This is a genomic window from Vibrio sp. A1-1, from assembly GCF_021728175.1.
Lineage (GTDB): Bacteria > Pseudomonadota > Gammaproteobacteria > Enterobacterales > Vibrionaceae > Vibrio > Vibrio diabolicus.
In genome coordinates this window covers 1-87,164 of sequence record NZ_JAKKCL010000020.1, presented here as the reverse complement: position 1 = coordinate 87,164, position 87,164 = coordinate 1, and the positions used below count along the sequence as shown (strand labels likewise).

85 protein-coding genes and 2 pseudogenes are annotated in these 87,164 nt (G+C 46.5%); 50 read left to right on the top strand and 37 right to left on the bottom strand.

Annotation, left to right across the window (positions count from 1 at the left end):
• Positions 1–464: 464 nt before the first annotated feature.
• Genes hemG through L3V30_RS21585 form a run of 3 tightly spaced genes read right to left on the bottom strand, consistent with a single transcriptional unit; the run spans position 465 to position 3,129 of the window.
• Positions 465–992, bottom strand: a complete 528-nt coding sequence (gene hemG, locus L3V30_RS21595) for a menaquinone-dependent protoporphyrinogen IX dehydrogenase (protein WP_237309840.1) — start codon at positions 990–992, stop codon at positions 465–467.
• Between the two features lie 9 nt (positions 993–1,001).
• Complete coding sequence (locus L3V30_RS21590) at positions 1,002–2,459, bottom strand: TrkH family potassium uptake protein (protein WP_006743175.1); 1,458 nt, start codon at positions 2,457–2,459, stop codon at positions 1,002–1,004.
• Between the two features lie 46 nt (positions 2,460–2,505).
• Complete coding sequence (locus tag L3V30_RS21585; protein ID WP_074190073.1) at positions 2,506–3,129, bottom strand: YigZ family protein; 624 nt, start codon at positions 3,127–3,129, stop codon at positions 2,506–2,508.
• Positions 3,130–3,390: 261 nt separating this feature from the next.
• Here L3V30_RS21585 and fadB point away from each other — a divergent pair, with 261 nt between their 5' ends.
• The 3 genes from fadB (at position 3,391) to L3V30_RS21570 (ending at position 8,014) form a co-directional block, all read left to right on the top strand.
• On the top strand, positions 3,391–5,562 hold the full coding sequence (gene fadB, locus L3V30_RS21580) for a fatty acid oxidation complex subunit alpha FadB (RefSeq protein ID WP_237309837.1): 2,172 nt from the start codon (positions 3,391–3,393) through the stop codon (positions 5,560–5,562).
• 14 nt (positions 5,563–5,576) lie between these two features.
• Positions 5,577–6,752, top strand: coding sequence for an acetyl-CoA C-acyltransferase FadA (fadA, locus tag L3V30_RS21575; protein WP_047010268.1), 1,176 nt, complete (start codon positions 5,577–5,579; stop codon positions 6,750–6,752).
• A 281-nt stretch (positions 6,753–7,033) separates the two neighbouring features.
• Positions 7,034–8,014, top strand: coding sequence for an MDR family oxidoreductase (locus L3V30_RS21570; RefSeq protein WP_237309835.1), 981 nt, complete (start codon positions 7,034–7,036; stop codon positions 8,012–8,014).
• A gap of 51 nt (positions 8,015–8,065) precedes the next feature.
• Here L3V30_RS21570 and L3V30_RS21565 read toward each other — a convergent pair whose 3' ends face one another.
• The gene (locus tag L3V30_RS21565) at positions 8,066–9,010 is read right to left on the bottom strand and encodes a LysR substrate-binding domain-containing protein (RefSeq protein WP_005378881.1); all 945 of its coding nucleotides are present in this window, start codon (positions 9,008–9,010) and stop codon (positions 8,066–8,068) included.
• 166 nt (positions 9,011–9,176) lie between these two features.
• Positions 9,177–9,359, bottom strand: coding sequence for a hypothetical protein (locus tag L3V30_RS21560; RefSeq protein WP_005394131.1), 183 nt, complete (start codon positions 9,357–9,359; stop codon positions 9,177–9,179).
• A gap of 133 nt (positions 9,360–9,492) precedes the next feature.
• On the opposite strand from L3V30_RS21560, the gene tusA reads away from it, so the two are divergent.
• Positions 9,493–9,741 carry a sulfurtransferase TusA gene (gene tusA / locus L3V30_RS21555; protein ID WP_005394130.1) on the top strand — a complete coding sequence of 83 codons (249 nt, stop codon included), beginning with the start codon at positions 9,493–9,495 and terminating at the stop codon, positions 9,739–9,741.
• Between the two features lie 42 nt (positions 9,742–9,783).
• On the opposite strand, the gene L3V30_RS21550 is transcribed toward tusA, so the two are convergent.
• Together L3V30_RS21550 and L3V30_RS21545 are read right to left on the bottom strand one after the other, a co-directional pair.
• Positions 9,784–10,044, bottom strand: coding sequence for a hypothetical protein (locus tag L3V30_RS21550; protein ID WP_031780377.1), 261 nt, complete (start codon positions 10,042–10,044; stop codon positions 9,784–9,786).
• Between the two features lie 206 nt (positions 10,045–10,250).
• The gene (locus tag L3V30_RS21545; RefSeq protein WP_012841256.1) at positions 10,251–10,805 is read right to left on the bottom strand and encodes a TMEM165/GDT1 family protein; all 555 of its coding nucleotides are present in this window, start codon (positions 10,803–10,805) and stop codon (positions 10,251–10,253) included.
• 162 nt (positions 10,806–10,967) lie between these two features.
• Between L3V30_RS21545 and L3V30_RS21540 the strand changes: the two genes are divergently transcribed.
• The 5 genes from L3V30_RS21540 (at position 10,968) to L3V30_RS21520 (ending at position 18,064) form a co-directional block, all read left to right on the top strand.
• Positions 10,968–11,111 carry a hypothetical protein gene (locus L3V30_RS21540; RefSeq protein WP_012841258.1) on the top strand — a complete coding sequence of 48 codons (144 nt, stop codon included), beginning with the start codon at positions 10,968–10,970 and terminating at the stop codon, positions 11,109–11,111.
• Between the two features lie 178 nt (positions 11,112–11,289).
• Positions 11,290–12,207, top strand: a complete 918-nt coding sequence (gene glyQ, locus L3V30_RS21535) for a glycine--tRNA ligase subunit alpha (protein ID WP_237309833.1) — start codon at positions 11,290–11,292, stop codon at positions 12,205–12,207.
• 12 nt (positions 12,208–12,219) lie between these two features.
• A complete protein-coding gene (gene glyS, locus L3V30_RS21530; RefSeq protein WP_237309831.1) occupies positions 12,220–14,286 on the top strand; it encodes a glycine--tRNA ligase subunit beta in 2,067 nt (688 codons plus the stop codon).
• 218 nt (positions 14,287–14,504) lie between these two features.
• A complete protein-coding gene (locus L3V30_RS21525) occupies positions 14,505–16,589 on the top strand; it encodes an alpha-amylase (RefSeq protein ID WP_237309829.1) in 2,085 nt (694 codons plus the stop codon).
• A gap of 221 nt (positions 16,590–16,810) precedes the next feature.
• Positions 16,811–18,064, top strand: coding sequence for a valine--pyruvate transaminase (locus L3V30_RS21520; protein ID WP_114324064.1), 1,254 nt, complete (start codon positions 16,811–16,813; stop codon positions 18,062–18,064).
• 83 nt (positions 18,065–18,147) lie between these two features.
• Here L3V30_RS21520 and L3V30_RS21515 read toward each other — a convergent pair whose 3' ends face one another.
• From L3V30_RS21515 to dnaA, 6 genes are all read right to left on the bottom strand, one after another.
• A complete protein-coding gene (locus L3V30_RS21515; protein ID WP_005458680.1) occupies positions 18,148–18,585 on the bottom strand; it encodes an Hsp20 family protein in 438 nt (145 codons plus the stop codon).
• Positions 18,586–19,117: 532 nt separating this feature from the next.
• Positions 19,118–19,534, bottom strand: a complete 417-nt coding sequence (locus L3V30_RS21510) for a GreA/GreB family elongation factor (RefSeq protein WP_237309827.1) — start codon at positions 19,532–19,534, stop codon at positions 19,118–19,120.
• A gap of 344 nt (positions 19,535–19,878) precedes the next feature.
• The gene (gene gyrB / locus L3V30_RS21505) at positions 19,879–22,296 is read right to left on the bottom strand and encodes a DNA topoisomerase (ATP-hydrolyzing) subunit B (RefSeq protein ID WP_005394109.1); all 2,418 of its coding nucleotides are present in this window, start codon (positions 22,294–22,296) and stop codon (positions 19,879–19,881) included.
• Positions 22,297–22,309: 13 nt separating this feature from the next.
• Positions 22,310–23,389, bottom strand: coding sequence for a DNA replication/repair protein RecF (gene recF, locus L3V30_RS21500; RefSeq protein WP_237309826.1), 1,080 nt, complete (start codon positions 23,387–23,389; stop codon positions 22,310–22,312).
• Positions 23,390–23,398: 9 nt separating this feature from the next.
• The gene (gene dnaN / locus L3V30_RS21495; RefSeq protein WP_005394106.1) at positions 23,399–24,499 is read right to left on the bottom strand and encodes a DNA polymerase III subunit beta; all 1,101 of its coding nucleotides are present in this window, start codon (positions 24,497–24,499) and stop codon (positions 23,399–23,401) included.
• 63 nt (positions 24,500–24,562) lie between these two features.
• On the bottom strand, positions 24,563–25,969 hold the full coding sequence (dnaA, locus tag L3V30_RS21490) for a chromosomal replication initiator protein DnaA (protein ID WP_005378835.1): 1,407 nt from the start codon (positions 25,967–25,969) through the stop codon (positions 24,563–24,565).
• A gap of 412 nt (positions 25,970–26,381) precedes the next feature.
• Here dnaA and L3V30_RS21485 point away from each other — a divergent pair, with 412 nt between their 5' ends.
• The 23 genes from L3V30_RS21485 (at position 26,382) to glmU (ending at position 46,618) form a co-directional block, all read left to right on the top strand.
• Positions 26,382–27,128, top strand: coding sequence for an amino acid ABC transporter substrate-binding protein (locus L3V30_RS21485; RefSeq protein WP_237309825.1), 747 nt, complete (start codon positions 26,382–26,384; stop codon positions 27,126–27,128).
• Between the two features lie 114 nt (positions 27,129–27,242).
• Entirely contained in the window at positions 27,243–27,914 is a 672-nt protein-coding gene (locus tag L3V30_RS21480) for an amino acid ABC transporter permease (protein WP_005378829.1), read from the top strand.
• Positions 27,911–28,648: an amino acid ABC transporter ATP-binding protein gene (locus tag L3V30_RS21475; RefSeq protein WP_182037149.1), complete on the top strand. Its 738-nt coding sequence runs from the start codon at positions 27,911–27,913 to the stop codon at positions 28,646–28,648. Before L3V30_RS21480 ends, L3V30_RS21475 begins: the two co-directional genes overlap by 4 nt.
• 242 nt (positions 28,649–28,890) lie before the next feature.
• A complete protein-coding gene (gene rpmH, locus L3V30_RS21470) occupies positions 28,891–29,025 on the top strand; it encodes a 50S ribosomal protein L34 (RefSeq protein WP_005378825.1) in 135 nt (44 codons plus the stop codon).
• A 46-nt stretch (positions 29,026–29,071) separates the two neighbouring features.
• Positions 29,072–29,395 carry a ribonuclease P protein component gene (rnpA, locus tag L3V30_RS21465; protein ID WP_005394102.1) on the top strand — a complete coding sequence of 108 codons (324 nt, stop codon included), beginning with the start codon at positions 29,072–29,074 and terminating at the stop codon, positions 29,393–29,395.
• On the top strand, positions 29,362–29,619 hold the full coding sequence (yidD, locus tag L3V30_RS21460) for a membrane protein insertion efficiency factor YidD (protein WP_005378822.1): 258 nt from the start codon (positions 29,362–29,364) through the stop codon (positions 29,617–29,619). Before rnpA ends, yidD begins: the two co-directional genes overlap by 34 nt.
• Positions 29,620–29,621: 2 nt before the next feature.
• Complete coding sequence (yidC, locus tag L3V30_RS21455; protein WP_005383834.1) at positions 29,622–31,244, top strand: membrane protein insertase YidC; 1,623 nt, start codon at positions 29,622–29,624, stop codon at positions 31,242–31,244.
• Between the two features lie 117 nt (positions 31,245–31,361).
• The gene (gene mnmE, locus L3V30_RS21450) at positions 31,362–32,723 is read left to right on the top strand and encodes a tRNA uridine-5-carboxymethylaminomethyl(34) synthesis GTPase MnmE (RefSeq protein ID WP_104969982.1); all 1,362 of its coding nucleotides are present in this window, start codon (positions 31,362–31,364) and stop codon (positions 32,721–32,723) included.
• 100 nt (positions 32,724–32,823) lie between these two features.
• Positions 32,824–33,258 (top strand): FMN-binding protein MioC, encoded by a 435-nt coding sequence (gene mioC, locus L3V30_RS21445; protein ID WP_005394096.1) that lies wholly within the window; start codon positions 32,824–32,826, stop codon positions 33,256–33,258.
• Positions 33,259–33,735: 477 nt separating this feature from the next.
• The gene (mnmG, locus tag L3V30_RS21440) at positions 33,736–35,631 is read left to right on the top strand and encodes a tRNA uridine-5-carboxymethylaminomethyl(34) synthesis enzyme MnmG (RefSeq protein ID WP_047010278.1); all 1,896 of its coding nucleotides are present in this window, start codon (positions 33,736–33,738) and stop codon (positions 35,629–35,631) included.
• Entirely contained in the window at positions 35,631–36,266 is a 636-nt protein-coding gene (rsmG, locus tag L3V30_RS21435; RefSeq protein WP_005394093.1) for a 16S rRNA (guanine(527)-N(7))-methyltransferase RsmG, read from the top strand. The genes mnmG and rsmG overlap by 1 nt, the downstream gene beginning before the upstream one ends.
• A gap of 10 nt (positions 36,267–36,276) precedes the next feature.
• On the top strand, positions 36,277–37,050 hold the full coding sequence (locus L3V30_RS21430; protein ID WP_005383838.1) for a ParA family protein: 774 nt from the start codon (positions 36,277–36,279) through the stop codon (positions 37,048–37,050).
• A gap of 24 nt (positions 37,051–37,074) precedes the next feature.
• Entirely contained in the window at positions 37,075–37,956 is an 882-nt protein-coding gene (locus L3V30_RS21425) for a ParB/RepB/Spo0J family partition protein (RefSeq protein WP_012841266.1), read from the top strand.
• A gap of 189 nt (positions 37,957–38,145) precedes the next feature.
• Complete coding sequence (locus L3V30_RS21420; RefSeq protein WP_005378921.1) at positions 38,146–38,535, top strand: F0F1 ATP synthase subunit I; 390 nt, start codon at positions 38,146–38,148, stop codon at positions 38,533–38,535.
• A gap of 8 nt (positions 38,536–38,543) precedes the next feature.
• Positions 38,544–39,356: a F0F1 ATP synthase subunit A gene (gene atpB, locus L3V30_RS21415; RefSeq protein WP_005378922.1), complete on the top strand. Its 813-nt coding sequence runs from the start codon at positions 38,544–38,546 to the stop codon at positions 39,354–39,356.
• A 57-nt stretch (positions 39,357–39,413) separates the two neighbouring features.
• Positions 39,414–39,668, top strand: a complete 255-nt coding sequence (atpE, locus tag L3V30_RS21410) for a F0F1 ATP synthase subunit C (protein WP_002540812.1) — start codon at positions 39,414–39,416, stop codon at positions 39,666–39,668.
• Between the two features lie 74 nt (positions 39,669–39,742).
• Entirely contained in the window at positions 39,743–40,213 is a 471-nt protein-coding gene (atpF, locus tag L3V30_RS21405) for a F0F1 ATP synthase subunit B (RefSeq protein WP_031780375.1), read from the top strand.
• A 14-nt stretch (positions 40,214–40,227) separates the two neighbouring features.
• On the top strand, positions 40,228–40,761 hold the full coding sequence (gene atpH, locus L3V30_RS21400) for a F0F1 ATP synthase subunit delta (protein ID WP_005394085.1): 534 nt from the start codon (positions 40,228–40,230) through the stop codon (positions 40,759–40,761).
• 13 nt (positions 40,762–40,774) lie between these two features.
• Complete coding sequence (gene atpA, locus L3V30_RS21395) at positions 40,775–42,316, top strand: F0F1 ATP synthase subunit alpha (RefSeq protein WP_005394084.1); 1,542 nt, start codon at positions 40,775–40,777, stop codon at positions 42,314–42,316.
• A 44-nt stretch (positions 42,317–42,360) separates the two neighbouring features.
• Positions 42,361–43,227: a F0F1 ATP synthase subunit gamma gene (atpG, locus tag L3V30_RS21390; RefSeq protein WP_005394082.1), complete on the top strand. Its 867-nt coding sequence runs from the start codon at positions 42,361–42,363 to the stop codon at positions 43,225–43,227.
• Positions 43,228–43,262: 35 nt separating this feature from the next.
• Positions 43,263–44,666 (top strand): F0F1 ATP synthase subunit beta, encoded by a 1,404-nt coding sequence (atpD, locus tag L3V30_RS21385; protein WP_005383849.1) that lies wholly within the window; start codon positions 43,263–43,265, stop codon positions 44,664–44,666.
• Positions 44,667–44,684: 18 nt separating this feature from the next.
• Positions 44,685–45,107, top strand: a complete 423-nt coding sequence (locus L3V30_RS21380) for a F0F1 ATP synthase subunit epsilon (protein WP_005378937.1) — start codon at positions 44,685–44,687, stop codon at positions 45,105–45,107.
• 149 nt (positions 45,108–45,256) lie between these two features.
• Positions 45,257–46,618, top strand: coding sequence for a bifunctional UDP-N-acetylglucosamine diphosphorylase/glucosamine-1-phosphate N-acetyltransferase GlmU (gene glmU, locus L3V30_RS21375; RefSeq protein ID WP_237309824.1), 1,362 nt, complete (start codon positions 45,257–45,259; stop codon positions 46,616–46,618).
• Positions 46,619–46,699: 81 nt separating this feature from the next.
• Here the strand turns inward: glmU and L3V30_RS21370 are convergent, their stop codons facing one another.
• Positions 46,700–47,440: an amino acid ABC transporter permease gene (locus tag L3V30_RS21370; RefSeq protein ID WP_031780374.1), complete on the bottom strand. Its 741-nt coding sequence runs from the start codon at positions 47,438–47,440 to the stop codon at positions 46,700–46,702.
• 115 nt (positions 47,441–47,555) lie between these two features.
• Between L3V30_RS21370 and L3V30_RS21365 the strand changes: the two genes are divergently transcribed.
• Positions 47,556–48,332, top strand: coding sequence for a transporter substrate-binding domain-containing protein (locus L3V30_RS21365; RefSeq protein WP_005394073.1), 777 nt, complete (start codon positions 47,556–47,558; stop codon positions 48,330–48,332).
• A 45-nt stretch (positions 48,333–48,377) separates the two neighbouring features.
• On the opposite strand, the gene punC is transcribed toward L3V30_RS21365, so the two are convergent.
• Positions 48,378–49,583: a purine nucleoside transporter PunC gene (gene punC, locus L3V30_RS21360; RefSeq protein WP_031780373.1), complete on the bottom strand. Its 1,206-nt coding sequence runs from the start codon at positions 49,581–49,583 to the stop codon at positions 48,378–48,380.
• 152 nt (positions 49,584–49,735) lie between these two features.
• On the opposite strand from punC, the gene punR reads away from it, so the two are divergent.
• Positions 49,736–50,638 (top strand): DNA-binding transcriptional activator PunR, encoded by a 903-nt coding sequence (gene punR, locus L3V30_RS21355; protein WP_005394068.1) that lies wholly within the window; start codon positions 49,736–49,738, stop codon positions 50,636–50,638.
• A gap of 55 nt (positions 50,639–50,693) precedes the next feature.
• On the opposite strand, the gene ilvA is transcribed toward punR, so the two are convergent.
• From ilvA to ilvG, 5 genes are read right to left on the bottom strand one after another with little or no spacing between them, the layout of a single operon-like run.
• A complete protein-coding gene (ilvA, locus tag L3V30_RS21350; RefSeq protein WP_048625600.1) occupies positions 50,694–52,241 on the bottom strand; it encodes a threonine ammonia-lyase, biosynthetic in 1,548 nt (515 codons plus the stop codon).
• Positions 52,242–52,243: 2 nt separating this feature from the next.
• Positions 52,244–54,085, bottom strand: a complete 1,842-nt coding sequence (gene ilvD / locus L3V30_RS21345) for a dihydroxy-acid dehydratase (RefSeq protein WP_237309823.1) — start codon at positions 54,083–54,085, stop codon at positions 52,244–52,246.
• 14 nt (positions 54,086–54,099) lie between these two features.
• Complete coding sequence (gene ilvE, locus L3V30_RS21340) at positions 54,100–55,038, bottom strand: branched-chain-amino-acid transaminase (protein ID WP_005378953.1); 939 nt, start codon at positions 55,036–55,038, stop codon at positions 54,100–54,102.
• A gap of 12 nt (positions 55,039–55,050) precedes the next feature.
• Complete coding sequence (ilvM, locus tag L3V30_RS21335; protein ID WP_005378958.1) at positions 55,051–55,335, bottom strand: acetolactate synthase 2 small subunit; 285 nt, start codon at positions 55,333–55,335, stop codon at positions 55,051–55,053.
• Positions 55,336–55,346: 11 nt separating this feature from the next.
• Positions 55,347–56,993 (bottom strand): acetolactate synthase 2 catalytic subunit, encoded by a 1,647-nt coding sequence (gene ilvG / locus L3V30_RS21330; protein WP_005394061.1) that lies wholly within the window; start codon positions 56,991–56,993, stop codon positions 55,347–55,349.
• A gap of 464 nt (positions 56,994–57,457) precedes the next feature.
• On the opposite strand from ilvG, the pseudogene L3V30_RS21325 reads away from it, so the two are divergent.
• The 4 genes and pseudogenes from L3V30_RS21325 to L3V30_RS21310 all read left to right on the top strand — a co-directional run.
• Positions 57,458–58,102: pseudogene (locus tag L3V30_RS21325) on the top strand (magnesium chelatase domain-containing protein); the annotation flags it as partial.
• A gap of 86 nt (positions 58,103–58,188) precedes the next feature.
• Positions 58,189–58,560 (top strand): hypothetical protein, encoded by a 372-nt coding sequence (locus L3V30_RS21320; RefSeq protein ID WP_025635473.1) that lies wholly within the window; start codon positions 58,189–58,191, stop codon positions 58,558–58,560.
• A 148-nt stretch (positions 58,561–58,708) separates the two neighbouring features.
• Entirely contained in the window at positions 58,709–59,290 is a 582-nt protein-coding gene (locus L3V30_RS21315; protein WP_025635471.1) for a recombinase family protein, read from the top strand.
• Positions 59,291–59,565: 275 nt separating this feature from the next.
• A complete protein-coding gene (locus L3V30_RS21310) occupies positions 59,566–60,474 on the top strand; it encodes a hypothetical protein (RefSeq protein ID WP_065765529.1) in 909 nt (302 codons plus the stop codon).
• 184 nt (positions 60,475–60,658) lie between these two features.
• On the opposite strand, the gene L3V30_RS21305 is transcribed toward L3V30_RS21310, so the two are convergent.
• Both L3V30_RS21305 and L3V30_RS21300 read right to left on the bottom strand, forming a co-directional pair.
• Positions 60,659–61,138: a hypothetical protein gene (locus L3V30_RS21305; protein WP_025635014.1), complete on the bottom strand. Its 480-nt coding sequence runs from the start codon at positions 61,136–61,138 to the stop codon at positions 60,659–60,661.
• A gap of 129 nt (positions 61,139–61,267) precedes the next feature.
• Positions 61,268–62,815, bottom strand: coding sequence for a recombinase family protein (locus tag L3V30_RS21300; RefSeq protein ID WP_025635015.1), 1,548 nt, complete (start codon positions 62,813–62,815; stop codon positions 61,268–61,270).
• Positions 62,816–62,875: 60 nt separating this feature from the next.
• On the opposite strand from L3V30_RS21300, the pseudogene L3V30_RS21295 reads away from it, so the two are divergent.
• Positions 62,876–63,757, top strand: a pseudogene (locus tag L3V30_RS21295) (YifB family Mg chelatase-like AAA ATPase); the annotation flags it as partial.
• Between the two features lie 57 nt (positions 63,758–63,814).
• On the opposite strand, the gene L3V30_RS21290 reads toward L3V30_RS21295, so the two are convergent.
• Positions 63,815–64,771 carry a DUF2860 domain-containing protein gene (locus L3V30_RS21290; protein WP_237309822.1) on the bottom strand — a complete coding sequence of 319 codons (957 nt, stop codon included), beginning with the start codon at positions 64,769–64,771 and terminating at the stop codon, positions 63,815–63,817.
• 149 nt (positions 64,772–64,920) lie between these two features.
• On the opposite strand from L3V30_RS21290, the gene L3V30_RS21285 reads away from it, so the two are divergent.
• Positions 64,921–65,799: an acyltransferase gene (locus tag L3V30_RS21285; RefSeq protein ID WP_114324056.1), complete on the top strand. Its 879-nt coding sequence runs from the start codon at positions 64,921–64,923 to the stop codon at positions 65,797–65,799.
• Positions 65,800–65,844: 45 nt separating this feature from the next.
• Here the strand turns inward: L3V30_RS21285 and L3V30_RS21280 are convergent, their stop codons facing one another.
• The 5 genes from L3V30_RS21280 to L3V30_RS21260 all read right to left on the bottom strand — a co-directional run bounded on the left by L3V30_RS21280 (position 65,845) and on the right by L3V30_RS21260 (position 69,857).
• Entirely contained in the window at positions 65,845–66,447 is a 603-nt protein-coding gene (locus L3V30_RS21280) for a thiol:disulfide interchange protein DsbA/DsbL (protein ID WP_005379036.1), read from the bottom strand.
• Between the two features lie 34 nt (positions 66,448–66,481).
• Entirely contained in the window at positions 66,482–67,468 is a 987-nt protein-coding gene (locus tag L3V30_RS21275; protein WP_237309821.1) for a serine/threonine protein kinase, read from the bottom strand.
• Positions 67,469–67,521: 53 nt separating this feature from the next.
• Positions 67,522–68,943: a cytochrome c oxidase accessory protein CcoG gene (ccoG, locus tag L3V30_RS21270; protein ID WP_042523886.1), complete on the bottom strand. Its 1,422-nt coding sequence runs from the start codon at positions 68,941–68,943 to the stop codon at positions 67,522–67,524.
• A 313-nt stretch (positions 68,944–69,256) separates the two neighbouring features.
• Positions 69,257–69,523 carry a YihD family protein gene (locus tag L3V30_RS21265; protein ID WP_048625604.1) on the bottom strand — a complete coding sequence of 89 codons (267 nt, stop codon included), beginning with the start codon at positions 69,521–69,523 and terminating at the stop codon, positions 69,257–69,259.
• Positions 69,524–69,689: 166 nt separating this feature from the next.
• Positions 69,690–69,857, bottom strand: coding sequence for a hypothetical protein (locus tag L3V30_RS21260; RefSeq protein ID WP_005379043.1), 168 nt, complete (start codon positions 69,855–69,857; stop codon positions 69,690–69,692).
• A 296-nt stretch (positions 69,858–70,153) separates the two neighbouring features.
• On the opposite strand from L3V30_RS21260, the gene L3V30_RS21255 reads away from it, so the two are divergent.
• Both L3V30_RS21255 and L3V30_RS21250 read left to right on the top strand, forming a co-directional pair.
• A complete protein-coding gene (locus tag L3V30_RS21255) occupies positions 70,154–70,960 on the top strand; it encodes a sporulation protein (protein WP_237309820.1) in 807 nt (268 codons plus the stop codon).
• 70 nt (positions 70,961–71,030) lie between these two features.
• Positions 71,031–71,684: a hemolysin III family protein gene (locus L3V30_RS21250; protein ID WP_005394044.1), complete on the top strand. Its 654-nt coding sequence runs from the start codon at positions 71,031–71,033 to the stop codon at positions 71,682–71,684.
• A gap of 38 nt (positions 71,685–71,722) precedes the next feature.
• Here L3V30_RS21250 and L3V30_RS21245 read toward each other — a convergent pair whose 3' ends face one another.
• From L3V30_RS21245 to def, 6 genes are all read right to left on the bottom strand, one after another.
• Positions 71,723–72,307: a DUF3157 family protein gene (locus tag L3V30_RS21245; RefSeq protein WP_065646623.1), complete on the bottom strand. Its 585-nt coding sequence runs from the start codon at positions 72,305–72,307 to the stop codon at positions 71,723–71,725.
• Positions 72,308–72,332: 25 nt separating this feature from the next.
• On the bottom strand, positions 72,333–73,778 hold the full coding sequence (locus L3V30_RS21240; protein ID WP_006742925.1) for a TrkH family potassium uptake protein: 1,446 nt from the start codon (positions 73,776–73,778) through the stop codon (positions 72,333–72,335).
• 9 nt (positions 73,779–73,787) lie between these two features.
• A complete protein-coding gene (gene trkA, locus L3V30_RS21235) occupies positions 73,788–75,164 on the bottom strand; it encodes a Trk system potassium transporter TrkA (RefSeq protein WP_237309818.1) in 1,377 nt (458 codons plus the stop codon).
• Positions 75,165–75,228: 64 nt separating this feature from the next.
• Positions 75,229–76,512: a 16S rRNA (cytosine(967)-C(5))-methyltransferase RsmB gene (gene rsmB, locus L3V30_RS21230; protein ID WP_005394040.1), complete on the bottom strand. Its 1,284-nt coding sequence runs from the start codon at positions 76,510–76,512 to the stop codon at positions 75,229–75,231.
• A gap of 80 nt (positions 76,513–76,592) precedes the next feature.
• Positions 76,593–77,540 carry a methionyl-tRNA formyltransferase gene (gene fmt / locus L3V30_RS21225; protein WP_020839886.1) on the bottom strand — a complete coding sequence of 316 codons (948 nt, stop codon included), beginning with the start codon at positions 77,538–77,540 and terminating at the stop codon, positions 76,593–76,595.
• A gap of 33 nt (positions 77,541–77,573) precedes the next feature.
• Positions 77,574–78,092: a peptide deformylase gene (def, locus tag L3V30_RS21220; RefSeq protein ID WP_005461416.1), complete on the bottom strand. Its 519-nt coding sequence runs from the start codon at positions 78,090–78,092 to the stop codon at positions 77,574–77,576.
• A 138-nt stretch (positions 78,093–78,230) separates the two neighbouring features.
• Between def and L3V30_RS21215 the strand changes: the two genes are divergently transcribed.
• From L3V30_RS21215 to L3V30_RS21200, 4 genes are all read left to right on the top strand, one after another.
• Entirely contained in the window at positions 78,231–79,325 is a 1,095-nt protein-coding gene (locus L3V30_RS21215; protein ID WP_237309817.1) for a LysM peptidoglycan-binding domain-containing protein, read from the top strand.
• A complete protein-coding gene (dprA, locus tag L3V30_RS21210) occupies positions 79,309–80,418 on the top strand; it encodes a DNA-processing protein DprA (RefSeq protein ID WP_237309815.1) in 1,110 nt (369 codons plus the stop codon). Before L3V30_RS21215 ends, dprA begins: the two co-directional genes overlap by 17 nt.
• 2 nt (positions 80,419–80,420) lie before the next feature.
• Positions 80,421–80,900 (top strand): DUF494 family protein, encoded by a 480-nt coding sequence (locus L3V30_RS21205; RefSeq protein WP_005379074.1) that lies wholly within the window; start codon positions 80,421–80,423, stop codon positions 80,898–80,900.
• Positions 80,901–80,978: 78 nt separating this feature from the next.
• Positions 80,979–81,548 carry a topoisomerase DNA-binding C4 zinc finger domain-containing protein gene (locus tag L3V30_RS21200; protein WP_005386647.1) on the top strand — a complete coding sequence of 190 codons (570 nt, stop codon included), beginning with the start codon at positions 80,979–80,981 and terminating at the stop codon, positions 81,546–81,548.
• A gap of 69 nt (positions 81,549–81,617) precedes the next feature.
• On the opposite strand, the gene L3V30_RS21195 is transcribed toward L3V30_RS21200, so the two are convergent.
• Both L3V30_RS21195 and purE read right to left on the bottom strand, forming a co-directional pair.
• Complete coding sequence (locus L3V30_RS21195; RefSeq protein ID WP_104971081.1) at positions 81,618–82,745, bottom strand: 5-(carboxyamino)imidazole ribonucleotide synthase; 1,128 nt, start codon at positions 82,743–82,745, stop codon at positions 81,618–81,620.
• A 4-nt stretch (positions 82,746–82,749) separates the two neighbouring features.
• Positions 82,750–83,235: a 5-(carboxyamino)imidazole ribonucleotide mutase gene (purE, locus tag L3V30_RS21190; protein ID WP_005394016.1), complete on the bottom strand. Its 486-nt coding sequence runs from the start codon at positions 83,233–83,235 to the stop codon at positions 82,750–82,752.
• A gap of 199 nt (positions 83,236–83,434) precedes the next feature.
• Here purE and L3V30_RS21185 point away from each other — a divergent pair, with 199 nt between their 5' ends.
• The 4 genes from L3V30_RS21185 to L3V30_RS21170 all read left to right on the top strand — a co-directional run bounded on the left by L3V30_RS21185 (position 83,435) and on the right by L3V30_RS21170 (position 86,159).
• Complete coding sequence (locus L3V30_RS21185) at positions 83,435–83,992, top strand: L-threonylcarbamoyladenylate synthase (RefSeq protein WP_046874602.1); 558 nt, start codon at positions 83,435–83,437, stop codon at positions 83,990–83,992.
• Between the two features lie 47 nt (positions 83,993–84,039).
• The gene (gene hemF, locus L3V30_RS21180) at positions 84,040–84,957 is read left to right on the top strand and encodes an oxygen-dependent coproporphyrinogen oxidase (RefSeq protein ID WP_237309813.1); all 918 of its coding nucleotides are present in this window, start codon (positions 84,040–84,042) and stop codon (positions 84,955–84,957) included.
• A gap of 101 nt (positions 84,958–85,058) precedes the next feature.
• The gene (aroE, locus tag L3V30_RS21175; RefSeq protein WP_237309811.1) at positions 85,059–85,892 is read left to right on the top strand and encodes a shikimate dehydrogenase; all 834 of its coding nucleotides are present in this window, start codon (positions 85,059–85,061) and stop codon (positions 85,890–85,892) included.
• Positions 85,893–85,895: 3 nt separating this feature from the next.
• Positions 85,896–86,159: a DUF1488 domain-containing protein gene (locus L3V30_RS21170; protein ID WP_005461429.1), complete on the top strand. Its 264-nt coding sequence runs from the start codon at positions 85,896–85,898 to the stop codon at positions 86,157–86,159.
• 7 nt (positions 86,160–86,166) lie between these two features.
• On the opposite strand, the gene L3V30_RS21165 is transcribed toward L3V30_RS21170, so the two are convergent.
• Positions 86,167–86,715, bottom strand: a complete 549-nt coding sequence (locus L3V30_RS21165) for a gamma carbonic anhydrase family protein (RefSeq protein WP_005394003.1) — start codon at positions 86,713–86,715, stop codon at positions 86,167–86,169.
• Between the last annotated feature and the right edge of the window lie 449 nt (positions 86,716–87,164).

Below are 87,164 nucleotides of genomic sequence, written 5' to 3'. Positions count from 1 at the left end.
TCTTCAATTTAAGATTTTGTTCGGCTCAATGAATACTGAACATTACATAAAGTAATGTTTGAATTGACTGTGCTGAATCTTTCGATTCAATGGTCACTTCGTTTCATTGAAACCTAATTTGATACCGAGGTATCTAATTGGATTATCATCAACGAGTGCCCACACAGATTGATAGGTCTATATTGTTAAAGAGCTTTCCTGTTGAGCTTTGCTCAAAACAGGACGGCCATTTTAGCGAGTTAAAGTTTAGTGTCAATCACTTTTTTCAAACTTTCTTCAAGCGTTTCCGCTTGGCTAATTTGGCTTGCCAACCTCGACTTCGTTTCTTTCGAAGCGTTGCCGTGTCAGCGAGGTGGCATTATAGAGATTGCGATCACATTGGCAAGCCCTTTTTCACGTTTTTTTTGATTTTTTTATCGTTCGGATAAATTTGCATCAAAAGCAGTCAAAAGAGCACGTTATTTCTACAGTTCTCTGAATTTATCTGCGAAAAGAGCCACTTTTTCCCAATTGGTGTATTCCACTTCTTTGGTCGTATCGGTTTCGCCACCTGTCATCGACATAATGAACCTAATCATAGTTCTGTCGAACCAGCTGTAACGTGGGTAATAAAGTGCACCAGCAAAAACACCGATTAGCGTTGGTTTCCAAGGACACTTAATTAGAAACTTGCGAATGTAAGCACTACCTTCAGGTGTATCCTTTCCTTGGTCCTCTTTACGAGCGGTTAGGTTTACGCAGAAAAATGCCACTTTATTTTGCTCCAATTGATTGAGATTTCGCTCAATAAACTGGTATAGCTTTTTATTAAGATGACCATAACGAATAGAGGCGCCTATCAACACTCTGTCGTATTGACTGAAGTCAATCGTCTCGACATTATGTAAATCCACCAGCTCACAATCGAAGTCTGGAAGTTGTTCATCTATATAGTGGAGAATTTTTTTAGTCTGCCCTTCGCGGGAAGAGTATAGAAATAATGCTTTTGCCACGATTTCCCCTTAGCTACGCCAAAATGTCGGCGTAAGTAGAATAAGTAAGGTAAAGATTTCCAAACGACCAAACAGCATAGAAACTATCAATACCCATTTTGCTTTGTCGTTAACATCACCAAAGTGAAGCGCCACTTCCCCCAGGCCTGGACCGAGGTTGTTCAGAGTTGCAGCCACCGCAGAGAATGCACTGAGCTCGTCCATCCCTGTAGCAATCAAGCCCAACATACAAACCACAAATACCAATGCGTACGCGGAGAAGAAACCCCAAACCGCATCGACAACACGTTGCGGCAGAGCACTACCACCGACTTTGATGGTGTAAACTGCGCGAGGATGGACCAAACGTTTTAGTTCACGCGCACCTTGTAAGGTAAGAAGCAGGATACGAATCACTTTCATGCCGCCGCCTGTTGAACCAGCACAACCACCGATAAAAGAGGAGAACAATAGCAGTACAGGTAAGAAGAGCGGCCAGTCCGCAAAACCTGTCGTTGTAAAGCCCGCTGTTGTCGAAATTGACACGGTTTGGAACAGTGCCTGATCGAAAGCATCGTATGTCGATGTGTAAGAGTGATGTTTCAGTAATAATAGAAAGCAAATGACAAATAGCAGCACTTGAATAAACAAGAAGGCGCGAAACTCAGGATCTTTCCAGTAATACTTGGGATGTACGCCACCTGATGCAAATGCAGCAAAGTGCAGCGTGTAGTTACATGCAGATATAAGCAGAAAAACCACCGTAATCAGGTTAATCGCGTAACTATCAAAGTATCCGATGCTGGCATCGTGGGTAGAAAAGCCACCAATGGCAATGGTGGAAAAGCTGTGACTGATGGCGTCAAATGGCGTCATACCAGCTAACCAAAAAGCCGATGCACAGGCGATAGTCAGGCTCAAATAGATGTACCAAAGCGCCTTAGCAGTTTCTGCTATGCGCGGCGTCACTTTAGTGTCCTTGACTGGACCAGGGATCTCGGCGCGGTAAAGCTGCATACCACCAATGCCAAGTACTGGCAAAATCGCCACAGCTAATACGATGATTCCCATACCTCCGAACCACTGCAGTAACTGTCGATAGAATAGAATCGCTTTAGGTAACTCATCCAAACCAACAATAACGGTCGCCCCGGTCGTAGTGAGAGCAGAAAACGATTCAAAAAACGCATCTGTGACTGAGACGTTCGGGTTGTCAGCAATGAGAAAGGGGATCGAGCCTGCACTGCCAAGTACTGTCCAGAATAAGACGACAATAAGAAAGCCATCTCGAGCTTTAAGCTCGTGCTTATACCTGCGGTTTGGGTACCAACAAACGGCCCCACAAAACAGCAGAACAAAAAATGTCGTGACAAAAGGCACACCTGCACCATCTCGATAGATCAGCGCAACGAGTGCTGGCGCAAGCATAGTGACACTAAAGAGTGCGAGCAGTAGCCCGACGATTCGAATAATTGAACGAAATTGCATGGATAAATTGACTAGCGAAGCTGTCCCTGTTGCTTCCTGTTTTTCATTATTGTCCGTCTAGCGGAGTGACAATTGCCTTTGCCCCGCTTTTATTGATGATTGCTTGGGTAAACGCGCTCACTTCTCGAAGCTCAATTTCCACCACTAATACGACCTGATCGCTGTATTCAGCCTCGACTTCTATCGCACCAAATTGCGGCATGATTGACTGTGCGATCGGCATAAACCCATAGTCTAACGTTAGTCTGAGCTTTGTGGTTATTTTTTTCTCAATAGTTTGAAGCAGCTTGAGCGCTTGTTGTACTCCACCCCCATACGCTTTAACCAAGCCGCCTGTACCTAACTTGATTCCACCAGAGTATCGCGTGACCACTGCCGTGATCTCCCCCACACCAGATCCAGACAGCTGCGCCAGGATCGGTTTGCCTGCAGTTCCGGATGGCTCCCCATCATCACTAAAACCCCATTTCATTGAATCTTCCGGGCGACCAGCAACAAAGCCCCAACAGTTATGTCTAGCATCAGCGTGTTTAGCTTTGATTTGATCAACAAATGCTTTTGCAGCTTCGATACTTGGCGTGTGCGCCAAATAAGTAATGAATACGCTCTTTTTAATTTCTTCTTCAAATTGAGCGAGCTCTGCTGGAATCAGATAAGGCTTGTCATTCATAGGATTATGGATTCAGGTCTATTTGCCTGAAGTCTATCACGAGTGTGATTTACCCGTCGCATAAGATCTGCCACAGCGCACAATGTTAAACACTTGTTTAAAAAATGTATTGAAATTAGACAATCCACGATCCAAACTAACTTTACTGGTCAAACCAGAACAAAAATAAAACGACTTCCTCGATACCTATTTGCCGAGGTACACGGCGTCGTTGAAATAGGTATACAGACAATCCACGATTGTATGTCATGGAGATAGACAATGATTTACCAAGCCGAAACCCTACAGGTAAAGGAAATACAAGATGGTATTGCAGAGCTAAGCTTCTGCTCTCCAAAATCCGTCAACAAACTCGACCTAGCGACATTGGAATCGCTAGATAAAGCTCTTGATGCGCTCATTGCCCATCAAGGCCTCAAGGGGTTGTTGCTCACTTCAGATAAAGACGCATTCATTGTAGGCGCAGACATTACCGAGTTTTTAGGTCTGTTTGCTAAAACGGATGCCGAGCTCGACCAATGGCTGCAATTTGCTAATAGCATCTTTAACAAATTAGAAGACTTACCCGTTCCGACCATCTCAGTGATCAAAGGCCACGCTCTTGGTGGCGGTTGTGAATGTGTACTAGCAACAGACATGCGTATTGGTGACAAAACCACCAGCATCGGCCTACCAGAAACGAAACTGGGAATCATGCCAGGCTTTGGTGGTTGTGTACGCTTACCTCGCGTTATTGGCGCAGACAGCGCAATGGAAATCATCACCCAAGGCAAAGCATGCCGAGCTGATGAAGCATTGAAAATTGGCTTACTCGATGCTGTTGTAGAGACTGATGCTTTATACGAATCAGCACTACAAACTCTTAACTCTGCAATTAACGAGAAACTTGACTGGCAAGCACGCCGAGCACAGAAAACATCTCCGCTAACGCTGAGTAAGCTTGAATCAATGATGAGCTTCACCATGGCGAAGGGTCTGGTGGCACAAAAAGCAGGTCCTCATTACCCTGCCCCAATGACAGCCGTTATCACGATTGAAGAAGGTGCTCGCTTTGCACGTAATGAAGCGTTAGACATTGAACGTAAGCACTTCGTGAAATTGGCTAAATCGGAAGAAGCAAAATCACTCGTTGGCCTATTCCTGAATGATCAATATATCAAAGGCATTGCGAAAAAAGCAGCGAAGTCAGCAAGTAAAGACACGCAACGTGCAGCCGTGTTAGGTGCAGGTATCATGGGTGGCGGCATTGCTTACCAATCAGCGCTAAAAGGTGTGCCTGTCTTAATGAAAGACATCGCGCAAGCGTCGCTCGACCTAGGCATGACTGAAGCATCTAAGCTGCTGAATAAACGCTTATCTCGCGGTCGCATTGACGGCTTTAAGATGGCGGGTATTTTAGCGTCAATCACACCGAGCCTACATTACGCAGGTATTGAAAACTCTGATGTGATTGTTGAAGCTGTCGTTGAAAATCCGAAAGTAAAAGCGGCGGTTTTGAGTGAAGTCGAATCCCATGTCGGTGACGACACCATTATCACCTCAAACACCTCGACGATTCCTATCAACCTATTGGCAAAATCACTAAAACGCCCAGAAAACTTCTGTGGTATGCACTTCTTCAACCCAGTGCATCGTATGCCTCTTGTTGAGATCATCCGTGGTGAGCACACCTCTGATGAAACCATCAATCGTGTTGTGGCGTATGCTGCGAAAATGGGCAAATCACCAATTGTCGTTAATGACTGCCCAGGGTTCTTCGTTAACCGCGTATTGTTCCCATACTTTGGCGGCTTCAGCATGCTATTTCGTGATGGTGCTGACTTTACGAAAATCGACAAAGTCATGGAGCGTAAGTTTGGCTGGCCGATGGGACCGGCGTACTTGCTTGACGTAGTCGGCATTGATACCGCGCACCACGCACAAGCTGTGATGGCAGAGGGTTTCCCTGAGCGTATGGGTAAACAAGGTCGTGATGCGATTGATGCACTATTCGAAGCAGACAAATATGGTCAGAAGAATGGTAATGGCTTCTACAGCTACACCATAGATAAAAAAGGTAAGCCGAAGAAAACCTTCTCTGAAGAGATCTTGCCGGTGCTCGCTGACGTTTGTGCCGATAAGCAGGACTTTGACGATGAGACCATCATTCAACGTATGATGATTCCAATGATCAACGAAGTTGTGCTGTGCCTTCAAGAAGGCATCATCGCTACTCCGCAGGAAGCAGACATGGCATTGGTTTATGGTCTTGGTTTCCCTCCATTCCGCGGTGGCGTATTCCGCTATCTAGACAGCGTGGGTATTGCTGAATACGTTGAAATGGCAAAACAACACGCCGAGCTAGGTGCGATGTACCAAGTACCGCAAATGCTGATTGATATGGCGGCGAAAGGTGAAAGCTTTTACGGTGCACAACAGCAAGGTTCTATCTAAGGAGGGATTCTAAAATGACTAATCAAACAAGAAATGTTGTCGTAGTCGATTGTCTACGTACTCCAATGGGTCGCTCTAAAGGTGGTGCTTTCCGTCATACACGAGCAGAAGATCTATCTGCGCGTCTAATGAAAGGCATTCTTGCACGTAACCCACAAGTGAACCCAAGCGAGATTGAAGACATCTACTGGGGTTGTGTACAGCAAACACTAGAGCAAGGCTTTAACGTTGCACGTAATGCCGCGCTACTCGCGGGCCTGCCGATTGAAATTGGCGCTGTGACGGTTAACCGTTTGTGTGGCTCATCCATGCAAGCGCTGCATGACGGTACACGTGCGATCATGACTGGCGATGCTGAAATCTGCCTAATTGGTGGCGTTGAGCACATGGGGCATGTGCCGATGAACCACGGGGTAGACTTTCACCCTGGTATGTCAAAGAACGTAGCAAAAGCTGCGGGCATGATGGGCTTAACGGCTGAAATGCTTGGTAAATTACATGGCATTAGCCGTGAGCAACAAGACGAGTTTGCCGCGCGCTCTCACGCTCGTGCGCACGCAGCAACCGTAGAGGGTCGCTTTAAAAACGAAATCCTACCAATTGAAGGCCATGCGGCTGACGGTACACTGTTTACTCTCGACTATGATGAAGTGATTCGTCCAGAGACAACAGTTGAAGGTCTGTCTCAGCTTCGTCCTGTGTTTGACCCAGCAAACGGCACAGTAACAGCCGGTACATCATCAGCGCTGTCTGATGGCGCATCAGCGATGCTGATCATGAGCGAAGAGAAAGCCAATGAGCTTGGCTTGAAAATTCGTGCACGCATCAAAGGCATGGCCATTGCGGGCTGCGATCCTTCTATTATGGGTTACGGTCCGGTACCTGCAACAAAGAAAGCGCTCAAGCGTGCTGGTCTTTCAATTGAAGACATGGATGTGGTTGAGCTAAACGAAGCATTTGCAGCGCAGTCTCTGCCGTGTGCTAAAGACTTAGGTCTGCTTGATGTGATGGATGAGAAGGTCAACCTTAACGGTGGTGCGATAGCATTGGGTCATCCACTAGGCTGTTCTGGTTCACGCATCTCAACAACGTTGATCAACCTAATGGAAGCGAAAGATGCGAAATATGGTCTGGCCACTATGTGTATCGGTTTGGGTCAGGGTATAGCGACCGTATTTGAGAGGCCTTAACGCTTGGAGTGAAGTAGGCTCAAAACAACGATAGTCGTAGTGATCTACTCAACAACCAGCATGAAATGAATAAATACTAAAATAATTTAGTATTACACTTAAGGGCGACATCAGATGTCGCCCTTTGTTTTACGCCAAACACAGTAAACATGCATACAAAGCATACATGAAATGAGTAACTTTCATTTTATTCATAGATAGAGAAGACATAGACTTATAGACAGTTAATATCTTGCTGTATGTGGCAACTGAGTCACGCTAACGCAATTTCGGAGAACCTTATGTTTAATGCTCTAGTTCTAAACCAAGAAGACAAACGCACTATCGCTAGTATCGAGCAAATCGATGAAACACAACTGCCGGAAGGTGACGTTCTGGTTGAAGTCGATTACTCATCGTTGAATTACAAAGATGGTTTGGCGATCACAGGTAAAGGTAAAATCATCCGTAACTTCCCGATGGTACCTGGCATTGATCTAGCGGGTACGGTTGTAAGTTCTGAAGATTCGCGTTACCAAGCTGGTGACAAAGTGGTCTTAACTGGCTGGGGCGTGGGTGAAAACCATTGGGGTGGCATGGCTCAACGTGCTCGTCTAAAAGCGGATTGGCTAGTGCCACTACCAAAAGGTCTAGACAGCAAAAAAGCAATGATGGTTGGTACTGCTGGCTTCACTGGTATGCTATGTGTTCAAGCACTGCTTGATGCAGGCATCAAACCTGAAGCTGGTGAAATCCTAGTAACGGGCGCAAGTGGCGGCGTAGGCTCGGTTGCAGTAACGCTCCTAACACAGCTTGGCTACAAAGTTGCTGCAGTGACAGGACGTGTAGAGACAAACGGCCCGCTACTTGAAAAACTAGGTGCTAGCCGCATCATCGACCGTACTGAATTTGAGGAACCAGCACGTCCACTTGAAAAGCAAGTATGGGCAGGTGCGGTAGATACCGTCGGCAGCAAAGTACTAGCAAAAGTATTGGCGCAAATGGATTACAACAGTGCAGTCGCCGCTTGTGGTCTTGCAGGTGGTTTTGATCTACCAACTACAGTGATGCCGTTCATCCTACGTAACGTTCGTCTACAAGGTGTGGACTCAGTAATGTGTCCAACAGAGAAACGCATCTCAGCATGGGAAAAACTGGTTGAACTACTACCAGACAGCTATTTCGAGCAAGCGTGTACTGAAGTAGAACTAGCAGAAGCACCCAAATACGCAGAAGACATCACCAACGGTCAAGTAACGGGTCGTGTGGTTATCAAGCTATAAACACTGACTCAGCGTAAACAGACGAAGAGCTAGCATTGCTGGCTCTTTTTGTTAGCAGTTTAGTCCCATATCTTCGATACGCTTAGCTATTAGACGGCTACATTCTTCACGCACAATCGTTCTTAACCATTCTTGAGCAGGAGAATGCTCGCAACGCGCATGCCAAATCATCGAATACTCAAATGGAGTAAATTGGAAGGGTAGTGGTTTCACCACCAAGTCATAACGCTCGGCAACCAGATACGCCAAGTCCGCTGGCACTGTGATGATAATTGGCAAGGTATCCATGATCGCCAATGCGGCTTCTAAATGATAAGCCCGCAGAACCATTTTACGCTTAGGTTTCTCCATCAAAGCTTGTTCGATCAGTGCCTTAACACCATCACTGATGGCGATCATGGCATGTGGATGACTCAGATAATCATCCAAGCTCATTTCTTTATCCGCTAATGGATGCTGTTTTGAAAGCATACACAGCACCCCTACTCGCCCCAACACTTCACTGCGTAGCGGCTCCACCGGACCTGTCGGGCGACAAATCGCTAAGTCTGCACCTTCATAAGTGAGCTGATCTGATAAACGGTCGTGTTGCAGTGGTAAGAAGTTAAAAGACACGTTTGGCGCTTCTTGGTAAATTCTCGGCAAAGCGAACGGTAAGATCGTTTGCATGGCATAGTCGGTGGTCACGATGTTGAAAGTCTGTACGCATTGCAATGGGTCAAACTCAACCGGAGATAACAACTGACGTAAAGACTCTAATGGCTCGCCTAATGAGCGATCGATCTCTAACGCTTTCTGAGTTGGGATCAAATGCTGTCCCTGACGAGTAAACAGCGGGTCTCCCAATAAGTCACGCAGACGACCAAGCACACGGCTCATTGCCGATTGACTCAAATTCAGACGTGTTGCCGCCTTACTGACACTGTTTTCTTCTATCAGTACTCGCAACGCAACCAGTAAATTTAAATCTCGGCGATAGATGTCTTCCAGTTCCACGAATTAGCCACTTATTTTGTATGTGTTTGGGTAAATTGTACTCTTCAGGCAAAAAAAATCCCGCCTTTCAGCGGGGAAGCCCAAGAAAAATGGGGATAGTGTCGGAATGAAGTGTCGGTAAAAATAGGTGAGCGTTATTAAAGTATTCTGATCGAAGCAAAAAGCGCTAATTTTCTTGCTCAGATGCACCTGACCATTTGCGCATCTCGATCCAAATCCCAATAATAGTGGCAACCATGCCTACAAGAGGCATCAAAGAGGTGTCAGCTGGCGTTCTGAGTACTAAAGCACAAAACGAGATAAAACAAAGTACGGAGTAAATCGTAAGTCTGTCTAACGCTGTTAACATTGCCTCTCCCTTGCCAGTTGTTACCAAATTGTTAATTTAAGGTAAAACAAAAAATTCCGTTTGCCAAGTGGTTATTGAATATTTTTTCAACGAACGTAGAATTCACCGCTAAGTTAGTTACGAGAATCACACTATGAGCTTTAATCCTGAACTGGCAACAAAGACATTAGAGGCGGAAGGACTGCGCTGCCCAGAGCCAGTGATGATGGTCAGGAAGACAATTCGCAACATGCAAGATGGTGAGATTTTGCTGGTCAAAGCAGATGACCCATCCACGACTCGAGACATTCCGAGTTTCTGCCGTTTTATGGATCACCAATTAATTGCAGCACAAACGGAGCAAGTTCCGTATCAGTACCTGATCAAGAAAGGATTGGAATAATCTGGTCGAATTAAAAACGGCAGCCGATTGGCTGCCGTTTGTTTATTCATCGTATTCGAGTGTGCGAACTTCTGATTGGAGCTTGTTGAGTTGTTTTTTCATTGCCCGCATCTCTTCATGCATAGGAATGATGTGGGCTACGCGAATCCACGCCTCTACTGTTAATCCAGTAAGAACGAACGATCCTGCCACAATCGGCAACCACATATCAGTCAGTACCATCGCTAACAAGCACAGCGCCAAACCAAAGGTGAATAAATAACTCTGACTCTTTGGGGTCATCCCCATGTAACGTGTAAGCATAAACTTGCCCTCTCGCTATCATTCACACCATTAAACTACCATGACAAGTATGACACTAATATGTCATCCGTCACGCTACGGAGCGATTTTAAGTCAGAGTTTGAGCTACGCCACTAATTCGCTAGTTATTGATTATTTGCATCATTTTAACGATTGTTCGCGGATAACATTCTCCATTTTCAGGCTGCGTTATCCGCCTAAAAACATTAAAAGAAGGCCGCACCAATCGCCAACAACACGAACAAAATAGCGGTGACTTTACGAATCAACCCCAGGGGCATCTTGTCTGCTGAAAGCTTACCAATTAACACCACAGGCACATTAGCCAACAACATACCAATGGTCGTGCCAAGTATGACCCAACTCAGCGCATCCGCGTATTGCGCGCCTAGGATAGAAGTGGCGATCTGAGTTTTATCACCAATCTCAGCCACAAAGAAAGCAATAAAGCTGGCAATGAAAGGACCTCGGTTTGAAATCTGTTCGTCATCATCCAACTTATCAGGAATCAACACCCAAGCCGCCATCGCGACAAAACTGACCACCAGCACCCACTTTAAAATATCAGGTGATAAATAGTCAGCGACAACCACACCTAACCATGCAGCCAAAGCGTGGTTGGCAATGGTTGCCAAAAAGATTGCTGCAATAATTGGTATTGGTTTGCGGTAACGACTTGCGAGTAATAGAGATAGCAATTGGGTCTTATCGCCAATTTCTGCTAACGCTACAGTAGTAATTGAAATAGCTAAAACGCTCACGACATGCTCATTGGGGCAGGGATTATTATTTTTAACCGAAGACAAACCTCACGCCCCTACCCCGGTTCGTGATGATTTGTCTAAGGTCTTGCTAAACTTGAAAGGCTTCAAGTCTCGAACGCCATGGTGATTTTGCACCAATTATGTTGACGGACGAACCAGATGAAACAGAAACTTCATCAGGTAAGCTACTCCCCAAAGACAGGCGCAATTCTAGCCACCTTTGTTGCGCTTCTCAAGAGCCAAAGCAGGCAAAAACTCCCTTTTAAGAAAAATACAGCAGATAACGCGGTAAAAATTCATTAAAGGAGAAAATCGCCCACGAATTAATCAAGATTAGCTCTACTCCCATGCTCAATATCTGGTTATACTAGATTGTTAATTTATTCAACCGTAATTACTCTTTATCGCCGTTGTTAGAGTTGAAAAACTCGGCATAGATGACGAATTAACGAGTAACAAGAGAATCGCGCGAACCTGACTTATGCAAAAATACGATATCAAAACCTTCCAGGGAATGATCCTCGCGCTGCAGGATTATTGGGCTCAAAATGGCTGTACCATTGTTCAACCGCTAGATATGGAAGTGGGTGCGGGTACCTCTCACCCAATGACCTGTCTACGAGCGCTTGGCCCAGAGCCAATGTCGACAGCTTACGTACAACCTTCACGTCGTCCTACTGATGGCCGTTACGGTGAAAACCCTAACCGTCTTCAGCACTACTACCAATTCCAAGTAGCGCTAAAACCATCGCCTGACAATATTCAAGAGTTGTACCTTGGCTCCCTTGAAGTTCTTGGTATTGACCCTCTTGTACACGACATCCGTTTCGTAGAAGACAACTGGGAAAACCCAACACTAGGCGCATGGGGTCTAGGCTGGGAAGTTTGGCTAAACGGTATGGAAGTGACTCAGTTTACTTACTTCCAACAAGTTGGCGGTCTTGAGTGTAAACCAGTCACTGGCGAAATCACTTACGGTATCGAGCGTCTAGCAATGTACATCCAAGAAGTAAACTCGGTTTACGACCTAGTTTGGAACATCGCACCAGACGGCAGCAAAGTGACTTACGGTGATATCTTCCACCAAAACGAAGTAGAGCAATCGACTTACAACTTCGAGCACGCAGACGTTGAATTCCTATTTGGTTTCTTCGAGCAGTGTGAGAAAGAGTGTAAAGAGTTGCTTGAGCTTGAAAAGCCACTGCCATTACCTGCTTACGAGCGTATCCTAAAAGCAGGTCACGCATTCAACCTACTAGACGCACGTAAAGCGATCTCAGTAACTGAGCGTCAGCGTTACATCCTGCGCATTCGCGATCTGACTAAGTCAGTAGCAGAAGCATACTACGCATCGCGTGAAGCTCTTGGCTTCCCAATGTGTAAGAAAGAACAAGCGTAAGGGGTAGAGAACATGGCAAAAGAATTTCTAATCGAGCTAGGTACAGAAGAGCTACCACCAACGCAACTTCGTACGCTAGCTGAAGCATTCGCAGCAAACTTCGAAGCAGAACTAAAAAGCGCTGAGCTTGCTCACGAAGGCGTGAAATGGTTTGCGGCTCCTCGTCGTCTTGCACTTAAAGTCGCGGCACTAGCAGAAAGCCAGTCTGACAAAGTGGTTGAAAAGCGTGGTCCTGCGGTTTCTGCAGCGTTTGACGCGGAAGGCAACCCAACCAAAGCGGCTCAAGGCTGGGCACGCGGTTGTGGTATTTCTGTTGACCAAGCAGAGCGCATGGTTACAGATAAAGGTGAATGGCTACTGTTCAAACAAGAAGTGAAAGGTCAGCCAACGTCTGAGATTGTAGTTGAACTTGCAGCGAAAGCACTAGCAAACCTACCTATCGCAAAACCAATGCGCTGGGGTAACAAAACAACTCAGTTCATCCGTCCAGTTAAGACGCTAACCATGCTAATGGGCAGCGACCTAATCGAAGGCGAGATCCTTGGTGTTGCTTCTGACCGCACTATCCGTGGTCACCGCTTCATGGGTGAACAAGAGTTCACTATCGATTCTGCTGAGCAATACCCTGCAATCCTAGAAGAGCGCGGTAAAGTTATGGCAGATTACGAAGCACGTAAAGCCATCATCCTAGCTGACGCACAAAAAGCGGCAGCCGAAGTTGGCGGTATCGCTGATCTAGAAGATGACCTAGTAGAAGAAGTAACGTCTCTGGTTGAATGGCCTGTAGTACTAACAGCGAAGTTCGAAGAAGAGTTTCTAAAAGTGCCTTCTGAAGCGTTGGTTTACACCATGAAAGGTGACCAGAAGTACTTCCCTGTTTACGACGAAAACAAGAAGCTACTACCTAACTTCATCTTCGTATCGAACATCGAATCAAAAGAGCCTCGTTACGTAATCGAAGGTAACGAGAAAGTGGTTCGTCCTCGTCTTGCTGACGCAGAGTTCTTCTTCAACACAGACCGTAAGCGTCCGCTTATCGACCGTCTGCCTGAACTAGAGCAAGCGATCTTCCAAAAGCAACTGGGTACGATCAAAGACAAAACAGACCGCATCACAGAGCTTGCTGGCTACATTGCTGAGCAAATCGGTGCTGACGTTGAGAAATCAAAGCGTGCTGGTCTACTAGCAAAATGTGACCTAATGACCTCAATGGTATTCGAATTCACGGATACTCAAGGTGTTATGGGTATGCACTACGCTCGCCACGACGGTGAAGCAGAAGAAGTTGCAGTCGCACTGAACGAGCAATACATGCCTCGTTTCGCAGGTGATGAACTGCCATCAAACGGCGTTTCAACTGCAGTTGCAATGGCAGACAAGCTAGACACTATCGTAGGTATCTTCGGTATTGGTCAAGCACCTAAAGGCAGCGACCCATTCGCACTACGCCGCGCATCTCTAGGTGTAATGCGTATCATCGTTGAATACGGCTACAACCTAGATCTTGTTGACCTAGTAGCGAAAGCGAAGTCACTGTTTGGCGACCGCCTAACCAACGACAACGTTGAACAAGACGTTATCGAGTTCATGCTTGGTCGTTTCCGCGCTTGGTACCAAGACGAAGGCTTCAGCGTAGACATCATTCAAGCAGTTCTAGCGCGTCGCCCGACTAAACCAGCAGACTTCGACCAACGAGTTAAAGCGGTTTCTCACTTCCGTGAACTGGAAGCGGCAGAGTCTCTAGCAGCAGCGAACAAACGTGTTGGTAACATCCTAGCGAAATTCGACGGCGAACTAGCAGAAGAAATTGACCTAGCATTGCTACAAGAAGACGCAGAGAAAGCACTAGCAGAAAGCGTTGAAGTCATGACTGAAGCACTAGAGCCTGCATTTGCGACCGGTAACTACCAAGAAGCCCTAAGCAAGCTAGCAGATCTACGTGAGCCAGTGGATGCGTTCTTCGATAACGTAATGGTAATGGCAGACGACGAAGCACTTAAGAAGAACCGTCTGACATTGCTGAACAACCTGCGTAACCTGTTCTTACAGGTCGCAGATATCTCTGTCCTTCAAAAGTAATTCATTACTGATTCAGAAGTGATTAAGAGATAAGTAAAGGGAAGCGTCGGCTTCCCTTTTTTGTTGTCTTCAAACTGATGAAGGTGACGCTTATTATTCATTTTGTGAACAAGACTAAAATTTGTAGGGTGAGACGCGTTTAACTTATTGGTGTAGAGCTCGGATTGTAGAGGCACAGTTTTGCTATAACTGGACTGTTTATTCGGGGGAAGGACACAATGAAAAAAACAATTCTCGCACTCTCTATTGGACTATTGAGCGCCTGCAGCCAAATTCCAGAAAATGCTATCGTACTAAACGTTGGAGACGATACAGCCGTCTTCGAACAAAACTCTAACGGCTTACTTGTCGCCGAGCAAAAACTCGAAAAAGGCAGCTATACCTTAACCATTGCCGACAATAACCAAACCTGCGGCAGCAGCTTTGCTCTAGCAGAAGAAGCTCGCATCAAATTCAATCGTCCATTAAAAATGGATAATTGTGCCACAGATGCCCAAATGCCGCTGCGCATCTTCAAAGCCAACACCTATCAGTTTACGCTCAACCCAACTACTAACGAGCTAACTGTTAGGCTCAAACCCAAACAGAACCAAGACATCACCTACTCTTGCCCTGTCGCAACTGACGCGCCAAAAACCATCAACGTTGCTCAAACCTTTAATGATGGCACTGTCGTTCGTGATGCCTTAACCGGACAAGAAGCCACAGTCGCCAATGGCAGCGTAACCTTGCAGCCAGGCCCTATGAGCCAAGGTCTGTTGTTACTAGAAGAGGTTGAGCAGCAAGCCGAAAAACCTTTCAGTTGGGACAACGCGACGGTGTACTTCGTCATGACTGACCGCTTCTATAACGGCAACCCAGACAACGACAACAGCTACGGTCGCAGCAAAGACGGAAAATATGAGATTGGTACCTTCCACGGTGGTGACTTAGCGGGTCTAACGAAAAAACTCGATTACATCGAATCACTTGGTGTCAATGCAATCTGGATAACGTCACCACTAGAACAAATCCACGGCTGGGTTGGCGGCGGCGATAAAGGCGACTTTAAGCACTACGGCTACCACGGCTACTACCATCAAGACTGGACCAAGCTTGATGCCAACATGGGTACCGAAGATGAACTCAGAACCTTCGTCGATACCGCTCACAAGAAAGGCATCCGCGTGATTTGGGATGTAGTCATGAACCACACAGGTTATGCGACATTAGCAGACATGCAGGAATTCGGCTTTGGTCAGCTTTACCTAGATGACCAAGAAGCCAAAGAAGTCCTTGGTGAAAAATGGACCGACTGGCAGCCAAAATCAGGACAAAGCTGGCACAGCTTCAACGACTACATCAAATACGGTGATAGCGAAGCGTGGGATAAATGGTGGGGCAAAGATTGGATTCGTACCGACATCGGCGAGTACGATGCGCCGGGATACAACGACATCACCATGTCTTTAAACTACCTACCGGATCTCAAAACCGAATCTACTCAGAAAACCGGCTTACCGAACTTCTTCCGCAATAAAGACACTAATGCGCAAGATAAGCTGAAAACCCCACGTGAGCATCTGATTACCTGGTTATCCGACTGGGTACGCGACTACGGCATTGATGGTTTCCGCGTCGACACTGCTAAGCACGTTGAAATGGAAGCGTGGGCAGAGTTGAAAGCCAGCACCAGCCAAGCGCTTGCTCAATGGAAGCAAAACAACCCGGACAAAGCCTTGGATGACCTACCTTTCTGGATGACAGGTGAAGTGTGGGCACACAGCGTGGTGAAAAGCCCGTATTTCGATAACGGCTTCGATTCCATCATCAACTTCGAGTTCCAATCTGACGTAGCACCAAAAGCGCTGAAGTGTTTCGCTCAACTCGATAGCGATTATCGCCGCTACGCGGAACGTATTAACTCCGATCCTGAGTTCAACGTGTTGAGTTACCTGTCTTCGCACGATACTCAACTGTTTTGGTCGGCACGCAGCCGCAGCTTCGATGACCAAGCACGCGCTGCCAATGCACTAATGCTGGCTCCAGGTGCAGTACAAATCTACTATGGTGACGAGATCGCCCGTGACTTTGGTATTACCGGTTCCGACCCTACTCAAGGTACTCGCTCTGATATGCCATGGGATAAGATTCATGGCGAACGTGAAGACTTGCTGCAACATTGGCAAAAACTCGGCGAGTTCCGTCAACGCCACCCAGCGGTTGCGCAAGGCAAACACATCACTCGCAATCAAGAAGGGTATTACGCATTCGAACGCCAATACCACGACGACAAAGTGCTGATCGTCTACACTGGCGAATAGCCGATTCACTCCACCAGCAAGGGAAGCATTTCGCTTCCCTTTTTTATTCACTGCTCATATCCCCATCATCTGGTCTGATGACAAACTTTTTTCTTCTTCGAGTAAATTCACACTTTGCGTCGTAATAACATTAGGGTAAGGTCAAGTATTACTCTATAAGCTGATGTTTCATCAGCATTCAATACACATAAGCAATCACAATGAATTAGGTATCAGTCAGCATGCAGTTCTCAAAGTTTGGTGAAAAATTTAATCAGTATTCAGGTATCACGCAGTTAATGGACGATTTGAATGATGGTCTACGCACACCAGGTGCCATCATGCTCGGTGGAGGCAACCCAGCCGCCATTCCTGCCATGCTCGATTATTTTCACCAAGCCAGTGAGGAAATGCTCGCCAGTGGAGAGCTCGTCGCCGCCCTAGCCAACTACGATGGCCCACAGGGTAAAGATGCGTTCGTGAAAGCGCTGGCTCAGTTATTCCGTGAAACTTACGGTTGGGACATTTCAGAGAAGAACATCAGCCTAACTAACGGCAGCCAAAGTGGCTTCTTCTACTTGTTCAACTTACTCGCAGGTAAACAGCCTGACGGTTCGCATAAGAAGGTGCTACTGCCTATCGCGCCTGAGTACATCGGCTATGGTGATGCTGGCATTGATGAAGATATTTTTGTCTCTTACCACCCAGAAATCGAGCTGTTAGATAACGGATTGTTTAAATACCACGTCGATTTTGAACAGCTAACCGTCGACGATTCTGTTGCGGCAATCTGCGCATCTCGCCCAACCAACCCAACGGGTAACGTACTGACAGACGAAGAAGTGCGTAAACTGGACAAACTCGCACGTGAAAACAACATCCCACTGATCATCGATAACGCCTACGGCTTGCCGTTCCCGAACATCATCTTTGAAGATGTCGAACCGTTCTGGAATGAAAACACCATCTTGTGCATGAGCCTATCCAAACTTGGCTTGCCTGGCGTGCGTTGCGGGATTGTGATTGCGAGTGAAGAAATCACTCAAGCGTTAACCAATATGAACGGCATCATCAGCCTAGCACCAGGCAGTGTGGGTCCAGCGCTGGCAAACCACATCATCGCTAAAGGCGACCTGCTTAAACTGAGTTCAGAGGTGATTAAGCCGTTTTACAAGCAGAAGTCGCAACGTGCGGTTGAACTGCTGCAAGAAGCGATTACCGATGAGCGCTTCCGTATTCACAAACCGGAAGGCGCTATCTTCTTGTGGTTATGGTTTGATGAACTGCCAATAACAACAATGGAGTTGTACCAACGCTTGAAAGCGCGTGGTGTATTGATTGTTCCGGGTGAGTACTTCTTTATTGGCCAGAAAGACGAATGGGACCACGCTCATCAGTGCTTACGCATGAACTACGTTCAAGACGATGAGATGATGCAGAAAGGTATCGCGATTATCGCGGAAGAAGTCGAAAAGGCTTACCAACAAGGTCAGTAAAGCAAACTCCCACATCAAAGACACAAATTAAAAAGAGCGCCAACTGGCGCTCTTTCTCACTCTATAAGCAAATTACTTGCTGATTAGTTGCTTTCTAGCAGGTTGTTGCCACCGATAGCAATTTTACGTGGTTGCATTGCTTCTGGGATTTCACGAACCAAATCAATGTGTAATAGGCCGTTTTCCATTGATGCGCCAGTCACTTTTACATAATCCGCTAGCTGGAATTTACGTTCAAAGTCGCGCTCAGCAATGCCTTGGTACACGTAATTTTTGCCTTCTTCTGCTTTGCGTTCGCCCTTCACAATCAACATGTTTTCGTTTTGAGTCAGATCGAGTTGGTCTTCAGAGAAGCCAGCAACTGCCATAGTAATACGGTAGTTATGCTCGTCTTTTTGCTCAATGTTGTACGGAGGGTAACCGCCAGAAGTATTTTTCGCTGTATTCGCTTCCATCAGGTTTAGCAGACGATCAAAGCCAATTGCATTACGGTATAGTGGTGAGAAATCTACGTTACGCATAAATCTATCCTCTTAATTAAGCAATAGTCTTAGCTCAGATGACGTTCATCTCACAGGCGTGTTTATGCAAAAACCAACGCCGAGCTAAGAGATTCTTATCATTCCGCAGGCCATCATTTGGCTCGGAGACATGATAGGAAATCTAAAGGTTTAAGTTGTGTGCTAAAACGCCATATCCTCTTTTGAGCGATCTCGTTTTAGCGATTCCAGAGGGCTGTCTTCTAGTCTCTAGCAAGCCAGTCATCCTCTTCACAACTAGATATAAGGTCGTCAAAAATGACTTTCAAGGGAAAAAATAAAAAATTTTAAGTGCGCTCGCTATCTCCCCAGAAAGGTCAGTTTACCCTCGCTTTGCAATCGGTATTAAAAAGCCCACCTTTCTGGTGGGCTCAATCTGCACTCTACTTGCGGGAGGATTTACGCGCTTTTACAACGCTCTTTTCTGCCGCTTTTTCCTGTTTTAACTTACGCTTTTCTTTCAGACTCAACTGTGGTTGTTTCTTGTCTTTCTTACTCATGACTTCACCTCTATTTATTGACACAACAGACAGCCACACAGCATTTTCTGCGCTGGTGGCTGCGATTGATGAACAATTTCAGTAATCACAAAGCAGCGTCGCTGATTAAAAATTTCTATTTCGAACGCATCATTTTTAGCTCGACCTAACAATCGAGACCCCAAATAAGAATCGACCGCGAGCATACCTGTCATCGGTTGCCCCTTGCGCGAGTTGACTAACGTCATGCGATATTGATAAGCACGCTCAACATCCACTAAGCGAACCGTATCCCCAACCGCAATACGAGCTCGGTTACGGCAATGGGCTTGTTGCTCGTAAGTTTCAAAGAGTGACAACAACCTTAGTGGTGATTGATAGGTTAAAAAGCGACTGGTTAACCACCAAGTTCGCAGCGCCAAACAGTACGCCGAGAACCAGCGTTCAAACATGATTATTTCCTTCTTAATGCCTTGTCTTACAAATAAATTCAGTGCATTGAACCGGAAGTGCATCACCTCCGGCTTAGTTCAGGAAAGTCATCACCATTTTCTCAACCTCCTTATTCATCAGCTCTTCAGCACTATAGCGAGCAGAAAAAAGAAAGCAAAAGCGCCCAAGCGAACAAAATGGCGAGAAAAAAAGAAAACAGAAATAAAATGGCAAGCTTGATCAGGTTATTGGCAGTTAGCACCAGAAAAACCAAAGTCTTGGCAGAAAGTGGCGATTTTCATTGGTGGTTAAAACAAAAAAAGCAGCGATTTCTCGCTGCTTTTCCTATTAAGACAAGTTGTCGTTACACGTCTAAGTTCGCTACTTTCAGCGCGTTTTCTTCGATGAAGTTACGACGAGGTTCTACTTGGTCACCCATCAGTGTTGTGAACAATTGGTCTGCGCCTACCGCATCCTCAATCGTTACTTGCATCATGCGACGCGTTTCTGGGTCCATAGTCGTTTCCCACAGCTGATCTGGGTTCATCTCACCTAGACCTTTGTAACGCTGACGGCTCAGACCACGCATTGACTCTTTAACCAACCAATCAAGCGCTTCTGCAAAGCTTGCTACTGGCATCGTACGCTCACCACGTTTGATGTACGCGCCTTCTTCCAGAAGCCCATCCAGTGCTTCTGATAGATCAGCTAATTTGCCGTACTCTTTCGAGTTTAGGAAATCGATGCTAATTGCATGTTCGTGCGTCACACCGTGAGTACGAACCACGATCTTAGGCAAGTTTAAGCCTAGTTCTTCGTGCTGCTCAACTTCGTAGCTGTATTGGCTCGCGCCCACTTCTTTCGCATTCAGCTGCTCAATAAGCTGCTTCGTCCACGCTTCAACAACTGATGCGTCATGGCATTGCTCAGGAGTTAGACGAGGAGTGTAAATCAGCTCGTTTACCAAAGCACTTGGGTAACGACGGCTCATACGTTCCGCCAGTTTAATCCCCGCATTGTACTGTTGAACAAGCTTCTCTAGTGCTTCACCTGCCAATGCTGGTGCTTCTGCGTTTACGTGTAGCGATGCATTATCCAGAGCCAATGATACTTGGTATTGGTTCATCGCTTCTTCGTCTTTGATGTACTGCTCTTGTTTGCCTTTTTTCACTTTGTAAAGTGGTGGCTGAGCGATGTACACGTAACCACGCTCGATAAGCTCTGGCATTTGACGGTAGAAGAAGGTCAATAGTAGCGTACGAATGTGCGAACCATCGACATCGGCATCGGTCATGATGATGATGTTGTGGTAACGCAGCTTGTCCGGGTTGTACTCGTCACGACCGATACCACAACCAAGTGCAGTGATCAGAGTGGCCACTTCTTGCGAAGACAGCATCTTGTCGAAACGTGCTTTTTCTACGTTAAGAATCTTACCTTTTAGCGGTAGGATTGCTTGGTTCTTACGGTTACGGCCTTGTTTTGCGGAGCCGCCTGCCGAATCACCCTCCACTATGTATAGTTCAGAGAGTGCCGGATCTTTTTCCTGACAGTCTGCAAGTTTACCTGGAAGGCCAGCCAGGTCTAGTGCACCTTTACGGCGCGTCATTTCACGAGCTTTACGCGCTGCTTCACGTGCACGTGCTGCATCGATGATTTTCGAACAAACCATCTTCGCTTCTGTCGGGTTCTCAATCAGGAACTCAGACAGTTTTTCACCCATTGCAGACTCAACAGCTGATTTCACTTCAGAAGAAACCAGTTTGTCTTTTGTTTGGCTTGAGAACTTAGGATCAGGCACTTTCACCGAAACAACCGCAGTTAGACCTTCACGCGCATCGTCGCCTGAAGTCGCTGTTTTTGCTTTCTTAGAGAAACCTTCTTTATCCATAAAGCTGTTCAATGTACGTGTTAACGCAGCACGGAAACCAGCAAGGTGAGTACCACCATCACGCTGTGGGATATTGTTGGTAAAGCAGAAGATGTTCTCTTGGAAACCATCGTTCCATTGCATCGCCACTTCAACTGAAATGCCGTCTTCACGCTCTGAGTTAAAGTGGAAGATTTTTTCGATGATTGGCGTTTTGTTGGTGTTTAGGTGATCAACGAATGCTTGAATACCACCTTCATACATGAAGTGATCGTGTTTGTCCGCTTCACGCTCATCAACCAATTTGATCGATACACCAGAGTTCAGGAATGACAGTTCACGCAGGCGCTTCGCCAGAATGTCATAGTGGAACTCAGTGTTAGAGAAGGTCTCGGCACTTGGCCAGAAACGAATTTGTGTACCGGTTTTATCCGTATCACCCACAACGGCTAGTGGCGCTTGAGGCTCACCATGGCGGTAGGTTTGCGTATGGATATGGCCACCACGATGAATCGTCAGCTCAACTTTCTCAGATAGAGCGTTTACCACTGAAACACCTACCCCGTGAAGACCACCCGATACTTTGTATGAGTTATCGTCGAACTTACCACCCGCGTGAAGTACCGTCATGATTACTTCTGCTGCAGAGACATTTTCCTCTGAGTGGATTTCTGTTGGAATGCCACGACCATCATCGCTAACGGAAACCGAGTTATCCTCATGAATTGTCACAACGATGTCTTTACAGTGACCTGCCAACGCTTCATCAATTGAGTTATCCACCACCTCGAAAACCATGTGGTGAAGGCCGGTGCCGTCGTCCGTATCGCCGATGTACATTCCTGGACGCTTACGTACCGCATCCAGACCCTTCAGTACCTTAATACTCGATGAATCGTAATTTTCAGACATGAGTTTCTCTCTTCTAGTTTGACTCTATCCTGCCATGTTCCACATGAAACAATTTACCGTTATCGTCCAACATATCGGCGATTTGGCTTTCAGTGATAGAGCTTACAAATACTTGTGCGCCCGTATCTTTTAAGCAGTCAGCAAGACGCTTGCGACGTTGGCTATCTAATTCCGACGCGAAGTCATCAATTAGGTAAATGCATTGTTTACCGGTCATCTCTGTCAGGTGTTGCCCTTGCGCGACACGCAATGCACACACCATGAGTTTTAATTGACCGCGTGACAGAACATCTTCAACGGGCGTTCCGTTCACTTTAATGCGCAAATCAGCTTTGTTTGGGCCACTAAAGGTGTATCCCAATGCCTGATCACGCTCAAAATTCTTTTCTAGTATCTCGTGGTATGGGGTGTCTTTATCCCAGCCACGATAATACTTCAATTGGATCTCAAATTCTGGCAAAAATGTCTGACAGATAGTTTCTGCGACGGTTTTCATCTGCTCGATGTAACTTGCTCGCCATTGGCTGATGTTTTCAGCCAACCCTGCCATTTCCTGATCCCAATAACTGAGCTCACGATAACTATTGGCGGTTTTCAACAGCGCGTTGCGCTGCTTGTTCAGGCGCTTGAACCTTCCCCATGCTTGATAAAAAGCGGGCTCGGTATGAAACACGCCCCAATCAATAAACGCGCGACGATGTTTAGGGCCATCTGTCAGTAAATCAAACCCTTCTGGGTGTATCAACTGCAGAGGCAGAACTTGTGCCAACTGCGCTAATTTTTGTCCAGATTGACCGCCTATTTTAACCTCTGTTGAGCCATCACGCTGCTTATTAATGCCGATAGGTAGCTCAAATTGATCCGAGTTCAAAAAACGACCATGAACAAACAGTTCGTCACACTCATTTTGTATCACTCGTCCGGTGAGAGAACTCTTGAATGAGCGGCCATGCCCGAGCAGGTAAACCGCTTCTAAGACACTGGTTTTACCGCTGCCGTTCGGCCCGATAAGAAAGTTAAAGCCTGCTGATAACTCAATATCACAGGCTTTAATGTTTCGAAACTGCTGAATGATGAGACGAGAAAGAGGCATTCAGTTGGCTTATAGACGAATTGGCATCACCACGTACATGGCACTGTCATCGTCGGCATTTTCAATCAATGCGCTAGCGTTAGCATCCGACATCGACACACGTACATTTTCACAACGCAACGTGTTCAGAACATCAAGCACATAGCTTACGTTAAAGCCGATTTCGATGGCGTCACCTTCAAAGGTCACATCAAGCATCTCTTCCGCTTCTTCTTGTTCTGGGTTATTCGCGGTTATGCGCATTTCAGTATCAGCCAGATTCACACGCACGCCACGGAATTTTTCGTTGGAAAGAATCGCAGCACGAGAGAAGGCTTGGCGCAACTCGTCACAACTTGCTATTAGGGTCTTATTGGTGCTCTGAGGCAATACGCGGCGGTAGTCAGGGAAACGACCATCAACCAACTTAGAGGTAAAAGTAAAGTTATTCACCTCAGCACGAACATTGGAGCTACCGATCTGAAGTACTACAGGTTGCTCTGGCGCGTCCATCAACTTCACTAATTCTTGCACACCTTTGCGTGGCACGATGATTTGCTTCTGCGCAAAATCCGCACCCAGCTGAGTTTGCGATACCGCCATACGGTGGCCGTCCGTCGCCACGCTGCGTAGCGTGGTACCGTCAATTTCAAACAACATGCCGTTGAGGTAGTAACGAACGTCTTGATTCGCCATCGAGAACTGAGTTTTGTCGATCAGCGTACGTAGATCTGCTTGGCTCAGTGATACTTCCACTTCACTTTGCCAATCTTCAATATTAGGGAAATCGTTCGCAGGAAGCGTTGCCAATGAGAAACGGCTGCGACCAGAGCGAACTTGTACGCGATCACCTTCTAATACAAATGTGATGATCGCATCGTCCGGTAAACCACGGCAGATATCGAGAAACTTACGCGAAGGAACGGTAATGCTGCCCGCTTCAAAATCACCTTCTAGCGTCACTTTGCTTACTAACTCTACTTCAAGATCGGTTGCCGTCATCGACAATACGTTCTCTTCTACTTTAAGAAGTAGGTTACCCAGGATTGGCAGAGTTGGTCGGCCACCTAAAGCGCCCGAAACCTGCTGTAGCGGTTTGATTAAATGACTACGTTCAATGGTAAATTTCATGCTTGGCTCTTTACGCTGTCAGCTCAATAAATGATTTGCTTAGAATACCGTTATTCTAACCGATTACGAGGACAGGGTGCGAATCAAGTTAGAGTAATCTTCTTTAATATCGTGGCTCTCTTCACGCAGCTGCTCAATCTTGCGACACGCATGAAGTACGGTCGTATGATCGCGGCCACCAAACGCATCACCAATTTCAGGCAGGCTGTGGTTGGTTAGCTCTTTTGCTAACGCCATGGCCAGCTGACGAGGACGCGCTACAGAACGAGAGCGACGTTTGGACAGCAAGTCAGCCACTTTTATCTTGTAGTATTCCGCCACCGTCTTTTGAATGTTGTCGATAGTTACCAGCTTCTCTTGCAGAGCGAGCAGATCGCGCAGCGCTTCACGAACAAAATCAATCGTAATTGGGCGGCCAGTAAAGTTCGCGTTAGCGATAACGCGGTTCAGTGCACCTTCTAGCTCACGAACGTTCGAACGCAGACGCTTGGCAATAAAGAATGCCACTTCATCAGCAAGGTGGATTTGGTGATCTTCGGCTTTTTTCATCAAGATCGCCACACGCGTTTCAAGCTCAGGCGGCTCGATCGCAACAGTAAGACCCCAACCAAAGCGAGATTTAAGACGATCTTCAACGCCATTAATCTCTTTAGGATAACGGTCAGACGTTAAGATGATCTGCTGGTTACCTTCCAATAGTGCGTTGAAGGTATGGAAGAATTCTTCTTGCGAACGTTCTTTATTAGCAAAGAATTGGATGTCATCGATAAGGAGTGCATCCACACTGCGGTAGTAGCGTTTGAATTCTTCAATCGCATTGTTTTGCAGCGCTTTTACCATGTCTTGCACAAAACGCTCTGAGTGCATGTAGACCACTTTCGCGTTCGGGTTGTTATCCACAATCGCGTTACCCACCGCATGCAATAAGTGGGTTTTACCCAAACCCGTGCCGCCGTATAGGAATAGTGGGTTGTAAGCTGCACCTGGGTTATCCGATACCTGACGCGCCGCAGCCAAACCCAGTTGGTTCGACTTACCTTCAACAAAGTTGTCGAACTTGTGTTTTGGGTTCATGTTTGAGCGGTGATTGATCGCCGCAATCGCTTGAGCGTCGTCATCCCAGGTTTTGTGTACTGGCTTACGCGCCTGTAATTGCGCAGGTGCAGATGACTCCGCAGCCACATCTGCAGGCGTACGTGTCGGCGCTGGTTTTGGAGCAGAGACAGGTCGACTCCCCACTTCAAAGCGTAAGTTAGGAATGTCGCCACCACAGTATTCCTGTAGTAAACGAGTAATATTGTTCAGATACTTATCACGCACCCAGTCCAACACAAAGCGGTTTGGCGCGAATAGAGTGAGAGTATTGTCATTGAGCTCCGCTTGTAGCGGACGAACCCACATGCTGAATTCTGTAGCTGGTAGCTCTTCTTGAAGCTGCTGCAAACATTGCAGCCAAAGCGAAGATGACACGGTGCCCCCACTGAGTAATTGAATTATCGGAAAAGACTGGCAATTTTACCTGTTGATAACCAAGATCGCCAGCGATTGATCGACGATCCAGTGAATAAGATCCAAGTTATTCACAATTATTTCTGCAAACTTGATGAGATCAACACACCTTGCCCCAAATTTGCCCACACAACGATCCACAATTGGGCAAAATTCACAAGATCGAGTGATTGGTGATAAGTCTGTGTATTATTTTATTCCCAATACTGATTTTGTCGATCATTTCACCTGGTTCAGTTCGCATTTTCGTCACATTTAACATTCTTCTTCTATTATCTAATAACTCACAGGTCTAGGTTATTGCTCTTGGTTATTTATTTAATTGAGCTAACTAACAGTAGTATTTCCAACCATAAAATTATGGAGATGTATTATGAAAAACTGGATTAAGGTTGCCGTTGCAGCCATTGCACTGTCGGCAGCAACCGTACAAGCCGCTACTGAAGTCAAAGTTGGTATGTCAGGTCGCTACTTCCCGTTTACTTTTGTAAAGCAAGACAAGTTACAAGGCTTTGAAGTCGACATGTGGGATGAAATCGGCAAACGCAACGATTACAAAATCGAATACGTAACCGCTAACTTCTCTGGTTTATTTGGTCTATTAGAAACTGGTCGTATCGATACGATCTCCAACCAAATCACCATGACTGATGAGCGTAAAGCCAAATACCTATTTGCTGACCCTTACGTTGTAGATGGCGCACAAATTACCGTGCGTAAAGGCAACGAAAGCATCAAAGGTGTTAACGATCTTGCGGGCAAAACCGTTGCGGTGAACCTAGGATCTAACTTCGAGCAACTGCTGCGTCAATACGACAAAGACGGCAAGATCAACATTAAAACGTACGACACTGGTATCGAACATGACGTGGCGCTCGGTCGTGCAGATGCATTTGTAATGGATCGTCTTTCTGCGCTAGAACTGATTAAGGAAACCGGTCTTCCTCTGGAATTGGCGGGCGAACCGTTTGAAACCATTCAAAACGCATGGCCTTTCGTGGACAACGAGAAAGGTCGTAAGCTGCAAGAAGAAGTAAACAAAGCACTGGCTGAGATGCGCGCAGATGGTACAGTAGAGAAAATTTCCGTGAAGTGGTTTGGCGCTGACATCACGAAATAAGAACTCTTTGTACTTTAGGCCGCAAAGTGGTATCACTCTCGGACTAAAATAAACTTACGTAAAGGTGGAACTTGTTTTCCACCTTTTCTTTTCTCTAGCCTTTAGGTAAGCCGTATGGGATTTGACTTTAATTACATGTTGGAACTGCTGCCGATATTACTGAAATATCTTGGCACTACCATGGAAATGGCGACATGGGGATTGGTGTTTTCACTGATTTTATCCGTCATTTTAGCCAATATTCGCGTATTTAAACTGCCAGTTCTGGATCAATTAAGCCAACTGTACATCAGCTTCTTCCGTGGCACCCCTCTCTTAGTTCAGCTTTTCCTGCTTTATTACGGCTTACCACAAATTTTCCCATTGATGGTGGGTATTGATGCCTTCTCAGCAGCGGTGATCGGTTTAACGCTGCACTTTGCCGCTTATATGGCGGAAAGTATTCGTGCCGCCATTATTGGTATTGATCGTAGCCAGATGGAAGCGAGCTTGTCGGTGGGTATGACAACATCTCAGGCGATGCGCCGAGTGATTTTACCTCAAGCAACGCGTGTCGCACTGCCTTCATTGATGAACTATTTCATCGATATGATCAAGTCAACGTCTCTCGCCTTCACGCTTGGTGTGGCCGAAATCATGGCGAAAGCACAGATGGAAGCCTCATCAAGTTTCCGTTTCTTTGAAGCTTTCCTTGCGGTTGCTCTTATTTACTGGGGCGTGGTGGTGATTCTGACTCGCGTACAAATCTGGGCAGAAGCAAAACTGAATAAGGCGTACGTACGATGATTAAGTTAGAAAATATTCACAAACGTTTTGGTGAGACTGAAGTGCTGAAAGGCATTGATCTCGATATTCAGCAAGGTGAGATCATCGTGATTATCGGCTCAAGTGGTACGGGTAAATCAACCTTGCTGCGTACGGTGAACTTTCTAGAACAAGCAGATGAAGGTCGTATCACGATAGATGACATCTCCGTTGATACTCAAAAACACACAAAAGCCGAAGTATTAGCGCTGCGTCGTCGAACTGGCTTTGTGTTCCAAAACTATGCCCTGTTTGCCCATATGAATGCGCGCCAGAATATTGCCGAAGGTCTAGTGACCGTTCGAGGATGGAAAAAAGCCGATGCTCTCAAACGAGCGCAACAAATTCTGGATGACATAGGCCTTGGGGATAAAGGCGATAGTTATCCAGCGGCATTGTCTGGCGGCCAACAACAACGTGTGGGTATCGGCCGAGCGATGGCGCTGCAACCAGAACTGCTGTTATTTGACGAGCCAACTTCTGCGTTGGATCCGGAATGGGTTGGAGAAGTTCTCTCATTAATGAAGAAGTTAGCTAATCAGCATCAAACCATGCTGGTGGTGACGCACGAGATGCAATTCGCGAAAGAAGTCGCTGATAGAGTGATCTTCATGGCGGAAGGCAATATCGTAGAGCAAGGTTCTCCACAGGATATCTTCGATAATCCACAAGATCCTCGTTTGAAAAAATTCCTTAACCAAGTAGGAATAGAGTAACGATCAAGCATCAGGATCGATTGATCCTTGAGATTTTACTCACACTACGTATAATCGCCCGGCCGGAATTTCGTACTCATTGAGTCATTGACACATTATGTGAGTGTGATTACAATTCCGCCTCTTTGTTGAGAGGCGTCGGTTGTCCTTCTCTATATAAAGAGCTTCTTTATATAAGAAAGCAAATACCCACGCCGGGTTTAACAAGAACCTAAAACTACTGATCAGTAAAGGTAATTATCATGAAACGCACTTTTCAACCTACAGTTCTAAAGCGCAAGCGTACTCACGGCTTCCGTGCTCGCATGGCAACTAAGAACGGTCGTAAAGTTATCAACGCACGTCGTGCAAAAGGCCGTGCGCGCCTATCAAAATAATCGCTAGTTTATTTTGAACACGTACGCGTTTAATCGGGAGTTACGTTTGTTAACTCCCGAGCATTATCAAAACGTCTTCCAGCAAGCTCATCGAGCTGGCTCGCCTCATTTCACCATCATTGCTCGCAATAACAAACTTTCTCATCCACGATTAGGTTTAGCGGTTCCAAAAAAGCAAATCAAAACGGCTGTCGGTCGTAACCGATTTAAGCGTTTGGCTCGTGAAAGCTTTCGTAACAATCAACATCAGCTTCCAAACAAAGATTTTGTTGTGATTGCGAAGAAAAGCGCGCAAGATTTAAGCAATGAGGAAATTTTTAAGTTGTTTGATAAGCTATGGCAACGCCTGTCTCGCCCTTCACGTGGATAGCCATTGGGCTCGTTTATCTGTATCGCTGGTTTATCAGCCCTTTGATTGGTCCTCGTTGCCGGTTCACACCAACCTGTTCCACTTACGCGCTAGAAGCTTTGAGAGCTCACGGTTTTGTAAAAGGATGTTGGTTATCAGGCAAACGTCTATTAAAATGCCACCCTTTGAATGAAGGGGGGTATGACCCCGTTCCACCAGTCCAAAAACAAGACAGAGATAACTAACGATGGATTCTCAACGTAATATCCTGCTCATCGGTTTGGCCCTGGTTTCTTTTTTGCTGTTTCAACAATGGCAAGTAGCAAAGAATCCAGAACCTCAAGCAGTTGAACAGGCTCAATCAAGCAGCACTCTACCTGCACCATCTTTTGCTGATGAACTTGACCCAGTTCCTGGCCAACAGCAAGCTTCTGCAAAAACTATCACAGTAACGACTGATGTTTTAACTCTGTCGATCGACACCGTTGGTGGCGATGTGGTACATGCCAACCTTAACGAATACTCTGCTGAGTTAGATTCATCAGATTCCTTTGTTCTGCTTAAAGACGCTCAAGGTCACCAATTTATCGCTCAAAGCGGTCTAGTGGGTCCTCAAGGTATCGACTTGAGCAGCACAAATCGCCCTCACTACAACGTAAGTGCAGACAGCTTCACAATGGCTGACGGTCAAGATGAACTTCGCGTTCCGATGACATTCACTGCAAACGGCATCGAATACACCAAAACTTACATCTTTAAACGCGGCAGCTACGCGCTTAATGTTGAATACGATGTAGTGAACAACTCAGGCAACAACGCAACATTTGGTATGTACGCTCACCTACGTCAAAACCTAATGGACGATGGTGGTAGCATCACAATGCCTACTTACCGTGGTGGCGCATACTCAACAGAAGATACGCGTTACAAGAAGTACAGCTTTGATGATATGCAGGATCGCAACCTGTCTCTTAACCTAGCCGATGGCCAAGGTTGGGCAGCAATGATTCAGCACTACTTTGCCGCAGCTTGGATCCCACGTAACGAACCAGGTACTAACCTATACACTCGTGTAATTGGCAACCTAGGCGACATCGGCGTTCGTATGCCGAACAAAACTATCGCAACAGGCGATCAGGCTAAGTTTGAAGCAACACTTTGGGTTGGTCCAAAACTGCAAGATGAAATGGCAGAAGTGGCACCTAACCTAGACCTAGTAGTGGACTACGGCTGGTTATGGTTCATTGCGAAGCCTCTTCATATGTTGCTTTCATTCATCCAGAGCTTTGTTGGTAACTGGGGTGTGGCAATCATCTGTCTGACCTTCATCGTTCGTGGTGCAATGTACCCACTAACAAAAGCGCAATACACGTCTATGGCGAAAATGCGTATGCTACAGCCTAAGCTGCAAGCAATGCGTGAGCGTATCGGTGATGACCGTCAGCGCATGAGCCAAGAAATGATGGAACTGTACAAGAAAGAGAAAGTGAACCCACTAGGTGGCTGTTTACCTCTTATCCTACAGATGCCTATCTTCATCGCGCTTTACTGGGCACTAATGGAATCGGTAGAGCTTCGTCACTCACCATTCTTTGGTTGGATTCACGACTTGTCAGCGCAGGACCCTTACTACATCCTGCCGCTATTGATGGGTGCGTCTATGTTCCTAATCCAGAAGATGAGCCCGACAACGGTAACGGATCCAATGCAGCAGAAGATCATGACCTTTATGCCGGTTATGTTTACCTTCTTCTTCTTGTTCTTCCCATCAGGTCTCGTTCTGTACTGGTTGGTGTCGAACATCGTAACGCTTATCCAGCAAACTCTTATCTACAAAGGGTTAGAGAAAAAAGGCTTACACAGCAAGTAACCTTTTAGGAAATGATTGAGAAAGGCGGCCAAAAGGTCGCCTTTTTGTTTTTGGCTGATTACAATTCAGCTAACTAAAGTTATGGCTCAATTTGAGCCCAGCTCAAAAGGCAAAATTATGACTACAGATACGATTGTCGCTCAAGCGACCGCGCCTGGTCGTGGCGGTGTCGGTATTATTCGAGTATCAGGCCCTAAAGCCAACCAAGTGGCGTTAGAAGTCACGGGTAAGACACTAAAGCCCCGCTATGCAGAGTACCTGCCGTTTAAGTCAGAAGATGGCACTGTGCTTGATCAGGGCATCGCTCTGTACTTCCCTAACCCGCACTCATTTACAGGTGAAGACGTACTTGAGCTGCAGGGCCATGGCGGCCCCGTCGTGATGGATATGCTGATAAAGCGCATTCTAGGTATTAATGGTATTCGAGCAGCTCGCCCTGGTGAGTTCTCTGAACGCGCGTTCCTGAACGATAAACTCGACCTCGCTCAAGCAGAAGCAATTGCAGACCTCATTGATGCAAGTTCTGAAGAAGCAGCAAAATCGGCGTTGCAATCCTTACAGGGCGCCTTTTCAGGGCGCATTAATACCTTAGTTGAGTCACTGATTCATTTGCGTATCTATGTTGAGGCAGCCATCGACTTCCCAGAAGAAGAAATCGACTTTTTGGCCGACGGTAAAGTGGCTGGTGACCTACAAGCCATCATCGACAACCTAGATGCGGTGCGTAAAGAAGCCAACCAAGGCGCGATCATGCGTGAAGGGATGAAAGTCGTGATTGCTGGTCGTCCAAATGCGGGCAAATCAAGCCTACTGAACGCGCTATCAGGCAAAGAGTCTGCAATCGTAACCGACATCGCAGGTACGACACGTGACGTCCTGCGTGAGCATATCCACATTGATGGAATGCCACTGCACATCATTGATACAGCAGGTCTGCGTGATGCCTCCGACGAAGTCGAGAAAATCGGTATTGAGCGCGCGTGGGATGAAATCGCTCAAGCAGACCGCGTCTTGTTCATGGTGGATGGCACCACAACCGATGCCACCGATCCGAAAGATATCTGGCCAGACTTTGTGGATCGCCTACCCGACAATATCGGCATAACCGTGATCCGAAACAAAGCGGATCAAACGGGTGAAGAAATGGGGATCTGCCACGTCAATAACCCTACCCTCATCCGCTTGTCAGCGAAAACTGGTGCAGGAGTTGAAGCTCTGCGTGAACACCTCAAAGAATGCATGGGCTTCTCTGGCAACAGTGAGGGTGGCTTTATGGCTCGTCGCCGTCACCTCGATGCGTTGGAACGCGCCGCACAGCACCTTCAAATAGGCCAGGAACAGCTTGAAGGCTATATGGCTGGTGAGATACTGGCAGAAGAGCTGCGCATCACCCAACAGCATCTCAACGAGATTACCGGAGAGTTCAGTTCTGACGACTTACTGGGCCGAATCTTCTCTTCATTCTGTATCGGTAAGTAAATAATCGAACGCGCGGTGCTGAGCTTAACTCACACCGCGTTTCTTTTTGTACGGCAAGCCATCCATGAGCTTTAGCCGTCGCATTCAATAAGGAAGAAGTATGATCCACATTATTACAGGCAGCACGCTAGGTGGCGCAGAATACGTAGGGGATCACCTGAGTGATCTACTCAACGAGAATGGATTTGAAACAACGATCCACAACCAGCCGTCCCTCGATGAGATCGAAAATCAAGGAACGTGGTTGGTGATCACCTCAACCCATGGGGCTGGTGAGTACCCTGATAATATTCAACCTTTTATCGCGGCATTACAAAATACCCCGCCGAAAATGACCGACGTAAAGTTCGCAGTGATTGCGATTGGTGATTCAAGCTATGATACGTTCTGCGCCGCTGGTCAACACGCTTATGATTTACTAGAGGACATTGGTGCCACACCGCTCGCTGATTGTCTTAAGATTGATGTACTGAGCCATGCAGTACCCGAAGACGCCGCTGAGGCATGGTTAAAAGAGAATATCGAACGCTTTTAAGCTCCCCGCTTTCCCTTCAACAGAGTCGAAATTCGGCTCTGTTTTCCCCAATGTGAATAACTCCCGTCAAATTATTTTGTTTAACTGCTCAAAAACCAACCAAACTAGCTGTGGATAACTACGATAAGATCCAGTGATTTTCCTTTAGTTATCCCAATAACAACTTTGATCAATTTTACCCCCTGTGTATAACTACCACTTTTGATCCCAGGTAATCCTCGATCTGATCCAATCATGATCACAAGATATGATCCAAAGAAGATCCATGATCTTGTTGATCATTTTTAGGTTATCCACAGAAACGGTCGATCCTAATAGTAGATCTAATAAAAGATCATATATATAGATCTTATATATATTTATCTTGAAGCTTAAAACGGATAAAACGAGAAAACGTTTTTCTCTGTGGCATAAAGCAGGTAAAATACGGCTCCTTTATCTGTCCATTAAATCCCTTTGAATACCTGAGGTCAGTTCATGCTTTATCACGAAAACTTTGACGTCATTGTTGTCGGTGGCGGACACGCAGGAACGGAAGCCGCGCTCGCATCTGCACGCACAGGACAAAAAACGCTTCTCCTTACCCATAACATCGATACATTAGGCCAGATGTCTTGTAACCCGGCGATTGGTGGTATTGGTAAAGGTCACTTAGTAAAAGAAGTGGATGCTATGGGCGGTTTGATGGCTGAAGCCATCGACCATGCAGGTATTCAATTCCGTACACTAAATGCTTCCAAAGGTCCTGCAGTTCGAGCGACTCGAGCTCAAGCGGATCGAGCTCTGTACAAAGCGTATGTCCGTAACGCATTAGAAAATGCACCTAACTTAACGCTGTTCCAGCAGTCAGTGGATGATCTGATTGTTGAGCAAGACCGCGCGGTTGGCGTGGTGACTCAAATGGGACTTCGCTTCCATGCGAAAGCCGTCGTACTAACGGTAGGTACGTTCCTTGGTGGTAAGATCCACATTGGCATGGAGAGCTCTTCAGGTGGACGTGCAGGGGATCCACCGTCGATCGCATTAGCGGATCGATTACGTGAGCTGCCATTCCGTGTGGATCGTTTAAAAACGGGTACCCCACCGCGCATTGATGCTCGCACTGTTGATTTTTCAGTGCTTGAAGCTCAGCACGGTGATAACCCTACCCCTGTATTTTCATTCATGGGTAAACGCGAACAACACCCGCGTCAGATCCCATGTTTTATTACGCACACCAATGAGCAAACGCACGACGTGATCCGTAGCAACTTGGATCGCAGTCCGATGTACGCGGGTGTGATTGAAGGCATTGGTCCGCGTTACTGCCCGTCGATTGAAGACAAAGTGATGCGTTTTGCGGATAAAAATAGCCACCAAATCTTCATTGAGCCAGAAGGTTTAACGACGCACGAGCTATACCCTAACGGTATCTCGACTAGCTTGCCATTTGATGTGCAAGTACAAATCGTTCGCTCAATGAAAGGCTTTGAAAATGCGCATATCGTTCGTCCTGGTTATGCGATTGAGTACGATTTCTTCGATCCACGTGATTTGAAGCAAACGTACGAAACCAAGTTTATTCATGGTCTGTTCTTTGCTGGTCAGATTAATGGTACGACTGGTTACGAAGAAGCCGCAGCGCAAGGCTTGATGGCCGGTCTAAACGCAAGCTTGTACAGCCAAGACAAAGAAGGCTGGAGCCCACGTCGTGACCAAGCTTACATGGGCGTATTGATTGATGATTTATCGACCATGGGTACCAAAGAACCGTACCGCATGTTCACTTCTCGTGCGGAATATCGCTTGTTGCTACGTGAAGATAACGCCGATTTACGTTTAACGGAAAAAGCACGCGAGTTAGGCTTGATTGACGATGTTCGTTGGGCTCGCTTTAACGAGAAACTCAATAACATGGAAACGGAACGTCAACGTTTGAAATCAACGTGGATGAATCCGAAGTCAGAAGGCGTGGATGAGCTGAACAAGCTGCTGAAAACACCAATGGCACGTGAAGCGAGTGGTGAGGATCTTCTGCGTCGTCCTGAGATCACGTATTCGCAACTGACGCAACTTGAAGCGTTTGCTCCTGCACTTGAAGATCAGCAAGCGGCTGAGCAAGTTGAAATTCAAGTAAAATACGATGGTTACATCAAGCGTCAGCAGGAAGAGATCGAAAAATCATTGCGTCACGAAAATACCAAGCTACCCGCAGATTTGGATTACCGCGATGTAAAAGGTTTATCAAACGAAGTCGTTGCTAAACTGAGTGAAGCCAAACCAGAGAGCATCGGTATTGCATCGCGCATTTCTGGTATTACGCCTGCTGCAATTTCTATTCTTCTTGTTCACTTGAAAAAACATGGTTTGCTGAAGAAAGGTGAGGAAGAATAATGAGCGCATTGCGAACAAAGCTGGATTCACTGATCGCGAAAACCGATTTAGAAGTGTCAGAGCAACAAAGAGAGCAATTGGTCGGTTACGTCGAACTGCTCGACAAGTGGAACAAAGCGTACAACTTAACGTCGGTGCGCGATCCGCTTGATATGTTAGTGAAACATATTCTTGATAGCATCGTGGTGAGCACACACCTGCCCGGTGAGCGCTTCATTGATGTTGGTACTGGTCCGGGTTTACCGGGCATACCTTTGGCAATCATGAACCCTGAGAAGACCTTCTTCTTGCTCGACAGTCTTGGCAAACGCATCCGTTTTATCAAGCAAGTCGTGCACACATTAGGGCTGAAAAACGTGACACCAATTCAAAGTCGCGTCGAAGAATTCCAACCTGAAGAAAAATTTGATGGCGTTTTGAGTCGAGCTTTTGCTTCAATGACAGACATGGTGGAATGGTGCCACCATTTGCCGAAACAAGAGCATGGGGTGTTTCTAGCGCTGAAAGGACAGCACCCTAAAGATGAAATGGATCAGCTTCCTGAATGGTGCAGTGTGACAGAGATCATATCTTTAGCTGTTCCTGAGTTGGAAGGTGATCGTCATCTAGTAATCTTATCGCGCAAGGAAAATTAGCGAGGTAATCGTGGGTAAAATTGTAGCAATCGCCAACCAGAAAGGTGGGGTCGGCAAAACAACAACGTGCATTAACTTAGCGGCTTCGATGGCGGCAACAAAGCGCAAGGTTTTGGTGATCGATCTCGACCCGCAAGGCAATGCTACGATGGCCAGTGGCGTGGATAAGTATATGGTCGATGCCACCGCATACGATCTTTTGGTCGAAGATACACCGTTCGATCAAGTCGTATGTACCCAAACCACAGGGAAGTATGATTTGATCGCGGCGAACGGTGACGTAACCGCGGCAGAGATCAAATTGATGGAAGTGTTCGCTCGCGAAGTGCGTTTAAAAAATGCATTGTCGTCAGTTCGCGATAACTATGATTTCATCTTTATTGATTGTCCTCCTTCTCTAAACCTTCTTACAATCAATGCGATGGCAGCAGCTGATTCTGTGCTGGTGCCGATGCAATGTGAATACTTTGCGTTAGAAGGTTTAACTGCTCTTATGGACACAATCAGCAAGTTAGCGGCTGTGGTTAATGAAAACCTCAAAATCGAAGGTTTACTGCGTACTATGTACGACCCGCGCAACCGCCTATCGAATGAAGTGTCCGATCAACTTAAAAAACACTTTGGCAATAAAGTTTACCGTACCGTCATTCCGCGTAATGTGCGTTTGGCCGAAGCGCCAAGTCACGGTAAACCTGCGATGTACTACGATAAGTACTCTGCAGGGGCCAAAGCGTATCTTGCTCTAGCGGGCGAAATGCTCCGCCGCGAAGAAATCCCAGTTTAACTCTAACCTAAGGAATTCAATCCCATGTCTAAGCGTGGTCTCGGAAAAGGACTGGATGCGTTATTGTCGACCAGTTCGTTTGCTCGTGAAAAACAGCATATTGCATCGCATAGCCAAGAATTATCGGCAGACGGTGAGTTAACCGACTTAGCGATTGGTCAATTGCAACCGGGCGTATACCAACCGCGTAAAGATATGGCGCCTGAAGCGCTAGAAGAATTAGCGGCTTCGATTCAGTCACAAGGCATTATTCAGCCAATCGTGGTTCGCCAGGTTGAAAGCGGCCAGTTTGAGATCATCGCAGGTGAGCGCCGCTGGCGTGCGGCAAGGCAGGCTGGTTTAAAACGCGTGCCGTGTTTGGTGAAGAAAGTCGAAGATCGCGCGGCGATTGCCATGGCGTTGATTGAGAACATTCAACGTGAAGACTTGAATGTGATTGAAGAAGCACAAGCGCTTGAGCGCTTACAAGACGAATTTACGCTTACGCATCAACAAGTCGCAGAAGTGATTGGTAAGTCGAGAACGACGGTCAGTAACTTGTTACGTTTAAACCAGCTTGAGTCCGATGTGAAAAGCTTGGTTGCGGATAAATTGCTAGAAATGGGTCATGCGCGAGCGCTATTGGCCTTGCAGGGTGAGAAGCAGGTTGAGGTTGCTCAACAAGTCGCGAAAAAGCAAATGACTGTTCGCCAAACCGAACAGTTAGTAAAAAAGTGCTTAGCCCCACAAAATGAGCAAAAAGGGCAACAAGAAGATACCGAAGCTGAGCAAATGTCGCATAAATTGAGTCAGCTGCTTGATGCAAAAGTTTCTCTGACCCGTTCTGCAAACGGAAAAGCGAAATTGACGATAAGTCTTGATGAGCCTCACAAATTGGACCAACTAATTGCCAAGCTTGAGGCCTAGATGAGATAATTGATTTAGGTCAATTAATCTAATTAATCGAATTTTGTGCGAAAGTTGTCGTTTTGTAAACAAAACTGTAAGTTTTTGATGCAATCGAATTGCTTTACGTTGAACTGAACGTATAATTTTCGCCAATTTCCCAGCACAGAGAGTTTAGTGCGAAGTGGATATTACTAGAGGTACGAATACATGGTAGCTGCGTTAGCTAGACCAGGACGAGAGCTCGCAAGGCAATTGTTAATGATCCAGTCTGGCGCGGTTATTTTTGTGGCAGCAGGAATGGCGGTAGCCATAAATCCTGACTGGGGATTTTCAGCGTTGATTGGCGGAGGCATTTTTGTTGTTGCCAATGCAGTATTCGCGTTGTGTGCTTTCATGTTTAGTGGGGCTCGCGCTGCCAAGCGCATCGCGGCTTCCTTCTATACGGGTGAAGTACTGAAAATTCTCATCACGGTTGCACTGTTCTATGTTGCCTACATGTATATGCAGGTGGAACTTGTTCCCCTCAAACTAACCTATTTGCTGGTACTAGGTATTAATATCTGTGCACCAGTGCTATTCATTAACAACAAAAAATAGGATGAGTTATGGCTGCGCCAGGTGAAGCGCTAACATCGTCCGGTTACATTGCCCACCACCTTTCTAACCTATCGCTGTATAAGTTGGGTTTAGTAGGGTCGGAGACAAGTTTCTGGAACGTACATATCGATAGCCTGTTTTTTTCTTGGTTTACTGGTTTAATCTTCCTCGGAATTTTTTACAAAGTAGCGAAGAGAACAACAGCGGGTGTACCGGGTAAGCTTCAGTGTGCTGTAGAAATGATCGTTGAATTTGTCGCCGATAACGTCAAAGACACGTTCCATGGACGCAACCCACTGATCGCGCCTTTAGCACTGACTATCTTTTGTTGGGTATTTTTGATGAACGTGATGGACTTAGTTCCTATCGACTTCTTACCGTACCCAGCAGAACATTGGCTAGGTATCCCTTACCTTAAGGTTGTACCGTCTGCTGATGTGAATATCACCATGGCTATGGCTCTAGGCGTTTTTGCATTGATGATTTACTACAGCATCAAAGTGAAAGGTCTAGGTGGATTCGCAAAAGAACTTGCACTACATCCATTCAATCACCCACTTATGATTCCGTTTAACCTACTGATTGAAGTGGTATCGCTACTGGCGAAACCTCTATCACTTGGTATGCGTCTATTCGGTAACATGTTCGCGGGTGAGGTTGTATTCATTCTTTGTGCGGCAATGCTACCATGGTACTTACAATGGATGGGTTCACTACCGTGGGCAATCTTCCATATCTTGGTTATTACGATTCAAGCCTTCGTATTCATGATGTTGACAATTGTTTACCTGTCAATGGCACACGAAGATCCTGATCATTAATTTTTTTAAAGCTTTTTATTTGGGCACTAAGCCAACAACTATAAATTGGAGATAGTAATGGAAACTTTACTGAGCTTTTCTGCAATCGCCGTAGGTATTATCGTCGGTCTTGCTTCTCTTGGTACAGCGATTGGTTTCGCACTGCTAGGTGGTAAATTCCTAGAAGGTGCTGCACGTCAACCAGAAATGGCTCCTATGCTACAAGTTAAGATGTTCATCATCGCGGGTCTACTTGATGCGGTTCCAATGATCGGTATCGTAATCGCGCTACTATTCACTTTCGCAAACCCATTCGTTGGTCAACTAGGTTAATCACCTTTAACTCGGGACGAGCGATTAGCGCTTGTCACTGATTAACACTAAGTCCAAATAGAGGGGTAGCTGTTGTGAACATAAACGCAACTCTGCTAGGTCAAGCAATCTCGTTTGCACTATTTGTGTGGTTCTGCATGAAGTATGTATGGCCACCATTGATGAAAGCGATCGAAGAGCGTCAGAAGAAAATTGCTGATGGCCTTCAAGCAGCAGAACGTGCTGCGAAAGACTTGGATCTAGCACAAGCCAACGCTTCTGATCAATTGAAAGAAGCGAAGCGCACAGCAACTGAGATCATCGAACAAGCGAACAAGCGCAAGTCTCAAATTCTTGATGAAGCTCGCGAGGAAGCTCAGGCAGAACGCCAGAAAATCCTAGCGCAAGCAGAAGCAGAACTTGAAGCTGAACGCAATCGTGCGCGCGATGACCTGCGCAAACAAGTTGCTACTCTGGCTGTAGCTGGTGCTGAGAAAATCCTTGAGCGTTCTATCGATAAAGATGCGCAAAAAGATATTCTCGACAACATTACTGCAAAACTTTAAGTCTGGGGGCGCATATGTCTGATTTGACTACTATCGCACGCCCCTATGCTAAAGCAGCCTTCGACTTTGCTTTAGAGAAAGACCAGTTGGACCAATGGGGCCAAATGTTATCTTTTGCTGCTGAAGTGGCCAAAAACGAACAAATGAACGAACTTCTAACCGGTTCGGTTTCTGCTGATAAAATGGCAGAGATTTTTGTTGCAGTTTGCGGCGAACAAGTTGATACGCACGGTCAAAACCTTTTGAAGGTGATGGCTGAGAATGGTCGTTTAGCGGCCCTTCCTGATGTTTGCACAGAGTTTTACACTCTGAAGAAAGAGCATGAGAAAGAAATCGATGTTGAAGTCATTTCAGCAACAGAACTTTCTGATGAGCAACTTGCAAACATTGGCAGCAAACTTGAAAAGCGTCTTGAACGCAAAGTGAAGCTGAATTGCAGTGTAGATGAGACCCTACTTGGTGGGGTTATTATTCGAGCCGGAGACCTAGTCATCGATGACTCAGCGCGTGGTCGTTTGAACCGCCTGAGCGATGCATTGCAGTCTTAATGGGGATTGGAGCATGCAACTTAATTCCACGGAAATTAGCGATCTAATCAAACAACGTATCGAATCTTTCGAAGTTGTTAGTGAAGCTCGCAACGAGGGTACTATCGTATCGGTAAGCGATGGTATCATCCGCATCCACGGCCTAGCGGACGTGATGCAAGGTGAAATGATTGAATTACCGGGTGGCCGTTATGCACTGGCACTTAACCTTGAGCGTGACTCGGTTGGTGCGGTTGTAATGGGCCCATATGCTGACCTTAAGGAAGGCATGAAAGTTACAGGTACTGGCCGCATTCTTGAAGTGCCAGTTGGTCCAGAACTACTAGGCCGCGTAGTAAACACGCTGGGTGAGCCTATCGATGGTAAAGGTCCAATCGAAGCGAAAATGACTTCGCCTGTAGAAGTGATCGCACCAGGTGTAATCGACCGTAAATCGGTAGACCAACCTGTGCAAACTGGTTATAAGTCAGTTGACTCAATGATCCCAATCGGTCGTGGTCAGCGTGAGCTTATTATCGGTGACCGTCAGATTGGTAAAACAGCACTGGCGATCGATGCGATCATCAACCAGAAAGACTCTGGTATTTTCTCTATCTACGTAGCAATTGGTCAGAAAGCATCGACTATCGCTAACGTAGTTCGCAAACTAGAAGAGCACGGCGCACTACAAAACACTATCGTTGTAGTTGCATCAGCTTCTGAATCTGCAGCGCTGCAATACCTAGCGCCATACGCAGGTTGTGCGATGGGTGAATACTTCCGCGATCGCGGTGAAGACGCACTGATTGTTTACGATGACCTATCTAAGCAAGCGGTAGCTTACCGTCAGATCTCTCTACTACTTAAACGTCCACCAGGCCGTGAGGCATTCCCAGGTGACGTATTCTACTTACACTCGCGTCTACTAGAGCGTGCAGCTCGTGTAAACGAAGAGTACGTAGAGCGTTTCACTAACGGTGAAGTGAAAGGTAAGACTGGTTCATTGACTGCTCTTCCTATCATCGAAACTCAAGCAGGTGACGTTTCAGCATTCGTACCGACTAACGTAATCTCGATTACCGATGGTCAGATCTTCCTACAAACTGAGCTATTCAACGCCGGTGTTCGTCCAGCGGTTGACCCAGGTATCTCAGTATCTCGTGTAGGTGGTTCAGCTCAGACGAAAATCATCAAGAAACTATCAGGTGGTATCCGTACAGCACTAGCTGCATACCGCGAACTAGCAGCATTTGCTCAGTTCTCTTCTGACCTTGATGAAGCAACGAAGAAACAGCTAGACCATGGTCAAAAAGTAACAGAACTAATGAAGCAGAAGCAGTACGCTCCAATGTCTGTATTTGACCAAGCTCTAACTATCTTCGCGGCAGAGCGCGGTTACCTTGATGATGTAGAACTTAACAAAGTTCTAGATTTCGAGGCGGCTCTACTATCGTACGCTCGCGGTCAATACGCTGAACTAGCAGCTGAGATCGACAAGTCTGGCGCTTACAACGATGAAATCGAAGCTCAGTTGAAGAAACTGACTGACGACTTCAAAGCAACCCAAACTTGGTAATTAGGTCGGTGGCAGTTTCTGCCACCAACTAACGGAGAGTAACGATGGCCGGCGCAAAAGAGATACGTAATAAAATCGGTAGTGTTAAAAGCACGCAGAAAATTACGAAAGCGATGGAAATGGTAGCAGCTTCAAAAATGCGTCGTTCTCAAGATGCAATGGAAGCTTCTCGTCCATACGCTGAAACAATGCGTAAAGTGATCGGTCATGTGGCTAACGCAAACCTAGAGTACCGTCATCCGTACCTAGAAGAGCGTGAAGCTAAACGTGTTGGTTACATCATCGTTTCGACAGACCGTGGTCTGTGTGGTGGTTTGAACATTAACGTGTTCAAAAAAGCCGTTACAGACATGCAAGCATGGAGAGAGAAAGGTGCTGAGATTGAGCTTGCCGTTGTTGGCTCAAAAGCAACAGCTTTCTTTAAACATGGTGGCGCAAAAGTTGCGGCACAGGTTTCTGGCCTGGGTGATAACCCAAGCTTAGAAGACCTAATCGGTTCTGTTGGCGTAATGCTGAAGAAATACGATGAAGGTGAACTGGACCGTCTATACGTAGTATTCAACAAGTTTGTGAATACTATGGTTCAGCAACCAACGATCGATCAATTGCTACCTTTGCCTAAATCGGACAGCGAAGAGATGCAGCGTGAGCACTCATGGGACTACATCTATGAGCCTGAGCCAAAACCTCTACTGGATACGCTACTAGTGCGTTACGTAGAGTCTCAGGTATACCAAGGTGTGGTTGAGAACCTTGCTTGTGAACAAGCGGCTCGAATGATTGCGATGAAGGCTGCAACGGATAACGCAACCAACTTGATTGACGATTTGGAACTTGTGTACAACAAAGCCCGTCAGGCTGCGATCACACAAGAACTATCGGAAATCGTTGGTGGTGCAGCTGCGGTTTAAGCTTAGGTAAAACGAAATAGTTTAGAGGATTAACGATGGCTACAGGTAAGATCGTACAGATCATCGGTGCGGTAGTCGACGTAGAGTTCCCACAGAGCAATGTACCTAGTGTATATGACGCTCTAAACGTAACGGACTCAAAAGAGCGTCTAGTTCTTGAAGTTCAACAACAGCTAGGCGGTGGCGTAGTTCGTTGTATCGTAATGGGTAGCTCTGATGGTTTACGTCGTGGAGTTGAAGTGGTTAACACTGGCGCTCCAATTTCAGTACCAGTCGGTACTAAAACTCTAGGTCGTATCATGAACGTCCTAGGTGACGCGATTGATGAGCGTGGTGAAGTGGGCGCGGAAGAGGTTTACTCTATCCACCGCAGCGCACCAAGCTACGAAGAACAATCAAACGAGATCGCACTTCTAGAAACGGGCGTTAAAGTAATCGACCTAATTTGTCCATTCGCTAAGGGTGGTAAAATCGGTCTATTCGGTGGTGCAGGTGTAGGTAAGACCGTTAACATGATGGAACTTATCAACAACATCGCACTACAGCACTCAGGTCTATCCGTATTTGCGGGTGTTGGTGAGCGTACTCGTGAAGGTAACGATTTCTACTACGAGATGCAGGAAGCGGGCGTTGTAAACGTTGAGAAGCCTGAAGAATCGAAAGTAGCGATGGTTTACGGTCAGATGAACGAGCCACCAGGTAACCGTCTACGTGTTGCACTGACTGGTCTAACAATGGCAGAACGTTTCCGTGACGAAGGTCGTGACGTACTACTGTTCATTGATAACATCTACCGTTACACACTTGCAGGTACAGAGGTATCGGCACTGCTAGGTCGTATGCCTTCTGCGGTAGGTTACCAGCCAACTCTTGCAGAAGAGATGGGTGTACTTCAGGAGCGTATCACGTCAACGAAATCAGGTTCTATCACGTCTGTACAGGCGGTATACGTACCTGCGGATGACTTGACTGACCCGTCTCCAGCAACCACGTTCGCGCACTTGGATGCAACGGTTGTACTTAACCGTAACATCGCTGCAATGGGTCTATACCCTGCGATCGACCCACTAGATTCAACATCTCGTATGCTTGATCCACTAGTAGTTGGTCAAGATCACTACGAAGTTGCTCGTGGCGTTCAGCAGACACTTCAGCGCTACAAAGAGCTGAAAGACATCATTGCTATCCTAGGTATGGACGAGCTATCTGAAGAAGATAAGCAAGTTGTATCTCGTGCACGTAAGATTGAGCGTTTCCTAACTCAGCCTTACCACGTAGCAGAAGTATTTACAGGTGACCCTGGTATTTACGTACCTCTAAAAGAGACTCTACGTGGCTTCAAAGGTCTACTAGCTGGTGAATACGACGACATTCCTGAGCAGGCATTCATGTACTGCGGTAGCATCGACGATGCTATTGAGAATGCGAAGAAGCTATAAGGCTAACTAGGAGGCGATATGGCAGCAATAACCTTTCACCTAGACGTAGTAAGCGCTGAGAAGAAAATCTTCTCTGGTCGTGTTGAAACGTTTCAGGTGACCGGTAGCGAAGGTGAACTTGGTATTTTCCATGGTCACACACCGCTGCTGACCGCTATCAAGCCTGGTATGGTGCGTATTGTGAAACAGCACGGCCACGAAGAAATCATTTATGTTTCTGGTGGTATGGTAGAGATTCAGCCTGGTACAGCGACTGTACTGGCTGATACCGCTATCCGTGGTGAAGAGCTAGACGCAGCGAAGGCAGAAGAAGCCAAGCGCCGCGCTGAGGAGCAAATCCAGAATCAGCATGGTGACATGGACTTCGCACAAGCGGCCAGTGAACTGGCTAAAGCCATTGCTCAGCTACGAGTTATCGAGCTGACAAAAAAGCGTCGCTAAGCTCAATTAGCAACGTTGCATGACAAAAGGCGGCCAAATGGTCGCCTTTTTGATTAATTTTAGTTGGAAATTTACCTTACTCCATTAACTATTTTAAAAGAGCTGTTTAAAATAACGGCCAATTAACATAAAACGTCAATAGGTTATCAATGAAATTCAGTGCTGTGATTCTTGCTGCGGGTAAAGGTACCCGTATGCATTCGAACATGCCTAAAGTGCTACACACTTTGGCAGGGAAGCCAATGGCAAAACATGTGATTGATACATGTACTGGTCTTGGTGCACAAAATATTCACTTAGTATTTGGTCACGGTGGTGATCAAATGCAAACCACTCTTGCTGAAGAGCCAGTAAACTGGGTGCTGCAAGCGGATCAGTTGGGGACTGGCCATGCAGTTGACCAAGCATCTCCTCGCTTCGAAGACGATGAGAAAATCCTCGTGCTTTATGGTGATGTGCCATTAATCTCAGCTGAAACCATCGAGAACTTGTTGGATGCTCAACCAACTGGTGGTATTGCACTGCTTACAGTGATGCTTGATAACCCAACAGGTTATGGTCGTATTATTCGTAAAAATGGTCCTGTTGTTGCGATCGTTGAGCAAAAAGATGCAACGGAAGAACAAAAACAAATTAAAGAGATCAACACGGGTGTCATGGTTGCGACCGGTGGGGATCTTAAGCGTTGGTTGTCTGGCTTAAACAACAACAACGCGCAAGGCGAGTACTACCTAACTGACGTTATTGCAGCCGCACACGATGAAGGTCGCGCCGTTGAAGCAGTACACCCAGTCAATGCCATTGAGGTGGAAGGGGTCAACGACCGCGCACAGCTTGCTCGTCTAGAGCGTGCTTTCCAATCAATGCAAGCTCAGAAGCTACTAGAGCAAGGTGTGATGCTACGCGATCCAGCACGCTTTGATTTGCGTGGTGAGTTGCAGTGCGGTATGGACTGTGAAATTGACGTGAATGTTATCATTGATGGTAAAGTATCACTCGGTGATAACGTGGTTATCGGTGCTGGCTGTGTACTGAAAGATTGCGAAATCGACGACAACACCATCGTTCGCCCTTACAGTGTGATTGAAGGTGCAACGGTTGGTGAAGAATGTACCGTTGGTCCATTTACTCGCCTTCGTCCTGGTGCTGAGATGCGTAACGATTCCCATGTGGGTAACTTCGTAGAAGTGAAAAATGCGCGTATCGGAGAAGGCTCAAAAGCGAACCATCTAACTTACCTTGGTGATGCTGAAATCGGTCAACGTACGAACATCGGTGCCGGTACGATTACTTGTAACTACGATGGTGCGAACAAGTTTAAAACCATCATCGGTAATGATGTTTTTGTTGGTTCTGATAGTCAACTGGTGGCGCCTGTCACTATCGCTGATGGCGCAACCATCGGTGCAGGCACGACGCTGACAAAAGATGTTGAAGAAGGCGAGTTAGTGATTACTCGCGTCAAAGAGCGCAAAATTAATGGCTGGCAACGCCCTGTAAAACAGAAATAAGCAGTACCTGCGCTCTGTCGCTATATTGTCAAAGCCGCTCAACAAGAGCGGCTTTGTTGTTTCTAGCTAAAGGCTTCATCGTTAGTAACTGGGAATGGCGATGCGTTTTTCGAGCCAACGAACAGCTTGGGATACGAATAGAATGAGCAACAAGTACTCCAAAACGAGGAAGGTATAAATCTCTAAGGGTAAGTACTCATTCACCACCAGCTCATTGGCACGGCGAGTGAGATCGCTTAAACCAATAACACTGACTAAAGAGCTCATCTTGAGGATGTAGACAAATTGATTGCCCAGTGGCGGGAGAATTTGCCGAAACGCTTGAGGAAGAATTACCAAGCGCATCTTTTGCCAATAGCTTAAGCCCAAAGATTCAGCCGCTTCATGCTGGCCACGACTGATGGCTTGGATTCCACCGCGAAACACCTCCGCCATAAACGCACTCTCAGCAATGGTCAGTGCAATGACTCCTGCCCAAAAGTGATTGAGTGAAACATCCAATAGCGTTGGCATACCGTAATACACCCAAAGTAGTAAGACTAAAACAGGCACTGAACGGACTACCTCGACATAAATGCGGTTGATCCACTTCAAGTAGGGAGAGTTCGACAGAGCCGGTAGGGCGATGATTAAACCTAAGGTCATCGCAAATAACATACTGAGGAGTGATACTTGGATGGTGTCACTAAATCCGGCGATTAAAAACTTCAGATTGGTGAGTCCTTGCTCCGTGGAGGGATCGAGCACATACCAGCCCCATTGATAATCTGAGCAACCTGTGAGCAACAGCAGCGAAATCAGCCATAGAGTTCGAAAGGTCACATTTACTCCCTGAATTAACTAAAAAACTTCCATTGTTGCTGCTATGTTATCAATAGAGCTTTAATAAAGGTTAATCATTAAACCGTATAAGGTCATTATTTTTAAGGGAATAAAAATGAAAAAGATTTTACTAGCGCTAGGAATGTGTTTACTTGCTGCAACTCAAATTGCTCATGCTGAAAGCCGTCTTCAATCCATTTTAGACAGTGGTGTACTCCGTGTTGGAACGACGGGAGATTGGAATCCGATGACGATGAAAGACCCTGCAACCAACAGTTATCGTGGCTTTGATATCGACGTAACGACCGAGCTTGCTAAAGATCTCGGTGTAAAAGTAGAGTATGTAGCCACGGATTGGAAGACACTAGTCAATGGCATTACCGCCAACAAATACGATATTACTGGCAGCGCGTCCCTGAATATGTCGCGCGCGAAAGTCGCTGGATACAGCCAACCGTATTTCTACCTTGCCTTTGTACCCGTTGTGCAAAAGAAAGATCTCGCCAAATTCTCTGATTGGGCAGATTTTAATACGCCTGATGTGAAAGTCGCGGCGACACTAGGAACGGTGCAAGAAAAAATGGTGAAAGAGTTTTTCCCGCTGGCTCAACACATTGTGATTGAAGCGCCAGCGCGCGACTTCCAAGAATTACTAGCTCGCAGGGCCGATGTATCGGTGACGTCCAATGTGGAAGCAGCGACGTTGGTGGACAAGTTTAAACAACTGGCGATAGTACCAGTGACCGCTCCGCGTAAACCGACACCAATTGCGATGCTGTTGCCGCAAGACGATCAAGTATGGATTAATTACATCAACCATTGGGTTGAGCTGAAAAAGACCCAAGGCTTTTTCAAGCTGACTGCCAAGAAATGGGGGTTGAAAAGCTTATAAACAAAAAGAGCCGCATTACGCGGCTCTTTTTTATTGTCTGAACAATTAAAGTTCGTCTTCACTCACTACACGAGCATTGTCTGGAGTCGTGAAGTGCTGAGACAATTCACGGTTAGATAAGATGTAACCCATCCAAAGACCACCCATACAGATGATGATTGCAACGCCCGTTACCATTTGAGCTTGGCTTGCCATTGCAGCAACTAATGCGCTTGATAGACTGCTCACAGTAATTTGTAAGCTGTTTTGCAGGCCTGCAGCTGTTGCAGGGCTTTGCTTAGCACTTGCCAACGCGCGGTTTACTACGATTGGGTATAGCGCACCATTGGCTACCGCAATTAAACAGAAAGGCGCTAGAATTGGCCAGATAGAAGACAGTTCCCATTGTGAGGCAATGAATATCATTATTGCCGCGACACTAAATAGTCCAATCAATTGACGTAGAACTTTTTCATCACCAAATTTACGAACGCCGACTTTACCCAAGTAACCACCAGCCATAAACGCGATAGTTTGTGGGATAAAGCTCAAACCAATATCTTTTGCTTCATAGCCTAGTTGCGCCATGATTTCTGGCATACCAGTTAGGTAAGCAAAGAATGCAGCCGAAGCCGTCGCAAACATAAACACGTTGCCAAGGTACTTTTTAGAACTCAGCAGCGCTTTGATGTCGGCAGACATACTGGTTTGTTTGATTTCTGCTTTCTCGTCTTTTTGGGCCATTGTCGCAAAGACCAAGAAGACACCAACTAGTGTTAGCGTAATAAAGATACTGTGCCAGCCGAAGTTATCTGCCAACACTACCCCTAATTGAGGTGCTAGCGCTGGTGATAGCGCGACTAACGGCATGATCGTTGCGAAAATTTGCTGACTGCTGCTTGAGTAGCGTTTAATGACCATAGCTTGCCAGATCACTGCTGGTGCACATACACCGATAGCTTGGATAAAGCGCAGTGTCAGTAGTTGCCATACTTGGTCACAGAAAGCCAAACCGAATGATGCGATAGTAAACAGCACTAACCCGGCCGCGAGTGTATTGCGGTGGCCAAATTTATCGGATGCCAATCCCCACATTAGCTGGCCAACCGCCATACCAACTAGGAACACCGTTAAAGAGAGCGCTATTTGCTCTGGGCCTGTTGCAAAGTCGATTTCCATCGCTTTGAATGCTGGCAGATACATATCGGTAGCAACGAAGCCAAGCATCGATAATGCTGCCAGATAAATGAGCTGTAGTTTTGATATTTTCATGATTCAACCAGTCAAATTATTTAATCATTTTTTAATCAACATCAGTTGGCGCCAACCCTGATTTATTTACCTTATTATTCTATTTTTCGATTTTGATAAAATAAAACGCTAAAATTGTTGGTTATCAATCAAATTTTTTGAAAGGTTAAATCATGTTCTCTAAAGCGTCTCTGGAAATGCTGGATACGGTTGCCCGTTTAGGCAGTTTCACCGCTGCGGCTGAGGTGCTGCATAAAGTCCCTTCTGCCATCAGCTATGGAGTAAGGCAGGTCGAGCAAGATTTAGATGTGGTGCTATTTCGACGCTTACCGAGGAAAGTGGAGTTAACTCCAGCAGGTGAACTTTTTATGGCTGAGGCTCGCTCTTTGCTGCGTCAAATGGAAGAGGTGAAAGCACAAACGCGGCGAGCGGCTCAAGGATGGAAGAGCACGTTAAAGCTGACCTTAGATAACGTGGTGAAGTTAGAAAAACTCAAACCTTTAGTGGAAGATTTTTATCGCGAGTTTGAATTTGCTGAATTGCAGATCAATATGGAGGTCTTCAATGGTTCTTGGGAAGCCATAGCACAAGGACGAGCCGATATTGTCGTTGGCGCGACATCTGCGGTTCCCGTTGGTGGGGATTTTGAAGTCAAAGATATGGGCGTATTGGATTGGGCATTTGTGATGTCTCCCGCTCATCCCTGTGTTCGCCAACAAGTGCTTACTGAAGAGTTTGTGAGTCAATTTCCGGCGATCTGCCTTGATGATACTTCGAACGTGCTGCCAAAGCGCCATACTGGCCATTATCCGCAACAACGCCGATTGTTACTACCCAACTGGTACAGTGCAATTGAATGTTTGAAAAATGGAGTTGGCGTGGGTTATATGCCACGTCATATTGCAACGCCACTGATCAATGATGGTGTGCTGGTGGAGAAGGTGATGCCAGATGATAAGCCGCTCAGTCATTGTTGCTTGGTCTGGCGCAAAGATGATAATCATAAATTGATCCAATGGATGGTGGATTACCTAGGATCGCCTAATCAGCTACATCAAGATTGGTTACAGTCATAAAAAAACACCTCGCAATCGCGAGGTGTTTTATTTGATATGTTTGGAATGTGGCTTTTTATGACAGGAAGAACTTGTAAGACGGGTTGTCTGTTTCGTCTTTGCATTGATAGCCAAGTTCGCGCAAATGCGCAGAAAATTGAGCTAAATCCCCTTCATCTAACTCGAAACCACATAAAACGCGTCCGTAGTCGGCACCGTGGTTACGGTAGTTGAACAAGCTAATATTCCAATGGGTACCAAGAGTGCTTAAGAATTTCAGTAAGGCACCTGGGTACTCTGGAAATTCAAAGCTGTAGAGTCGCTCTTTGAGTTGCTTCGATGGCTTCCCGCCGATCATGTAGCGAACGTGTAGCTTCGCCATTTCATCGTCAGAAAGGTCAACCACCGGATAGCCACCTTCACGTAGATCGTGAATGATGTTTTCCAACTCTTCTTGACCGCCTTGCAGACGGACACCGACAAAGATATTAGCGAGTTCGTCATCGTTATAACGATAGTTAAACTCCGTTACGGCACGACCGCCAATCAAGTTACAGAACTCAAAGAACGCTCCTTGGCGTTCAGGGATCGTCACTGCCAATAAACCTTCACGTTTTTCACCTAACTCGCAACGTTCTGACACATAGCGTAACCCGTGGAAGTTGGTGTTTGCGCCAGACAGTACCGTGCCTAGGTTTTTGTCTTTCAGCTTGTTCTGTTCAGCAAACTTCTTCAAACCTGCCAGAGCAAGTGCGCCCGAAGGCTCAGCAATCGCACGGGTATCTTCAAAGATGTCTTTTACGGCTGCGCAGATTTCATCACTAGAGACCGCAATATGGCCATCAATGTACTTTTGACACAGACGGAAAGTCTCTTCACCAATGCGTTTTACTGCGACGCCATCGGCAAACATGCTGACTTGGTCTAGTACCACTGGTTCACCAGCATCCAGCGCGGCTTTAAGACAAGATGAGTCTTCCGGCTCTACGGCAATGACTTTGATTTCTGGCATGAGCTGCTTCACGAGTACCGCAACACCGGCAGCTAAACCGCCACCACCGACAGGAACAAAGATGTAATCAAGGTGACCATTTTGCTGCAGCATTTCCATACCGATGGTGCCTTGACCTGCAATCACCAGTGGGTGATCGAAAGGAGGGACAAAAGTGTAACCATATTGCTCTGACAAACGTTCGGCTTCTGCTTTTGCTTCATCAAAGTTGCTGCCGTGTAGTACCACATTGCCACCAAAGCTGCGTACGGCGTCGACTTTGATATCCGGCGTGGTCTTTGGCATCACGATGGTGGTTTTGATGCCCAGCTTAGTGCCAGACAGCGCCATGCCTTGAGCGTGGTTACCTGCCGATGCTGCGATGACACCAGCGGCTTTCTGCGCTTCAGATAAACTCGCCACCATGTTGTATGCACCGCGCAATTTGAACGAGTGCACGGGTTGGCGATCTTCACGCTTGATCTGCACATTATTCCCGATACGTGCAGATAAACGAGGCATTTCTTGCAGTGGCGTCACTGTTGCTACTTCATAAACAGGTGCGCGAAGGATTTGGCGCAGATAATCTGCGCCAGTTTGGTTCACTTGTTTTTCGGGTTGAGCTTCCATCATTGCTAGCCCTCTAGCTTCGACTTGTCTCGTACTGCACCCTTGTCAGCACTGGTTGCCATACTCGCGTACGCTTTGAGTGCAAAGGAAACTTCTCTTTGACGATCAACAGGTTTCCAGCCTAGTTCATCTTGTTTTGCACGGCGCTCAGCAAGTTCTTGTTCAGACACTTGGAGTGAAATTGAACGGTTTGGAATATCAATTGCGATCATATCGCCTTCTTTTACCAGACCAATTGCACCGCCGTTTGCTGCTTCAGGAGAGGCGTGGCCGATAGACAGACCTGATGTGCCGCCAGAGAAACGGCCGTCAGTCAGAAGTGCACACTCTTTGCCAAGGCCCATCGATTTTAGATAAGTGGTTGGGTAAAGCATTTCTTGCATGCCCGGACCACCTTTAGGGCCTTCGTAACGGATAACAACCACGTCGCCTGCTTTTACTTTGCCGCCTAAGATGCCTTCTACGGCGTCTTCTTGGCTTTCAAATACCACGGCTGGGCCAGTGAACTTATGAATGCTTTCATCAACACCAGCTGTCTTAACGATACAACCATCTAATGCGATGTTGCCTGATAGAACGGCTAGGCCACCTTCTTGGCTGAAGGCGTTGTCTTTCGCGCGAATACAACCTTCTGCACGGTCGTCATCAAGGCGATCCCAACGACAATCTTGCGAGAACGCTTGGGTGGTACGAATACCAGCCGGACCGGCACGGTAGAACTTAAGTACTTCTTCGTCTTCCGTTTGGATGATGTCGTATTTTGCCAACTGCTCTTTCATTGAAAGACCCAGTACGGTGCGAGCATCATTGTGCAGTAGACCAGCACGATCCAATTCACCAAGAATCGCCATTACGCCACCTGCGCGGTGTACGTCTTCCATGTGATATTTCTGGGTAGATGGTGCCACTTTACATAGGTGTGGTACTTGACGTGATAGGCGATCGATATCTTCCATATCGAAATCCACTTCACCTTCTTGCGCCGCGGCCAGTAGGTGCAGAATGGTGTTGGTTGAGCCACCCATGGCGATATCCAGTGCCATTGCATTTTCGAAGGCATCATAAGTTGCAATGTTGCGTGGCAACGCGGATTCGTCATCTTGCTCGTAGTAACGGCGAGTCAGTTCAACAATGCGTCTGCCCGCGTTAAGGAATAGTTGTTCACGATCAGCGTGAGTCGCCAGCATAGAACCGTTGCCCGGCTGAGAAAGACCCAGTGCTTCTGTTAGGCAGTTCATCGAGTTTGCCGTGAACATGCCTGAACACGATCCACAGGTTGGACATGCGCTGCGTTCGATCTGCTCGCTTTGCTCATCAGATACTTTTGGATCCGCGCCTTGGATCATTGCATCAACAAGGTCTAGTTTGATGATCTGATCAGAAAGCTTGGTTTTACCCGCTTCCATTGGGCCACCAGAAACAAAGATAACAGGGATGTTAAGACGCATAGATGCCATCAACATTCCTGGAGTGATTTTGTCACAGTTAGAGATACATACCATGGCATCGGCACAGTGCGCATTGACCATGTACTCTACAGAGTCTGCGATAAGTTCGCGTGAAGGCAGTGAGTACAGCATGCCGCCGTGACCCATTGCGATACCATCATCAACCGCGATGGTGTTGAATTCTTTTGCGATGCCGCCGGCTTTTTCGATTTCACGTGCGACAAGCTGACCCATGTCTTTAAGATGTACGTGACCCGGAACAAATTGAGTAAACGAGTTCACCACGGCGATGATTGGTTTACCGAAGTCTTCTTCTTTCACACCCGTTGCACGCCACAGCGCGCGTGCCCCCGCCATGTTACGACCATGTGTGGTGGTAGCTGATCTATATTTTGGCATTTCTTAAATCCTTCTTACTTCTGTTCTGGGTACACATAGTCTAACCAGCCCCACTTATCTTCCGTGGTGCCGTCAAATAGGCCAAAGTAGGCTGCTTGTAGTTCTTTAGTGATTGGGCCGCGTTTACCTGTGCCCACTTCAATTTTGTCGATGGTTGCCACAGGCACAATTTCAGCCGCAGTACCTGTCATGAAGACTTCATCGGCAAGGTAAAGGGCTTCACGAGCAATGTTCGCTTCACGCACTTCGTAGCCTTTATCGCGTGCAATCGTCATGATCGAGTCACGAGTGATGCCCGGTAGAATCGCGCTAGTTGCTGGTGGTGTGGTGATTACGCCATCTTTGATAACGAAGATGTTTTCACCGGCGCCTTCCGATAGGTAACCATCTACGCTTAGCGCAATACCTTCGTCGTAACCGTGACGACGCGCTTCACCACCAACCAGTAGTGAAGATAGGTAGTTACCGCCGGCCTTAGCTGCTGTCGGGATGGTGTTTGGTGCCGCGCGGTTCCAGCTTGAAATCATCGCATCCACGCCTTTCTCTAGCGCTTCTTCGCCTAAGTAAGAGCCCCAAGGGAATGCCGCAATGATTAGATCCATTTCAGTGCCAACTGGTGGGCACACGCCCAAACCAACATTACCGACAAAACCTAATGGACGAATGTAAGCGCTATCGAGTTTGTTTTGGCGCAGTGTTTCGCGGGTCGCTTCCATGATTTCTTCTACAGAAAAAGGGATCGGGAAACGGTAAATCTTGGCGGAATCTTTTAAACGTTGTGCATGCTCACGGTGACGGAAGACAATTGGGCCTTTTGGTGTGTTGTAACAGCGCACGCCTTCAAACACGGATGTACCATAGTGCATTGCGTGAGTCAGAACGTGAACGTTCGCCTCTGCCCATGGAACCATCTCACCATTAAACCAAATGAAATCTGCAGTTTTCGTTGCCATTTGTTGCCTTCCTTATGCACTTACGTGTTGTTGTAAGTTGTGATTTGGCAGTTCATCGTTGCGGATTTTTAGCACCTCAACCTTACGAACGTCCCACAACTTCTCTATTTGATTGATCAAAAACGAGATTGGTCGATCGCTGTCGACGATGATCTCGACGCTGGCTACTTTACTTTCATGGTTTTGCGTAGCAGCGACTTGTTTGATCACGAAGCCTCGGTGACGAATCACACGTAGAACGCGCTCCAACAGTACCGGTTTGTCATCGGCTTTGATGTCGAGTAAATATCTGTCCATGCGATTGTCTCCTATGTATTTTCCAACATATCACTGTTTGATGCGCCAGGTGGCACCAATGGCCACACGTTTTCTTCTTCATCAATCAAAACGTGAAGCATGTAAGAAGTTTCACTCGCTAGCATCTCTTTCAGCGCTGGCTCCACTTCTTCTTTCTTGGTGATGGTCTTGCCCGGGATATCGAACGCTTTTGCTAGCATCACGAAATCTGGGTTGTCATCAAGAATGGTTTCACTGTGGCGACCGTCGAAAAACAGCGATTGCCATTGGCGAACCATGCCAAGACGTTGGTTATTAAGAAGGACAATCTTCACTGGAATCTGACGACGCTTCAGCGTGCCCAATTCCTGCACGTTCATCATAAATGAACCGTCACCTGTAATAAGGATAGACTGATCATCAGGACGTGCGACTGCTGCACCCATCGCTGCTGGCAAGCCAAAGCCCATGGTTCCAAGGCCAGCAGAAGTGATGAAATTTTGTGGTTCGCGTGGCTGGATATGTTGCGCTGCCCACATCTGGTGCTGACCTACATCAGTCGAGACAATTGAGCTGTCTGGCATCATGTCTGACAGTTGTTTAAGCAATAGCGGTGCGTAGATTAACTCGCCCGGGTGGTCGTAACGCCACTTAAAGCCGCTGCGCAGACTTTCACTGTGATGAACCCACGGTGAGATATCTTGAGTCAGCTCTAGCTGAGGAAGAATGGTGTTGATGTCGCCACGTAATGGTGCGTTGGCGTGGCGCAGTTTATGAATCTCCGCAGCATCAATGTCGATGTGAATCACTTTCGCATTTGGTGCAAACGTGTCGAGCTTACCCGTCACACGGTCATCAAAACGCGCGCCAACCACAATCAATAGATCGGCTTCTTGAACCACTAGGTTAGCGGCTTTGGTGCCGTGCATGCCCAACATACCAAGATAGTGAGGGTCATGGCGTTCAATGGTACCGAGGCCTTTTAGTGTGCTAACTGCTGGCATTGGGTTTAAGCGAAGGAATTCGCGTACTGCATCGGTTGCTTTCGCGAGTTGCACGCCACCACCAACATACAACACTGGGCGAGTTGAGGCTGCCAGTACATCTTGTGCGCGCTTAATGTCTTCAGCGCTGACATCTTCGATTGCAGGCGCTACGTATGGAGGCAGTAGATCTGTTGGGGTTTGAGCCAGTTGAACGTCTTTGGCGATATCGACAATGACTGGACCCGGACGACCCGTTTTGGCCACTTCAAACGCTTCGGCTAGCGTTGGCGCTAGGTCTTCAATTTCGGTCACGAGATAGCTGTGCTTAGTACAGGCTAGGGACATTCCGATCACATCCATTTCTTGGAATGCATCGGTACCGATATGAGAGCTAGCAACCTGGCCTGTGATGGCAACTAGAGGTACGGAGTCAAGGAAAGCGTCGGCAAGGCCGGTAACAAGGTTAGTGGCCCCTGGGCCGGAAGTTGCCATGCATACGGCAACGTCTTGTGTGGAACGAGCCATACCGATGGCGGCCATGGCGGCCCCTTGCTCATGACGGCATAGGATGTGCTCCACCCCTCCGTCATACAAAGCATCGTAGATTGGCATGATGGCCCCGCCAGGGTAGCCAAAAACGGTTTCGATGCCTTGCTGTCTTAAAGCGGCTACGACAAGTTGTGCACCAGTCATCGTAAACCTCCTTTGCTACGTTGTGGCTCGTAGCGATTGCCATATTTATTGCACTTCATGTGCACTCCCATTCTTCCCGTTAAACTGTCCGAGGGTTAGACAGATGACAACTTGTAGTTGTAAAAAAACCCCCGGACTTTTCAGTGCGGGGGTTTTTTGTAATTTGTGGTTACCTTTCGCCCACAATACCCCGCGCGGTGCCAATAATGACCACGATAATCAGGGCTAGCAGTGCGTTGATATGAGCGAAAAGGTTCATCTGTCTGTCGTTCTTTTTTCGTTAAAAAATGTTGTGTAATGTTCTACGAAATTGTTTGCGTCATTAGTGGTATCACACAATTCCGCTGCATGACAAGCAAAAAGTCATTCTTTTTTCACATTAACTCTCAATTGGGACGCGGTATATAACATAACCAACTAGATAAAACATTTGTTTACAGAGTGTTCAATAAATTGAGGAACGTATGGGGCTGGCAATCATTCATAGTCGAGCAAGCGTCGGGGTGCAAGCGCCATCGGTTAGTGTAGAAGTTCATATTAGCAATGGTATGCCCGGGTTTACCTTGGTAGGGCTGCCAGAGACGACGGTAAAAGAGTCCAAAGATCGCGTTCGTAGCGCGATCATTAATTCTAATTTTCAATTTCCTGCTAAGCGGATCACCGTGAACTTGGCTCCAGCAGATCTACCTAAGGAGGGAGGGCGTTTTGATCTTCCTATTGCATTGGGAATTTTGGCCGCTTCGGAGCAAATCGCGACAGATAAGCTCAAAAACTACGAATTTGTTGGTGAGTTAGCGCTATCTGGTGGTCTGAGACCGGTAAAAGGTGTGCTGCCTGCTGCGCTGGAAGCCAGTAAGATTCAGCGTCATTTAGTGGTCCCACATGTGAATGGCGATCAAGCGGCGCTAGTGGGGAAGGAACAACATAAATCGGCTCAATCTCTACTGGAAGTATGTGCCGAGCTTTGTGGCCAACATCGGCTGAATCTTTTTCAAACGCCTAAGCGCAAAATAGTCGAAAAACATGGTCGAGACTTACAAGATATTATTGGCCAACAACAAGGTAAGCGCGCACTGGAGATTGCTGCCGCTGGAAACCACAACTTACTACTTTTAGAACCTAAAAGACCTATTAATGAATTCTTCAATATTGAACACTAATCTTAATGAGTTCTTGTTACTACGGAGAGTTAATAATGGTAATGAAACTAGTTGATATACAAGTTAAAGATTTACGCCAACCTATCACTTTAGACTATCTAACAAAGCGATATCCTGACTGCTTTGATGAAGAGCAGAGGTGGAAGTTGAACTATGACGAGCCTCTGGCAATCCACGCAGATGTAGAATTTGACGCTGAATACAACAGGAAAAGTTCAATGTCAGCAAAAGGTGACTGGAGAGGTATGGATGTAGCTAATGTTATGCGCTGGTTTTTAAATCAACTGGAGAAAACAGGATACCCAGTAGATAACCTTGTGGTCATTAGCTATACACAATATATAGAGCCAAACTCAAAGTACAAGCTGAGAATCGATGTGAAGACTTTTCACACGAAAGAACCATAAGCTCAAAAGAACACATAGGCTCAAAAACATTCGTTTTTAGACCACCTAAGATGAACTCAATCTGGATTGTTTTAAAAGTAGGGTGTTGATTGATTTAAGCCTAGCCTATAAAATAGCCCTACTTTTGAATCTTTAGGAGTAAGGCAAGGTGAGTTGCAGAACGTACTTCTACTGCCGTGTATCCAAAACTGAACAGACCACAGAAAACCAAGTGCAAGCTTTTAAAGACAGAGGCTATGAAGTCGATGAAGCATTTGTAGTGGAAGAGACTGTTTCAGGAGCCGTATGCGCAATGGAGCGTAAAGGCTTTAAGACGATGGTAGAGCATAAGCTAATGAAAGGAGACACATTAGTTGTCTTGAAGCTTGACCGTTTAGGGCGTGACAACATTGATGTGCAGCAGACAATAAAACTTCTGTGTGAGAAAGGGGTTAATGTTCATAGCCTAGACTTACCAACAAAAGACCTAACGACTTCTGAAGGTAAGCTTATGTTGAGAATGTTCACGGCTTTTGCTGAATTTGAGCGAGACCGAATCAGAGAAAGAACAATTGAAGGGCAGGCTAGAGCTAGATCCCAAGGAAAAACGATAGGACGCCCCGTTAAGGCTACACCTCAAAAAGTAGCTGAAATGCGTGCTCAAGGACTTTCTATTTCGAAAACAGCAGAAAAGCTTAATGTTTCTATTTCGACAGTTAAGAGGCTAACAGCAGAAGCTAAGAAGCTTTAGACCTCCTTGAGATTGCTTTGCTATAAAAAAAATGAAACAGCAAGCGCACATAAAAAATTCAATTAATTGTTTTGACCGTTATTTGGTTATTTTACACCCAGTAAATCAGCCAAAAGTAAAACACATTTTGTGTGTACGTAACTAGGCGGTGCAATCGAAGGAAAAACCATATAGTCCAACCCCTCCCCGCCTACCCATGATTATCAGGTGGTAGAGTGTTTGTGAGGTTCAATCATACTAACCAACCACAGATAGAGTTATACCAGCAGTAAACGATGATGAAACAGTGCACTTTAGAGCAAATTGACCCTAGACAGCTTGTTCTCGATGAAAGGTTTCAAAGCAGACAAACACAGTTAATAGCTAAAAGAGCAGACAGAGCAGCTTCAGAAAACAGTAGACAAAGGCAACTCAGAAACATTCTTACCAGTTTAGAGAACGGTAATGGCATTAGGGAACCAATAGAAGCCTATGATATTTACGGTGAGTTGTATGTAGTGAGCGGTTTCCACCGCACAGAGGCATGCCACAAGTTCCTTAAAGACAACCCAAGCCAAAACCTTTTAGTCCCCGTGAAGGTCTACCGAGGCTATACAGAAGCTGAAGCCTACTTGGATTCTCTTACCAAGAACTTGGAACACGGTACAGCCTTAGATCAGTCTGAGATATGGCAAAACAAGTTTAAGCAGTCTTTGATGCAAGGTGAGAACCTAAAGATACTTTCAAAGCGAAAAACCGCTAAGTTATTTGATTGCAGTGAAACCCAAGGATTACACATTGTGAACGCTCAGAATGCCTGTGTCGAGGTTGGTTTACCTAATGTGAAAGAGTGGTTGGGTGATTATCAAAAGGCAGCAGAAAAGCTTAGAAAAAAGCTATTAAAGAGATTTGAGCTAGCACCTGACGATTTCGATAAGGATGGATTTCCAATTATCAGCAGATTATCAAAAGCTTATAAAGGTGAGAAATTTGATGCTGATTTATCTGAAGAAGAGCTAGAGCAAAAAGAAATCATTTATCAAGAAAATACCCTCAAAGAGTTAATCCAAAGAAACCCTATGGCCTTTAGAAAGGCATTAAATACTTTAGATAAAAGAGCATTAGGAATTGTCGTAAAGCGTAGTTGGGATGAAAACGAGGTTATCCTAAAGTATGGTGAAGGTGATGGATACGAGAAATTCTAACGACTCATAGCGAAAACCTAGGAATAACAGCAGAAAAAACAAAAGAGGTCTTAGCGGTAGCCGCAAGCTAGTGTAAATCTTTGGTAAGACACTAGGGTGGTCACTTGTGACCGCTAAGATCTCTAGGTGGTCACCCTAGTGGTTGGCATAGAATGGGGTTTGTTTTTTTTTGTTTTAAATACAGTTATTTACATGCATCTAATACTTGTTTAATCGCTTTGGTAGAGCCTTTCAAAGAAAACTTTGCTTTGGAGGTGTCATAATCATAGCTAGTTAACTGAACTACTACACTTGACTTACCATCGAGAAGATCTCTAACGAACTTTGAGTTAGCATCATTCATATATACATAGCGTTTTGACGTAGAGTTCATGGTCATTTCTACAGGCTCATTTTTATCAACACGATACTTTACATTGTTAGGGATTCTCTTAGACCCAATGTATTTACCTGCGCCTACTTTTACTTCAAAAGATTTGCCGGGATAGCAACCCATATGGATGAAGCCATCCCTAAAACCAGCATCAGATAATACAGAAGCGAAAACTTTTGTTTCATCTGTAAAATCATCTTTAATCGTCTCTGAGGTCCACTGTGCTGCACAGGTATAGGAAGAAAGGGCAAATAACAAGCCACCAGTTAGAGTTTTAGATAGAATAGACATACTTAATTCCCAGATGATTAATAGTTACTTTTTTATTTAGGCAGTATTGAAAGTCTAAAGTTTATGAAACACATTGTCTACGCAACATTAGTGATAATCAACGAGACATCACATCAAGCTCTTTAATTGTTAACCCCAACGAGTATCAAAAGTAACACTGAAAGAGACTCCTGTATTACTCTGCCACAAGTTCTCTGACGGGATAAAAGTTAAGATAATATCTTCTCCAGTCTTTAGGTTTATCTCCAAACGCTCTTTATTTTTGTAGACCACGATGTTGGCAATATGTCTCTTCAGGTATTGGTGTAAACGCAGGCGTTCGAAGTTTTCATTAAGGCGTAGCGTTATCTCTTGTAAATCAACCTCATCATTTTCTACTGCCTTAGAACTTTGAAGCATCAATAGCTCATTCTTAACTATATCCATACGCTGCTCAGTTTTACGTATCGCTGCGCTAATGTACTTACTAGACCCATTTTCTTCTAAATCATTGATAAGGTTGTTTAGCTTCCTGTCTAGCTCAACAAGCTCACCCTCTAGCTGCATTTCTTTTTCGTGGTTATCTGCTTTGTTTGCAAATGTATGGAGAAGCTTTTGAAGAGCTATTAGAACAACCCACTGAACAGAATAATAACGATGACCTATATACTGACATCCAGCACCGTGTCTCGCTGTACTACAAACAAGGTAATAACCTCCTTTGTCTGAAGAGCCCTTGTTAACAAATTGCATCGAAGAACCACATTCACAAGAAACCATCCCTGATAGAATATTGCGTGTGTGACCTCTACGAATTGCTCCAGTCCCTCTAATTTTTCTACTTTGAGCCGCAGCCTTAGCTCTGAGCCATAAATCTTTTTCTATAATAGGAGGATAGTAGTTTTCAATGACTTCCCCTGTAGGAACTCTTTGACCAAGTTTGTCTGTAACATGTGGGATGTATTCGCCTAGAACAGCAGTATTATTGAGGAGCTTAGTCACATAAGAGAGGTGCCAGCGTTTAGCTCTTGAGCCTATAGGAGCAATCCCCTGCGAATTTAGCTTTCTTATTAAAGCAGACCGTCCATACCCATTTGCTGAAAGCTCAAAGATATAACGAACAACCACTGCTTTCTCATAGTTAATCTGTATTTTAGTTTTGTCTTCGTTGTATTCGAGCCATGCAGGTAGGTGAGTTCCCAGTGGCTTTAGATGAGCAACTGCTTGCTTTGCATGCCATACATCAGCTAGGCGTTTACTTTTCGCAGCCGATTCCTCATGTGCTCTGCTCATGATTACAAGTGAGATAATCAACTTTGTCATATCAAGTTGACCTCTTCTATATACCTGTTTATCCATGAGAGTTACGACGATGATACCAAGCTCGACAAGCTCCATGAGAAGGCGCATTGACTTTTCGACTGGTTGACGGCTCATACGGTCAAAGCTTTCTAGGAGTAACCAACTTCCTTCAGGAATAGTCCCTTCTTTAACCGCTTCTATAAACTGGGAAAGAGCCCCTTGTTCACTATTACGTCCTTTAAACCCACTAACACCCAAATCTTGAAAAGAAAGGCTCTGCAATTCTAGCCCGTTTTCCTCTGCGTACTTCCGAGCAGTTTCTAACTGTCTCTGTAAGCTACGACCTTCTATTTGCCCTTTAGTACTGAAACGAATGTAACTGTATGCTTTTGTCATTACTAAAAAACTAACTTATGTACTCCTAAAAATAACGTAGGTCTATTATACCCAAGATTCCTTTTCCTTGGCCCGCCAGGTACCGGGAAAACCATGTTGGCTTCGCGCTTGTGTGACTTATTACCGGAAATGAGTGACGAAGAAGCAATGGAAACCGCTTCGGTGGCATCGCTGACACAAAGTGAAATTAATGAGCATAATTGGAAGTCGCGTCCGTTTCGTTCGCCGCATCATTCAAGTTCAATGGCAGCATTAGTTGGCGGTGGCTCGGTACCCAGACCCGGGGAGATCTCTTTAGCCCACAACGGCTTGTTGTTTCTCGACGAAATGCCCGAATTTGACCGAAAGGTGCTGGACTCGTTACGCGAACCGCTCGAATCTGGTGAGATCATTATCTCTCGAGCGCAAGGTAAAACACGCTTTCCGGCTCGCTTCCAATTAGTTGGAGCATTGAACCCAAGTCCGACAGGATATTACGAAGGCAATCAAGCTCGCACCAATCCACAAGCTATTTTGCGTTACCTTGGTCGATTATCTGGACCACTGTTAGATCGCTTTGATATGTCTTTAGAAATCCCAGCTTTGCCCAAAGGAACATTAGCAGAAGGTGGTGATCGCGGTGAGCCGACCGCTATCGTTAAAGAACGTGTGAATCATGCGCGTACCAATATGTTGAACCGCAGCGGTAAGGTAAATGCACTGTTAGGCAGTCGAGAAATCGAGGCGTTTTGCCCCTTACACAAAAGTGATGCGGAGTTTCTTGAAACCGCTTTACATCGTTTGGGGCTTTCGATTCGCGCGTATCATCGCATTATCAAAGTGGCGCGAACAATCGCCGATCTTGATGGGGCGGAGCAGATTGAACGAGCGCACTTAGCCGAGGCGCTTGGGTATCGAGCGATGGACCGCTTACTGAAACAACTCACGGCGCAAGCGGTATAGAGACGTGCAAATATCACCGCAACAAGTGTTGTAAGTGCCTTGTTGCGATGAAGGACGTTAGAAGGTGTAGTTGAGACCAAGAGACAACAGGTACTCTTTTTCATCATAGAACGTGATATTTGAGTCCGTTTGGCTGTAGCCGGCTAAAGAAATGAACGACCAGTTTTGCCAGTCAAATACGTTTTGATATTCATAGGCTGCAAATAGGCTGACGGTGTCGTCATTTCGTATTTTAGCAAAAGTTTGGCTAGCGGCTTGATAGTCTTTCCATGCATAACCTGCGGTGAGGGCCAACCGATGGCGGTTGATAAATTTAAACCAACTGATGTCAAACCCGTACGAATCAAATGATTCCGCCTTACCGTCGGCATCTTGATTAATGTAGGTAAACGCCGGTTGCAACATGGATGTTTGATTAAGTGAAATCCGATAGTCACCTTTAACGTAGTAAAGGCTCGCATCGCGAGCGAGTGAACGGTCCGTTACTTCTTCTTGCTCAATGTCTTTATCAGCATAAGCGAGATCAAGGTTGAAGTTTTTATCAATCAATCCCTTGATTTGAAAGCGATAGGCATTGCCGTCCACATCCGTTTCTTGACGGGCGATTCCGACTTGATATGGGTTACGCCAAGTTTCGCTTTTGAGCACGGTCGGTAGATAGGAAATATCGAGCACGGTGCCGGATGGCAACTCGTGTTGATAGCCCAGCTGAAAAGCGAGTGTACCTACCGCGACATCTGAGCGTGTGGTACCGGCGTAAACTTGGTGGTTAAGTCGGCTACCAAAGGTGTATGTCACACTCCCTAGCGGTGCAGCGATAACAGAACTGTCACTATCGGCACGCTTATCGAGAGAATCGATGGTGTTACTATTTTCCGTATTGAAGTTGGATTCTGATGATACAAATCCGGCATTCAGCGAAATTTCACCGCCAAAACCTGCGGTTTCAGCGAGTTGAGCCTGAGCAGAACTGACGACAAAGGCCAAAGGCAAGAGAATTAGCCTTGGTTTCATTCGTTATCTCCTTATTGTCGAATGAGTGGTGCAAATATTGGTTGAGGTAACAAATCTGACCATTCCCACGCATATTCCAATGTGGCAAAGGCGCAGTATAATTACACGCTGTTTTATTCTTCACACATTATCACTGTTGTTTGACTATCATGTTGGCATATTTGTTATTTTTTTTTAACGCTTCTTTTGTGATTCTCAATTCTGCGCTGTGTTCACTCGCAATTTGTATTATCGCTGTGTTTAAAGTATTGCTTCCAAGCGTGGAGCTAAAAGCGAAAGCGACCGCTTGTGCCAACAAGGTGATGTGGTTATGGGCTACAGTCAATGCGGGCATTTTGGCGGTTTCTAACCGTGTTGACTGGGATGTTCAGGGCGGTGAGGCGCTGAAAAAAGACGGGTGGTATCTGTTGATCAGTAATCATCTCAGTTGGACCGATATTGTGGTGCTTTGCTGTGTGTTTAAAGATCGCATTCCTATGCCGAAGTTTTTCCTCAAACAACAACTGTTGTATGTGCCTTTCATTGGGATGGCGTGTTGGGCGCTCGACATGCCATTTATGCGTCGTTATTCGCGAGAGTATCTGATCCGCAACCCGCACAAACGAGGTCAAGATTTAGAGACGACACGTCGCTCGTGCGCCAAGTTCAAAAATGCCCCAACCACAGTGGTTAATTATGTCGAAGGCACTCGATTTACCGAAGAAAAACAGCGTAAGAGCAAGGCGAGCTACCAATATTTGCTGCAACCAAAATCGGGCGGGATCGCATACACGTTAGCGGCAATGGGGGAGCAGTTCGAGAACATTATCGATGTGACGCTGGCGTACCCAGAAAATACAAATAAGCCATTCAAGGATTTATTAATGGGCCGAATGGGCAAGGTTGTAGTGCGTGTGAATGTGTTGCCCGTCGATGAACGAGTGCTTGGTGATTACTTTAACGATAAGCCCTATAAGCGACAATTTCAGCAATGGTTGGGTGATGTGTGGCAAGAAAAAGATCGGTTGCTACAAGAGATTTACAAATAAACAAAGGGGAGCGATGAGCTCCCCTTTTGATTGATATCGATGCGCTTATTTTAGTGTCAGCAAGTAGTTCACCAGAGAGAAGTACTCATCCATCGTCTTGATGCTTTGTGCTTGAACTAGGTATTTGTTGTTAACGATAACCGCAGGAACGCCGGTTAGACCGCTGTTTTCAAATTGCTTGTCCATACGGCGAACCATGGAATCAACCGCAAAGCCTTTGAATGCAGAGTCGAATTTCTTCGCGTCTACACCTTCATCAAGGAAGATTTGGCGAAGCTCTTCATCGTTACGTGGCGCCTTCTTTAGATTGTGGATGCGGTTAAACATCACAGGCACCATTTTGTCTTCCACTTTTAGTGCAACCATGGTCGCGTAGGCTTTGCTCATTGATGGGCCCATATTGCCACCCATGAAAGAAACGTGGTTTTTTAGTAGTTTAGTGCCTTCTGGCAACTGCTTTTTCAGTTGCTGGATAACAGGTTCAAAGCTATTACAGTGCGGGCAGTAGAAAGAGAAAAACTCCGTCACAAGAGGTTTTTTTGATGCCTCAAGATCCAATACTTTGTAATGTTCACCTTCTTTGAATTGCGCTGCATGTGCCGACAGGCTTAGCATCAGCATAGAAAACAGTGCGAACAGTTTTTTCATCGAAATATCTCCATTTTTGAATTTGTGGCCTGACTTACCATTGAGGCATTAAAGACAGCGGTGCTTCTTCTAAAGCGGCGATCTGCTCTTTAAATGCAAGGACCTGACCTTCCCAGTATTTTGGCTCATTAAACCATGGAAAAGCGAGAGGAAACGCAGGGTCATGCCAACGTTTTGCTAGCCATGCCATATAGTGCACCATTCGTAGACCGCGAAGTGGCTCAATTAGTTTCAATTCTGCGGGGTTAAAGTCGCAAAACTCTTGATAAGCTTCTAAAACAATATCCAGCTGCATCAGTTTGTCTTGGCGCTCACCGTTAAGCAGCATCCATAAGTCCTGCACAGCAGGGCCGTTACGAGCGTCATCCAAATCAACAAACATAGGGCCATCTCGCCACAAAATGTTGCCTGGGTGGCAATCGCCATGCAAACGAATCATATTGAAGCCTTCGTGCCAGTGGCTTTCAATTGATTTGATCAGCATATCCAAGTCATTGAAGAAGCTGTTCTCCAAGTGCATTGGAATCATATTGGCGTTTTGCAGAATCTCTCTTGGTTGATACAGGTATTCTTGTAAGCCGATCGTAGGGCGATGTTGGAAGGCTTGGCGGCTGCCGACTTTATGGATTCGGCCAAGGAAACGCCCTACACCTTCGAGCTGATCTAAATTGTCAACCTCGTATTGGCGACCACCCACGCTATCAAACAGCGCAAAAGCATAGCCTTGATAGTGATGCAGGGTTTCACCGTTGATGCGCACAGGTGGTGCGACGGGGATCTCATTGCCAATCAGCTCTAAAGTAAAGTCGTGCTCCTCTTGGATCTGTTCATTGCTCCAACGTTCAGGACGGTAAAACTTGACGACATAACGACGACGCTCTTCGTCAGTAAATTGATAAACACGGTTTTCGTAGCTATTGAGGGGAAGAAAGCCTGATTCTGCGCGAACGCCGATGCTTTCTAACGCGTACCACAGAAAGTCTGGGGTAAGGGCGTCAAAGTTAAACATACTTTGGGACATATAAACAAAAAGGCTCATTACTGAGCCTTTTTCCGTTAGTCACTGAAGTAGCGCTATAGTTTTTTAATAAAACGGCTTTCTACTTCAATAGTGAATTCGTTGCTCTTATCGGTGAGTATAAACTGAATTGTCGTAATCGCAGAGTTTAGCTTGTCAGGATCGGCACCAAGACTCATTGGCAGGTTCAATACCTCACCTGGCTGGACCTGAATTGTCTGCTTACCATACCAGCTTACATCGGATAGCCCTTCAACATCCAACGAGTACTCTTGCACTTGCTGAGTTTTGTTGATCACCTTGAGGGTGTAGGTGTTTTCTACTTCTCCCGAGCTATTAACGCGGAACAGTTGGTTACGGTCGCGAATAACACTCATGCCGGCTGGGTCTACCGCTGCAATTTGGGCAAAGAAAAGACCGACCATGACGAGTAGTACGGCACCATAGCCTAGCAGCTTCGGACGCATGACTTTGGTACTCTTACCCGATAAGCGGTGCTCGGTGGTGTAACTAATTAGGCCTTTCTCGTAACCCATGCGATCCATGGTGTTGTCACACGCATCAATACAGGCGCCACAGTTGATACATTCATACTGCAAGCCGTCACGAATATCGATACCTGTTGGGCACACCTGCACACACAAATCACAATCAATACAATCACCCAAACCAAGTTGCTTTGGATCGGCTTTGCGCGGACGTGGACCACGTTTTTCACCACGTTTGGCATCATAGCCAACGATGAAGGTGTCTTTATCAAACATGGCAGACTGGAAGCGCGCGTAAGGACACATGTGAATACACATGATGGAACGCATCCAACCAGCATTACCATAGGTACAAATGGCAAAGAACATTACCCAAAAGACGGGCCAGAAGTTGGCGTTAAAGGTGAAAAAGTCGATAACCAATTGCTTCATTGGAACGAAGTAGCCAACAAAAGTAAAACCAGTGGCGAGCGCAATGGCAAACCAAGCGATATGTTTGATGGTTTTGCGCATCGCTAAATTTGCCGTCAGCTTATTGGAGTCCTGCTTACGACGCTTATTGGCGCTGCCCTCTAGCTTCTCTTCAAACCAGATATACATGAAGGTCCAGACGGTTTGTGGGCAGAGATAGCCACACCAAACTCGACCTAAGAAGGTGGTAATAAAGAACAACCCAAACGCTGCGATCACAAATAGCAAGGCGAGTAGGGTAAGATCTTGCGGATACAACGTGGTACCGAAAAAGTTGAACTGCTGGTTGCCAATATCGAGCAAGATCGCTTGACGTTCACCGTAAGGGATCCACGGTATCAAAGCGAAGAGAAGCAGTAAGAACCAACCACCGTAACGACGCAGTTTCTGGTAAGTCCCTTTGCTTTCGCGTACATAGATGCGATTACTTGGGTTGAACCGATCCCCATTCCCTTTATGAGTCTTGGGGTTGTAGGTTTTAGGAGTCACATCTTTGATATCGATCTTATCCTGACTCATGCACTCATCCTTCTTAGGCTTTTATAATGTACGGCGTCATTTCTATTGATGTCGCTCGATGACATTGCTACTTCGTCCTTATCATAAATCATGACCGGACATAATTATTTTAGTAAATACTGATGAACGGCGATTATACAATCAATAACAATTCCTTTTCTTTAACGCAGTCAACGTTTAACAACAAAAGTCAGTACAGTTAACCTGATAATTGGATGAACAGTTATAACCAACTGTGGGACTAAAAATTTTAGTTATAAAAAAGCGACTCATTTGAGGGAGTCGCTTAAAGAATACTGGGTTGTTGAGCCGGTTATTTGATGATGCCACGAGCGCGCAGAATCGCAGTTTTAAAATCATCTTCTTGGTCTTTCTTAAGACCTGGGATCATTTCGTCTTTGCTGCTGTTACGCATTTTAAGGTGGTAGATCAGCACGTCGTCGGTCAGATCTTCTAGCTTACCTTCGTAGCCTGCTTCTTTCGCTAGCTTCACGATGAACTGCAGTAGGTTCATTTCTTGGTCTTTATGCCATTCAGGCTCTAGTAGCTCAAGCAGCTCTTCAATGCGATGACACTTCATTTCTTTCTCCACAGAATTTATAGGTGTAATTAGCTGTAAAGGTACCAAATTGCTTTGCGAAGACCAAATAGGAAAAACTATCTATTTCACTGTGTTTTGTTCTAAGTCGTTGAGGTGGTTTGAGTCGTGTGCAAAGAAAAAAGCGCAGCTGGCGCCGCGCTTTTGATTAAGCTGCTTTGATAACTTTGGCCGGAACACTCGACATCATTGCTGTCTTCTCAACCAATGTCATTGCTGGCGCAACTTGCTTTGCCTTTGGTGCAGTAGTAAAGCCACTGCGGCGGCGCATTGCACTAGTATTAGTGTGTGCGAACCTGACTGTTGTTGGGCGCATTAATTTACCTAACTGTCAGGCATATCCATTGCCGATGTAATGGCCTGAATCATTATGAGCTAGGCTCCAACAAGATTGAAGAATCACTCTTCTGGCTCTCGCCAATCCAGTTAATGAATCAGGAATACCGATATGCATGCATATCACGTATAAGATTAGCATCCTTGTAATAATTGGTCGATAGTTGAGCAATTGAATTGTTTAGATTTTGTCATTTTGTCGCGATGATCGAGGCAATTTTTGTTTGATCCCTCGATCAGCAGTAGTAGTATGAGATCTCGACGAAGGAGGTGCCTATGTCATTTTTGAAGAAGACACTTGCCAGTTTTGGGATTGGGAGCGCTAAGGTCGACTCAATCCTAAATCAAGACGTGCTATATCCTGGTCAAAGTGTGGATGTGTCTATCCATGTTTATGGTGGTGCCACTGAACAAGCGATCGACAACATCGATTTAAAACTGTGTTGTCGCTATATCGCGGAAGCTCCTGATGATCGTGGTGCGCGAGAAGGACACAGCATGCGCCGAGTACCTCAGACTCATGTGCTTGCTAAGTGGAGCCTCCCTTATGCGTTTACCATCCATTCCGGCGAAGAGCGTACCTTCGATGTTCAGCTCGATGTGCCTTGGAATACGCCTGTCACCATTGGTGACGCCAAAGTGTGGCTCGAAACCGGCTTGGACGTTGCTGCTGCTTTAGACCCGACAGATAAAGACATCCTCACCGTTCGACCTGATCCACTAATGGATGCGGTGTTATCTGCATTTGAAGCGCAAGGTTTGCGTATTCGCCAAGTGGAGTGTGAGGAAGTAAAAGGGTTCGACCTGCCATTTGTGCAAGAATTTGAGATGGTGCCGACTGACGGGCCATACCATGGCGTGTGGCGTGAGTTAGAATTTGTCGCTCATCGTAACGAGCAAGAACTCAAATTATGGTTTGAAGTTGACCGCACACGCAAGGGCGAGGGTGGCATGCTCGCAAGCTTACTGGGTAGCGGAAAACTCAAACGAGAGTTGACCATTCCAGCCACGACTAAGCTTGATCAAGTGGGTGAACTTGTACTTAATTATCTCGATCAAACCACGGCCGTTCATGAGTCTTAATTTAGGCTTACACGTGTAAGCCTAATGTGCCATACTAGAGCAAATTTCAAACTCTAGTATAGGCGCATTGATGTCTGAACTGCAGAAACCTCAATACAGTCAACGCGAAGAACTGGCCAATACCATCACTCATGGCATTGGGATGATTTTTGGTATTGTTGGCCTGATACTGCTGCTAATCAAAGCCATAGACCAGCAAGCTGATACGCTGACGCTGGCCAGTATGGCTGTCTATGGTGCGAGTATTATTGTGCTATTTTTGGCTTCGACGCTGTATCATGCAATTCCGCACCCCAACGCCAAACGTTGGCTAAAAACTTTCGATCACTGCGCCATTTATCTACTCATTGCTGGCAGTTATACGCCTTTTTTGTTGGTGAGTTTACGTACGCCGCTCGCGTTTGGTTTGATGATTGTTATCTGGACCATCGCTCTACTCGGCATCATCATGAAAGTCGCGTTTGTTTACCGATTTAAAAAGCTTTCCTTGATGACGTATTTGGTCATGGGCTGGCTGTCGTTGATTGTGATTTATCAGTTGGCGATCAACTTGGATATTGGCGGACTGACATTACTCGCAGCTGGTGGGATTGTGTATTCACTGGGGGTGATTTTCTACGTTGCGAAGCGTATTCCATTCAATCATGCGATTTGGCACGGCTTCGTTTTAGCGGGTTGTGTGTGTCACTTCTTCGCAATTTATTATTTTGTCGAGCCTATCTAACGGATAGATATGAACTCGACAAAACATGTGTTATCACATTAACGAGTTTTCACTTCTAACACTTTGGCTGAAAACTGGTATTGCTGAGACTGCGGCACTGCCAGTTTGATGCTTTTACCCTGTTCTGCTTGCTTTGGTCGCAGGTAAGTATCCGCCATTCGCTTGATGGATTGCCAAACTGTGACTTTTTCTTTCGCCAGTTGCTGGCCAGACATATCAAATACCTGAACTTCCACTTCAACTTGAATCACCGATTGTGAGCTTTGATTGGTAATGGACGTTGGCAGTACGAGCTCACCATCTTGATAGCTCGCGGAGCCAATCAGTACGTCGACACCAGAGTCAGACAGCTGCATGGTTGGCTTTTTGGCGTTTACCACCACGGTAGTGCCAACAGTTTTCGTCACCACTGGAATTGTCGCAATTGCGGGAGATGCGATCGTTTCAACCGCACTTGTTGTCGCTTGCGTCTCTGTTGCTTGCTGCGCAGGTTTTTTCATGACGTATTCCCAAGTAAAGTCATCGTTTAACTTCACTTCTCGACCATCGGCTAAAGTGATGACTTCAGCGGCGTATGTGGATGAGGCGGCAAGTAGGGTCGCCAGAGTGATCCATGTTTTCATTGTTATACCTTTTATTTGTGTCTGCTTAACGGCGCCAAAACGCAGGGAAGAACAGTACAAGAATAGTCAGAATTTCCAAGCGGCCCATTAACATGCCAAAGCTCAGGAGCCACTTGGCGGTATCTGGCAGAGGCGCGAAGTTACCCGTCGGTCCAATCACGCTTCCCATACCTGGGCCGACGTTGGCTACCGCAGTGATGGCACCAGAGATGCTAGTGATGGGGTCTAAACCCAGCGCACTCAAGCAACCCGCGATAAAGATGATGGTGATAAAGAACATCAAGCCAAACGCGACCACCGAGCGAACAATGTCATCATTCACTGGGCGTTGGTTGTAGCGCTGTACAAACACACCTGAAGGGTGAATCAATTTCATCATCTGTTTGTTCAGCAGTGTCATTGCGATTTGGAAACGGAAGATTTTGATCCCACCAGACGTTGACCCCGAACATGCGCCCGCCATCATTAAGAAGGCAAAAAGAGTGGTGGGTAATGCGCCCCACGCGGTGAAGTCCTCTAAGCCAAAGCCGGTTGTGGTGACGACTGAGACGATATTAAACATCGACACTCGCAGCGCATCCAGAATGGTGTATCCATCTCGAATCACTAACCAGGCTGAAATCACTAAGCTTGAGAACACGAACAGGTACGCGAATCCTCGAACTTGAGCGTCGTTAACCAATACATCAATACGGCGTTTACGTAACGCGGCGATGAAGAGCAAAAATGGCAAGCCACCTAAGAACATAAAGGTAGTGGCCACCCAGTGTGCGCCATTAGAGAAGTGGTTCATCGACCCATCGGATGTAGAGTATCCGCCCGTTGATAGCGTGGTAAAGGCGTGATTGATCGCTTCAAACAGGTTCATGCCGGTGACCAAGTAGCCCACAATGCATAAGCCAGTAAGCATCAAATAAACCGCTACGATGTTTTTGGCGACCGTTTTTGCTCTCGGGCTACTTTTATCCGACCAATCGGATGATTCGGTTTGGAATAGCTTCATACCACCGACATTGAGCATAGGTAGCACCGCCACCGCCATTACGATAAAACCAATCCCCCCAAGCCACTGCAAAATAGAGCGCCACAGCAAGATGCTCGGCGCCATGTTGTCTAGGCCACTTAGCACCGTTGAGCCCGTCGTGGTGATACCCGACATCGTTTCGAAGTAGGCGTCGGTGAAGCTGATGTGGTTGATAAACACAAATGGCAAGGCGGCAAACGCACTGGCGATGGTCCAAACCAAACTGGTGATGAGGAACATATCGCGTACGCTGAGTTTGAACTTGGCGGTTCGACCGATCGTGAGGCAAATGAAGGCGGCAAGGTGCGTGATCACAACGGCTTGGGCGAAATCGAGGAATCCCCCCGTACCGGTAAAGAAAGCGACCAAAGTCGGCACGTACATAAACAGGGCCAGTTTGGATAAAACCAGCCCGATAACAAATAGTACGGGACGTAAGTTGACCATAGGAAAATCCTAGAGGAAGAATGGACTCGGCTGGAATAGCGCTTCGACGTCTGATACGTATTTTTTGTTGACCAGGAACATCACCACATGGTCATCCTGCTCGATGACCGTACGGTCGTGGGCAATAAGGACTTCTTCGCCACGAACGATAGCACCAATGGTGGTCCCAGGTGGGAGCTTAATATCTCCAATCGCACGTCCAACCACTTTGGATGTACTTTCATCACCGTGAGCGACGGCTTCAATGGCTTCCGCAGCGCCGCGGCGAAGTGAGGACACGTTTACGATATCAGCGCGACGCACGTGCGTCAGCAAGGCGGAAATGGTCGCTTGTTGTGGTGAGATCGCCACATCAATTACGCCGCCTTGTACCAGATCTACATAAGCGCCACGTTGGATCAGTACCATTACTTTTTTCGCACCCATGCGTTTTGCCAACATCGCAGACATGATGTTGGTTTCATCTTCGTTGGTTAGCGCGATGAAGACGTCGACTTGGTCGATGTTCTCTTCCGAGAGAAGCTCTTGGTCTGCCGCGTCGCCGCAGAACACGATGGTGTTTTCTAGCTCTTCTGACAGTTTTTCTGCACGTTGGTAGTTACGTTCAATCAGCTTCACGCTGTAGTTTTGTTCTAAGCGCTTTGCGAGACTGGCACCAATGTTACCCCCGCCAACAATCATGATGCGGCGGTACGGTTTTTCTAGGCGCTGAAGTTCACTCATCACTGAGCGAATATGATTACTTGCGGCAACGAAGAACACTTCATCATCGGCTTCAATAATGGTGGTGCCTTGCGGGCGAATCGGACGGCCTTGACGGAAAATCGCTGCCACACGGGTATCGATGTGCGGCATGTGCTCACGCAAAGCAGACAGCGCGTTACCCACCAACGGGCCACCGTAGTAGGCTTTTACCGCCACTAGGCTGACTTTCTGTTCAGCAAAGCTCACCACTTGCAGCGCGCCCGGGTATTGGATCAGACGTTCGATGTAGCTGGTTACCAGCTCTTCTGGTGCAATCAGGTGGTCGACGGGGATCGCACCAGACTTAAATAGGGCTTCTTTTTCTGCCAAGTATTCTGGAGAGCGAATACGTGCAACGCGGTTTGGGGTGTTGAATAGAGTGAACGCGACCTGACAGGCGGCCATGTTGGTTTCATCAGTGTTGGTTACTGCGACGAGCATATCGGCGTCTTGCGCGCCAGCTTCGTGCAGCACGTCCGGGTGGCTCGCATGGCCATTGACCACACGCAGGTCGTATTTGTCCTGCAATTCACGCAGTCGGTCGGTATTGTTGTCGACGATGGTGATGTCGTTGTTTTCACCCACTAGGTTTTCTGCCAGTGTGCCGCCAACCTGACCTGCACCAAGAATAATGATCTTCATACTCTTTTCTCGTTATCTGAAAAAGGCGATTGAAATCACTCCAATCGCCCTATTTAGCATGCTGTTACGCGTGTGTTTTAGTTAGCACTGCGTAGTAGAAACCATCCATATCTTCTTCGCCTGGTAGAATTTGACGACCAGGCTGGTCGGGATCAGAATCCAGCAGTTGCGCATCCGCGGTACGTGCTAAAAACGCTTTTACTTGCTCCACGTTTTCTTGCGGTGTGATTGAACAAGTCGCGTAAACCATTGTGCCGCCGGGTTTCAGTTGCGTCCACATGGCATCAAAAATTTCACTTTGTAGCTCTGCTAATGCGGCGATGTCGTCTGCACGACGTAGCCATTTGATGTCTGGGTGACGACGAATCACGCCAGTCGCAGAACATGGGGCATCCAGCAAAATGCGATCAAATTGCTCGCCTTGCCACCATTCTTGTGGATTACGCGCATCACCGCAAACCACTTTTGCCTGAAGGTTGAGACGCTTCAGGTTTTCATGCACACGTTTCAGCCGTGTGTCGTCGCAGTCAATCGCGACCACTTCACTGCCCGACGTGCGCTCTAGAATGTGCGCAGTCTTGCCACCTGGCGCAGCACAGCAATCTAAAATCAGTTCGCCGTCTTGTGGTTTTAGGTAGTTGATCGAAAGCTGCGCTGCCGCATCTTGGACCGAAACCCAACCTTTATCAAAGCCAGGTAGCTTCATCACGTCACATGGTGCGGCCAATTTTATGGCGTCCATTGCTTCTGTGTGTGGCGTGCTATCAATGTTTTCATTTTTGAGTAGCGCAAGGTATTCATCACGAGTGTGGTGTTGATGGTTCACACGCAGCCACATTGGTGCTTTTTGGTTGTTCGCTTCAACAATGCTTTCCCATTGCTGTGGGTAGGCCTCTTGCAGCAGTTTTAGTAACCAGCTTGGGTGACCGTACTTGCCAGCGTTGTTGCTGACGGCCATTTGGTCGAGTTCTTCTTGGTTGCGTTGGTAGTTACGCAATACTGCGTTAATCAAACCACGCAGACGAGGACCTTTCAGCTCTTTAGTGCCTTCAACCGTTTCACCGACAGCTGCGTGCGCAGGAATGCGCATGAAACTCAGTTGGTAAATACCAACCAGAATTAGGTGATGGAATACACGTTGTTTGCCTTTGAGCGGCTTATCCATCAACTGGTTTGCGATCATTTCTAGGCGAGGTAGGTAACGTAACGCACCGTAACAGATCTCTTGTAGCAGAGCATGGTCACGAGGTCGTACCGTTTGTTGAGCCGCTGGAAGAGCGCTTGAAAGTGAGTGGCCCTTGTCGACGACAAGATACAGGACGTTAGCAGCCGCAGCGCGAACATTCATGATGAGTACCTTAAAGTAAAGGAGGGCATCTCTGCCCTCTAAAAGTTCGTATTATTGGGGATGATAACCCCTAGTATGGCTTAAACCAGCAGAGTGCCGACTTCAAACCAAGCTGCACGTGAGTTTAGAATATCCTGAACTGACATGGCTTTTTTGCCAGGAACTTGCAGTTGCTCTAGCACCAGTACACCGTTGCCTGTCGCAACATAGATACCGGTTTTATCTGCTTGCACGATGGTGCCGGCTGGCTTGTCACTGGTTTGCTCTGCCACACGGCTTTGCCATACTTTGATGCTGTTTTCTGCCGCCTCAAAGTGGCTCATTGGCCATGGGTTAAATGCACGAACGCAGCGCTCAATGTGCGCCGCATCGTCGTTCCAGTTGATGCGTGCTTCTTCTTTGCTGAGTTTTTTCGCATAGTTCGCTAGCTCATCGTCTTGCTGCACTGGCACTGCTTTACCCGCAGCAATGTCTGCTAGGCAGTCAATCAGGGCTTCTGGACCAAGCTCCGCCAATTTTTCGTACATTGAAGCGCTGGTATCTGTCGCTTCGATTGGCAGAGTTGCAATCTTCAGCATATCACCAGTGTCGAGACCGATGTCCATCTGCATGATGGTCACGCCAGTTTCTGCATCGCCCGCCCAAATAGAGCGTTGGATTGGAGCCGCACCACGCCAACGAGGTAGGATAGAACCATGTACGTTGATACAACCCAGTTTAGGGGTATCAAGAACCGCTTGTGGCAGGAGCATACCGTACGCCACGACAACCATGAGATCGGCGTTCAGGTCGGCAAGTTCTTGTTTCGCTTCGTCGGACTTAAAGCTTTCAGGTTGGTAAACCGGGATGTTGTGTTCCAGCGCCAGTTGTTTTACCGGTGGCGCAGCCAATTTCTTGCCACGACCCGCTGGACGATCTGGGTTTGTGTAAACCGCGATTACTTCATGCTCCGAAGACAACAACGCCGCCAAGTGACGGGCGGCGAAATCCGGAGTACCTGCAAAGACAATACGTAAAGACTGACTCAAGGTAGACTTCCTTCTAATTGGTATGGTTCGAGATTAAGCGTTTTGCTGCTTCTCGTTAAAGCGTTTGATTTTTGCTAGCTTGTCCTGAATGCGTTTGCGTTTCAGTGGTGATAGGTAATCCACGAATAGCTTACCTTGTAGGTGATCAAGCTCGTGTTGAACACAAATCGCTAGCAGGTCGTCGGCTTCAAAGGTGAACTCTTTGCCATCACGATCCAGTGCTTTAACGGTAACTTCTGCAGCGCGAGGCACAAGTGCGCGTGCACCTGGTACCGACAGACAGCCTTCTTCGATGCCATCTTCGCCACGCTTTTCCAGAATCTCAGGGTTGATTAGCACCATCGGCTCATCGCGAGTTTCTGAAATATCAATCACTACGATACGTTTGTGGATATCAACCTGCGTTGCAGCAAGGCCAATACCTTCTTCGTCGTACATGGTTTCAATCATGTCATCGACGATTTTTTGAATCTCAGGAGTCACCGCGTCAACAGGCTTCGCGACCGTGCGCAGGCGATCATCTGGGAATGTTAATACTTGTAATACAGACATATTCACTCGAAATATTGAACTGTGCCGAAACAGCACAAACCTTGTTGGCTCAATTCTAGACATTTTATAGCCTAAATGACAGCATCCTTGCACCAATTTCCATTCTGGTTCCTGCTTAACAGACCAAGGACGAGGGTCATGAATCGAATTTTCCGCAACGTTGCCAGTGTTACGTTGCCGTTACTTTTCTCTTTCAACGCTGTAGCAAATGTGGATGCGAAACCACTGACTGTTAAAGATGATGCGCCACAAACATATGTAGTCGTGAAGGGCGATACGCTATGGGATATTTCGGCCATGTACTTGGATAGCCCGTGGTTGTGGCCTCGTTTATGGCAAGTAAACCCGGAAATCGACAACCCTCATTTAATTTATCCCGGTGACAAGCTGTCTTTGGTGTGGATTAACGGTCAGCCCGTATTGAGCCTAAAACCGGTTAAGAAGCTGAGCCCGAAAGCACGTATCACGGAAAAGAAAGCGGTACCAACGGTCGCGGAAGGTTTGGTGATGCCTTACCTCAAATCGGATCGGTTGCTGGATCAAGATGCGTTGAACAGTGCAGCAAAAGTGATGGGTAGCAGCAAAGGCAGTAAGTATCTGACTGCAGAAGATGTGCTGTATATCAATGGTAATCAGACCGCGACAGGTTGGGCTATTTACCGACCAGTAGCTACCTTTTCGCGTGACGATGTGTCCGAAGAGATTACCGCGCTGCGTTTGATTGCCAAAGGCGAGCTCGTTGAAGCTTCGAGTGATTATTCAGGTTTGAAGCTTACATCGCAGATGCAAGAAATTCTACGTAACGATATCGCGTTGCCAAATCAATCGGTTGAGAATACTGACTTCACGACTACGTTCTACCCGCTGCCGTCGCCACAAGGCAGTTCGGCAAAGTTGCTAGGTAATATCGAAGGTATTCGCTTTAGTTCAACTAACCAAGTCGTGGTGATTGATAAAGGCACGTCAGACAATCTGAAGCAAGGCAGTGTGTTTGATTTAAAAGAAGACGCGCACCCAGTTTACAAAGACGGCGATGAGTTCAAGAAAGAGTTTGGCGTGCTTGATAAGAAAATCACTCTGCCACAGAGTAAAGTTGGCGAATTGCTTGTGATTCGTCCGTATCAGTACTTTAGCTTGGCACTTATCACTAACAGTACGAAACCCATTAACCAAGATGTTTCGGTGGTGTCACCGTTGGCGAACGAATTAACCATCGATGAATCGACGAAATAACGATGATCTCGCTGCCTGGTTAAAACTGAGTTGTTTACCAGGCATTGGCGGGGTCAAAATGAATAAGCTACTGGCAAGAGACACGCCGCGTAACATCGTAAACTTCTCTCCCGAACAGCTACAACAACTTGGGTTAACAACTAAGCAAATTCAAGCTTGGGCTTCAACAGATAAAGAAGTTGATGCCTGTTTAAGTTGGCTTGAGGCTTCTACAAATCATCATATCCTGACACTGACTGACCCGCTTTATCCACCTCAACTCAAACAAATCGTTGCGCCGCCACCTCTGCTTTTTGTTCAAGGAAATTCTACTTGTCTTTCGCAGCCACAAATAGCAATGGTTGGCAGCCGAAATGCGAGTATTGATGGCTTACAGCATGCACGCCACTTTGCCGCAGAATTTGTTCAGCACGATTTTATTGTCACCAGTGGTCTCGCTTTAGGCATTGACGGTCATGCGCATGATGGTGCGTTGCAAGCAAAAGGTAAGACGATTGCGGTGCTGGGATCTGGCTTAGAAAATATTTATCCGGCACGTCATCGTGGTTTAGCGCAACGTGTTATTGAACATGGGGCTTTGGTGTCTGAGTTTCGCCCTAACGCCAAGCCGCGCCCGGAAAACTTCCCGCGTCGAAACCGCATTATTAGCGGATTATCGCTAGGTGTGTTAGTTGTGGAAGCGGCGGAAAGGAGTGGCTCGTTAATTACTGCTCGTTACGCGCTTGAGCAAGGTCGAGAAGTGTTTGCGCTGCCAGCGTCAATCAATGCCCCCAATGCCTGCGGTGGCAACCAGTTGATACGTCATGGTGCTTGCCTCGTAGAAAAGACGAAAGATGTCTTAGATGAAATACAGTCTTTGCTTGATTGGTCTATTAATCAGAGTACCGATTTATTTTCTACGTTAAATGATGAAGAAGAATTGCCATTTCCTCAGCTGTTAGCTAACGTAGGAAGTGAAGCTACACCGGTTGATATTCTTGCAAACAGGACCAATATACCTGTCCAGGAAGTCATGATGCAGCTCTTAGAGTTAGAACTCTCTGGGCATGTCGTTGCGGTTTCAGGTGGCTATATTCGAAAGGGGAGGGGCTAGCTATGATGATGGATATACTGATGTATCTATTCGAAACCTACATCCATAGCGATGCAGAGTTACAGGTCGAACAAGACGAGTTGGAAGAAGAGCTGCTCCGTGCAGGCTTCCAACAAAAAGATATCTACAAAGCCCTTGTCTGGTTAGAAGAGCTTGCCGCATTGCAGCAAAGTGATACCTCTTCTGCAATCTCGACTTGCATGGCTTCGTCATCAACTCGTATCTACACAGCGAAAGAGATGCAGCGTTTAGATTTGGAATGCCGAGGGTTTTTATTGTTTCTCGAGCAAATCAATGTTTTAACCACAGAAACTCGCGAAATGGTGATTGACCGAGTGATGGGTCTAGAAACGAGTGAGTTTGAGCTTGAAGACCTCAAATGGATCATTTTGATGGTGCTGTTTAATGTGCCTGGTAATGAAAACGCTTATACGCTAATGGAAGAGCTGTTGTACACCAAGGAACAAGGGATTCTTCACTAACCCAATCTAGGCAAGTTCGAGTTTAGCTAGCAAGAACGCGAGCTTGTCTTTTGGTGTGTTTTTCACGAAACGGTAAGTATGAGTAGTAAAATCGACAACACCCTTTTCTCTGCCCATGAACACGCATTGGAACACGAGCCGTGTCCTAAATGTGGCAGCGAGTTGACCCTCAAACATGGCAAACACGGTCCCTTTCTTGGCTGTAGCCACTATCCAAGCTGTGATTACATCAAAGCCCTGCACAACAATGATGGACACATCGTCAAAGAGCTTGGCGTTCCTTGTCCAGATTGTGGTAACGAGTTGGTATTACGCCAAGGGCGTTATGGGATGTTTGTTGGTTGCAGTAACTATCCGGCGTGCCATCATATTGAGTCGATTAATCAACCAGAGCCAGAAAAGCAGTCGCAAGAGCACCACGCGTGTCCTGAATGCGGTAAAGGTCATTTAGTTGAGCGTAAGACGCGCTTTGGTAAAACTTTCTACGCATGTGATAACTACCCTAAATGCAAATTTGCAGTGAATCTCCCTCCGGTAAAGGGGAGGTGTGAAGAATGTGGTTTTACTCTGTTGGTGGAGAAGAAACTCGCCAGTGGTGTGAAATTGCAATGTGCCAACCGTAAGTGCCAGCACACTCAGCAAGGGTAAATACATCAAAGGAATTAAAAAGGGTCGCATCGTGCGACCCTTTGTGGTTTTTGGGGCTAGATTTTAGCGTTATGCTTGTTTCGCAAACTCGTGCACGGCTGGGAATGCCATTGGATCTAAGGCATCCGCGAGAGCGCACAACCTACGGTGCAATTCTCCTGGGTAGTCACCACATACGTTGATGTGACCCATTTTTCGCCCTTCACGCTTCTCTTTGCCGTACCAATGGATGTGACAACCATCCATGGCGAGAAGCGCTTCTGGCAACGTATCTTCACCAAGAATATTCACCATCGAGGTTTCGCGAATCAGTTTGGTGCTGCCTAACGGCAAGCCGCATACGGCGCGCAGGTGGTTCTCGAACTGACAGGTTTCTGCACCTTGCTGTGTCCAGTGACCGGAGTTGTGCACTCGTGGGGCAATCTCATTCACTAACAGTGTGCCATCGACATCAAAGAATTCGAGCGCCAATACACCAACGTAATCTAGGCTATCTGCGACGGCCGTGAGCATCTGCTTGGCTTGGGCTTGCAGTTCTGGCGCATCAATTGCGGTGGATAAGCTCAATACGCCATTGATGTGAACGTTTTCTGCTAGAGGGTACACTTCAACGCTGCCATCTTTACCGCGAGCACCTACAAGTGATACTTCGCGGTTAAAAGGAACAAACTCTTCAGCAACAATCGCTTGAGTAGGTGTTGCCGCGATGCACTCTGCCATCTCAGTCCAAATGTCGTCGACTTGAGAAGCGTCTTTTAAGCGCCATTGACCTTTACCATCGTAACCACCCAATGCACTTTTCAGAACCATTGGCATACCAACGTGTTCAATTGCGCGCTCAAAGTCTTCACGAGTTTCAATCACGTAGTATTTCGCGTTGCGCACGCTAGCATCATCAAGCAGTGCTTTTTCAATACGGCGATCACCACCTGCTTTGATGGCTTGCGTACTTGGTAGGAACTTGCCGCTCGCTTCGCAAACCTTGAGCACGTCATGTGGAATATGCTCGAACTCGGCAGTAATCACATCAACTTGCGTAATCGCATTTTCCAAGCCATGGCCAAGTACCTGTTGAGTTAAAGGGTGAACGACATCACCGCTGCTGACATCGTAAGCTGAAATTTGAATATTCAGTGGCGCACCAGCCAGAGACATCATTCGAGCCAATTGACCAGCACCAAGAACCAGTACATGCATCTGATTAATCCTCAGCTGGATTTGGGTTAGCCAGTACGGTTTCCGTCTGTTCATTGCGGAACGCTTCTACCTTCGCCATGATGCTTTCGTCATGAGTGCCTAGGATTTGTGCCGCTAAGATGCCTGCGTTTGCAGCGCCCGCTTCGCCAATCGCTAACGTACCGACGGCAATGCCTTTTGGCATTTGTACAATAGATAGCAGAGAGTCCATGCCTTTTAGTGCGCGAGATTGAACCGGAACGCCAAGTACAGGCAAACTGGTGAAGGCTGCCGCCATTCCCGGTAGGTGAGCTGCACCACCGGCACCTGCGATGATCACTTTGATGCCGCGTTCTTTCGCGCTGCTAGCGTAATCGGCTAATAGTTGAGGAGTACGGTGAGCTGACACCACCTTTGTTTCGTAAGACACGCCAAATTGATCCAGCATGTCTGCTGCTAGTTTCATGGTTGGCCAATCGGATTTAGAACCCATGATGATACCGACTTTCATCTCAAACTCCTTCAAGCTGCAAAATTAGGTGAGCTGATAAATTTGTGCGCATTATACGGGGATTTTTATCTCAAGCAAACGTTTGCGTCTTGTTGTTGACGCTATTGATACATTTTATAAAAAAATTGCTTTAGTGTCTGAGAATGAATATTTGTACACTTAGTGAAAATAATACAGTCAGACAATCAGGAAGTAATCGGTGGATAACTTTGAACAAGTGCTCAACGCACTACAACAAGGCGAAGTGATTGCCTACCCAACAGAAGGGGTTTTTGGTGTCGGATGCGATCCAGATAACCCAGAAGCAATTCAAAAACTGCTGGAGCTCAAGCAGCGCCCGGTGGAAAAAGGGCTGATTCTGATCGCTGCAAGTTATGAGCAGCTCTTGCCGTATATTGATGAATCTCAACTGACTCGAGAACAATTAGCGACCGTTCATGCAACTTGGCCAGGTCCATACACTTGGATCATGCCTGCGAGCGATAAAGTCTCCAACTGGGTTTCAGGGCAGTTTGATTCAATTGCAGTTCGTGTGACTGATCATCCTTTGGTTCAAAAGATGTGTAATGCATTCGGAAAGCCGTTAACCTCTACCAGCGCGAATCTTTCCGGCTTGCCACCGTGTATGACCACGGAAGAAGTCGAAGAGCAATTGGGTGACAAGCTGGTGGCCATTCTTCGTGGTGAAACCAGCGGTCGTGATAAACCCAGCGAGATTCGTGACGCCAAGACTTCACAAATATTAAGACAGGGCTAACCCTGCTTGCCAGTCATCAACCGGTATCACGTAATAGGTAATAACGTATGTCAGCAATCGATAAGCACGCCGTAAAGCAGTTCCTGATGTCACTTCAGGACTCCATTTGTCAGCAGTTAGAACAAGAAGATGGAGAGGCCGTCTTTGTCGAGGATGCATGGCATCGTGAACCGGGCGAACGTCTTGGTGGCGGTGGGCGCTCACGTGTTATGCGTGATGGCCTTGTTTTCGAGCAAGGTGGGGTGAACTTCTCGCATGTAGAAGGGAAAGAAATGCCAGCATCTGCGACGGCACATCGTCCGGATCTAGCGGGTCGCCGTTTTGAAGCGATGGGGGTCTCTTTGGTTATCCATCCCAAAAACCCTTACGTCCCAACTTCTCATGCTAATGTGCGTTTCTTTATCGCTGAGAAAGAGGGCGAAGAACCAATTTGGTGGTTTGGTGGTGGTTTCGACCTGACTCCTTTCTATCCTTTCGAAGAAGATTGTCAGTCATGGCACGATACAGCTAAGGCAATCTGTGCCCCATTTGGTGAAGAAGTATATGCAGAACACAAAGCGTGGTGTGATAAGTACTTCTTCTTGCCACATCGAAACGAAACTCGTGGTGTCGGTGGTTTGTTCTTTGATGATTTGAACCACTGGGAGTTTGATAAGTGTTTCGATTACATCAAAGCGGTGGGTGAAGGCTATTGCCAAGCTTACTTGCCGATTGTGTCTCGTCGTAAAGACATCGAATATGGCGAGCGCGAACGTGAATTCCAACTTTACCGTCGTGGTCGTTATGTTGAGTTCAACTTAGTCTACGACCGTGGCACCTTATTTGGTTTACAAAGTGGTGGGCGTACCGAGTCGATTCTGATGTCGATGCCGCCGTTAGCGCGATGGGAGTACCGCTACGAACCAGAAGCAGGAACGCCTGAAGCCGAACTTTACGAGCGATACCTGAAACCACGCGAATGGTAAGCACGGAATCTCCTTTTCTATATAGATAGATAGTGATAGGGTCATCTGTAATCAGATGGCCCTGTTTTCTCTATATCTAAGTAAGGAATAAAGGTAAGGACATGACCCCGCAAATCGATCGTTACGCCGTGTTTGGTAACCCTATCGGGCACAGCAAGTCGCCATTTATCCATACACTCTTTGCTCGTCAAACTAATCAGTCCCTAACATACACCGCAGAGTGTGCGCCTGTGGGTGGATTTATCGAGGCGGCGAAAGCATTTTTTGCTGACGGCGGCAAAGGCTGTAACGTGACCTTGCCTTTTAAAGAAGATGCCTATCAATTTGCTAGCCGTTTGACCGAGCGTGCTCAGCTTGCTGGAGCAGTGAATACACTTAAGAAGCTTGATGATGGTGAAATCATTGGTGATAACACTGATGGTGCAGGCTTAGTGCAGGACTTGTTGCAACATCAAGTCGTTTTAGAAGGCGCACGCATCCTGATCATAGGAGCTGGTGGTGCCGCTCGAGGAGTGATTAAACCATTGCTCGATCAAAAACCAATATCTCTAACGATAACTAATCGTACATTTTCCAAAGCCGAAGAATTGGCAGAATTGTTTTCTGCGTATGGCCCTATTACAGCAAAAGAGATGAATACCATTGCTGAAGAGTTCGATGTCATAATCAACTCTACGTCTGCATCATTGAGTGGTGAGTTACCTGCGATCTCTTCCTCGGTGTTCGCCGCCAATAGTACAAGCTACGATATGATGTATGGCAAAGGTGATACCACATTTAACCAATGGGCTCAGCAACACGGTGCGGCACATGCTTATGATGGTTTAGGTATGTTAGTTGGCCAAGCTGCTGAGAGTTTTATGTTATGGCGCGGTCTTCGTCCTGAAGCTAAACAGATTTTGCGTGAATTAAGAAAGAACCTTGAAGGTCAATAAGCGATGAATCAATCCATCTTATTCCCAGACATGCAATCATGGGATGAAGTATCACAATCAGTAAACTTTGCGGCGCAACAATCTGGTGCGCTAATAGAATGCTTTGTGACGAAACAAAAGTTAGAAAAGTTATCTGGCTCAGAGTTAGATACGGAGCAGGCCGTGATCTCTGCTTTTATTGACTACCGATTTGATCTGGAAGAAATAGCAGAAGAGTTAATAGAAGATGAAGCCTTCAACGAAGAAGGCCATATTATCATCGGCTAACAGACCTTTAGTTCAAGTCTTCTACTTCATGTAAGTAGTCGTTTTTGTTTTGAACATAGTTATTGGCAGACTTTTGCAAAAAAGCTCGTTCTGTCTCTGATAGAGGGCGAGCTTGTTTTACTGGACTACCGACATAAAGATAACCGCTTTCTAATCTCTTTCCTGGCGGTACTAAACTGCCCGCTCCAATCATCACCTCTGATTCAATAACGACAGCATCTAAAACAATCGCCCCCATACCAACCAAAACACGATCGTGGATCTCACAACCGTGCAGCATCACTTTGTGGCCAATCGTAACGTCATTGCCAATTATAAGTGGGTAGCCGTTTGGGTTTTCGGCGTTCTTATGGGTGACATGCAAAACACTGCCATCTTGAATATTCGTTCTATCACCAATGTGAATGTGGTTCACATCACCTCGTGCCGCTACTAATGGCCAAATGCTAGAATCGTCCCCAATACGGATATCTCCGACTAACACTGAGGTTGAGTCAACGTAAACACGTTCACCAAGTTGAGGCTTTATACCTTTGTAGCTTCTAATTGAGCTCATCTTTTCTCCTTATTAGGGACGATTACAGGGGACATGGAGGTAGAATAGTAGTGAAAACTCGCCTTTTAGAATAAAAAACACCCAAACGATAAAAAAATCAAAAAAAACGTGAAAAAGGGCTTGCCAATGTGATCGCAATCTCTATAATGCCACCTCGCTGACACGGCAACGCTTCGAAAGAAACGAAGTCGAGGTTAGCAAGCCAAATTAGCCAAGCGGAAACGCTTGAAGAAAGTTTGAAAAAAGTGATTGACACTAAACTTTAACTCGCTAAAATGGCCGTCCTGTTTTGAGCAAAGCTCAACAGGAAAAGCTCTTTAACAATATAGACCTATCAATCTGTGTGGGCACTCGTTGATGATAATCCAATTCGATACCTCGGTATCAAATTAGGTTTCAATGAAACGAAGTGACCATTGAATCTTCGGATTCAGCACAGTCAATTCAAA

Coding starts and splice junctions, on each gene's coding strand:
- L3V30_RS21590 (WP_006743175.1), bottom strand. CDS start 2,459: ATGCAATTTCGTTCAATTATTCGAATCGTCGGGCTACTGCTCGCACTC.
- L3V30_RS21585 (WP_074190073.1), bottom strand. CDS start 3,129: ATGAATGACAAGCCTTATCTGATTCCAGCAGAGCTCGCTCAATTTGAA.
- fadB (WP_237309837.1), top strand. CDS start 3,391: ATGATTTACCAAGCCGAAACCCTACAGGTAAAGGAAATACAAGATGGT.
- fadA (WP_047010268.1), top strand. CDS start 5,577: ATGACTAATCAAACAAGAAATGTTGTCGTAGTCGATTGTCTACGTACT.
- L3V30_RS21570 (WP_237309835.1), top strand. CDS start 7,034: ATGTTTAATGCTCTAGTTCTAAACCAAGAAGACAAACGCACTATCGCT.
- L3V30_RS21560 (WP_005394131.1), bottom strand. CDS start 9,359: ATGTTAACAGCGTTAGACAGACTTACGATTTACTCCGTACTTTGTTTT.
- tusA (WP_005394130.1), top strand. CDS start 9,493: ATGAGCTTTAATCCTGAACTGGCAACAAAGACATTAGAGGCGGAAGGA.
- L3V30_RS21550 (WP_031780377.1), bottom strand. CDS start 10,044: ATGCTTACACGTTACATGGGGATGACCCCAAAGAGTCAGAGTTATTTA.
- L3V30_RS21540 (WP_012841258.1), top strand. CDS start 10,968: ATGAAACAGAAACTTCATCAGGTAAGCTACTCCCCAAAGACAGGCGCA.
- glyQ (WP_237309833.1), top strand. CDS start 11,290: ATGCAAAAATACGATATCAAAACCTTCCAGGGAATGATCCTCGCGCTG.
- glyS (WP_237309831.1), top strand. CDS start 12,220: ATGGCAAAAGAATTTCTAATCGAGCTAGGTACAGAAGAGCTACCACCA.
- L3V30_RS21525 (WP_237309829.1), top strand. CDS start 14,505: ATGAAAAAAACAATTCTCGCACTCTCTATTGGACTATTGAGCGCCTGC.
- L3V30_RS21520 (WP_114324064.1), top strand. CDS start 16,811: ATGCAGTTCTCAAAGTTTGGTGAAAAATTTAATCAGTATTCAGGTATC.
- L3V30_RS21515 (WP_005458680.1), bottom strand. CDS start 18,585: ATGCGTAACGTAGATTTCTCACCACTATACCGTAATGCAATTGGCTTT.
- L3V30_RS21510 (WP_237309827.1), bottom strand. CDS start 19,534: ATGTTTGAACGCTGGTTCTCGGCGTACTGTTTGGCGCTGCGAACTTGG.
- gyrB (WP_005394109.1), bottom strand. CDS start 22,296: ATGTCTGAAAATTACGATTCATCGAGTATTAAGGTACTGAAGGGTCTG.
- recF (WP_237309826.1), bottom strand. CDS start 23,389: ATGCCTCTTTCTCGTCTCATCATTCAGCAGTTTCGAAACATTAAAGCC.
- dnaN (WP_005394106.1), bottom strand. CDS start 24,499: ATGAAATTTACCATTGAACGTAGTCATTTAATCAAACCGCTACAGCAG.
- L3V30_RS21485 (WP_237309825.1), top strand. CDS start 26,382: ATGAAAAACTGGATTAAGGTTGCCGTTGCAGCCATTGCACTGTCGGCA.
- L3V30_RS21480 (WP_005378829.1), top strand. CDS start 27,243: ATGGGATTTGACTTTAATTACATGTTGGAACTGCTGCCGATATTACTG.
- L3V30_RS21475 (WP_182037149.1), top strand. CDS start 27,911: ATGATTAAGTTAGAAAATATTCACAAACGTTTTGGTGAGACTGAAGTG.
- rpmH (WP_005378825.1), top strand. CDS start 28,891: ATGAAACGCACTTTTCAACCTACAGTTCTAAAGCGCAAGCGTACTCAC.
- yidD (WP_005378822.1), top strand. CDS start 29,362: ATGGCAACGCCTGTCTCGCCCTTCACGTGGATAGCCATTGGGCTCGTT.
- yidC (WP_005383834.1), top strand. CDS start 29,622: ATGGATTCTCAACGTAATATCCTGCTCATCGGTTTGGCCCTGGTTTCT.
- mnmE (WP_104969982.1), top strand. CDS start 31,362: ATGACTACAGATACGATTGTCGCTCAAGCGACCGCGCCTGGTCGTGGC.
- mioC (WP_005394096.1), top strand. CDS start 32,824: ATGATCCACATTATTACAGGCAGCACGCTAGGTGGCGCAGAATACGTA.
- mnmG (WP_047010278.1), top strand. CDS start 33,736: ATGCTTTATCACGAAAACTTTGACGTCATTGTTGTCGGTGGCGGACAC.
- rsmG (WP_005394093.1), top strand. CDS start 35,631: ATGAGCGCATTGCGAACAAAGCTGGATTCACTGATCGCGAAAACCGAT.
- L3V30_RS21425 (WP_012841266.1), top strand. CDS start 37,075: ATGTCTAAGCGTGGTCTCGGAAAAGGACTGGATGCGTTATTGTCGACC.
- L3V30_RS21420 (WP_005378921.1), top strand. CDS start 38,146: ATGGTAGCTGCGTTAGCTAGACCAGGACGAGAGCTCGCAAGGCAATTG.
- atpB (WP_005378922.1), top strand. CDS start 38,544: ATGGCTGCGCCAGGTGAAGCGCTAACATCGTCCGGTTACATTGCCCAC.
- atpE (WP_002540812.1), top strand. CDS start 39,414: ATGGAAACTTTACTGAGCTTTTCTGCAATCGCCGTAGGTATTATCGTC.
- atpH (WP_005394085.1), top strand. CDS start 40,228: ATGTCTGATTTGACTACTATCGCACGCCCCTATGCTAAAGCAGCCTTC.
- atpA (WP_005394084.1), top strand. CDS start 40,775: ATGCAACTTAATTCCACGGAAATTAGCGATCTAATCAAACAACGTATC.
- atpG (WP_005394082.1), top strand. CDS start 42,361: ATGGCCGGCGCAAAAGAGATACGTAATAAAATCGGTAGTGTTAAAAGC.
- atpD (WP_005383849.1), top strand. CDS start 43,263: ATGGCTACAGGTAAGATCGTACAGATCATCGGTGCGGTAGTCGACGTA.
- L3V30_RS21380 (WP_005378937.1), top strand. CDS start 44,685: ATGGCAGCAATAACCTTTCACCTAGACGTAGTAAGCGCTGAGAAGAAA.
- glmU (WP_237309824.1), top strand. CDS start 45,257: ATGAAATTCAGTGCTGTGATTCTTGCTGCGGGTAAAGGTACCCGTATG.
- L3V30_RS21365 (WP_005394073.1), top strand. CDS start 47,556: ATGAAAAAGATTTTACTAGCGCTAGGAATGTGTTTACTTGCTGCAACT.
- punC (WP_031780373.1), bottom strand. CDS start 49,583: ATGAAAATATCAAAACTACAGCTCATTTATCTGGCAGCATTATCGATG.
- punR (WP_005394068.1), top strand. CDS start 49,736: ATGTTCTCTAAAGCGTCTCTGGAAATGCTGGATACGGTTGCCCGTTTA.
- ilvA (WP_048625600.1), bottom strand. CDS start 52,241: ATGATGGAAGCTCAACCCGAAAAACAAGTGAACCAAACTGGCGCAGAT.
- ilvD (WP_237309823.1), bottom strand. CDS start 54,085: ATGCCAAAATATAGATCAGCTACCACCACACATGGTCGTAACATGGCG.
- ilvE (WP_005378953.1), bottom strand. CDS start 55,038: ATGGCAACGAAAACTGCAGATTTCATTTGGTTTAATGGTGAGATGGTT.
- ilvM (WP_005378958.1), bottom strand. CDS start 55,335: ATGGACAGATATTTACTCGACATCAAAGCCGATGACAAACCGGTACTG.
- ilvG (WP_005394061.1), bottom strand. CDS start 56,993: ATGACTGGTGCACAACTTGTCGTAGCCGCTTTAAGACAGCAAGGCATC.
- L3V30_RS21320 (WP_025635473.1), top strand. CDS start 58,189: ATGGTAATGAAACTAGTTGATATACAAGTTAAAGATTTACGCCAACCT.
- L3V30_RS21310 (WP_065765529.1), top strand. CDS start 59,566: ATGATGAAACAGTGCACTTTAGAGCAAATTGACCCTAGACAGCTTGTT.
- L3V30_RS21305 (WP_025635014.1), bottom strand. CDS start 61,138: ATGTCTATTCTATCTAAAACTCTAACTGGTGGCTTGTTATTTGCCCTT.
- L3V30_RS21300 (WP_025635015.1), bottom strand. CDS start 62,815: ATGACAAAAGCATACAGTTACATTCGTTTCAGTACTAAAGGGCAAATA.
- L3V30_RS21290 (WP_237309822.1), bottom strand. CDS start 64,771: ATGAAACCAAGGCTAATTCTCTTGCCTTTGGCCTTTGTCGTCAGTTCT.
- L3V30_RS21285 (WP_114324056.1), top strand. CDS start 64,921: ATGTTGGCATATTTGTTATTTTTTTTTAACGCTTCTTTTGTGATTCTC.
- L3V30_RS21280 (WP_005379036.1), bottom strand. CDS start 66,447: ATGAAAAAACTGTTCGCACTGTTTTCTATGCTGATGCTAAGCCTGTCG.
- L3V30_RS21275 (WP_237309821.1), bottom strand. CDS start 67,468: ATGTCCCAAAGTATGTTTAACTTTGACGCCCTTACCCCAGACTTTCTG.
- ccoG (WP_042523886.1), bottom strand. CDS start 68,943: ATGAGTCAGGATAAGATCGATATCAAAGATGTGACTCCTAAAACCTAC.
- L3V30_RS21265 (WP_048625604.1), bottom strand. CDS start 69,523: ATGAAGTGTCATCGCATTGAAGAGCTGCTTGAGCTACTAGAGCCTGAA.
- L3V30_RS21260 (WP_005379043.1), bottom strand. CDS start 69,857: ATGCGCCCAACAACAGTCAGGTTCGCACACACTAATACTAGTGCAATG.
- L3V30_RS21255 (WP_237309820.1), top strand. CDS start 70,154: ATGTCATTTTTGAAGAAGACACTTGCCAGTTTTGGGATTGGGAGCGCT.
- L3V30_RS21250 (WP_005394044.1), top strand. CDS start 71,031: ATGTCTGAACTGCAGAAACCTCAATACAGTCAACGCGAAGAACTGGCC.
- L3V30_RS21245 (WP_065646623.1), bottom strand. CDS start 72,307: ATGAAAACATGGATCACTCTGGCGACCCTACTTGCCGCCTCATCCACA.
- L3V30_RS21240 (WP_006742925.1), bottom strand. CDS start 73,778: ATGGTCAACTTACGTCCCGTACTATTTGTTATCGGGCTGGTTTTATCC.
- trkA (WP_237309818.1), bottom strand. CDS start 75,164: ATGAAGATCATTATTCTTGGTGCAGGTCAGGTTGGCGGCACACTGGCA.
- rsmB (WP_005394040.1), bottom strand. CDS start 76,512: ATGAATGTTCGCGCTGCGGCTGCTAACGTCCTGTATCTTGTCGTCGAC.
- def (WP_005461416.1), bottom strand. CDS start 78,092: ATGTCTGTATTACAAGTATTAACATTCCCAGATGATCGCCTGCGCACG.
- L3V30_RS21215 (WP_237309817.1), top strand. CDS start 78,231: ATGAATCGAATTTTCCGCAACGTTGCCAGTGTTACGTTGCCGTTACTT.
- dprA (WP_237309815.1), top strand. CDS start 79,309: ATGAATCGACGAAATAACGATGATCTCGCTGCCTGGTTAAAACTGAGT.
- L3V30_RS21205 (WP_005379074.1), top strand. CDS start 80,421: ATGATGATGGATATACTGATGTATCTATTCGAAACCTACATCCATAGC.
- L3V30_RS21200 (WP_005386647.1), top strand. CDS start 80,979: ATGAGTAGTAAAATCGACAACACCCTTTTCTCTGCCCATGAACACGCA.
- L3V30_RS21195 (WP_104971081.1), bottom strand. CDS start 82,745: ATGCATGTACTGGTTCTTGGTGCTGGTCAATTGGCTCGAATGATGTCT.
- purE (WP_005394016.1), bottom strand. CDS start 83,235: ATGAAAGTCGGTATCATCATGGGTTCTAAATCCGATTGGCCAACCATG.
- hemF (WP_237309813.1), top strand. CDS start 84,040: ATGTCAGCAATCGATAAGCACGCCGTAAAGCAGTTCCTGATGTCACTT.
- aroE (WP_237309811.1), top strand. CDS start 85,059: ATGACCCCGCAAATCGATCGTTACGCCGTGTTTGGTAACCCTATCGGG.
- L3V30_RS21170 (WP_005461429.1), top strand. CDS start 85,896: ATGAATCAATCCATCTTATTCCCAGACATGCAATCATGGGATGAAGTA.
- L3V30_RS21165 (WP_005394003.1), bottom strand. CDS start 86,715: ATGAGCTCAATTAGAAGCTACAAAGGTATAAAGCCTCAACTTGGTGAA.